Origin of the sequence: Catenulispora pinistramenti (assembly GCF_018274385.1) — a bacterium.
In the GTDB taxonomy this organism is placed as follows: Bacteria; Actinomycetota; Actinomycetes; order Streptomycetales; family Catenulisporaceae; genus Catenulispora; species Catenulispora pinistramenti.
On the sequence record NZ_JAAFYZ010000016.1, the window covers coordinates 1 to 83,672 of the forward strand.

The 83,672-nt window shown below is 68.3% G+C and carries 79 protein-coding genes and 11 pseudogenes; 50 read left to right on the forward strand and 40 right to left on the reverse strand.

Annotation, left to right across the window (positions count from 1 at the left end; translation table 11 throughout):
* Both KGQ19_RS07080 and KGQ19_RS07085 read left to right on the forward strand, forming a co-directional pair.
* On the forward strand, positions 1-3,767 hold a 3,767-nt coding region (locus KGQ19_RS07080), incomplete at its 5' end, for a DUF6531 domain-containing protein (RefSeq protein WP_212008272.1).
* 43 nt (positions 3,768-3,810) lie between these two features.
* A complete protein-coding gene (locus KGQ19_RS07085) occupies positions 3,811-4,224 on the forward strand; it encodes a hypothetical protein (RefSeq protein WP_212008273.1) in 414 nt (137 codons plus the stop codon).
* Between the two features lie 196 nt (positions 4,225-4,420).
* On the opposite strand, the gene KGQ19_RS07090 is transcribed toward KGQ19_RS07085, so the two are convergent.
* From KGQ19_RS07090 to KGQ19_RS07110, 6 genes and pseudogenes are all read right to left on the reverse strand, one after another.
* Complete coding sequence (locus KGQ19_RS07090; protein ID WP_212008274.1) at positions 4,421-5,578, reverse strand: ATP-binding protein; 1,158 nt, start codon at positions 5,576-5,578, stop codon at positions 4,421-4,423.
* A gap of 125 nt (positions 5,579-5,703) precedes the next feature.
* Positions 5,704-8,106, reverse strand: a complete 2,403-nt coding sequence (locus tag KGQ19_RS07095) for a terpene synthase family protein (protein WP_212008275.1) — start codon at positions 8,104-8,106, stop codon at positions 5,704-5,706.
* A 49-nt stretch (positions 8,107-8,155) separates the two neighbouring features.
* The gene (locus KGQ19_RS07100; protein WP_212008276.1) at positions 8,156-9,574 is read right to left on the reverse strand and encodes a family 2B encapsulin nanocompartment shell protein; all 1,419 of its coding nucleotides are present in this window, start codon (positions 9,572-9,574) and stop codon (positions 8,156-8,158) included.
* 35 nt (positions 9,575-9,609) lie between these two features.
* Positions 9,610-9,840, reverse strand: a complete 231-nt coding sequence (locus KGQ19_RS52590) for a hypothetical protein (RefSeq protein WP_368862066.1) — start codon at positions 9,838-9,840, stop codon at positions 9,610-9,612.
* Positions 9,841-9,843: 3 nt separating this feature from the next.
* Positions 9,844-10,116 (reverse strand): annotated as a pseudogene (locus tag KGQ19_RS52595) (4-hydroxy-3-methylbut-2-enyl diphosphate reductase); the annotation flags it as partial.
* A gap of 12 nt (positions 10,117-10,128) precedes the next feature.
* Positions 10,129-11,208 carry a polyprenyl synthetase family protein gene (locus KGQ19_RS07110; protein ID WP_212008278.1) on the reverse strand — a complete coding sequence of 360 codons (1,080 nt, stop codon included), beginning with the start codon at positions 11,206-11,208 and terminating at the stop codon, positions 10,129-10,131.
* Positions 11,209-11,433: 225 nt separating this feature from the next.
* Between KGQ19_RS07110 and KGQ19_RS07115 the strand changes: the two genes are divergently transcribed.
* Both KGQ19_RS07115 and ispG read left to right on the forward strand, forming a co-directional pair.
* Entirely contained in the window at positions 11,434-13,275 is a 1,842-nt protein-coding gene (locus KGQ19_RS07115) for a 1-deoxy-D-xylulose-5-phosphate synthase (protein WP_212008279.1), read from the forward strand.
* Positions 13,275-14,435 carry a flavodoxin-dependent (E)-4-hydroxy-3-methylbut-2-enyl-diphosphate synthase gene (ispG, locus tag KGQ19_RS07120; protein ID WP_212008280.1) on the forward strand — a complete coding sequence of 387 codons (1,161 nt, stop codon included), beginning with the start codon at positions 13,275-13,277 and terminating at the stop codon, positions 14,433-14,435. The genes KGQ19_RS07115 and ispG overlap by 1 nt, the downstream gene beginning before the upstream one ends.
* Before the next feature lie 71 nt (positions 14,436-14,506).
* Here the strand turns inward: ispG and KGQ19_RS07125 are convergent, their stop codons facing one another.
* From KGQ19_RS07125 to KGQ19_RS07150, 6 genes are all read right to left on the reverse strand, one after another.
* Positions 14,507-15,286, reverse strand: a complete 780-nt coding sequence (locus KGQ19_RS07125) for an IclR family transcriptional regulator (protein WP_212008281.1) — start codon at positions 15,284-15,286, stop codon at positions 14,507-14,509.
* A 473-nt stretch (positions 15,287-15,759) separates the two neighbouring features.
* Positions 15,760-16,230, reverse strand: a complete 471-nt coding sequence (locus KGQ19_RS07130) for an STAS domain-containing protein (protein WP_212008282.1) — start codon at positions 16,228-16,230, stop codon at positions 15,760-15,762.
* A 558-nt stretch (positions 16,231-16,788) separates the two neighbouring features.
* On the reverse strand, positions 16,789-17,547 hold the full coding sequence (locus KGQ19_RS07135) for a GAF and ANTAR domain-containing protein (RefSeq protein ID WP_212008283.1): 759 nt from the start codon (positions 17,545-17,547) through the stop codon (positions 16,789-16,791).
* Positions 17,548-17,876: 329 nt separating this feature from the next.
* Complete coding sequence (locus KGQ19_RS07140) at positions 17,877-18,785, reverse strand: ANTAR domain-containing protein (protein ID WP_212008284.1); 909 nt, start codon at positions 18,783-18,785, stop codon at positions 17,877-17,879.
* A gap of 66 nt (positions 18,786-18,851) precedes the next feature.
* Entirely contained in the window at positions 18,852-20,714 is a 1,863-nt protein-coding gene (locus tag KGQ19_RS07145) for a CheR family methyltransferase (protein ID WP_212008285.1), read from the reverse strand.
* The gene (locus tag KGQ19_RS07150; RefSeq protein WP_212008286.1) at positions 20,711-21,334 is read right to left on the reverse strand and encodes a chemotaxis protein CheB; all 624 of its coding nucleotides are present in this window, start codon (positions 21,332-21,334) and stop codon (positions 20,711-20,713) included. Before KGQ19_RS07150 ends, KGQ19_RS07145 begins: the two co-directional genes overlap by 4 nt.
* A gap of 468 nt (positions 21,335-21,802) precedes the next feature.
* On the opposite strand from KGQ19_RS07150, the gene KGQ19_RS07155 reads away from it, so the two are divergent.
* Positions 21,803-22,273 carry an STAS domain-containing protein gene (locus KGQ19_RS07155; RefSeq protein WP_212008287.1) on the forward strand — a complete coding sequence of 157 codons (471 nt, stop codon included), beginning with the start codon at positions 21,803-21,805 and terminating at the stop codon, positions 22,271-22,273.
* A 316-nt stretch (positions 22,274-22,589) separates the two neighbouring features.
* On the forward strand, positions 22,590-24,230 hold the full coding sequence (locus KGQ19_RS07160; RefSeq protein ID WP_230418309.1) for an AMP-binding protein: 1,641 nt from the start codon (positions 22,590-22,592) through the stop codon (positions 24,228-24,230).
* A gap of 23 nt (positions 24,231-24,253) precedes the next feature.
* On the opposite strand, the gene KGQ19_RS07165 is transcribed toward KGQ19_RS07160, so the two are convergent.
* The gene (locus tag KGQ19_RS07165; RefSeq protein ID WP_212008289.1) at positions 24,254-25,093 is read right to left on the reverse strand and encodes an SDR family oxidoreductase; all 840 of its coding nucleotides are present in this window, start codon (positions 25,091-25,093) and stop codon (positions 24,254-24,256) included.
* 263 nt (positions 25,094-25,356) lie between these two features.
* Between KGQ19_RS07165 and KGQ19_RS07170 the strand changes: the two genes are divergently transcribed.
* Complete coding sequence (locus KGQ19_RS07170; RefSeq protein ID WP_212008290.1) at positions 25,357-25,527, forward strand: hypothetical protein; 171 nt, start codon at positions 25,357-25,359, stop codon at positions 25,525-25,527.
* Between the two features lie 40 nt (positions 25,528-25,567).
* Here the strand turns inward: KGQ19_RS07170 and KGQ19_RS07175 are convergent, their stop codons facing one another.
* Complete coding sequence (locus KGQ19_RS07175) at positions 25,568-25,825, reverse strand: type B 50S ribosomal protein L31 (protein ID WP_212008291.1); 258 nt, start codon at positions 25,823-25,825, stop codon at positions 25,568-25,570.
* Positions 25,826-25,836: 11 nt separating this feature from the next.
* Positions 25,837-26,001, reverse strand: coding sequence for a 50S ribosomal protein L33 (rpmG, locus tag KGQ19_RS07180; RefSeq protein ID WP_212008292.1), 165 nt, complete (start codon positions 25,999-26,001; stop codon positions 25,837-25,839).
* A 143-nt stretch (positions 26,002-26,144) separates the two neighbouring features.
* On the opposite strand from rpmG, the gene rpmB reads away from it, so the two are divergent.
* The 5 genes and pseudogenes from rpmB to KGQ19_RS52600 all read left to right on the forward strand — a co-directional run.
* The gene (gene rpmB, locus KGQ19_RS07185; RefSeq protein WP_212008293.1) at positions 26,145-26,381 is read left to right on the forward strand and encodes a 50S ribosomal protein L28; all 237 of its coding nucleotides are present in this window, start codon (positions 26,145-26,147) and stop codon (positions 26,379-26,381) included.
* Positions 26,381-26,686 carry a 30S ribosomal protein S14 gene (gene rpsN, locus KGQ19_RS07190; RefSeq protein WP_212008294.1) on the forward strand — a complete coding sequence of 102 codons (306 nt, stop codon included), beginning with the start codon at positions 26,381-26,383 and terminating at the stop codon, positions 26,684-26,686. The genes rpmB and rpsN overlap by 1 nt, the downstream gene beginning before the upstream one ends.
* Positions 26,687-26,710: 24 nt before the next feature.
* Positions 26,711-26,857 carry a hypothetical protein gene (locus KGQ19_RS07195; RefSeq protein WP_212008295.1) on the forward strand — a complete coding sequence of 49 codons (147 nt, stop codon included), beginning with the start codon at positions 26,711-26,713 and terminating at the stop codon, positions 26,855-26,857.
* A gap of 21 nt (positions 26,858-26,878) precedes the next feature.
* Entirely contained in the window at positions 26,879-27,136 is a 258-nt protein-coding gene (gene rpsR / locus KGQ19_RS07200) for a 30S ribosomal protein S18 (protein WP_212008296.1), read from the forward strand.
* Positions 27,133-27,246, forward strand: a pseudogene (locus KGQ19_RS52600) (GTP-binding protein); the annotation flags it as partial. The gene rpsR and the pseudogene KGQ19_RS52600, both read left to right, overlap by 4 nt.
* A gap of 172 nt (positions 27,247-27,418) precedes the next feature.
* On the opposite strand, the gene KGQ19_RS07210 reads toward KGQ19_RS52600, so the two are convergent.
* Positions 27,419-28,042 carry a CGNR zinc finger domain-containing protein gene (locus KGQ19_RS07210; protein ID WP_212008297.1) on the reverse strand — a complete coding sequence of 208 codons (624 nt, stop codon included), beginning with the start codon at positions 28,040-28,042 and terminating at the stop codon, positions 27,419-27,421.
* Positions 28,043-28,093: 51 nt separating this feature from the next.
* On the opposite strand from KGQ19_RS07210, the gene KGQ19_RS07215 reads away from it, so the two are divergent.
* From KGQ19_RS07215 to KGQ19_RS52605, 3 genes are all read left to right on the forward strand, one after another.
* Positions 28,094-29,527, forward strand: a complete 1,434-nt coding sequence (locus KGQ19_RS07215; protein WP_212008298.1) for an MFS transporter — start codon at positions 28,094-28,096, stop codon at positions 29,525-29,527.
* Positions 29,528-29,626: 99 nt separating this feature from the next.
* Positions 29,627-30,748, forward strand: coding sequence for an epoxide hydrolase family protein (locus KGQ19_RS07220; protein WP_212008299.1), 1,122 nt, complete (start codon positions 29,627-29,629; stop codon positions 30,746-30,748).
* An 833-nt stretch (positions 30,749-31,581) separates the two neighbouring features.
* Complete coding sequence (locus tag KGQ19_RS52605) at positions 31,582-31,794, forward strand: DUF6289 family protein (protein WP_368862068.1); 213 nt, start codon at positions 31,582-31,584, stop codon at positions 31,792-31,794.
* A gap of 399 nt (positions 31,795-32,193) precedes the next feature.
* Here the strand turns inward: KGQ19_RS52605 and KGQ19_RS07225 are convergent, their stop codons facing one another.
* The 3 genes from KGQ19_RS07225 to KGQ19_RS07235 are packed head-to-tail and all read right to left on the reverse strand — an operon-like array spanning position 32,194 to position 33,576.
* The gene (locus KGQ19_RS07225; protein WP_212008300.1) at positions 32,194-32,631 is read right to left on the reverse strand and encodes a hypothetical protein; all 438 of its coding nucleotides are present in this window, start codon (positions 32,629-32,631) and stop codon (positions 32,194-32,196) included.
* Between the two features lie 58 nt (positions 32,632-32,689).
* Positions 32,690-33,265 (reverse strand): DUF4240 domain-containing protein, encoded by a 576-nt coding sequence (locus KGQ19_RS07230; protein WP_212008301.1) that lies wholly within the window; start codon positions 33,263-33,265, stop codon positions 32,690-32,692.
* Between the two features lie 29 nt (positions 33,266-33,294).
* Positions 33,295-33,576 (reverse strand): hypothetical protein, encoded by a 282-nt coding sequence (locus KGQ19_RS07235; protein WP_212008302.1) that lies wholly within the window; start codon positions 33,574-33,576, stop codon positions 33,295-33,297.
* Between the two features lie 172 nt (positions 33,577-33,748).
* Between KGQ19_RS07235 and KGQ19_RS07240 the strand changes: the two genes are divergently transcribed.
* Entirely contained in the window at positions 33,749-34,168 is a 420-nt protein-coding gene (locus KGQ19_RS07240) for a hypothetical protein (protein WP_212008303.1), read from the forward strand.
* 18 nt (positions 34,169-34,186) lie between these two features.
* Here KGQ19_RS07240 and KGQ19_RS53375 read toward each other — a convergent pair.
* The 5 genes and pseudogenes from KGQ19_RS53375 to KGQ19_RS07260 form a co-directional block, all read right to left on the reverse strand.
* Positions 34,187-34,447: pseudogene (locus tag KGQ19_RS53375) on the reverse strand (hypothetical protein); the annotation flags it as partial.
* Positions 34,448-34,500: 53 nt separating this feature from the next.
* Positions 34,501-34,992: a hypothetical protein gene (locus tag KGQ19_RS07245; protein ID WP_212008304.1), complete on the reverse strand. Its 492-nt coding sequence runs from the start codon at positions 34,990-34,992 to the stop codon at positions 34,501-34,503.
* The gene (locus KGQ19_RS07250; protein WP_212008305.1) at positions 34,992-35,462 is read right to left on the reverse strand and encodes a hypothetical protein; all 471 of its coding nucleotides are present in this window, start codon (positions 35,460-35,462) and stop codon (positions 34,992-34,994) included. Before KGQ19_RS07250 ends, KGQ19_RS07245 begins: the two co-directional genes overlap by 1 nt.
* The gene (locus KGQ19_RS07255) at positions 35,449-37,959 is read right to left on the reverse strand and encodes a tyrosine-type recombinase/integrase (protein ID WP_212008306.1); all 2,511 of its coding nucleotides are present in this window, start codon (positions 37,957-37,959) and stop codon (positions 35,449-35,451) included. The genes KGQ19_RS07250 and KGQ19_RS07255 overlap by 14 nt, the downstream gene beginning before the upstream one ends.
* On the reverse strand, positions 37,959-38,729 hold the full coding sequence (locus KGQ19_RS07260; RefSeq protein WP_212008307.1) for a tyrosine-type recombinase/integrase: 771 nt from the start codon (positions 38,727-38,729) through the stop codon (positions 37,959-37,961). The genes KGQ19_RS07255 and KGQ19_RS07260 overlap by 1 nt, the downstream gene beginning before the upstream one ends.
* A 437-nt stretch (positions 38,730-39,166) precedes the next feature.
* Between KGQ19_RS07260 and KGQ19_RS49355 the strand changes: the two are divergent.
* Both KGQ19_RS49355 and KGQ19_RS07275 read left to right on the forward strand, forming a co-directional pair.
* Positions 39,167-39,873 (forward strand): annotated as a pseudogene (locus KGQ19_RS49355) (tyrosine-type recombinase/integrase).
* A complete protein-coding gene (locus KGQ19_RS07275) occupies positions 39,870-42,179 on the forward strand; it encodes a tyrosine-type recombinase/integrase (protein ID WP_212008310.1) in 2,310 nt (769 codons plus the stop codon). Before KGQ19_RS49355 ends, KGQ19_RS07275 begins: the two are co-directional and overlap by 4 nt.
* Positions 42,180-42,229: 50 nt before the next feature.
* Here the strand turns inward: KGQ19_RS07275 and KGQ19_RS07280 are convergent, their stop codons facing one another.
* The gene (locus KGQ19_RS07280; RefSeq protein WP_212008311.1) at positions 42,230-43,315 is read right to left on the reverse strand and encodes a hypothetical protein; all 1,086 of its coding nucleotides are present in this window, start codon (positions 43,313-43,315) and stop codon (positions 42,230-42,232) included.
* A gap of 229 nt (positions 43,316-43,544) precedes the next feature.
* The gene (locus KGQ19_RS07285) at positions 43,545-43,844 is read right to left on the reverse strand and encodes a hypothetical protein (protein ID WP_212008312.1); all 300 of its coding nucleotides are present in this window, start codon (positions 43,842-43,844) and stop codon (positions 43,545-43,547) included.
* Positions 43,845-43,968: 124 nt separating this feature from the next.
* On the opposite strand from KGQ19_RS07285, the pseudogene KGQ19_RS49360 reads away from it, so the two are divergent.
* Both KGQ19_RS49360 and KGQ19_RS07300 read left to right on the forward strand, forming a co-directional pair.
* A pseudogene (locus tag KGQ19_RS49360) lies at positions 43,969-44,292 on the forward strand (transposase); the annotation flags it as partial.
* A gap of 179 nt (positions 44,293-44,471) precedes the next feature.
* Entirely contained in the window at positions 44,472-45,215 is a 744-nt protein-coding gene (locus tag KGQ19_RS07300; RefSeq protein ID WP_212008314.1) for a hypothetical protein, read from the forward strand.
* 128 nt (positions 45,216-45,343) lie between these two features.
* Here KGQ19_RS07300 and KGQ19_RS07305 read toward each other — a convergent pair whose 3' ends face one another.
* Both KGQ19_RS07305 and KGQ19_RS07310 read right to left on the reverse strand, forming a co-directional pair.
* The gene (locus KGQ19_RS07305; RefSeq protein WP_212008315.1) at positions 45,344-46,114 is read right to left on the reverse strand and encodes a hypothetical protein; all 771 of its coding nucleotides are present in this window, start codon (positions 46,112-46,114) and stop codon (positions 45,344-45,346) included.
* A 4-nt stretch (positions 46,115-46,118) separates the two neighbouring features.
* Positions 46,119-46,508 (reverse strand): ArsR/SmtB family transcription factor, encoded by a 390-nt coding sequence (locus tag KGQ19_RS07310; RefSeq protein ID WP_212008316.1) that lies wholly within the window; start codon positions 46,506-46,508, stop codon positions 46,119-46,121.
* Positions 46,509-46,563: 55 nt separating this feature from the next.
* On the opposite strand from KGQ19_RS07310, the gene KGQ19_RS07315 reads away from it, so the two are divergent.
* The gene (locus KGQ19_RS07315; RefSeq protein ID WP_212008317.1) at positions 46,564-47,778 is read left to right on the forward strand and encodes an MFS transporter; all 1,215 of its coding nucleotides are present in this window, start codon (positions 46,564-46,566) and stop codon (positions 47,776-47,778) included.
* Positions 47,779-47,794: 16 nt separating this feature from the next.
* Complete coding sequence (locus KGQ19_RS07320) at positions 47,795-50,125, forward strand: preprotein translocase subunit SecA (RefSeq protein ID WP_212008318.1); 2,331 nt, start codon at positions 47,795-47,797, stop codon at positions 50,123-50,125.
* A gap of 51 nt (positions 50,126-50,176) precedes the next feature.
* On the opposite strand, the gene KGQ19_RS07325 is transcribed toward KGQ19_RS07320, so the two are convergent.
* Positions 50,177-50,794 carry a hypothetical protein gene (locus tag KGQ19_RS07325; protein ID WP_212008319.1) on the reverse strand — a complete coding sequence of 206 codons (618 nt, stop codon included), beginning with the start codon at positions 50,792-50,794 and terminating at the stop codon, positions 50,177-50,179.
* A gap of 27 nt (positions 50,795-50,821) precedes the next feature.
* On the reverse strand, positions 50,822-51,256 hold the full coding sequence (locus tag KGQ19_RS07330) for a hypothetical protein (protein ID WP_212008320.1): 435 nt from the start codon (positions 51,254-51,256) through the stop codon (positions 50,822-50,824).
* Here KGQ19_RS07330 and KGQ19_RS07335 point away from each other — a divergent pair.
* The 3 genes and pseudogenes from KGQ19_RS07335 to KGQ19_RS07345 all read left to right on the forward strand — a co-directional run.
* Positions 51,197-52,306, forward strand: a pseudogene (locus KGQ19_RS07335) (amidohydrolase family protein); the annotation flags it as partial. The gene KGQ19_RS07330 and the pseudogene KGQ19_RS07335 sit on opposite strands and share 60 nt — an antisense overlap.
* 326 nt (positions 52,307-52,632) lie before the next feature.
* A complete protein-coding gene (locus KGQ19_RS07340) occupies positions 52,633-54,027 on the forward strand; it encodes a carotenoid oxygenase family protein (protein ID WP_212008322.1) in 1,395 nt (464 codons plus the stop codon).
* Positions 54,028-54,256: 229 nt separating this feature from the next.
* On the forward strand, positions 54,257-56,272 hold the full coding sequence (locus KGQ19_RS07345; protein ID WP_212008323.1) for a serine/threonine protein kinase: 2,016 nt from the start codon (positions 54,257-54,259) through the stop codon (positions 56,270-56,272).
* A 130-nt stretch (positions 56,273-56,402) separates the two neighbouring features.
* Here the strand turns inward: KGQ19_RS07345 and KGQ19_RS07350 are convergent, their stop codons facing one another.
* On the reverse strand, positions 56,403-56,648 hold the full coding sequence (locus KGQ19_RS07350) for a hypothetical protein (protein ID WP_212008324.1): 246 nt from the start codon (positions 56,646-56,648) through the stop codon (positions 56,403-56,405).
* Between the two features lie 219 nt (positions 56,649-56,867).
* Between KGQ19_RS07350 and KGQ19_RS07355 the strand changes: the two genes are divergently transcribed.
* Entirely contained in the window at positions 56,868-57,392 is a 525-nt protein-coding gene (locus KGQ19_RS07355) for a hypothetical protein (RefSeq protein WP_212008325.1), read from the forward strand.
* A 3-nt stretch (positions 57,393-57,395) separates the two neighbouring features.
* Positions 57,396-57,755 carry a tail fiber domain-containing protein gene (locus tag KGQ19_RS07360; RefSeq protein ID WP_212008326.1) on the forward strand — a complete coding sequence of 120 codons (360 nt, stop codon included), beginning with the start codon at positions 57,396-57,398 and terminating at the stop codon, positions 57,753-57,755.
* A gap of 363 nt (positions 57,756-58,118) precedes the next feature.
* On the opposite strand, the gene KGQ19_RS07365 is transcribed toward KGQ19_RS07360, so the two are convergent.
* Entirely contained in the window at positions 58,119-58,727 is a 609-nt protein-coding gene (locus KGQ19_RS07365) for a TetR/AcrR family transcriptional regulator (RefSeq protein WP_212008327.1), read from the reverse strand.
* An 86-nt stretch (positions 58,728-58,813) separates the two neighbouring features.
* Between KGQ19_RS07365 and KGQ19_RS07370 the strand changes: the two genes are divergently transcribed.
* Positions 58,814-59,254 (forward strand): nuclear transport factor 2 family protein, encoded by a 441-nt coding sequence (locus tag KGQ19_RS07370; protein ID WP_212008328.1) that lies wholly within the window; start codon positions 58,814-58,816, stop codon positions 59,252-59,254.
* A gap of 46 nt (positions 59,255-59,300) precedes the next feature.
* Positions 59,301-60,056, forward strand: coding sequence for an MBL fold metallo-hydrolase (locus tag KGQ19_RS07375; RefSeq protein WP_212008329.1), 756 nt, complete (start codon positions 59,301-59,303; stop codon positions 60,054-60,056).
* Positions 60,057-60,313: 257 nt separating this feature from the next.
* Here KGQ19_RS07375 and KGQ19_RS07380 read toward each other — a convergent pair whose 3' ends face one another.
* Together KGQ19_RS07380 and KGQ19_RS07385 are read right to left on the reverse strand one after the other, a co-directional pair.
* Complete coding sequence (locus KGQ19_RS07380; protein ID WP_212008330.1) at positions 60,314-61,168, reverse strand: hypothetical protein; 855 nt, start codon at positions 61,166-61,168, stop codon at positions 60,314-60,316.
* 217 nt (positions 61,169-61,385) lie between these two features.
* The gene (locus KGQ19_RS07385; protein WP_212008331.1) at positions 61,386-61,754 is read right to left on the reverse strand and encodes a MerR family transcriptional regulator; all 369 of its coding nucleotides are present in this window, start codon (positions 61,752-61,754) and stop codon (positions 61,386-61,388) included.
* Between the two features lie 75 nt (positions 61,755-61,829).
* Here KGQ19_RS07385 and KGQ19_RS07390 point away from each other — a divergent pair, with 75 nt between their 5' ends.
* Positions 61,830-62,669 (forward strand): enoyl-CoA hydratase/isomerase family protein, encoded by an 840-nt coding sequence (locus KGQ19_RS07390; RefSeq protein WP_212237036.1) that lies wholly within the window; start codon positions 61,830-61,832, stop codon positions 62,667-62,669.
* Between the two features lie 214 nt (positions 62,670-62,883).
* On the opposite strand, the gene KGQ19_RS07395 is transcribed toward KGQ19_RS07390, so the two are convergent.
* Positions 62,884-63,528 (reverse strand): TetR/AcrR family transcriptional regulator, encoded by a 645-nt coding sequence (locus KGQ19_RS07395; RefSeq protein ID WP_212008333.1) that lies wholly within the window; start codon positions 63,526-63,528, stop codon positions 62,884-62,886.
* A gap of 103 nt (positions 63,529-63,631) precedes the next feature.
* Between KGQ19_RS07395 and KGQ19_RS07400 the strand changes: the two genes are divergently transcribed.
* Entirely contained in the window at positions 63,632-64,624 is a 993-nt protein-coding gene (locus tag KGQ19_RS07400) for a substrate-binding domain-containing protein (protein WP_230418303.1), read from the forward strand.
* Between the two features lie 192 nt (positions 64,625-64,816).
* On the opposite strand, the gene KGQ19_RS07405 is transcribed toward KGQ19_RS07400, so the two are convergent.
* The gene (locus tag KGQ19_RS07405; RefSeq protein WP_212008334.1) at positions 64,817-65,611 is read right to left on the reverse strand and encodes an alpha/beta hydrolase family protein; all 795 of its coding nucleotides are present in this window, start codon (positions 65,609-65,611) and stop codon (positions 64,817-64,819) included.
* 33 nt (positions 65,612-65,644) lie between these two features.
* On the opposite strand from KGQ19_RS07405, the gene KGQ19_RS07410 reads away from it, so the two are divergent.
* From KGQ19_RS07410 to KGQ19_RS52610, 11 genes and pseudogenes are all read left to right on the forward strand, one after another.
* Entirely contained in the window at positions 65,645-66,694 is a 1,050-nt protein-coding gene (locus KGQ19_RS07410) for a hypothetical protein (protein WP_212008335.1), read from the forward strand.
* Complete coding sequence (locus tag KGQ19_RS07415; RefSeq protein ID WP_212008336.1) at positions 66,691-67,266, forward strand: nitroreductase family protein; 576 nt, start codon at positions 66,691-66,693, stop codon at positions 67,264-67,266. The genes KGQ19_RS07410 and KGQ19_RS07415 overlap by 4 nt, the downstream gene beginning before the upstream one ends.
* Positions 67,263-67,685: a hypothetical protein gene (locus KGQ19_RS07420; protein WP_212008337.1), complete on the forward strand. Its 423-nt coding sequence runs from the start codon at positions 67,263-67,265 to the stop codon at positions 67,683-67,685. Before KGQ19_RS07415 ends, KGQ19_RS07420 begins: the two co-directional genes overlap by 4 nt.
* Positions 67,682-68,551, forward strand: coding sequence for a fumarylacetoacetate hydrolase family protein (locus KGQ19_RS07425; protein WP_212008338.1), 870 nt, complete (start codon positions 67,682-67,684; stop codon positions 68,549-68,551). Before KGQ19_RS07420 ends, KGQ19_RS07425 begins: the two co-directional genes overlap by 4 nt.
* 12 nt (positions 68,552-68,563) lie before the next feature.
* Positions 68,564-69,022, forward strand: coding sequence for a nuclear transport factor 2 family protein (locus KGQ19_RS07430; RefSeq protein ID WP_212008339.1), 459 nt, complete (start codon positions 68,564-68,566; stop codon positions 69,020-69,022).
* Positions 69,023-69,195: 173 nt separating this feature from the next.
* Positions 69,196-70,857 (forward strand): FAD-dependent oxidoreductase, encoded by a 1,662-nt coding sequence (locus KGQ19_RS07435; protein WP_212008340.1) that lies wholly within the window; start codon positions 69,196-69,198, stop codon positions 70,855-70,857.
* Positions 70,844-72,349, forward strand: coding sequence for an AMP-binding protein (locus KGQ19_RS07440; RefSeq protein WP_212008341.1), 1,506 nt, complete (start codon positions 70,844-70,846; stop codon positions 72,347-72,349). The genes KGQ19_RS07435 and KGQ19_RS07440 overlap by 14 nt, the downstream gene beginning before the upstream one ends.
* Positions 72,350-72,423: 74 nt before the next feature.
* The gene (locus tag KGQ19_RS07445) at positions 72,424-72,921 is read left to right on the forward strand and encodes a MarR family winged helix-turn-helix transcriptional regulator (protein ID WP_212008342.1); all 498 of its coding nucleotides are present in this window, start codon (positions 72,424-72,426) and stop codon (positions 72,919-72,921) included.
* A gap of 515 nt (positions 72,922-73,436) precedes the next feature.
* Positions 73,437-74,168, forward strand: coding sequence for an integrase core domain-containing protein (locus tag KGQ19_RS07450; RefSeq protein ID WP_212008343.1), 732 nt, complete (start codon positions 73,437-73,439; stop codon positions 74,166-74,168).
* A gap of 624 nt (positions 74,169-74,792) precedes the next feature.
* Positions 74,793-76,054: pseudogene (locus KGQ19_RS07455) on the forward strand (ISL3 family transposase).
* A gap of 429 nt (positions 76,055-76,483) precedes the next feature.
* A pseudogene (locus KGQ19_RS52610) lies at positions 76,484-76,667 on the forward strand (helix-turn-helix domain-containing protein); the annotation flags it as partial.
* 60 nt (positions 76,668-76,727) lie between these two features.
* On the opposite strand, the gene KGQ19_RS07465 reads toward KGQ19_RS52610, so the two are convergent.
* Entirely contained in the window at positions 76,728-77,414 is a 687-nt protein-coding gene (locus tag KGQ19_RS07465; protein WP_212008345.1) for an FHA domain-containing protein, read from the reverse strand.
* Positions 77,415-78,034: 620 nt separating this feature from the next.
* Between KGQ19_RS07465 and KGQ19_RS07470 the strand changes: the two genes are divergently transcribed.
* Positions 78,035-78,532 (forward strand): hypothetical protein, encoded by a 498-nt coding sequence (locus tag KGQ19_RS07470; protein ID WP_212008346.1) that lies wholly within the window; start codon positions 78,035-78,037, stop codon positions 78,530-78,532.
* A 130-nt stretch (positions 78,533-78,662) separates the two neighbouring features.
* On the opposite strand, the gene KGQ19_RS50910 is transcribed toward KGQ19_RS07470, so the two are convergent.
* Positions 78,663-78,791 (reverse strand): hypothetical protein, encoded by a 129-nt coding sequence (locus KGQ19_RS50910; RefSeq protein ID WP_268907734.1) that lies wholly within the window; start codon positions 78,789-78,791, stop codon positions 78,663-78,665.
* Positions 78,792-79,093: 302 nt separating this feature from the next.
* Here KGQ19_RS50910 and KGQ19_RS52615 point away from each other — a divergent pair.
* Positions 79,094-80,159 (forward strand): annotated as a pseudogene (locus KGQ19_RS52615) (integrase core domain-containing protein).
* A 304-nt stretch (positions 80,160-80,463) separates the two neighbouring features.
* A pseudogene (locus tag KGQ19_RS49370) lies at positions 80,464-80,637 on the forward strand (GNAT family N-acetyltransferase); the annotation flags it as partial.
* Between the two features lie 87 nt (positions 80,638-80,724).
* Here KGQ19_RS49370 and KGQ19_RS49375 read toward each other — a convergent pair.
* Positions 80,725-80,979, reverse strand: a complete 255-nt coding sequence (locus KGQ19_RS49375) for a hypothetical protein (protein WP_230418319.1) — start codon at positions 80,977-80,979, stop codon at positions 80,725-80,727.
* 205 nt (positions 80,980-81,184) lie between these two features.
* On the opposite strand from KGQ19_RS49375, the gene KGQ19_RS07485 reads away from it, so the two are divergent.
* The 5 genes from KGQ19_RS07485 (at position 81,185) to KGQ19_RS07505 (ending at position 83,557) form a co-directional block, all read left to right on the forward strand.
* Positions 81,185-81,736 carry an RICIN domain-containing protein gene (locus tag KGQ19_RS07485; protein ID WP_212008348.1) on the forward strand — a complete coding sequence of 184 codons (552 nt, stop codon included), beginning with the start codon at positions 81,185-81,187 and terminating at the stop codon, positions 81,734-81,736.
* A 241-nt stretch (positions 81,737-81,977) separates the two neighbouring features.
* Positions 81,978-82,547: an RICIN domain-containing protein gene (locus KGQ19_RS07490; RefSeq protein WP_212008349.1), complete on the forward strand. Its 570-nt coding sequence runs from the start codon at positions 81,978-81,980 to the stop codon at positions 82,545-82,547.
* Between the two features lie 129 nt (positions 82,548-82,676).
* Positions 82,677-82,820 carry a hypothetical protein gene (locus tag KGQ19_RS07495; protein WP_212008350.1) on the forward strand — a complete coding sequence of 48 codons (144 nt, stop codon included), beginning with the start codon at positions 82,677-82,679 and terminating at the stop codon, positions 82,818-82,820.
* A 186-nt stretch (positions 82,821-83,006) separates the two neighbouring features.
* On the forward strand, positions 83,007-83,357 hold the full coding sequence (locus tag KGQ19_RS07500; RefSeq protein WP_212008351.1) for a hypothetical protein: 351 nt from the start codon (positions 83,007-83,009) through the stop codon (positions 83,355-83,357).
* Positions 83,357-83,557, forward strand: coding sequence for a hypothetical protein (locus tag KGQ19_RS07505; RefSeq protein WP_212008352.1), 201 nt, complete (start codon positions 83,357-83,359; stop codon positions 83,555-83,557). Before KGQ19_RS07500 ends, KGQ19_RS07505 begins: the two co-directional genes overlap by 1 nt.
* A gap of 18 nt (positions 83,558-83,575) precedes the next feature.
* Here KGQ19_RS07505 and KGQ19_RS52620 read toward each other — a convergent pair.
* A pseudogene (locus tag KGQ19_RS52620) lies at positions 83,576-83,672 on the reverse strand (IS982 family transposase); the annotation flags it as partial.

Genomic DNA, 83,672 nt, shown 5'->3' on the forward strand with positions numbered 1-83,672 from the left:
CCGAAGCCGACAACATCATCGCCCTCGTCGGCACCGGCATGCAGATCGCCGGCGACGCCATGCAAGGCCACTGGGGCGACGCCTTGCTGGGTGTCGGCATGCTCGGCCTGCAATTCGCCGGCGGCAAGGCTTTCGAGAAGTTCGGCGGCAAGGCGCTGGAGTCGCTGGGCGGCAAGGCCCGCTCGGCGGAGGGCAACCTCAGGGCGATCGCCAAGTCCGACCCGGTGGACGTCGTCTCCGGCTGGATGCTGACCGACGCCACCGATGTGGAGCTGGCCGGCGTGCTGCCGCTGGTACTGCGGCGGGCCTACGTCTCAGGGTACGAAACCGGACGGCTGTTCGGCGCGGGCTGGTCGTCCACGCTGGACCAGCGGCTGGCGGTGAACGAGGTCGGGATCCACTTCGTCGGCGACGACGCGCAGCGGCTGGACTACCCGATGCCCTCGGCCGGCCAGGAGGTCCTGCCCGAGCGCGGCGATCGCTGGCCCCTGATATGGGACCGGGACAGCGACGAGATCCGGATCTCCGATCCCTGGAACGGCCTGACCCGGCACTTCGGCGTCGTCCACTACCGCGACGAGATCGGCCAGATCAGGGACCTGATGGCGATCTCGGACCGCAACGGCAACCGCGTCGTCATCGAGCGGGACGAGAACGGCACGCCGACCGCGGTCGTCCACGCGGCCTACCGGATCCTGGTGGACACCTTGGCCACGGCCGCCGGACCGCGCGTGGTCCGGCTGCGGTTGGCGGACGGCAGCGAGGACGGCGCGACCGTCAAGTCCTTCCGCTACGACGAGCGGGGCCGCCTGACCGGCGTCGTGTGGAACGCCTCGGAGCTGCCGTTCACCTACGAGTGGGGCGAGGACGACCGGATCACCGCGTGGCAGGACCGCTCCGGCTACCGCTACGCCTACCACTACGACGAGTTCGGCCGCGTGGTGCGCGGCGAGGGCGCGTTCCTGGCCGGCACGTTCGAGTACGACCCGGAGAACCGGACCACGGTCGTCACGAACTCCCTGGGCCACGCCACGACCTACATCTACGACGAGAACGGGCACGTCTGCTCCGAGACCGACCCGCTCGGCCACACCCAGTACACCGAGTCCGACCTGTACGACCGGGTCGTGCGGCTGACCGACGCCACCGGGGCGACCACCGCCTTCACGCGCGACGAGAACGGGGACGTCCGCCGGGTGGTCGCGCCGGGCGGGCTGGCCACCGAGCTGACGTACAACCGGTTCCACCGCGTGGTCCTGGCCGTCGGCCCGGACGGCGCGACCTGGCGGCGGGCCCACGACGAGCGGGGCAACCTGGTCGAGGTGGTCGACCCGGCCGGCGCCGTGACCCGGTTCGAGCACACCGCCGCCGGCGCGCTGGCCGCGACGACCGATCCGCTGGGCGCCCTCACCCGGTTCACCACCGACGCCGCGGGGCTGGCATTGACCAGCACCGACCCGCTCGGGGCCGCCGTGCGGGCCACCCGCGACGCGGCGGGCCGGGTGCTCGCGCTGACCGATCCGGTCGGGGCGACCACGTCCTTCCGGTGGAGCGCCGACGGCCTGCCGGTGTCGCGCACCGGGCCCGACGGCACCAGCTCGCACTGGGAGTACGACGCCGGCGGACGGCTGGTGAGGTCGGTGAACGCGATCGGCACGGCCACCGTCTACGAGCCCGGGCCGATGGGCACGCTGATCGCCAGCACCGGCCCGGACGGCGTGCGGTACGCCTTCGACTACGACGGGGAGCTGCGGCTGCGGTCGGTGACCAACCCCGGCGGCGCCAGCTGGCGGTACGCCTACGACGCGGCGAACCGGCTGATCGGCGAGAGCGACTTCATCGGGCGCACGCTCGGGTACGAGTACGACGCCGCCGGGGCGCTGTCGGCGCGGATCACCGGGCTCGGGCAGCGGATCGGGCTGGAGCGGGACGCCGCCGGCCGGGTCACCCGGCGTCAGTCCCCCGAGGGTGAATACGTGTACTGCTACGACACCGCCGGCCGGCTCGTGTCGGCGACCGGGCTCGGGGACGGCTCGGCCGATCTGGCCTACGAGTACGACCTGATGGGGCGGATCCTGTCGGAATCCGTCGACGGTCGGAGTACTCAGTACACGTATGACGCGGTCGGGCGCCGGATCCGACGGGTCACCGCGTCGGGGGTCGAGTCCACGTGGACCTACGATGCCGCCGGGCGGGCCGCGGGGCTGACGGCGGGGATGGGACAGCTTGAATACGCCTTCGACGCCGCCGGTCACGAGGTCCAGCGAGCACTCGGGGCGGCGGGGGCGGCCCAGGCTTGGCTGACCCGCGAGTACGACGTGGCCGGGCGGCCGGTGGCTCAGCGGCTGACCGCCGGGGCCGGGCTTGACGGGGCGACCGTGTTGAGCCGGTCCTGGGCCTGGCGGGCCGACGGTGTGCCCGAAGAGGTCCACGACAGTCTTCGGGGAACTCGTCGGTTCGTCTCCGATGCCGCGGGGCGCCCGACCGCGGTCTGCGCGCAGGGGTGGAGCGAGGCTTTCGCCTACGACGCGTTCGGCAACGTCACCGCTGCCGGTGGCGGTGGCGGTGCCGGTGGCGGTGCCGGTGGCGCGGCCACGGAAGCCGACGAGCCGTCGGTCACCTCCAGGGCCCTGATTCGCCAAGCCGGCCGGACCCACCACGACTACGACGACGCGGGCCGACTGGTCCGGACGACGCGCCGGACGCTGGACGGCCGGCAGAAGACCTGGCTCTACACCTGGGACTCGCAGGACCGCCTGGTCCAGGCCCAGACCCCGGAGCACGGCACCTGGCGTTACGTCTACGACCCGACCGGCCGCCGGACCGCCAAGGTCCGCCTGGGCGAGGACGGCCGCGGGGCGGAGCGGACGCTGTTCTCGTGGGAGGACTCCCGCCTGGCCGAACAGACGGCGCTGGGCCCCGACGGCACCAACGTCACGCTCACCTGGGACTACGATCCGGACACGTACCGCCCGGCCGCCCAGCGCCGGCGCAGTTGGGTCGACGGCGCGGAACAGGGCGCGGTCGACGAGGTGTTCCACGCCGTCGTCACCGACCTGGTCGGCACCCCCGCCGAGCTGATCGGGGCCGACGGGCACGTCGCGTGGCGCACCACCGGATCCCTGTGGGGCCGGACCGTCGACACCGCCGGCGAGGACGGCCTGGACTGCCCGATCCGGTTCCCCGGGCAGTACCACGACGACGAGACCGGGCTGCACTACAACCTGAACCGGTATTACGACCCCGATACCGCGGCCTACCTGACGCCGGACCCGCTCGGACTGGCGCCGTCCCCCAACGACCGCGGCTACGTCGTCAATCCCCTGACGTACGCCGACCCCCTCGGGCTCTACGAGGTGTCCGCGGAGGGGATCGACCATGTCATCAACGGCGTGGTCACCAAGGACGGGAAGTTCGCGGGCTGGCACATGCACCCCGACCAGACCGGCGGGATCCCGGACAATCGGTTCATCAGCGGTAAAATGGTGACACGGGACGACGGAAGCGTGAAGGTGGTCGACGGCACCGTCGGCCTGCGCTATCCGGACCACTCGGTGCTGCCGAAGGAGAGCACCGCGCACACCTTCTTCCCGGCCGACTGGACCAAGCAGGACATCATCGACGCCGGCAACCACGTCCTCAACAACGGCACGCTGCGCAAGCGCGGCTCGGCGATGACGGGCGAATACAAGGGCGTCAAGATCTTCGGCTACCTTGAGGTCGGGGCGGACCAGAAGAAGACCTTCTCGTCATGGTTCCCGGACTGAGAAGCCCCGCCAGCCCTCGTATCTCTGGAAATGGAGCCGCCCCATGCAGGGAAACACAGAGCCGGTCGGCGACCCGGAGCGCTCGGAGCGCCCGGAGCCCCAGCCGACCGGCTGGCGCTTCGGCCTCGACTTCGAGGACAGCGTGATCGCTCTGGAGTACCCGCCCGGGCAGGAGAACGTGGCGAAGGCCATCGAGTGGTACCTCGAGGGCCTGCCCCACGAAGACAAGGAGGCGGTGCAAGGCGTCCTGCGCGATTGGCACCGGCTCCTGGAGGAGCACGGGCCGCGCTACTCGTTGAGCACCACCAGCGCCGGGGCGATCCGGCAGGGACCGGACACGGTCCGGCTGAGCTCGCACTTCGACCACTTCGAGCCGGTGGTGATCACGAACACGATGTTCGAGGAGGCTGTGTCGGCGTATCAGGACTTCGTGGAGCACGACGACCGGTACAAGTAGCGCTGCCCTGAGGGCGACGGCGAAACCGAGGGACCACGCGGTCTGCCACTCGGGCACGCGCTGGTCGGCAGCTACGCGGCGTTCAGCAGCGGCTACGGCCAAACCAAGAGCGCCGACCCGCACCACGCCTGAACCCCGTGCCGGGTCCGGTACCGCACGTGGGGCCCGCGCCGTGGCGCCGGCACCACCGCATCGCTCACTGCGACCGCGGACCGGCGTTCGACAGCACGAACCAGACCGTCTTGCCCGCGTCGCCGGGCACCACGCCCCAGCGGTCGGCCAGCAACTCGACGATCGCCAGCCCGCGGCCGGTCTCGGTGTCGGCCGTCAGCCCCGGCGAGGGGCGCACTTCGCCCTTGCCGTGGTCTCTGACCTCGACCACCGTCTCGGGGTGGCGGCGGCTGACCCGCAGCCCGACCGGGCCGCGGCCGTGCCGGACCGCGTTGGTCACCAGCTCGGAGGTGAGCAGGCGCGCGGTGTCGGCGTACTCGGTCAGCCCCCATGAGCGCAGCACGGCCGCGACGAAGCCCCGGGCTGCTCGCGGTGCCGTCGGGTCCGCTTCCAGGACCACAGAGGCCTGATGCGATTCCTGCTCGGCCTCCGGGAGGCCCAGACGGGTGAGCAGCGGTTCCTTGGCGATGTCCTGGCGGCCGGCCACCACGTCGGCCGCCACGTCCGGCACGCCCCGGGACTGGGCCCAGGCGTACTCGCTGAGCAGGACCAGCGATTCGGTGACGTCGATCGACAGCCGCTCGGCGAGGATCCCCTTGGCCTGCTCGACCGGCACCGCGTCGTCCAGCGCCGTGCGCAGGCCCATGGCCAGTTCGGCCTGCCAGGCCCGGTCCCGATGGTGGAGCAGGCCGCTGGCCGCCGCCGACGCCATGGACGCCGCCAGCGAACCCCGGTCGCCGGCGATCGCCCCGGGGCTCTCGGACAGCAATGCCAGCACGCCCACTGTCTCCCCCCGCCAGCGCATCGGCACGGCGTATTCCGCGGCGATCCCGCACGCCGCGGCAACCGGGCCCAGGGCCGGCCAGGGCAGTGCGGGCGCCGCGAAGTCGTCGCAGCCGGCCGGGCGGCCGCTGTGGTGGCAGTCGAAGGCCGGCCCCGAGACTTCGTCGAGTTCGTGGCGTATTAGCGTCCTGGCTTGCTCTCCGTGCAGCGCGGCGAGGTCGATACCGCGCGGACCGCCGGCGAGGAACACCGCGGTCGCGGCCACGTCCAGTAATTCGGTGCACAGGGAGCAGAAGCGGTCCAGATACCCGCTGACGTCGAAGTCAGGGCCGAGCGTGTCAGTCAGCTCGACCAGGATCCCGTATGTTCGCGCGCTCGCGCCCGCCCCTGCCCCTGCCATCGGTGCTCCCGCATTCCGTCGCGGTCCTCGCCAGTTCATGGCGCCGGTCATTGTCTCGCGGCGGGTCGGGCGTGTCCGGCAATCGCATTATTCCGCCAATTTCGATAGCGGTGACTCCTTCTCGGTCAGGCGCGTCCGGAACGGACGCGTTCGGCGAACCTGGTGGCCGCGGTGCCCAGCCCGGTCGGCCTGGGCGCGTGCGCGAAACGCTCGGCCGTTGCCGGTGCCGGTGCCGGCGCCACTGCCATTGTCGTTGCCGCGGCCGGCGCCGTTGCCGCAGCCGCTACCGGCGCTGCTGCTCCGAGCACGCCGAATCGGGCGTACAAGCCAGCCTCCGTATACCGGGCGCATCGGGCGTGCCACTCCAGGATTCCCGACATCCAGTCCTCCAACTCCCGGGCGTAGTTCGTGAGCATCGCCCGCGCCGCCTCCGAAAGTCCGTGTTCCTCGAACATGACGGGCATCTCGACCGCGACGATGTGCTGGAACTGCCGGATCCGCTCGCCCATCAGGCGTGCGACGATGTCACGGGCCCGGAGACGGTCGCAGTCGAGGAAGCTCTGCATGACGAAGACCATGTTGTGGATCTCGTTCTCGAACTGGATCTCCTTCTGGTAGGAGAACAGGTCGTTGGTCAGACACGCGTAGTCCTGCGCCGAGTTGTCGAGCTGGCGCATCACCCGGGTCTGGTACACGGCGTCGGGCACGAGTTCCCCGTGCGCGATCCGGGCCAGGCCCATTGTCAGGTCCGATCCGAACGTCGCCCGGCGCATCTCCATGTAGTCGACCGGATCGGGGATCCGATTCTGGACCTGGTTGGCCAGCTCCCAGATCCAGGACGCGGTCATGTCCGTCACGGCTGTGCGGAACTGCCGCCGGGCCGCCGCGGACATCGGCCCGGCGGTTCGCCGCCACAGGTCGGCCAGCCCGCGTTCCACCGGGTTGACCGGTTCGGGAGTGGGGCCGACGTTCAGCGGCAGGAACAGCGCCAGCCGCGCGTTCTGGGCCTTCGCGCCGATGATGTTGCGCGCGCGGCCGAACTGGGCCGGGAACAGGTCATCGCCGTACGTGCCCCAGGCCAGCCAGTCCGAGGACAGATCCAGATCCTCGGGTGAGGCGTCCGCATGGATCATCGAGGCGCAGTGGGCGAAGTCGAACTCGACGAACCGCGGGGCGTCCCACAGCTCTCCTCCCGGGACTCCTGGAACGGTCTGGAACATGCCCATGTCCTCGGCCCACGCGAGATTGTGCCGGCGGGCGTCGTCCAGGTGCGGACTCGTCCGGAACGTGAAGGGCATGAACAGATCGGGAAGGGGCAGATGGCCGCCGGCGCGGGCGTGCACCGCCTGAGAATGCTGCTTCGCCCGCCGCTCCTCGGCCGCCACGTTGGGGAAGGGGCGCACGGCCGCGGTGCCGAACCCGGCGGGTCCGCCCGCCAGCGGAACGTCAAGTCCCGGAGCGCTGAACGCCGGAGCACTGAATGCTGGAGCACCGGACTCCGGAGCACTGAGCGCCGCAGCGCCCGCCGCCTCGGAGTTCATGTACCGGCTGGACCGGGCGTGCCACTCGTGCCCGCCGGACTGCCAGTCCTGCAGGCCTTTGACATAGAGGCCGACGGCGAACTGGTCCGACGGCGGCGAGGCGTTCTCCGCGAACATGATCGGGACCTCGGTGAACGCGGTGTTCTCGAACTGCTGGAGCCGCGAGGTGATGAGGTTGTTGACCAGGTCGGCGGCCTGCTGCGTCGGCAGGTCCAGGAAGGTCTCCAGGACCAGGATCGCGTTGGAGTTCTCGCCTTCCTGCTGGACCTCGCGCTGATAGGAGAAGATGTCGTTGCGCAGATGCACCGCGTCGGCGAACGTGTCTCGCAGCACCCGCATCGGGCGCAGGGCGGCGAGGCGGTCCGGCACCTCGGCGCCGACGGCGACCTCGACCAGGTTCGCCGACCACGGCGCTCCGCCGACGCGCCGACGCATCTCCACGTACTCCATGGGGTTGGCGATCCGCCCCCGGGAGATGTTGTCCAGCTCCCACAACGACTCCACCGCGAGGTTGTGGGTCGAGGCCCGGAACCGCGAGCGCCAGACGCCGGACATCCGGGGCACGGTCCTGGCCCACAGGTCGGCCAGGCCCGCCTCGGCGGGGTTCCCGGGTTCCGGGCCGTCCTGTCCGGGCTCGGTCATGAACAGGTCCAAGCGGTCCAGGTGCGCCTTAGCGCCGGCCAGGTCCCGGCTGTATTTGTAGAGTTCCAGGAAGTGGTCGTCGAAGAAGAACACCCACACGTACCAGTCCGTGACCAGGTCGAGCATCGCCGCGTCGCAGTCAGGGTGCGTATAGGCGCACATCATTGCGTAGTCGTGGGACGCGAGGTCTTCTTCGGTCCAGACCAGCTCCCCCGAGGGACCCGGGGTGTCGAGCATCCCCATCCGCTCGGCCCACGCGGTCGAGTGCTCCCTGGCGTGCTGCTCGTTCGGGTTCAGCCGGGCTGGGTGCGGCAGATAGAAATCGGGCAGGGTGAAGGGCTCCATCGCCGGTCGCCTCCCTTCGGGGTTCGTCGTCCCACGACGGGGCCGCCGGTCAGTTGTGGTAGTGGCCGAGCTCGACGTTCTCCAGGATCCCGAGCGCGTCGGGAACCAGGACCGCGACCGAGAAGTAGGCGGTGACGAGGTAGGAGATGATCGCCTTGTCGCTGATGCCCATGAAGCGCGCGGACAGGCTCGGCTCGACCTCGTCGGGGATCCCGGTCTGGTGCAGGCCGATGACGCCCTGGTCGGCCTCGCCGGTGCGGACCGCCAGGATGGACGTGGAGCGGCCGTCGCCGACCGGGATCTTGTTGCACGGCAGGATCGGCACGCCGCGCCACGACGGGATCATGTGGCCGTCCACGTCGACCGCGCTCGGGTAGATGCCCCGGTGCGTGCACTCCCGGCCGAACGCGGCGATCGCTTTGGGGTGCGCGAGGATGAAGTGCGTCTTGCGGCGGCGGCTGAGCAGTTCGTCCAGGTCGTCGGGGGTCGGCGGACCGGTGCGGGTGCTGAAGCACTGGCGCAGGTCGGCGTTGTGCAGCAGGCCGAAGGAGCGGTTGTTGACGAGCTCTGATTCCTGCCGTTCGCGCAGGGCCTCCACGGTGAGCCGCAGTTGCTGCTGGGTCTGGTCCATCGGCTCGCTGTAGAGGTCGGCGACCCGGCTGTGGATCCGCAGGACCGTCTGGGCGATGCTCAGCTCGTACTCGCGGGGCGTGAGCTCGTAGTCGACGAACGTGCCGGGCAGGATCTCCTCGCCGGCGTGGCCGGCCGACATGCCGATCTCGGCCTCGCCGTGCTTGTTCTGGGCCGGTTGCGGATCCTCGGCGGCCTGCTGGATGTGGGCCAGCAGCGGTGCGGCTCGGTCGCCGAGCGCGGCGACCGCCGACAGCGGCAGGGCCAAGGCGGTGAGGGCGGTCCTCGCGGCGACGGTGAACCCCCAGGTGTGCTCGGCGCCGGGGACGACGTACTGTCCGCCGAACTGGTCGCCGTCGGCGAGAGTGTCGAACACCGCCTCGTTCCCGTACTTCCCGGTGCCGATCATGTCGGCCTTGCCGTGGGCGATCAGGTACGTCTCCTCGACGGGGGCTCCGGCGGCCACGATCGTGTCGCCGGCGGCGTACTCCCGCTGGACGAACGACGCGGCCAGCGCGGTCAGCACCTCGGTGTCGGCGAATCCGCGCAGCAGCGGCAGCTCGACCAGGGTCTCCGGGACGACCTTGACGTCCGCGCCGGTCTTGTCGAAGGCGACCCGGCCGTCGCCGACCTGGTAGGCCAGGCGGCGGTTGACCCGGTAGGTGCCGCCGGAGACCTGGGTCCAGGGCAGCAGCTTCAGCAGCCACCGCGAGGTGATGCCCTGCATCTGCGGGACGGACTTGGTGGTGGTGGCCAGGTTGCGGGCGGCCTCGGTGCTCAGGGACAGCTGGGCCTGCTGTGCCTGTTCGGAGTCGGGGGCGTTGGTGGTCTCAGGCATCGTCTTCGTTCCTGTTCTCGTGGTTCTCGGACTTGTCAGGGCCGTCGGTCCGCCGCCGATGGAGCACGTTCGGGCATCGGCGGACCGGAGAAGCGGATGTCTTCGTGGGCGGTGGTGACCTGCTCGACGTCGTCGGCGCCGTGCCGGGACAGCCAGGCGAGCACTCCGGCGACCGGGTGTTCGGGGGCTGACGCTCCGGCGGTGACGCCGACCGTCCGCGCCGCGCGCAGCCATCCGGGGTCCGCCTGCCCGGCGTCCTGGACCAGATGGGCCTGGCCGCGTACCTCGGGGGCGACGCCGTGCGCGGAGTACACGACGACCGCGCCGTCCGGCACATCGCAGAGCTCGTCCACGAAGACCGCGCCGCGACCGGCGAGGTCGGCGACCACGTGCGTGTTGTGGACGATCTGCTTGCGCACGTAGACCGGCGGACCGTACTGCTCGATCGCGTCCTGCACGATGCGGATCGCGCGCTCCACACCCGCGCAGTAGCCGCGCGGTGCGGCCAACAGGACCTTGCGTCCGGTTTCCTTCCCCGCCATGGCGACCGCCCTTCAGCTTTCGCGGTGCGCGGTCGAGGTCAGTAACAGCTCGAGCTCCCCGCGGACCGCGGGGTCGGAGAGCGGCGCCGCCGCCAGCGCCTGACGGGCCTGCTCGACGCGCTCGTCGATCATGGCCTCCAAGGCCTTGCGGGCACCGGTCTCCACGATGATGCGGCGCAGCAGGGCGGCGCCCTCGACGGTGAGCCTGGGGTTGCCGTGCAGAGCGGAGATCTGCCTGGCCTGGTGCGCTGTGGCGCCGTCGCGGGCGAGCGCCACCAGCGCCGTCGGCTTGCCCTCCCGGAAATCGTCCATGTCGGACTTCCCGGTGACCTTGGGGTCGCCGAACGCGCCGAGCAGATCGTCCCGGAACTGGAACGCCTCGCCCAGCGGGCGTCCGATCGCGCCGAGTGCTGTGAGCACGGCCTGCGGAGCGCCCGCGAGCGCCGCGCCGATCTGGAGCGGGCCCTGGACCGTGTAGCCGGCGGTCTTGTAGCGGGCGACCAGCACGGCCCCGCTCAGCGATCCGCCGTGGGCCTGTTCCTCGGCGTCGAGGAACTGGCCGACGCAGACGTCCGCGCGCATCCTGGCGACGTACGGGTACGCGGCCCGCAAGCCGGCCGGGTCCAGGCCGCAGGTCTGGAGCATCTCGTCGGACCACATCGCCAGCAGGTCGCCGGCGACGATCGCGGCGTTCACCCCGAAGCGGGTCGCGTCGCCCCGCCAGCCCGAGCGGGCGTGGATGTCGGCGAACTGCCGGTGCAGGGCGGGTTGGCCGCGCCGCATGTCCGAGGTGTCCATGATGTCGTCGTGGATCAGGCAGAAGCTGTGGAACAACTCGATCGAGGCCGCGGCGCGGATGATCTGCGGGCCGGGCTCGCCGCCGGCTCCGCGCCATCCCCAGTAGCAGAACGTCGGGCGCAGGCGCTTGCCCGGGCTCAGGACGTAGGAACGCAGCACACTGAAACACGGACGGGTGCCCGACTCGATCCAGCGGTCCCGCCGGGAGTCCAGGAATGCTCCGAGCTCGTCATCGACTTGGCGGCGGAAGCCCAGATCCGGCTGGGCGACTAGGGCGGTGATGCCGTGAACCATGGGAACGACACCTCACTCTCCATCACTGACCGGTGACGCTACGGGGTCGCGATTCGGCGGGTCAACGAACCGGTCCCACCGCGTGGGACCGGCGCCGGCCGCCGGGCTTTCGGCGGGCGTGCCGAGGCCGCCGGACCGAACCGGGGTTCCGGCTGACGGGACGCGTCCTGGCCTGTGCCGCCTGCCGGTGATGGCGTGGACCTCGGACTTCTTGAAGGAGGCGAGATGGCGCAGACCGACGTCCTCGGCGTCCGCACGGACATCCCGAGCGGCCCCGAGGAACTCAGGGCCCTGCCACCGGAGCGACTGCCCGCCCTGGCGGCCACGCTTCGCGCGGTGCTGGTCGAGCAGGTCCGCGCGAACGGCGGACACCTCGGCCCCAACCTGGGTGTCGTGGAGTTGACGCTGGCCGTGCACCGGGTCTTCGCCTCGCCGGCCGACCGGATCGTCTTCGACACCGGCCACCAGTCCTACGTCCACAAGCTTCTCACCGGCCGGGCCAGAGCCTTCAGGACACTGCGACAGGAGGGCGGGCTGTCCGGGTACCCCTCGCGGGCTGAGTCAGTGCACGACATCGTCGAGAACTCCCACGCCTCCACGGCGCTGTCCTACGCGGCCGGATTGGCCAGGGCCTGTGGGCTGCGGCATGAGGACCGCCGGGTCGTCGCCGTGGTGGGCGACGCGGCGCTGTCCGGCGGCCTGGCGTTCGAAGCACTCAACGACATCGGAGGCAGCGGCTGCCCGGTGGTGGTCGTGCTCAACGACAACGGGCGTTCCTACGCCCCGACGACCGGCGGTCTGGCCCGGCATCTGGCCAGACTGCGGGCGGGGATCGCGGACGCCGACGTCTTCGGCGAACTCGGCCTTGCCTACCTGGGTCCGGTCGACGGTCATGATGTCGCGGCGGTGGAGCGGGCGCTGTCCGCGGCGGCCGCGCGGAACGGTCCGGTGATCGTGCACTGCGTCACCGTCAAGGGCAAGGGATATCTTCCGGCCGAGACCGACGAGGCCGACCGGTTGCACACGGTCGGAGCCCTCGATCCGGCTGCCGCCGGACACGCGGCCGGGCACGCGGCCGGGGCCGGGTCCGGGGCCGGCGGGTCGGCGGCGCCGGCGGCGCGCAGTTGGACGGACGTGTTCGCCGAGGAGATCGTGGGCATCGGGGCACGCCGTCCGGACATCGTCTGCCTGACGGCCTCGATGCTGCGGCCGGTGGGGCTGCGGCAGTTCGCGGACCGTTGGCCGGACCGGGTCTTCGACGTCGGGATCGCCGAGCAGCACGCGGTCTGTTCGGCGGCCGGGCTCGCGCTGGGCGGGCTGCACCCGGTGGTCGCCGTCTACGCCTCCTTCCTCAATCGGGCCTTCGACCAGGTCATCATGGACGTCGCGCTGCACCGTCTGGCGGTCACCTTCGTCCTGGACCGCGCCGGGATCACCGGTCCGGACGGCGCCAGCCACCACGGGATGTGGGACCTGTCCTTCCTGGCGATGGTCCCCGGGCTGCGGGTCGCCGCGCCGCGCGACAGCACGCGGCTTCGCGCTCTGCTCGCCGAGGCGGTGGCCGTGAGCACCGGCCCGACGGCGGTGCGGTTCCCCAAGTCCGGCGTCGGTGCCGACGTGCCGGCGATCGGCCGCCTGGACGGTGTCGACGTGCTGTACGACACCGGCCGGGACGTCCTTCTCGTCGCCGCCGGCCCGGTCGCCCCGGCCTGCGTCGAGGCCGCGGCGCTGCTGGCCGCGTCGGGCATCGGCGCCAGAGTCGTCGATCCGCGCTGGATCCTTCCGGCGGACCGCACCGTCGTACGGCTGGCCGCCGAGCACCGGCTGGTCCTCACCGTCGAGGACTCCGGCCGCGGCGGCGGGATGGGCGCGGCCCTGGCACAGGCCGTGGCCGACGCCGGAATCGGCACCCGGGTCCACAGCCTGGGCCTCCCGCGCCGATTCCTGCCCCACGGTGAGCGCGCGGCGCTCCTGGCGGCCCACGGATTCACCGGCGCGGCGCTCGCCGAGGCGGCCCGACGCGCGTTGGCGGGCGCGGTTCCCCAACCGGAAATGAGGGCTTCGTGATGCCTGGTCAGACGTTCCTCGGACTGCCTCGGACCCGCCCGGCCGGGTCCGAGGCCCAAAGCGTGCTCGCCGCGCGCCGGCCTACGCGGCGCCTGCTGGTGGGCGACGTGCCGGTCGGCGGCGGCGAACCCGTCAGTATCCAGTCGATGACGACGACCGCCACCGCGGACGTCGAAGCCACGCTCCGGCAGATCGCGGAACTCACGGCCGCGGGCTGCGACATAGTCCGCGTCGCGGTTCCCACTCAGGACGACGCGGACGCGCTGAGCACGATCGTCCGCAAGTCCACGATCCCGGTCATCGCCGACATCCATTTCCAGCCGCGCTACGTCTTCGCCGCCATCGACGCGGGCTGCGCCGCGGTGCGGGTGAATCCCGGGAACGTCAAGCGGCTCGACGACAAGGTGGGCGAGATCAGCCGGGCCGCCCGCGAGAGGGGAACCCCCATCCGGATCGGGGTGAACGCCGGTTCCCTGGATCCGCGGCTGTTGGCCGAGCACGGCCGCGCCACACCCGAAGCGCTGGTGGAATCGGCGCTGTGGGAGTGCTCCCTGTTCGAGGAACACGGCTTCACCGATCTGAAGATCTCCGTCAAACACCACGATCCGCTCACGACGATCGCGGCCTACCGCCTGCTGTCAGAGCGCTGCGACTATCCGCTCCATCTGGGCGTCACGGAGGCCGGGCCGGCGCTTCCAGGCAGTATCAAGTCCGCCACCGCGTTCGCGGTTCTGCTCAGCGAGGGGATCGGGGACACGATCCGGGCGTCCCTGTCGGCTCCGCCGGTCGAAGAGGTCAAGGTCTGCACCCACATCCTGCAGTCGCTGGGACTGCGTCCGCGAACTCTGGAGATCATCTCGTGTCCGTCGTGCGGACGCGCACAGGTCGACGTGTACACCTTGACCGCCAAGGTCGAAGCCGCCTTCGACGGCTTCCCCCATCCGCTCAGGATCGCGGTGATGGGCTGCGTGGTGAACGGTCCCGGCGAGGCCCGCGAGGCCGACCTCGGGGTGTCCTGCGGCAACGGCAAGGGACAGATCTTCGTGGGCGGCACAGTGATCCGGACCGTTCCCGAGGGACACATCGTCGAGGCCTTGGTCGAGGAGGCGCTGCGGCTGGCGGAGACTGATCCGGCGGTGCGCGCCGGCAGTGATGGATGAGGGCTGCCGGCAGGGCCACGCGGAGGCCGGCTGGCAAGGCGAGGAGCCGCCGTCGCGGTGGGAAACGGGGGTCACGCCCGCTGCGGCAGAACGAGCGCCGACAGCAGCGTCGGTTCGCCCTGCGTCGAGCGCAGGACCGAGGTGATGGCGGCGGCCGTGACGCGGACCAGTCGGGCCAGACCCGGGTGCAGCACGCGGTCGGAGGGCCCGGCCAAGCCGACGGCGGCGACCACCCGGCGGCGGTGGTCACAGATCGGGGCCGCCACGGCGCTCACGCCGGGGAACAGTTCCCCGCGGCAGGTGGCGAAACCGGCCTCGCGGATCCGGCCGAGTTCGCGGTCGAGCAGTTCGGGCGAGGTGATGGTCGCGGCGGTGTAGGCGGGCAGCCGGCCTTCCGCCGGATGGCACCGGCCGGCGACCGGATCGAAGGCCAGCAGCATCTTGCCCGTCGCGGTGGCGTGAAGAGGGGACCGGGACAACAGCGGGGCGATCTCGGACAGCTGGGAGCGGTCGTAGAGGCGCTCGGGGTACGCGACCGCCTCGCGGGACGGAGCCGCCAGCGCCACGGCGACACCGGCCCGGCGGTGCAACTCAACGAGGTGCGGCAGCGCCGCGCTGCGTAATCGCGCCATCGACATCGTCTGCCCCCGGTCGACCCAGCCGACCGCGCGCCCGCCGAGCCGGTATCCGCTCTCGCCCCGGGACACCAGATCGTGGACCTGGAGGACGTTCAGAAGGCGGTGGACCGTCGACTTGGCCAGACCCAGCCGGCGGCCTATCTCCGAGGCGCTGGCCGTCTCCAGGTCGGCGACCACGTCCAGCACGGCCACCGCGCGCCCCAGCTGCCCCATCGCCATCCGCCCCGTCGGCGAATCCTGACCGTCGAGCGGATCTGCCGAACGGCATTCGGATCTCGGTTCCACGTCGTCCCCCTGCAGTGTGAGTCGGGCGATGCGTTGTGCGGGTGCTTTCGCGGTGCGGACCCGTGGACAGCGCAGGCACGACCGCTTGAGAGCTGCCATGGGCTCCGAGGAATGGTCCGCGGTTGTCTGGGCGGGCCTGGATGGGCGGTGGCTGGGCCTGGAGGAGGGGGCGAATTGGTGGGCTGCCCACCGGCCGGATGTACACGACCCGTTCCCGGTCCCGGCAACGATTCGCCTTGCCGGTCAGGGGCCCGCCGCCGTATCGACCAGAAAATCAGGGTACTGCGATAGGGGAGGCGGCGCAATCGGTGCCCGGGCTCTGGCGCGCCCCGGTCGCTCTGGGCGGCACCGGCCCACGTCCGCTCGCCGGCAGCGACTACCAGCGTCGCCGCCGACGCCGGTCACGGTTCGCTTTCCGCCGCCCGGCCTTCGTCGGCCGGGACGCTGTTCGGGCCGCCGCCAGGCACCCCGGTCTGTCCGGCAGCCACTCCCGGACGCCCCGGCCGCGACGGATCGCCGCGCCAGGCCCCTGATTCGTCGAAGCCTGTGTGCGCGACCGGGCAGTCGTCCGGCACGGCGACGTCGGCGAAGGCCTCGGCGATTCCGGGGTAGCACAACAGGACGTGCGACAGCATGCTGACCCGCAGCAGCTTGCGCATCCTGGGGGTGGCCGCGGACAGCCGCAGCCATCCGCCGCGAGCAACGGCCCGGCGGTGGATCCACAGCAGTGCCGCGAGCCCCGCGCAGTCGCAGAACTCCAGGCCGGCCACGTCTGCGACGACGTATTCCCGGCCCGTCGCGCCCGAGGGTTCGAGGTGCCCGGCCAGCACCGGATGCACCGCTGTGGCGATGTCCAGTTCTCCGACAAGCACGATGACCGTGCCTGGGGCACGGTCATAGCTGCTGATCCCCAGTGGGCCAGGCGGTATGCGGCCGGGCACGGACTGGCGTGGAGGGTGGCCCTCCGGTAAGGGGACTCTTTCGGCGACGTCGAACATGTCAGACTCCGGAAGCTGGCTGAACGGCCGTGCGTCTCCGGGGTCTGGGAGGACAGGCCCGGATCTGCCGGGCCCATCGCCAGAATAGAACCGCCGAGGACCGGGCAAAGACCCGAGCGCAACACGCCACCTTTTCGCCAGACGGCAGTGCCCCGACGACCCGTCACAGACGTACCCGGCGCCGCCATCACGGCCGATGGCAGCGCTCCGCCGATGACGCACTCCCAGCACTGGTCGGCGACCAGATGCCCGCGCCGGGTCGACGGGTACGCGCGTCGTCCCCGATGACGCCTCAGCGCGGCGCCGAGTCGCTGAGGCACGACCGGCTCGCGGTCCCGGCCGGTGTCAGCCCTCGACGGGCAAGGCGGCCTGGTTCGGCCACGCCCGTCCTGCCCTGATCGCGGCGGTCGCCGCCGCACCCACGGGAGGCAGTCAGGTGTGACCGGGCCCGGACGCTGCCAGCCCGGACAAGTCGATGGCCCCGGTGACGACGCCGGTGGCGACCTCGGTGAGTCTGGTGCTGGTGCCGCGCGCGTGGCCGCGCAGCACCGAGAAGGCCTGTTCCATGGTGATCTGGTGGCGCTCGGCGAGCACGCCCTTGGCCTGCTCGATCAGGACCCGGGTGTCCAGCGCGGTCTGCAGCTGCCCGGCCAGCAGATCACGCCGGGCGGCGGCGCGGGCGGACAGGATGCCGATGGTGGCGATGTCGGCCATCGCCTGCGCGGTGGCCTGTCCGGCCTCGTCGAGGGTGCGGTCGGCGGTGAACAGGTTCAGCGCGCCGATCGTGTTCTCGCGCAGCCGCATCGGCAGTGCGTGCACCGCGGTGAAGCCGTGCTCGGCGGCGGCCGCGGCGAAGTCCGGCCACCGGTCGGCCTCCGCCGCCAGATCGCCGCTGCGCACCGGCTGCCCGGTGGCGAAGGCGTCCAGGCAGGGTCCCTGGTCGATCTGCAGCTGGAACTGCTCCAACCGCCGGGCCCGCTCGGTGGAGGCCGCGACCAGCCGCAGGTGGTCCGTCTGGTCGGTGAGCAGGATCCCGGCGGCGTCGACGGCCAGGACCTGGACGCAGCGCAGGGTGAGGGTGTGCAGGAATTCGGCGAGGTCGAAGTCGGCGAGCAGGGTGTCGGCCAGCTCGACGAACACCGGGGCCAGCAGCTGTTCGCCGGCCGTCGTGGCCTCGAGTGGTTCGCGCATCGCTTCAACTCCAATTCGCCGTTCCGGCGCAAGGGGAACTCCGGTCATGGGGTGAGGGCTGCGAACGGTCGGCCCGGCCGGGCCCGCCGGCTTCAGATCCGGTGAGTACGGATACGCCGATCGACTCGCGGTGCCTCACCGGCAGCACACGAGTGCAACAGTATCCTGATTCGCCACGTTCTGTGCCAGGCGCGGCCGTAGCCGGACACCTCGGCCGCCGACCGTGTGCGGCGTCCCGCCCCGGGGCGGGGCGGATGTCCGGTCGGCGGCGGGGCGAAAGGCGACAGCCCTTCAGGGAACACGGTGGCCCGAGCCGGGGAAAGCAGTCCTCAGCTCAGGCGCAGCGTGCGCGCGACGATGTCGGCCGCGACCTCGTCCACCGGCCGGTTCTCGGCGAAGGCGTGCGCCCTGATCAGGGCGAGGGCGTCGGCGGTGCCGCAGCGGCACTGCACGGACACCATGCCGGCGGCCTGGTTCACCACGGCCCACAGGTCGGCCTGGCCCACCAGCGACGGACAGCGTGTGAACTCCTCGTAGGCGCCGCTGAGCGGCGGCGGTTCCAGCGAGGCGACCAGCGTCTCGGCGGTCGCCTCGAACGCCTCCAGGTCTGGGCCCTCAGCGTCCGGACCGTCGGCCATGGGCGGGTCGAAGACGGTCAGCGCTCCGAGCGTCTGCCCGGCCATGGCGACCGGGACGGCCGCGACCGCGCCGATGCCCAACCGCTCCACGGCGGGCCCGTATATCGGCCACGTGGCCGCTATCTCCGTTCCGGCCGCGATGACCGGTCTGTGGAGCCGCACGGTCTCCCGGGCCGGCCCCTGGCCGAAGGTGAACTCCAGGTGCTGGGCGGTCCGGCTCGCCGGGTTCGAAGCCGCCGTGAGCACCTCGGTCTGGTCGGTGCCGAACAGCGTGAACGCGGCGCCGGACGCGCCGAGTGTCTCGCAGGCCGCCGCCATGAGATCGGAGGGGGCCTGCGGGTCCTGGGATCCCTCGGCCCAGCGGCGCAGCCGGTCGGCGTGGGCGGTGTGGATCCGGGCCGCGGTCCGGTGCTGCTGCTCGGCCTGCCGGTGCATGACCGCCATCCGCGCGTGCAGCGCCCGCATACCCTCGGCGGCCGTGAGCATCTGTGTCTCGTGCCGGGCGGCGATCTCGGCGGCGCGAACGGCTCGCCGGTGCTCGACCTCCGCGCGCTGCACCGCCTCGTCGAGTTCCCGGCCGGATTCGGGCGGCAGGGGCATGTTCGCAGGATACGCCGACACAGGCGGTGACCAAAGCCAAAACCGACAAGAAGCGCATCCGCCGCATCAGCCGCGGCCGGTGTCCTCCATCAGCAGGACGATGCCGCCGCCGTCCATGGGGGAACAGGCGATCGAGCACACGATGGTGCGGCCGATGCGGTTGACGGCGGTGACGTCCGCCGGCCCGGACCGGGCCCCGGTCCGCTGGCAGTCCGCGACGACTTTGCGCACCTGCTCGGTCGGCAGACCGAAGTCCAAGGCGAAGAACGGCTGCAGATGGACTTCACGGGAGCGCAGGCCCCACAGGTCTTCCGCGCCCCGGTTCCAGCTGTGCACCCGCAGGTCCGCGTCCAGCACCACCACGCCGGCGGCGATGCTGGACAGCACGCCTTCCAGGAAGCTGCGGGCCTCGTCCAGTTCCCCGGACCGGATCCGCATCTCCTCGTTCATCGTCTCCAGTTCCTCGTTGCCGGACTGGAGCTCCTCGTTGGTGGTCTCCAGCTCCTCGTTCGTGGACTGGAGCTCCTCATTCGTGGTCTCCAGTTCCTCGATGCTGGACTGGAGCTCCTCATTCGTGGTCTCCAGCTCCTCGTTCGTGGACTGAAGCGCGTCGTAGGCCGCCTCCAGCTCGCCCCGGGTGCGGGTGAGCTCGTTGTGCAGCTTCGTGGCGACCGTGGTGTCCAGGAACGTCAGCGCGACGCCCACCGGCTCGCCGTCGGCGGCGGACATCGGCTGGATGACGATGTCCAGGAACTGGATCTCGCCGTCGTGCAGCTGCCGTTCGGCGGCCGGGACCCGGACCGCGTGCCGCTCGGTCTCGGCCTGTTCGATCAGCGAGCGCAACTCGATCGGCCGGTAGGAGATCTCCAGGTCCCGGAACGGCCGGTTCAGGTCGTAGGTGGTCAGACCGAACTGGGCCCGGGCGGCGGCGTTGATCAGGACGATCGCCCCGTCGGGGTCGACGGCGATGGTCGCGCTCGGCGACGTCTCCAAGGTCAGGTCCCGCAGCTGCCGTTTACGGCTGGCCTCCCGGACCTCGGTGCCGGTGGTGGCGTCCATCTTCAGCGGTGCCGGGTGGTAGGGGGTCGCGGCGTCGCCCGGGCGGCGCCGGAAGATCCGCTGCCGCATGTTGGCGACCTCGAAGCGTTCGCCGTCGGACAGCAGCATCTCGGCCTTGCCCAGGAACAGGTGGCCGCCTTCGCGCAGGGCGAAGTGGAACCGGTCGATGATCTGCGACTGGGCCTCGGCGTTGAAGTACATCAGGGTGTTGCGGCAGACCAGCAGGTCCAGGCGGGAGATCGGGGCGTCCCGGGTGATGTCGTGCCGGCCGAAGATGACCCGGCGGCGCAGATCGGCGCGGAACGCGAACTGCGCGCCGTTGGGCTCGAAGTACTTGTCCCGCAGCTCCGGGGCCAGCGGCTCCAGCGCCTTGGCCGTGTACAGGCCGCTGCGCGCCTCGCGCAGGGCCTCCTCGTCCACGTCGGTACCGTAGAGCTTGACCCGCCTGACGCACTCCTCGACGCCGAGGACCTCGGCGAACAGGATCGCCAGGGAGTACGGTTCCTGGCCGCTGGAGCACCCGGCGCTCCACACCCGGATGTCCTCGTCCGCCCCGCGCGCCGCGACCAGCTCGGGAAGGATCTCTCGTTGCAGGTGCGCCCAGCCCTCGGGGTCCCGGAAGAAGCTGGTGACGTTGATCAGGATCGTGTTGAACAGCGCCCGGAACTCCTCGGCGTCGGCTTCCAGCCGGTCCTGGTAGTCGGCGTAGTCGGCGATGCGGGCGTCGGCCATCCGCTTGCGGATCCGGCGGGCCAGGGTCGAGCGCTTGTAGCCGGTGAAGTCGAACCCGCGCGCATCGCGGATGAAGACCAGCAGCTCCTCCAGGTCGCCGCCGGGCTCCGGGCCGGACGGGACACCTTTCCCGGTCACCGGTCCGCCGGCTCGACCAGGCCGCGCACGACCGCGGCGATCTCCTCCAGCGGGAGCACGAAGTCGACCACGCCGGAGCCGACGGCCGCCTGCGGCATGCCCTTGAACTCAGCCGACTCCGGATCCTCGGCGATCACGGTGCCGCCGCGGGACTTGACCGCGGTCACCCCCATCGAGCCGTCCTTGCCGGTCCCGGTCAGCACACAGGCGATCGCCCGCGCACCGTAGGCGCCGGCCACCGACTCGAACAGCAGGTCCGCGGACGGACGCACGAAATGGACCAGCTCGCTGTCCGACAACGACAACAAGCCCGCCGCGCCGACCAGCAGATGCCGGTTGGGCGGCGCGACGTAGACGGTGCCGGGACGGGCCAGTTCGCCGGCTTCGGCGAGCTTGACCGGCAGCTGCGTGCTGCGCCCCAGCACGTGGGCGATCACGGTCTCGTGCCTGGGGTCCAGGTGCTGCACCACCAGTACCGGGACCGGGAACCCGACCGGCAGCGCGCCGAGCAGTGCCCCCAGCGCGGTGATACCGCCGGCCGAAGCCGCCACCGCGACCACCGCGTACCGCTCGTCCGAACCTTCGGGCCGCGGCACGTCCGGCGCCTCGTCGCCGTTCACCGGCAGGCACCTCTCAGCCGCGGCGCACGTCCAGGCCTGGCCCGTCGGCCGCCCGCCGCGCGCGAATCTCCAAGCCGGGCGGTCGAAGTCGTGGACACGATCTCGAGGTTAGCGGACCGGCCCGGTAGATCGTGCGAGCCGCCGGGCCCGGCCCGGTCGCCCCGGCCAGGTCACCCCGGCCAGATCGAGGCTGCCGCGCAGGCCGCCGCCGAGGCGGCCGCGGCACATGCGGGCCCGCACTTGAGCCGGGACCGGCCGCCCAGATGATCGAAGCCGGGACGATGGTCGCGGCCGAGGATTCCGACCGGTCTCGCGCCTGTCCGCATTCTGGACACCAAGGGTGGCGTTTCCCCGCCTGCTCCTGATCTCATTCCCGCCCGCTCTAGCCTGGCGGTGAGCCCGGTGATCCGGGCCGGTTTCCCCAGACCCCGGAGACGCAAGGCCGCCCGCAAGTCTCTGGAGCCTGCCGTGTCCGATCCCGGAACCTCCACCCCGCAGAATCAGCCCCCGCACTTATCCGGAACCGGCAGCTCGCCGCCGGATCTGTTGCGGATCGGGGTCCACAGACACGCCGCGGGGTGGGTCGTCGTCCTCATCGGTGAGTTGGACGTCGCGACGGCTCCCCTGCTGATTGACCGCCTGGCCCGGTCGGACGGTACGGTCCGGTCACATCTGGTCGCCGACCTGTCCGGGCTCGGCTTCTGCGACTGTGCCGGGCTCGGGGCGCTGGTCGGAATCCACCGTCGCGCCTTTGAACGGGGCGGCTGGCTACGGCTGTCCACGCCCACGGCCAGGATGCGCAGACTACTGCAGACAGCCGGGCTGTCGCAGGTACTGCAGTGCTATCCAGGCATCGATGAGGCGTTCGCCGAATCGTCGGACCCGCACCGGACAACCAGCGTAGCCGGCGGCACAGGCGGGACGGCCGGGGCCCCGTGAGGTGAGCGATTCGGACGCGGGCCGCCTGCGCGTGGGGCAGACCGGCGTCCTGGACATGGTCAACCTGATCGGCGCATACCTCGCGACCTCGGCCCTGCTCAACGCTTTCCAGGTGCCCGCGCCACCCCCGGCCGAGCCCGGCTGGAGACATTCCACGAGATCCCAGATCGAGAACGGCCGGAGTCGGACCTTCAGCTGTCGATCTCGGCGCCGTTTAGCTCAACATTGTGTCACCGCTTTTGGATGCCGGTTCATCGCAGCCATTACCCTTTCTTCGAGTGATCAGTTCATCATGATCCGTGATTGCGAGGTCCTTATGCTCCCCTCCTGGGAATCGTTCGCGCCGTCGCCGGAGGTGGGGCGTCGTTACCGCGATCAGGGCTGGTGGCGCGATACGACGTTCTCTGACGATCTTCGGAAATCCGCCGCCGAAAGGCCGGATGACACCGCGCTCTTGACGTGGCGTCACCGCGACGGCCGACTTGTCCCACTGTCATTCCGCGAGTTCGACGATCGTGCGGACGCGGTTGCCGCGGCCCTATGGGAGCTAGGGGTGCGCCGCGGGGACGTCGTGGCCCACCAACTGCCCACCTGGTGGGAGGCCGCGGTCCTGATGATCGCCTGTCTGCGGGCCGGGGCGGTCGTGGCGCCCGTGCCGACCGTGTTCGGATCGCTGGTCACGGAGCGCACACTGGCCGCCGTCGGCGCCGTCGCCTGCGTCGTGCCCGACGAGTGGGACGGTATCCCGTACGCACGTCAACTCCTGGAGCAGGCGCCCCGGCTGCCGTCTCTGCGCCATCGCATCGTCATCGGCGACGCTGCCGCCACGGACGCGCTCAGCCTCGACGACGCGTTCCACGGCCGCACCACCGAGCGGCCCCGGGACCTCGAACCCCTTGCCCCCGACGACGCTTATGCGCTCATGATGACCTCCGGCACCACCGGCGAGGCCCAACTCGTTGTCCACAGCGCCAACACGCTCTACGGCGTGCCGCTGCCCGCGCCCCAAGACACCGTGCAGCTTCGTGCGATCACCACCGGCCTGTCCTTCATCGCAGCGTTCCGCAGGGTCGTCCACACCACCGCTCCGTCGGTGGGTGTGACGTTCCTCAGCGACAGCCAGGACCCGGGATGCTGGCTCGACCTGATCGAGCTGAACAAGGTAAACGACCTGTGGACCACGCCCCGGATGCTCCGCGAACTCACCGAGGAACAACGGCGCCGGGCCCGGGACGTGAAGAGCCTGCAGACCGTCAGCAGCTTCGGCGGCCCGCTCCCCCAGGTGGTCCTCACGGCGGTGCTGGAGGAGTTGTGCCCCGTCGTGAGAAACGTCTGGGGCATGACCGAGTGTGGCAGCGTACTGACCACCGGGCCGGACGATCCGCCGGCCCACGCCGCCCGAAGTCTCGGGCGGACCATACCGGGCAGAGAAGTCCGGCCCCAGCCGGCCGGACGAACGCCCCACGGCGACGTCTTCCGACTCCACGTGCGCGGGCCCGCGGTCTGCCTGGCGACCGTCGGCCGCGACAGCGGACAGATCCGCTGGTCTCCGAACGAGGACGACGGCTGGCTGGACAGCGGAGACCTGGCGACGTCCGACGGAATGGGCGGGCTCCGCTTCGTCAGCCGGGCGGCCGAACGCATCGGTGACACCTGGCAGATCCCGGTGGCCGACGTCGAGGACGCCTTGCTGACCCACCCCGGCATCGAGGACGCGGTACTCGTGCCATGGCGGCACCCCGACGGCCGGGAAACCCCCTGCGCCGCGCTGGTCTCCTCCTCCAGGCCAGGCCTGGACGAGGTACGCGACCACCTGGAGCGGCTCGGCTTCCACCAGTCCTGCCTGCCCACCCGGATCGAGCATGTCACCGATTTCCCCCGCACCGAACTGGGCAAAGTCCGCCGCAAGGTCCTGCTCGACCAACTCACAGGCCGCGCGACAGAGCCCGCCGGCTGAGGTGGCTGCGACGCCTCTGCCGCTCAGCGGAAACTGTCGATATTCGCCGCGAGCCAGGTTGCGAACGATCGGGGACGGCTACCCGTCAGATTCTCGACGGCCGGCAGAACCCTTTGCTCCTCCGGCTTAGGACTTCCGGTCATCGCAAGGAAGTAGTCCAGCCGATCCGGACTCATACCCTTACTAAGATTCTCGCGCGCCTGGGCGGCCGATATTTCTACATACCGAATTTCGCGTCCCAGCATATCCGAGATCTCTTTGACCATCTCTCTCGGAGTGATGCAGTCCGAACCGGTTATCTCGATACGTTCACCCTGAAACCGATCTTCAATGAGGCACAATTTCACCACCGCCGCAATATCATGCGGATCGATTATCGGCACTCTGATGTCACCGAACGGGTGCCCGACGACCCCTTCCCTCACCATGTCTCGCCACCGCAGGGCGTTAGACGCGAACTGCCCCGGGTGCACACTGACGAGATTCGGAAACACTGAACGAAACTCGTCCATGACGTCTCGGAGGAAATTGGCAAACACAAGCTCACGGCGAGTGAGGACACACGAAGAAGACAACAGCACCGCTCGCTCGACCAGGCTTCGACCAAGGACGCCAGCGACCCTCCTGGCGGTTTCGATATCATTCAAGAATACCGAGTTGACAAAAACCGCATCGACACCCTCCAGGGCCGCCTCCAGGGCCCCTTCATTCGTCGGATCCCCGATGAAATTCTCGACATCATCGGGAAGATCGACAATGAGCGGCCGCCTGCTCATCGCACGCACAGTGCGACCTTCCGCCCCCAACTGTTTCATCACATCGAGCCCGACGCCGCCCGATGCCCCTGTGACCAGAATAGTCATCGCGCCACTCTCCGCCCTCACAAAACGCGCCCTGATGATGCGGGGGCCGACTCTATCTCACAGAAACCCAGGGTCAGGCTATGACGTTTATCACCCATCACAATGGCGCGATACCGGGCAAAGCGTTAGCGCTGCGCCTTGCCCTCGCAGCCAAATTGTGGGCACCTGATCCTGCCGCCATATTCATTGAGTAGTCATCTCAACATCATGAGTTGAGCCCTAGGGTCACGAAGTTGTCATCCTGATGGGCGCGGGTTCCTCTGATGCGCCACCCGAGACCGACCAGGTGCAAGGACCGCTGGCGCTCCCGAGAGGCGCCCGCCGGGGACTTCATGGGCCGGATCTGGACCTTCCCCCGCAACGCTCCCCACCAGGTGGAGATCACCGCCGACCCGGACTACCCGTGGCCCCGGGTGGACGACGGGCCGAGCTGAGCCGGAGCTCAGGCTTGCGAGCCGGGCGTTCGATCATCCCTCATTCAGTCCTGTCCGGCCGTTGGTAGCGCCGGTTGAACCGCTCGACGCGGCCGGCGGTGTCCACGACGCGGCTGTTGCCGGTGTAGAAGGGGTGGCTGGCCGAGGAGACCTCGACGTCGATGACCGGGTAGGTCTCACCGTCCTCCCACTCGATGGTGTGCGAGCTGGTGGCAGTGGATCGGGTGAGGAAGGCATAGTTCGCGGCCTGGTCGCGGAAGACGACGGGCCGGTAGTCGGGGTGGATGCCGGGCTTCATGCGGGTACCTCCTAGCGCTCTTCGCGGAACTCGACGTGGCGGCGGATGACGGGGTCGTACTTGCGCAGGACCAGGCGGTCGGGGTTGTTCCGCCGGTTCTTGCGGGTCACGTAGGTGTAGCCGGTGCCGGCGGTGGAGCGGAGCTTGATGACGGGGCGCAGTTCGTTGCGGGCCATGGGTGCGGGTGTCTCCTGAGGGTGATCGTCACGGTGACCGGGTGGCGTTGCCGGCCAGCTTATTAGCAACAGTTTTCATTTTCATCTAGAGTGGCACCCGGAAGCAACCCGACGAGCAACCAGACCCCCGGAAAGGACCCTCCGTGTCCGCACACTGCATGGTCACCGGCCGCAAGCCGACGTTCGGCAACCAGATCTCGCACTCGCACCGGCGCACCAGCCGCCGGTTCGACCCCAACATCCAGACCAAGCGCTACTGGCTGGCGAGCGAGAACCGGCACGTGAAGCTGAAGCTGTCCGCCAAGGGCATCAAGACCGTCGACAAGCAGGGCATTGAGAAGGTCGTCGCCCGGCTGCGCGCCGAGGGGGTGCGCATCTGATGGCGAAGGCATCGAAGATCGCCAAGAACGACCAGCGGCGCGCCGTGGTGGCCCGGTACGCCGAGCGCCGCACCGAACTCAAAAGCCTGATCGCCTCCCCGCACACCCCGGCCGAGCAGCGCGCCGCAGCCGTGCAGGAACTACAGCGCCAGCCGCGCGACGCCAGCGCCACCCGGGTGCGCAACCGCGACTCGGTGGACGGCCGGCCGCGCGGCTACGTAGGCGCCTTCGGCCTGTCCCGGATCAACCTGCGGACACATGCCCACGCCGGGCACCTGCCCGGCGTCCACAAGTCCAGCTGGTAATCGAGGCCTGGGAAAGGAATCACCGTGTCTGTCGCGAGTCTGCTGCCCGTGGTGATCGTGACCGGCCTGCACCGCGACCTGCTGCTCACCGCCGACGAAGTCGCCGCCGGCGAGCCCGCCTGGGGAGGACTGCCCGACGCCTTCGAAGAACTCCTCGACCCCGTCGCCTGAACACCACAAGGAAGAACCCTGATGCCCCGCTACACCGCCGCCGACCGCGGCAAGCCGCGCAGGAAGAAGCGCCCCGACAAGGCGCTGGCCGCCCGACTGGAACACGTCGACTACAAGGACACTGATCTGCTGCGCATGTTCATCTCCGATCGCGGCAAGATCCGCAGCCGGCGGGTGACCGGCCTGAGCGTCCGGCAGCAGCACGCGATCGCGCGCGCGGTGAAAAACGCCCGCGAAATGGCGCTGCTGCCCTACGCCTCCAAGGGCAGCGGCCGATGACCATCGGGACCGCGCCGCTGCCGCTGCCGGTGACGGTGCTGTCCGGATTCCTGGGCGCGGGCAAGACCACGCTGTTTAACCACCTGCTGACCAACCGCCCTGGTCCGCGACAGCGTCCAGGCGCCCCGCGCCAGAACGCGAGTTGTCGGCACCCTCAGGACGTAACTCATAGCAGCGTCCCGCGCGCATCAACGCCCACAGTATGTTCATTCGTCGGCGGGCCTCCGATCACCGGCTAGGAGGGAACCCCGGAGCCGACCTGACAGAGCCACGTGCCGACATTCAACGCGGGCTGCGCCGGCTCCGGTAGGCCGCGACGCTGGCCCGGTGCGCGCAGGTTCGGGTGCAGTACTGCTTCGAGCCGTTGCGTGAGAGGTCCGCGAAAGTGGCCCGGCAGGCCGGCCCGGCACATACGCCGAGACGAGACGGACCGAGCGTGGCGATCACGGAGGCCAGCGCGCTGAGCGTGGTCGCGGCAAGGTGCGTCGAGCAGCGGTCGGTGTCGGAGGTGACCTCGGTCCACCAGCGGTCGTGATCGTGGCGCAGCTCCGGGGTGGCGCGACTGCTCCGCAGACCGCCGTTGATCAGGGCCGCAGCTCCGACCGCGTCGGTGCTCGCTTGCTCGAGCACGGCACGAACCGTCTCACGCAACGCGCGAACCTCCACCAGGTCGGCGCCGGTGAGAGGCTGCCGCACACCGGCCCATCGGTCTGCGGCCGAGCTCGCAGGCTCAGCCGGTCCAGCCGGTCCAGCCGATCCAGCCGATCCAGCCGGGAAATGCTCATCGAGGAAGTCCCGGAGCTGCTCCACGGTCTCGAGCGCGTCCTCTCCCTTGATCGGCCTCAAGGTGTTGGCAAGATCGACGGCCGTCTGGACCGCCGAGGGGTCGTTACACGCATTGAGCATTTGACGTGTCTCCTCGCTGACTCCTAGTGTGACACCCATAGAGCAAGTCACATGTCACAGCATACCGGGGAGGAGATGCCGATGCTGCAGACGATCCCGTCTGGAACGACGCTCAGCGGCGGATCGAACGCCCCGAACGGGCGCCGGCTGGGGCTGGCCCTGGGAATGCTCGTGCTGCCACAGTACGTAGCACTGGGAGCGCCGTCGGTGGCGCTGCCGACCATCGGCCGCGCGCTCGCGGTGCCGTTCGGGGCCACCGCCTGGATCCTTGCCGCCTGGTCGCTGACCTCCGCGCTCGCGATGCCGGTCGCGGGCCGGCTGATAGCGCGGTGGAGCCCCTTCCGAGTACTCGTCGCCGGGGTCGTAGTACTCGCCGCGGGCTCGGCGCTCGCGGGAGCCGGCCCGACGCTGCCAGTCGTCATCGTCGGTCGACTGATCGGCGGCGCCGGGGCGGGTGCGACCGTGATCGCTGTCTTCGCCGAGGTCACCGCCCTTCCCGGGAGAGAACGGACCCGCGCACTGGGAATCATCGCAGCCGCCAGCGCGACGGCATCGGCGTGCGGGACCCTGGTGGGCGGGGCGGTCACCACCTGGCTGGGGTGGCGTGCCGTGCTCGCGCTCCCGGTCCTCACCCTGCCCCTCCTGCTGGTCGCATCGGCAGGTAGGCGCACGTTCACCCGGATCGGTAGCGGTGAGCAGGACGGCGCGGCCGGGCGATTCGACTTCGTCGGCGCGGCCGTGCTGTCGGTATTCGCCGGCTCGTTGATCACGTTGCTGCAGGCACACTCGGTCGGCCTGCCCGCTCCGGTCACGCTCGTCGTGGCTGCCGCCGGCGCGCTCGCCGTCGTGGGACTGTGGTGGCTGGTGCGACGCAGGCCGGACGGGTTCGTGCCGCTGCGGGTGATCGCGGCCCGCGGCTTCGTGTCGGCCGGGCTCGTCGGCGGGACGGTCTTCGCCGGCTACTACGGGGTGCTGTTCCTCGCTCCGTCCCTGATCGAGCAGGCCACAGGCGGCGGCGCCTTGGAAGCCGGCGCGCTCCTGGTCCCGGCCGCCGCCTGCTCGGTGCTGGCCGGGCGGCTGGTCGGAGCCTTGACCGCCCGCTTCACCGGCTGGCAGGTGTCGGCCGGGCTCGCGGCACTCACCGCCGTCGGCGTGCTCGTGGTCGCGATCTTCAATGGGCCGATCCCCGTCGTGGTCGGCGCGGCGCTGACCGTGTGTGGGTTCGCCGGCGCCCAGGCCACGCTGGTGGGCCTCGCACCGGAACTGGTCGCCACGCGCGACCGCGACACCGCACAAGGCCTGCTCAACTTCATGATCTTCCTGGGCGGCGGAATCGGCCCGGCAGCCGTCGCGGGCCTGTCCGGCATCGTGTCGGCGCCGGCGGCCCTCGGCCTGCTCGCGGCACTCCCCCTGGCCGGACTCGTCCTCAGCCTGACCCGGCGCCCCGGCGCCGGCCCCGACGACACGCGTGGCAGACAGCGATGACGGTCCACATGTGGGAGCCGGCCGACGGCTTTACCCTGCCCTACATCTGATCCGATCACGTCCTACCGACACGTCCTACCGAGGAAGAGAGCCCCCGCTATGGTCGCCGAGCCATTTGAGGTCAGCATCACCGAAGCTGAGATCGCGGATCTCCGTGAACGGCTGCGACGGACCCGGTGGCCCGAGCCCGAGCCGGTGGACGACTGGTCGCAGGGGTTGCCCCTGGCTTATGCGCAGGAGCTTTGCCGCAGCTGGGCCGAGGACTACGACTTCGGGTTCGCCGAGCGCCTGAACGCCTTCCCGCAGTACCGCGACACAATCGACGGGCTGGGCATCCACTTCCTGCACGTCCGCTCACCGGAGCCGGACGCGTTCCCGCTGGTGCTCACGCACGGGTGGCCCGGGTCAGTGCTCGAATTCTTGGACGTCCTCGGCCCGCTGACCGACCCGCGCGCACACGGCGGCAACCCGGCGGACGCATTCCACGTGGTCGTGCCATCGTTGCCCGGCTACGGCTGGAGCGACAAGCCGTCGACGACCGGGTGGGGCGTCAACCGTATCGCGCGCGCCTGGGACACATTGATGGTCTCGCTCGGTTACGAGCGCTACGGCGCGCAGGGCGGTGACTGGGGATCGGCGGTGTCCGGCGCACTGGGCGAGGTGGCGCCCGACCGGGTCGCCGCCGTGCACCTGAACCTGGGCTCCGTAGCAGCGGGCACGTTCGACGACCCGACGCCCGCGGAGCTGGCGAACCTCGAGGCTGAGAAGGAGTTCCAACGCACCGGCCGGGGGTACTCAGGGCAGCAGGCAACCCGGCCGCAGACACTCGGCTACGGCCTCACCGACTCCCCGGCAGGCCAAGCCGCCTGGATAGCCGAGAAGTTCTGGGCCTGGACGGACAACAACGGCCGCCCCGAGGACGCGGTGTCACGACAAAAGATCCTCGACGAGATCTCGGTCTACTGGTTCACCGCGTCGGCCACGTCGTCAGCACGCCTGTACTGGGAGAGCTTCGCCAACTTCCGGGACAAGGTCACCGCACCGTCCGGCCTGTCGGTCTACCCCCGCGACATAACCCGCCCATCACGGCGAGAGGCCCAACTGCGGTTCACCGACCTGCACTGGTTCGAGGAACTACCGCGAGGTGGCCACTTCGCCGCACTGGAGCAGCCGGAGTCGCTGGTCGAACAGGTACGCGGATTCTTCCGACTCTTCCGCTGACTGATCGTGCACAAAGGATCAGGCGGTTCCGGTACAGGTGCCCTCGACCGTATCTATCCAACCGCTGCCCGACGGGAGAGACGAGATGATGACCACGTTGGTACACCCGGTGTACTTCTTGTTGAGCGCGGCTTCGGCGTTGATGTAGGCAAACAGAGTGTCTGTCCCCCAGGCCGTGGCTGTGGCCGTGAACGTGGCAGGTGCGGCTGCGGATGCCGCAGGTTCGGTTACGGACGCGGACGCGGACGCAGACGCCGTACCGCTCGTCAAGCCGACCGACAGGACACCAGCTGCCGCCAATATCAATGGGCGCATTCGCATGCTTTTCTCCATTCACCGCTTGAAGCCGACCAGTTCGTCCAAGCGCCGAGTTACCTCCCTAGGATCGTCAGAAAGCCGCTCGCCGAAACAACTTCTGGCGGAAACAAGCGATCGCGACGCATCGCCACGAAGGCGATAGGAACGCCAATCGGAAGCGCACCATCACCGAACGACTCATCAACCGGCTCAAGCAATAGCAAGGCATCGCCACCCGCGATGACAAAAGCGCGACCATAAACCTGGCAGCCCCACGCCCTCGCCGCAGCTAGAAACGGACGGCGGCCGGCAGACTCCCGCGGCCCGCTTCTAGTAGGCGTTCTGGACGAAGTTCTTCACGGTGGCCTGGATGACGCCGCCGCGTACGCCCGGGACAGATCGCGGGCGCCCTTGGACAAAACCAGGTATAGCAGTACTCTGACGATCGCCCTCGCCGCCCACCCTGTTGCTCTGAGCTGGAGGCAGCCTTGATCCGTCGTCTCACCGTCGCCGCACTCCTGGGTAGCTCCATCGCTGTGCTTTCGACCGCCCCAGCTAATGCCGCGCCCGTCTGTAAAGCCGACTACGCCTGCACGGTCACCTTCTACTCAAACGGCACCCACACCACCGTAATCGGACAGGTATACACCGACTGCGAGGGCCAACGTTCATCGTGGGGCTCCATGAGCGGCTACGAGGTGGTCACGCAATCCGAGTGCAGCGAACCGTCGACGCGCAGCACCCCGTAGCAATAGGCGTTCTGTGCGAAGTTCTTCACTGCCCTGGATGACGCCGCCGCCGTCGGTAGCGTTGGCGATTCCTACCTTCCATCCGCCGAGCAGTTCGGTGCGGGCCACGTCCCGCTCCAACTCGTAGAACCGGGTGTCGTCCAACGACGGGTAGTCAGCGAGGGACGGTTCGAGCGCGGTGACCGCCTCAAGCGTTGGAGCGTCCGAGCCAGCCTTATCCCTTGGCCTCCTGGAGTCGGTCGATAAGGTTGGCGTGGATCTCCTCCAGACGCGGCATCCGAGCTGGGCCAGCTCGAAGAAGTGGACATCTGACACAGGCTTCTCTGAACTAGATGATCCATTCCAAGGGATGCCTGCGAGGGTGTGGGGTGGGCGGCGGCCGAAGCCATCGCGAGACGGTCAGGCGGCGGGCTGCCGGCCCTGGTTATGAGGTGGCTGCGGGCGGTCAGGCGTGTCGGGGTCGACTTCGGGGTGCGTGAACCGCACGGGCTTGCCCAGCGACCGGGCGTAGGCGATTTCGGCTCGGGTGCTGTCTCCGATGTAGTCGCCGACTACGAGCGCCTCATCAGCGAGCCGGATCTTCGCCCGGTGCAGATCGTCGAGTCGAACCTTCAGCGCCTCGGCCTCGACAGGATCGGACCAGAGTTCGTGCGGCGACTTCATGTCACAGCCCGGTTTGACGACAATCTTTCCGGCTTTCGTCTCCCGCAGATCGGCCTCGTTCATCTCGGTCATGAAGCGGGTGGAGCCGCAGATCACGACGATATGCGGGAGGCTCAACAGCTTCTTCGCGTCGGCGAGCTCCTCCTCGGGGGTGGGCTGTTGCGGGTATGACACTGGTTTCTCCTAGTGGGTCCAAGGGGCGCCTGCGGAGACAAACACGAGGGTGTCCAAGTTAGGGCTTGAAGAGACGCGCAAGGTTGGACAGCCGCGCGTGCATCTCGGCGTTGTCGTCGAAGTCGAAGCCTTCGCCCATGTCGCTCGGTCCGCGCTCGGGCTGAGAGCCGAGGAACTGGTCGTAGTCGTCGTAGAAGGAGCAGTGGTCCTCGTCGCCGTTGATCCGCTCGTAGGCGTAGGAGGCGGCGTAGTTGACCGGCTCGTTGAAGAGGGCCTCGACGAGGCCGTCGGCCGCGGCCACGATGACGTCCGGGTGGTTGGCGAGAGCGTCGGGTGAGGCGGCGGCTCGCTCGTACCAATCCTGGCCCTGGGCGATCAGGCCGGCGCGGAAGTCCATAAAGGCATCGTCGGAGCAGCCGCCACCGATCAGGTAGGCGGCAGCCCACATGTCCCACCGATAGACCGCCGAGTGGAGTTGCTCGAAAATCTGCCGGAACTCGAAGATCGTCTGGTTGGAGGTGGCGGCGAGCCGGTCGACCAGGACTGATGCGAAGGCGTCATATCGATCGTTCGCTGTCGCATCGGCGTCCGATCGCGCGCCGTCGATCAGACTCCAGAAGTCGGTGGTGTTCACGGTCGCACTCTCTCATCCGGCGCAGACGCCTATGCGTTGGGTGTGGTTCGCGGCATGCCGAGTTCGACGATCATCGCGTGGCGGGTGGTTGAAGTGTCGAGTTGGGCCAGTTTGTCTTCGGTGCCATCCAGGCTGACCTGCAGTCCTTCGATCTCGCCGAGCCAGCCTTCGTGTTCAGCCTCGGCAATGCGGGCGATCAGGTTGTCGCGGATCTCCTCCAGGCGGTCGCGGTGGTGCGGATCCGACCTGAGGAGTGAACATCTGACACGTGCTTCTCTGAACTTCGATTGCAGGGCATGAGTCGAGAACATCCGACTGCGCGTTTGCGAAGATCCCGTGGTCGTCGCAGGGCCCCTGCTGGATTGGTGAGCCCTCGCCGGTAGCGTTCGACCATGGATTGCGGGTTGGGTCGTCGTGAATGAGCGGGAGATCGAACGGCAGGCTCGGACGAGGCGGTGGTGGGGCTGCGGGTGTTTGACGGCCTTGCTGACCGTGTTGGCCCTGCCTTTCGGACTTCTCGCCATGAGGGATCTCGGCGGGGCGCGGACTGTGACGCCGTCGTTTGCCGGGCTCGTAGGAACCTGGCGGAGCAAGGACGGTGCGACCCTCGCGCTCTCCGCCGACGGCATGTTCGTGGCCACGAACATGCCGGCTGGAAGCAATCAGCCGGACCAGGCGTTCCCTGGGACGACTGACTTGCTGGATCTACCTCGGGGCAGTGGGACCTGGTCCGTCAGGCAAGAGAAGGAAAACACCGCTGGCGGCATCGACCTGTGGACGGCCGCGGGCGAGACGGTTCTTGAGACGAAGGGCAACCCTGAGCATCCGACCCTGTTTGCGTTCATCGGCGACCCGGACGACGCCAACGAATACGTATTCGTCAAGCAGGCCGCGAGCGGGTAGTCGGCGCAGACGGGCATGTCACAGATCCTTCGCACAGGCCGGGTTCGGCACGACGATTGGCATGCCGAGCTGGACGACAGTCGTACTTCTTGTGACGAGCGCGTCGAGCTGGTCAAGCTTGTCCTCGGCTCCTGCCAGGCTGACGCGGAGCCCTTCGACTTCGCCGAGCCAGCCTTCGCGTTCCGCCTCGGCGATGCGGGCGATGAGGTTGTCGCGGATGTCCTTGAGCCGGCCTTGTTGGGCCGGGGCCGGCCTGAGGAGCGAACATCTGACACATGCTTCTCTGAACTACGAGGTTGATCATGCCGGAGCGGGTCGCAGGCTCGACCGCCTCACATGTGACCGATCTTCAACGCCCGTGCTCGCCCTCCCTGGTTCTCCGGACGGATTCGGTCAGCCAGGCACTGCCGGTGAGAGATGACGGTGTGGCTTCCCGGGCCATCGGTGCTGCGCGAGTCGAGGACGAGGGCGTCTCCGCCGGGGCTGACCGTGATCGGTTCGCCGCAGAAGTCGCAGCGCCACGACAGCGACTCCAGGTCGTCAGGCCGTATGCTGAGCCGCACCGGGACGGGAGAATGCCATCGATGGATCTGCTCGATCACCGCTTCGAGTTGCGAACCGATTGCGGGGAACAGCGCGAGTAGCTCGTCGTGACTGCTCGTGGTCCGGGAGAACTGCTCGATCATGTCGATGGAAGCCGACAGGCCGGCGTTTTCGTAGCCGGCGATCTCGACGAGCACGCCCCATGGGTGGTGGCTCAGGACTGTGGCCTGCACCTTCTGACCGGGCATGAGCGCCAGACTTGCTGTCTCGAACCGTTCCATCAACAATCCTCTTCGTTTGTGTTCGCTGCGGCGGAGCCGATCGCCGCGCTCAGAGTCCGCAGCGCGTCGTCGTATTGGTGGCGGTCGAACCGGAACGGGCCGAATGCCGTGTAGTCGCGGGTCTTGCGGTGTGGTTGCTCGAAGGAGTCCCAGGTCACGAGTTCGGCCGTGACGGTGATGCTGGTCATCAGCGGCCAGCACCCCCACTCACCGCACTCGCAGCCGAGCACGGGCGTCTTCGGGCCCATGGCGCCGGTGGACCGTCCGTGGAAGTGGTCCTCGATCGGGCCGAACCGGAAGAACTGGGGGATGAGGCCGCCGTAGGCGTTGCCTGCGGGCTTCATCCCGAAGTCGGTCTCGAACTTGTCGATCAGCTCGGTGAGCGGTGTCGCGTCGATGCGGGGGACGATCTCGAACACGTCGCGCTCACCGTGCTGCTGGTAGTCGAACCGGATCTCATTGCTGCCCACCCTCTGATCTTCCCAGAGCAGCGCTTCTCTCCACCTCTTGGTTCCGAGCCGCGGCTGGGCGCGGCATGCCGAGGTCGATGGCGGTGCTGCGGGATGCGCGGTCGAGCTGCGCAAGCTTGTCCTCGGCGCCGGCAAGGCTGACGCGGAGTCCTTCGACTTCGCCGAGCCAGCCTTCTCGTTCGGCCTCGGCGATGCGGGCAATGAGGTTGTCGCGGATCTCCTCGAGTCGGCCGCGCTGGGCCGGGTCCGGCCGGAGGAGCGAGCAACGAACACAAGCGTGTTCATGAACACAAGGGCTTGAAAAGGCACGAGCGCAAGTGCCGATGGAGACTTTGCGCTTCTCGAAGTGTGCGAGGAACGCGTCCCATTCCTCCTCGGTGGGAGTCCGGTACTCTTCACTGGGCCGGGTGGCCCGGCGGCGGGTGATGAACGCGCGGTGCGCCTCGATGGCCTCGGTCGTGTAGATCGCCTTGTAGCCCATCGTTGTATCAAGGCTCTTATGCCCACAGATCACTTGGGCGATGTGCGGCGGCAGGCCGTTCATGATGGCGTCGGTCACGAAGATCCTGCGGAAGTCGTGCGGTGAGAAGATGAGCGGCTCGCCGGCGGTATCGGTCAGTCCGGTGACGGCCAGCGTGTTGATCAGGAGCTTGCGCAGCGCAGTGGGGGTGAAGGCGCGGTGTTCGGTGCCGATGTCCCGCTGGAACAGCAGCGGCATCGGCGGGTTCCACACCCGTTCGTGGCAGTCGTAGGAGGTCACCAGCGGAATCGCGCCGCTGGGTCCGCGCAGGCGACGGATGATGGCGGACAAGATGTCCGCCAGTTCGGGGCTTACCAGCAGGAGCCGTTCGCTGTCGGTCTTGGATGGGGCGACTTGCAGCAGGGGCACGACTTCACCTGAAGTCGGGAGCCGGTATTCGGTGATGCTGTGGTGGGTCAGCTCCAGCAGTTCCTCGTTGCGGATGCCAGTCAGGCGCAGAACCTCGATCGCGGCGAAAGCCCAGAAGGCCTCGGTCTCCTCGTAAGTGAGGTTCCGGCGGCGGCCGGTCGAGGTTTCCTCGGCCCAGATCAGGTGCCCGGCGGCCTTGGGCGCGACGGCTCTGCGCAGCGCTCCATCGGTGTCCGGGATCAGCTCCCCGGGCCGAGTGCGCTCAGCGGCGGCCAGCAGTTCGGCCGCGGCGCGGCGCCTGCGGTCGACGGTGCTCGTCAGCACCGGCAGGACGGGGAGCCGCTCGCGGGTGCGCTGGTCCATCCGGGCCTTGCGGTGTTTGCGATCCTTGGCCTTGCTGATCTCCTCGTCGCTGATCGGGCAGGGCACGACCCACGGTGCCCAGCGGGCCGGCTCCTCGGCCGCCCAGTGAGCAAGGTCGAGATAGAAGGCGCGAACGCGGATAAGCTCATCCTTCATGTTCAGTCTCGGGCTGGTGACCTCGACGACGGTGCCGTCCTGGCCGGCTGTGGAACGCTTCTTCGTGGCGATGTCGGCCTTCCAGGCCCGGGCCAGCGCCGGAGACAGCCGCAGGGTGTCGATGCCCGGCGAGAGCGCTTCGACCCGGGTCCAGAACAGCCCGGCCAGGGTTCGGGACACCGAGTCCAGGCTGGTGTAGTCCAGCGACGGCTGCCGCTCGCGCAGGTAGTCCACGATCAGGTCGCGAACCATGCGGCTGCGGATCGGGTAGCGGTCCACGAGCTCTTCGATACTCAGCCGTCCGGCGGCCAGCCCGAAAGCGCGGATCATTGCAGGGGCGTCCTCGGGGAAGATGCCCAGCGCCCGCAGCCGCAAGTAGAAGTCGACTTTGCGTTGCCCTCCGCGGACGTGGACCCGGCGCAGGGTGTCGACCAGTTCCACGCAGTCGCCGACGGTGACGTCCGCGATCAGCCCGCCTTTGCAGGCGAGCAGCATCGCGATCCGCGTCGCGGCGATGGTGGCCTCGCCTCGTGCACTGGTCGGTCCCGACTCGGCCAGCTGTGTCAGCCTCGCGAACCCTTCGGGGTCACGGGCCTCGGCCATGGTCGGGGCCAGGTGCTTGTGGGTGCGGGTGAGCATCCAGGCCAGGTCGGGACGGATGACGTCGCCGCAGACGAGCATCAGCAGCCCGGAGGTCAGGTCAGTGCGCTCATACGACGGCGCCAGCCCGCTTTGACGTAGGAAACGCTGCGGGAGGTCTGTCCAGCCCGCACCCGGGATCTGCTCGGCGCCGCTAGCCTTCCATCGCTGCTGCCAGGTGTCGCCGGGCAGGCTGGACAGCCAGCGCAGCAGTTTGGCGACCCCCCGCCGTCGCCCGGCCCTGGTGGCGTTGGCCGCCGGCAAGAACGGCAGCGCCGTCAGCCGGTGCAGCACCTCCTCCGCCGACCCTGCGGTTGCAGGCCACCACTCCTCGACGGTCCGAGGCGGGAACCGCTCCCGCAGTACGTTGTTGCGCGCTCTGGCCTGCTCGGCGGTCGTGTTCGCGGTCTGCAGCGGCCGACGTGTCGAGTGCTTCGTACTGATGGTCATCACCACCGCCCGAACAGCACATTCAGGGCGTCCGGATCGTAGCCCGGTGCCGGAGGCGGCGGCACAGGTGCGGCATACACGTCGGCCTGACGGGCGTGGTGGGCCAGCACCTCGGCGACGACTTCGTCCTGGCGCGGCGCGAGGTAGACCTCGGTCGTGGTCAAATGCGCGTGCCCGAGGATACGGGCGGCGGCGCTGTGGCGAAGGTCGTGAAGCGTCCAGTCCGCACCGAACGCGGCGTTCACCCGCTCGAACATGCGGTGGGCGCCGTGGTAGGTCAGCGGTCGGATGGGCCGCCGCAGCGTCCACCACACCGGCTGCGTCCGGCCTCGCGGCACCAGACCGTGCAGCTCGGCCTGGTAGAGCCGCAGCCACACGAACGCGTCCGCCGAGGCCGGAACCTGCTGCCGCGCCCGGGAGCCCTTCCGCACGACGCTGATCAACTGCTGGCCGGGATCGACGTCGCACTGGCGCAGACCGATCAGCTCCGAGGCCCGGACTCCGCTGGAGATCCAGAACGCGATCAGTGCCCGGTCACGGTTCGACGGCAGTGCCGCGAACAGCGTGTTGAACCACTCGTCCGGGATTGCGCGTGGGATCCGGCGCGGAACCGTGGGCCGATAGCGGCCAGTCCGCTCCGGCGCCCAGGCGTCCATCGGGTTGTGGTGCGCGTGCGCCCGGCCGGAGCGTCGGGCCAGGTCCAGCGGGAACGGGTTGAGCAGTGGCCCGGTTCCGGCGTCGCGGTGTAGGTCGTAGAACCGGCGCAGCATATTAGTTACGTGGAATCAGACCGGGTAGGCGATCATGTCTGCTCGGTACGACCACGAACTGTGGAGATCCGTTGGGCGCCGAAGTGGTGCTGGAGGACAAGTGGCCGGTGTTGGGCCGACACGAGCGAGCCGCGGTCTGGTTGCGAGTATTGACCGACCTCGGGCGAGCACCGCGGACGATCGACGCCTACGCCCGTGGGTTGGCCGAGTATCTGTCGGTGTGCGAGCGGGAGGCAGTCGACCCGATCACCGCGGACCGGGCGCACGTTGCCGTCTATGTTCGCGAACTGACGTCGCGCCCGAGCAAGCGTGGAACGAACGTGGTGTCGATCGATTCGGGGGCCGGGTTGTCGAACGCCACGCTTCAACAGCGGTTGGTGCCCGTGCGGCTGTTTTACGACTTCCTCATCGAGGACGGGCTGCGCGACTCCAATCCGGTGGGCCGGGGTCGTTACACGCCTCGTGGTGGGTTCGGCGGACACGAGCGCGGCCTTGTTCCCCGCCTGGTCAAGCTGCCGTGGATCCCCAGCGAGCAGCAGTGGCTGGATGTCCTGGCGGCTGCTGCGGATGAGCCGATCCGGAACAGGGTGATGCTTGCGCTGGCCTACGATGCCGCCTTGCGGCGCGAGGAGTTGTGCTCTCTGCGCACCGACGATGTGGACCCAGCGCATCGCATGCTTCGAATACGGGCGAAGACCACGAAGAACCGCATGGAGCGCGTGGTGCCGTATTCGGCGACCACTGGTGTGCTGTTGTCGGACTACCTCGCCCACCGCGCGACGATCAGCCGGGAGCGGGGCCTGTTGTTTTTGTCGGAGTCTCGCCGCAACTACGGCGAGCCGTTGAGCCTGTGGACCTGGTCGAAAGTGGTGCGAAGGATCGCGCTGGCCTCCGGGTCGAGCGATTCTCCACCCACACCACCCGGCACCTGTGTCTGACGGATCTGGCCCGGATGGGCTGGGAGCTCCACGCGATCGCCACGTTCGCCGGCCACCGCTCCACCGAGTCCACACTCCAGTACATCCACCTGTCCGGCCGGGACCTGGCCGAGAAGCTGCAGCGCGGCATGGATCAGATCCACGCGTGGCGGATGGAGATGCTGGCCAGCCTCGGCGAGCACAAGCCGGGAGCGATCAAGTCGTGACCGCACTGTCCTCGGCGGCCGTCAACCTGACGGCCGCGGCTCCCGCCTGGACCTGGCCGATCAGCCCGGCGAAGTACGACTCCTCGGCTGCGCTCACCGGCCTTGAGCTGTCCGCGCTCGAGGAGCTGGGCTGGGGGCTGCGCCAGTGGCCGGACCGGTGGCAGGATCCGCATCAGGCCCAGTGGCGGGCAATCCACCGACTCGTCCAGCCTCTCGCCGCCCGGGAGCACCTCGACGTCGCAGATAACGTATTCCACCGCCGCTCGGCGGTCGACGCCGTCGCGCTGCTGCTGCGCGGGTGCGCCACGCAGCGCAGGAGCTTCTGGGCCTGGGACGCATCGGCTTGGGCCGACGTGCTGGGGACCAGCGGGAAGGCGTATCGGCGGGCGTATCCGGGATGGGCCGACAGCTCCGCACGCTCCTATGCGATCGCGATGGCATACCTGTTCGGGTTCGCCGACCTGCAGCTGCTGGGCAATGTCGGGCGCACCGCCGTCGCTCGGAAGGTGTTCGGGCAGGCCCGTGTCGATGAGGCCATCGATCAGGTCACCGCGGTGCTGCACGGCTGGGGGCAGCGGTCCCCGCAGGTCACCGCCAGAACCGTGGGCCTGGTCAGTCATTCGATGCTGCTCAACCGCAGCCCGTTGCTGGCGGATCTGACACCGGAGGTCCTGCAGCAGCTGCGCACCAACACGACGATTCCCTACTCCCTGCGCCAGAACTTCCACAGCGTCCACCGGGCGCTGGCCGCGCTCGGCCTGACCAGCCCGCCGCAACCGCCGACTCGGCTTAGCCCGCCGCCGGTGGAAGGCGTGTCCGAGCCGTGGGCGCAGTGGGTGCAGCGCTGGTGCGACACCTCCACGCTGCCGCCGCGCAGCCGTAGAGGCCGACGCACCCAGATGCTCCGCATCGGACGCTGGCTGGCTGCCGAACACCCCGAGGTCCAGCAGCCGGAGCAGTGGACGCGCGAGCTGTGCGCCGCCTGGGTGGCCGCCGTCGACCGCATGCGCATCGGCGACTACACCCAGAGCGACATCGCCGTGCACGAGCGCATCGGCGAACCCCTGATGCCCAGGACCAAGAGCGGCCTTCTCGCCGGGGCCCGCCAGCTGTTTCGCGACTGTCAGGAATGGGGGTGGATACCACGGCGTTTCGACCCGACCCGCGCCCTGGCAACACCCAGGAGCATCAAAGCACTGATCGGTCCGGACCCTCGCGTGATCGCCGACGACATCTGGGCGAAGCTTCTGTGGGCCGGCCTCAACATCGAGCACTGCGACATCTACGCGCAACCCGTCGGCCGCCTCCACCCGATCGAGCTGCTTCGAGCACTGGCGATGACCTGGCTGTTCGGCGGGCTGCGCTCCGATGAGATCGTCCGGCTGCGGGTGGGCTGCATCCGCTGGCAACGCGACGACGTCCGCGTTCCCGGCACCGACAACGAAGTCCTCGCCAAAGACGCGGTCTGCCTGCTCGATATCCCGGTGCACAAGACCGGAACCGCCTTCACCAAACCGGTGGACCCGCTGCTGGGACAGGCTATCGCCGCCTGGGAATCAGTCCGCCCCACACAGCCCGCCGCCGTCGACCGCAAGACCGGCGAGCACGTCCAGCTGCTGTTCTCCTACCGGGCCCAAGGCATCGGCGGACGCTACCTCAACGATCGCATCATCCCCGCGCTGTGCGCCAAGGCCGGCGTCCCGACCAGCGACGTCCGCGGCAACATCACCAGCCACCGAGCCCGCTCCACCATCGCCAGCCAGCTCTACAACGCCAAGGAACCAATGACGCTTTTCGAGCTGCAGGCCTGGCTCGGGCACCGCTCACCCGCAGCCACCCAGCACTACGCCAAGATCGCACCGATCACCCTGGCGAAGGCCTACAGCGACGCCGGATACTTCGCCCGCAACGTGCGCACCATCGAAGTCCTCGTCGACCGGGACGCCGTCACCTCCGGCGCGGCCGCGGCCGGCGAGCCCTGGCAGTTCTACGACCTCGGCCACGGCTACTGCACCTACACGTTCTTCGAACAGTGCCAGCACCGGATGGCCTGCGCCAGGTGCGACTTCTACACGCCCAAAGCCTCCAGCAAAGGTCAACTGCTGGAGGCAAAGGACAACCTGCAGCGCATGCTGGCCAACATCCCGCTCACCGACGACGAACGGGCCGCCGTTGATGACGGGCAGACAGCCCTTGACCAACTCCTGGAACGGCTGATCGACACACCCACCCCCGCCGGCGCCACGCCGCGGGAGCTCGGCATCCCGGCGACGGCGACACTCCTGCCGATCATCGAGGTGAAGTAGAAACCGGCATAGACCCGGGCCGATTGCAAAGCTCCGATGGCAGGCGGCCGTTAGATGTCGGAGCGGCGCAGATTGTCGTCGAGGTGTTCCATCTCGACGTCCACCGCGTACACCACGAAGTCCTTCGTGATCGGCAACACTGTGATCCAATCGGCCGCGCTGAGCAAACTTGCCATCGCGCAGAGAAGGCCCCTGCCCATGTCGGAGCAGGTCAACGTGAGTTCCTGGGCCAGAAGACGTGCGACGTCAGAGACCGCGCCAAGGTCCACCGACGTCTCGTGGGCCATGTCCGCCGGCGACCAGATGACATCCGAGTCGGGTTTGTCGGCCAGGTGAACGCGCCGATCCTCATCGAGGCCGACATGGATGGTGAAATCGGTCGGATCCGCGCGCTCGTCGTACATGAGCGCGATGCAATAGGCGGGGGTATCGATCGCCAGATCGCGAACGGAGCGAGGGATCTGGGTGAGCAACTCTTGTTGGACCGTTGCCCAGGCGTCTTCGACTGTGAAGCCCACTGGCGGACGCTCGTACTTCACCTGCGGAGAGCCCAGACGCTCGGAAATCTCCAGACGGACCAGTCCTTCGTCGTCGTAGACGGCGTCGATGGCTGTATAGAACCTGAGTGGAAGCAGGGCTCCGGATTGCCTGTCTCCATGATGGGTCACGATGCGAGTCACCTGGTCGTCGGTGTAGTCGTAGGTCTCGCAACCCCCGCCACCGGTGGCGACCATCGCCACCGACCGCATGCGGCCTGCCTCAAAGCCGAACTCGTGCAGGTAGATCGGGCGGCCGTCGGCATGAAAGTGGGCTTCCTCGACGGTGTCGACCAGGTATGTGCGAAAAGTCTCGTAGTAGAGCTTGCCGCCGAGGAAGCCGCTGTATTCGAGCATGGCCACCAGACGATCGTCCGCGTCGAACCCGATCTGGAAATGGTCTTGCGCCAGGTCCGGCCGCTCGGCAAGGCGATGCCCCGGATGACTCAGGTCCCGCTCGTAGTGAAGGGGACGGAGGTCGAACGCCTCGTCGTCGTACCATTCCCAGCGAACGACGGCTGCGTGCGCGGCCGTCCGATGGACGTCGTATTCCGCGGCCAGGCGGGCGAAGCGTTCATCGAGGCCAGACAGATCGATCATGCTTCAGATCCTACGGCGACGACGATAACCAGTTGACGACCGGGCGTCGGTTGGCGGCTCCGATGAACCCGTCCAGGTTGACAAGTCAGATTCCACATAACCGTCTCGCTGTGGACAACGGTCGACGGGGCATAGCCCGGCCCCAGCGTCGGCTTCCCGGTTACCGGATTCGGGGCGCCGACAGTGCGGACCGACTGTCGCTTGGTGCCGGACGCCCGCGGCTTGACAGTCAGCTGGATCCAGCAGCTGAAGTCTCGGGCTTCCACCCGCGTCGCCCGGTCCCACGACACGCCGACCGCCCCAGGAACCGCCACCACCGCAGCAGGTCCATGCCGTAGGAGCGGACGGTGGCCGCCGCCTTCCCGGACGCCAGCAACTCCTGGAAGAACACCGCGACCGGCTCGACGGCCGCACCGTCCGCGTCGACCAGCCGGTAGGGCTCGTACCGGTCGCCGGTCTCCACAAGCCGACCCCACCGGGGAACCACCAACCTCGACAGATCCCGCTCGGGAATACGATCGTCCATCACGATCGCAGACCGTACTGCGCGACAACCTCATCCGTGCCCTGAACTGCACAATCAACCTGGTTCGTTCAGTCAACGGGGCGTGCTCATGAGCACAAGGGGTTGAGAATGCAGGACCGCAGGTGCCAACCGACACCATGATGACGTGTGCATGGTCGTCTGCGACGGGCTGAAGGGCCTGCCCGACGCGATCGAGCGGGTCTGGCCGCAGGCCATCACCCAGACCTGCGTCATCCACCTGCTGCGCGGCAGCTTCCGCTACGCCCGACGCCGGCACTGGGCATAAATCGCCAGGGACCTCAAACCGATCTACACCGCCCCGACCGAGGCCGCCGCCACCGAACGGTTCCTGGAGTTCGCCGAGACCTGGGGCACGAAGTACCCGGCGACCATCCGGCTGTGGGAGAACGCCTGGGCGGAGTTCGTGCCGTTCCCGTCCTTCGACGCCGAGCGTGGGACCGGCCTGGGCGGAAAGCGCTAGACCACCTACATCAGCCCCGTTACACCGCTACTTTGACGGACCCATACCCATACCCGAGCACGCGGCCAAAGTCTGGTTCTCCCGATCGTCGTGACGCCGAAGAAATTCCTGCCCTGCAGCTCGCTGCCGGAACATCAGTAGCATGAGACATGCTCGATGACACCCAACGCAAAGAGGTCGAGGAACTCGTCGGCCGGTTGGTCCCGAAGCTCGTGGCCGAAGAAGTGATCCGGCATGTGGCCCAGCACGTAGCCGATCAGGTGGCAGAGCAGTTGGCGGAGCTGGGCGTCGCACCGCCACCGCCGCCGCAGACGGACCGGGTCCCGCACACCATATGGGAGGGTTCTGGGGCCAAAGACTTCGTGTTCGACCCGCCGTTCCCCCACCGCGGCCTGTTGCTCGTAGCATGCGGGAGCTCTGGATACGACTCATTCCGCGTCCTGCAGCTCGCGAAGTCCGAGATAAGAACCCAGACCCTCGACAAGACATCGGTGATCAGCAAAGACCACAGCCCCGAGGTCATCCCCGTCAAAGAAGGCGTGACACACCTGGGAATCGAGGCCGGCGACGCCTACCGCTGGCGCATCGAGATCCTGGATCCGGACAAGCTGCAGGAGCTGGCGCTTCCCTGTTCGGGCGAGCGCGGGGCGGTGTTCGTCCACCGGCTCGGATCGGCGCAGGCCGTGATACGGTCCGCCGAGAGCGTCAGGGTCCGTTTTTATGTACCCTGCGATTGCGCAGACCGCTGCGACGAACTATCCCACAGGTCCGGAAGTATCCTGGTGTGGTCGATCAGAAAAGGCAAAGAGAAGTTTGTGCTACCGGCCGAGCAGGGCATCGTGTACATCGACACCAACGACCAGTGGTCTCTGGAGGCGAAAGGCGGTCGGTAAAGACGACCACCTGCGACGACCGAGCAACTGGACGAGAGTATCGCGAGCAAAAGACAAAACCCTCAGATGCCCGCATCCCACGCTCTCACGTGGCGCGGGTGGTCGTCCGTGGTCCGGTCCGGGGCTGGCTAACCCTCCACGACGAGTTCCGCGAACTGATCTGCGTACCCCAGCAGCAACATCCGCGACTCGTGCAGAGTCGGGACAAGCCCGGCCCATGCCGAAGAGCCCTGCTCTCCATAGAGCTCCTGAAGGTCCGCGATCAGCGCATCCCAGTCACGCTCGCCCGCTCCGCTGACGCTGCGGAACCCGAGTGTGGCCGCCCCGATGCCAAAGAGCACGTACCCATGCCGTTCGCTCAGGCGCCGGGCGACGGAATGGCAGTCGAACGGGGTCCAGTCCCCGAAAAAGTAGCCGTTCGGGATACCGGCCAGCAGATCCGTGCCGTCGTCCGTCGGCAGGCATTGCACGACGTGCCGGTCACCGACCACGACGCCGGGGTTCCGATTCAACGTCACGAGCGCGTCGACGTCACTCGGCTCCAGGACCAGGGATCCGCACACAGAATCCCATGGCACGGTACGAACAGGGTCACGAAGCGCGGCAGCGCCGGCCTGGAACCGGGCCACTTCGTAGGCGGTGAGCACTTCCGGGGTGTCTTCCGCCGGATAGGCGACGCCTTCGTCAAGGCCGTACATGGACCGGGAGTGCTCACTTGTATAAAGACACTGATCCAGGTCGTCCAGAGTCAGGAAACATCGCCCCTGCCCGCGATGTTCCGCCTCGACTCGCCCGAAGGCCCGCATCAGGACGTCGAACGACTCCGCGCCGTCGATCAGCGCAACGCTGAACGTGTCGGCACCGCGATACCCCTGTGCCGGGAGCTGCGCTATTTCCAAGGCGTCACTCGCTCCCCCGCGGATCGGCGGTGCTGTTGCTGTTGCTGTTTCTGTCGCCATCGCCATCGCTGTTGCTGTTGCTGTCGCTGTCGATATTGCTCAAGACAGCCGCCAGAAGCCCGGGGAACCGCGCGTCGAACTCCTCGCCCCGCAGCCTGGCGCTCTGCTGCCGGCCCTGATGGCTCCGCCAGATCAGGCCGGACTCGCGCAGGATCCGGAAATGGTGGGAGGCGTTGGACTTGCTGATACCCAGCGCACTGTAGATCACCGAGCACTCGGTCTCGCCGTCGCGCGCCAGCAGGGCGACGATCCGCAGCCGGAGCGGGTCGCTGAGCGCGTGCATGGCCGCGGCCAGGGGCACGTCGGCCGGATCGGCGTGGAAGGCGTCGCGCATGCGTCGAGCCTACCCTGCGGTCCAATGGTTCAATTATTGTTGTACCGTTCAACTCATGCTGAACCCGCGGATCTATCTGCTCGCGCTGGGCACCTTCACCGTCGGCACCGAGGGGTACGTGGTCGCCGGCGTGCTACCGCAGGTCGCTCGGGACCTGCACACCACCGTTCCCGTCGTCGGCCAGCTGGTCACGGTGTTCGCCCTGGCCTACGCGATACTCGGGCCGCCGCTCATCGCCCGCGCCCATGCGCTGCCGCCCCGCCGGCTGCTGGTCGGCGCCGCGCTGCTGTTCGCCGCCGCCAACGCCGTCGCCGCGGTCGCCCCCGGCCTGGCCGTCCTCGTGGCCGCGCGCATCGCCGCGGCGGCCGGCGCCGCACTGTTCATGGCGCCGGCGGCGTCGATCGCGGCCGCCCTGGCTCCGCCGGACAAGCTGCCCAAGGCCATCGCCGTCACCGCCACCGGCAACGCACTGGCCCTGACCGCCGGAGCACCGCTGGGTACTGTCATCGCCTCCGCGCTCGGGTGGCGCGCGGCGTTCTGGTTCGTCACCGCACTGGCACTGGTGACGGCCGCCCTGGTCGCGGTGCTGCTGCCCGACGTACGCCCGGCCACCGCCGAAGCCGCCCGCCGCGCCGATCTGGCACGCTCCCCCGGCATCCGCTGGGCCGCCGCGACGACGTTTGCCTTGTTCCTGGCCGCCTACACGCTCTATACGTACCTCTCGCCGGTGGTCGCGGCGGCGACCGGGCGCGGCAGCGGCGCCGTCGCGCTGCTGATGGTGACGTTCGGAGCCGGCGGCCTGATCGGCGGACGCCTCATCGGCCACATCCTGACCCGCACCGACCTGGCCCGCACCCTGCGCTACGTCCTGGGCGTCGTCGCCTCGGTGATCGCGATCATCGCGGCACTGACCGCCACCGGAGGCCATCAGGACCCGAACCTCGTCCTGTTGTTCCCGGCGATGCTGATCCTGGGCGCTGCCTGGTGGTCCGGGGGCATCAGTCAACAAACCCGGTTCGTACTGCTCGCCCCGGGTCAGCGCTCGACCGCGTTGAGCCTGCACTTCTCGGCGCAGTTCCTCGGCGTCGCCACTGCCGGCGCGCTCGGCGGCCTCACGCTGACGACGTTCTCCGCCACCGGCATACCGGTCGTCGCCGTCGCGATCGCACTGCTGGCGCAGCCAACGGTCAGAAAGCTGACCTCGACGCGCCCGGAGGCGGCCACCAGGCAGAACGCGGTGGTGATCAGTAGTGGTGATCAGCAGGGGTGATCAGTAGTGTTCAGGCATGTCGAAGTTCCGGCTCTTCGGGGGCGGCAAGGCTCGGAACGCGTTTGAGCGATGCCCCGGCTGGGTGCGAGCCATCGATCTCGCCGAGGACGACACGCACCGCTTGTCGGACTCCGATCTGGCGCAGAGTCTCAGTGGTCTCAGACAGCGCCACCAGAACGGCGAGAGTCTGGACGATCTGCTTGCGGAGACTTTCGCCATCGTCCGCGAGGCGGCCGTCCGGACGCTCGGCGAGCGCCCGTTCCACGAACAGCTCATCGGTGGGGCGGCCCTGCATCTGGGCTCTGTCGTGGAGATGCGGACCGGCGAAGGGAAGACTCTGACCGCCGTCCTGCCAGCGTGTCTGCACGCGTTGGCGGGCAAGGGCGTCCACGTCCTGACCGCGAACGACTACCTCGCGGCGCGTGATGCCGAGTGGATGGGGCCGGTCTACCGCTTTCTCGGCCTTCGCAGTGCACTGCTTTCCGAAGACGATCGCAGCGACAAGCGGGACACCGTCTATAACGCCGACGTCGTCTACGGCACGCCGAGCGGGTTCGCCTACGACTATCTGCGGGACAACCTGACGTACACGAAAGAGGAGGTCGTCCAGCACGGCCACTTCTCGGCGATCGTCGATGAGGCGGACCTCGTCATGCTGGACGAAGTCAGCATACTGCCACAGATCACCGCTCCCGCCGACGGGCCGTCCGACCACGCTCGGCTGGCAGGGCTCGCCACCCGGCTCAAGCGGGACGTTCACTACGAGGTCGACGAGGTGCGCCGGACCGTCTCCCCGACGGAGCAGGGCATGGCGCTGGTCGAGGACTGGCTCGGCGCCGCGGTCTACAGCGGCGACGATGTCGGTCTGGCCCGCCGAGTAAGCCTGGCGTTGCAGGTCAAGGAGCTGTATGTCAAAGACCGCGACTACGCGGTGGTGGACGGAGCCATCCGCATCATCGACGCGGCCACCCAGCGCCTGCTCACCGACCGCCGTCTCGGCACAGGCCTGGACCAGGCACTGGACGCCAAGGAGGGGCTGACCGTCCGTCGCGAGCGCCAGGCCTTGGCGGAGATCGGCCAACACGGCTATCTCAGGCTCTACCCGCACCTGGCCGGCATGGCAGGGGTGGTCAAGGGCGAGGGCGAGGCGTACCGGGACTTCTACGGTCTGGAAGCCCTCATCGTGGCGCCACGACGACCTGTCCGTCGCGTCGACCACGAGCCGGTCGTCTACCCCGACGACGCCGCCATGCTCCGTGCCATGAGGAAGACCGTAGACGAGAAGCGCGCAGCCGGACGGCCGGTCCTGGTCGGCACGGCTTCCGACGAGATCGCCTCGAAGATCTCGCTGACTCTGCAAGCCGGCGGGATCGAGCACGACGTGCTCGATGCGAGGAATCACGGGTTCGAAGCCGAGATCGTCGCCCGGGCCGGCCACCCCGGCGCCGTCACCGTGCTGACCCGGATGGCCGGGCGCGGCGTCGACATCCGGCTCGCCGAGCCCGAGGGCCCGGGCTTGTTCGTACTGGGCCTCGGTCCCCTGACTTCCCGCCGCCTGGAGCTCCACCTGAGGGGACGTGCCGGGCGGTGGGGTGATCCCGGCGAATCAGCCTTCTTCCTTTCCTTCGAGGATCCTCACCTGTCGCTCCCGAGACCTTTCGAGCGGCTCGGCGACGCCGCCGATGCCGACGAGCCGGCCGTCAACAGACTGATCACACGATCCATCGAAGCCACGCTGAACAGGCTGTCCGCCCGCACGACCGAGAAGTCGGCACACGCCCTGCGCTACGCCGCCGTCCAGGAGGAGCAACGCGCAGCGGTCTACACCAGACGCAAGGACATCCTCACGAACGGGTTTACGCGGGAGCAGGTGAACAGCCTCGTAGAGAAGGTGATGCGGAGCTTCGTGATCGACGCCCGAGCCGGCACGGAAGACGTGGAGGGGTTGTCTACTACGATCCGGAACCACTATCCGGCCACGGTCGGTCTCGACGTAATCGCCGCGGGCCTGTCCGGCGACCCCACCTCGAAGGCGAGAGCGGACCTCATCGAGGCCGTGGTCCGCGACGCACTGTCAGCGTCGGCGGCCCGGGAGTCGGATCTGGGACCGGACGTGGCCGCCGAGCTGAGGCGGCGCGTCATGCTGGCGGTCATGAATCAGCAGTGGGCGGTGCAGCTTCGAGACCTGGACGACACGCGGGACAGTCTCTTCCTGCGCACGGCGGCGGGCGGCGACCCTCTGACCGAGTACCGGCGGGCCGCGTCCCGTCTGGCCGCCAGGATGTGGAAGGAGATCGACGAGCAGTTCGTCGGCTACTGGTTCAGTGTGCAGGTCACCATCACCTGACGCCACTGTTGTAGTGAGCCGATTCCATCGGAGGAGACCAATCGACTCTTATCAGGAATCGAAACAGACGACGAGGCGTACCTTCTCAGGATCGTGCACCGAGGCCAGGGCTTCCATCACAGCCCAGACCGGACGCCATTCGCCGTCCGGGGCCACCGCATCGCTGCGGCGCAGGCGCTCGACACGGTAGACGGTGTCGCCGTCGGTCCACTCAGTACCTTCCGGGTAAAGGTCCGCCGACTCGCCCGGGCCACGCGCCGAACCGATCAGCTTCTCGAGATCCCCGTCGTATGCGGCCTTACTCACGAACTGAAGCGAGCCGTCACTGAGCCGCCGGTACTTGTGGACGCGTTCGTCGACCCGGACAGCGGGCTCGGCCCAGTCCACGACGGCAAGCTCGGCCCAGGAGATCCAGGTAGGGCTGTGCCCGCCTATCCCCTCGCACTCGTCCTGGACCTTGGCCGAAGCGTCCTCGGGCAGCCCGCGATCCGCCGCGAGCGGCCGAAAGCCCGCAAAGTTGCGCACCCCGAACAGACAGCCGAAGGCGTCGTAGTCCCGACCGAGGTAGAGGTGGCCAAGGTCCACGACCGCGAGCCAGCGCTCGGCTATGTCGCCGCTGTTCCAGTCCTCGGTGAGGATCTCTATCCAGCCCGAGATGTCAGTGCCCATGAGCTCGATTATCCGGATGGGTCAATCTCATTGCGTCGGATGGTGATCGGAGCTGGCGGAACCGGGCCGGGTTCCCGCGCGTCTCACAATAAGCGCCGCGACGCCGAACACACCGGCCGCGACTATCGCCGCCCGCTCCCGCCGGCTCAACCGGGCAGTGCCCGTCGCTGTCGCGGCCAGCGCCGCCAACCCGAGGTTCTGCTTCTGGAAGTGCCAGAACTGCCAGCCGTAGAAACCGAGCGAGGCCCACCGAACCGGCTCCGGCGGCAACGCCGCGGCGACGATCGCACCGGATGCGATCCGGACCACGGGAACGTAGATGTACCGCGCCTTGTGGGCGCCCGCGTACCGGCGTATCTCCGGCACCGTATAGAACCAGGCCGTCGACGCCACGTGCACAGAGGCCCCGAGGAGATCGACGCCCGAGGCGGCATCGTCATGCCCGGCATGATCGACACCCACCGGCACATGTGGCAGTCCACGACCCGCGGCTACGGCGCGGACTGGACCCTCACCCAGTACTTCGTCTGGTTCTACCTGAACTGGGGCAAGAAGTTCCGGCCCGAGGACATCCATGCCGGCAACCTGTTCGGCGCTGTGGAGGCGATCGACTCCGGCGTCACCACCGTCGTGGACTGGTCGCACGGCCTGCAGACGATCGACCACGCCGACGCCGCGGTCGACGCGCTCGCCTCGGTGCCGGGCCGGTTCGTGCTGGCCTACGGCAACATCCAGGACGCGCCCGCGAACTGGACCGGCACCCCCGAGTTCCGGAAGTTCTTCGACCGCCGGGCCGGCGATCTCGAAGGCTTCCAGATCGCCTTCGACGTCACCGGCGACCCGGCCTTCCCCGAGCAGCCGGCGTTCGAGGTCGCCCGCGAGCTGGACCTGGCGGTGACCACGCACGCCGGGGTCTGGGGCGCGACCGGCGACGACGCGGTCCGGCTGGTCCACGAGAACGGATACGCCGAGCCCCGGACCGTATACGTCCACGCCTCGACGCTCTCGGAGGACTCCTACGCCCGCATCGCGGCCACCGGCGGATCGGTGTCGGTGTCCACGGAAAGCGAACAGAGCGCCGGGCAGGGCTATCTCGCCACGGCCGCCCTGCGGGCCCACGGCATCCCGGTGTCGCTGTCGATAGACAGCTGCGTGTTGTCCAGCGGCGACCTGTTCACCGCGATGCGCACCACGCTCGGCGCCGACCGCGCCTACGAGCACCTGAGGGCGCACGCCCGCGGCGAGACCGTGACCCACGCCTCGCTGCACGCCGACCAGGTGGTCGAGTGGGCCACGCGCGGTGGCGCGCGGGCGATCGGGCGGGAGGGGGACCTCGGGAGCATCGAGATCGGCAAGAAGGCGGACCTGGTGCTCGTCCGCAACGAGAACTCGCCGGCGATGACGCCACTGCTGAACCCGCACGGCCACGTCGTCCTGCAAGCTCAGCGTGCTGAGGCCGAGGCCGTCCTGGTCGGCGGCCGGATCGTGAAGCGCGACCACCGCCTGGTCGGCGGCCACACACGGTGACCCCGGATCAGAGGACTGACACGGGCTCCGATTCGCTGCCCGCGCGCGGTCGGCAGTCGGCACGGATCTTCGGCCGTCTTCCGGTTGCCCGTCTCCGGCTCCGCTCCGACTACGGCGTCTGACCCGTCTGCGGTCGTTCTATTAGGAGAAGTAGTGAGTGACCAGTTACGCACAAGGCCATCCGGGAAGGTCGCTTCGCACGGCGACCGAACCAGGGCGTCCTCGCGGGACGGCCTGGCCCTCGCCACCCTGGCGACCGCCCAGTTTATGGTGGTGCTCGACTCCTCGATCGTGAAGAGAGAAGAACAGCCATGTTGAACAAGCCATACCTCACCGGCCACTTCACGCCCGTCCCGGACGAGATCACCGCCGTCGACCTCTCGATCAGCGGAAAGCTGCCGCCCGAGCTCAGCGGCCTGTACGTACGCAACGGCCACAATCCCAAGCCCGGAATCACCCCGAGCCACTGGTTCAGGGGCTCCGGCATGCTGCACGGCGTCCGGCTCGCCGACGGCCGAGCGCAGTGGTACCGCAATCGCTGGGTCAAGACCCCGGCTCTGGACGGCGCCCCGCTCGTACGCCAGGACGGGTCGATCGACCTCACGGCGAGCGTCGCGGGAACACACATCATCGAGCACGGCGGTCGACTCCTGGCGCTGCAGGAAGCCAACCTGCCCTTCGCCGTGACGCCCGAACTCGAAACGCTCGGCCCGTTCGACTTTCACGGCAAGCTCACGACGGCGATGACAGCCCATCCCAAGCAGGACCCCGAAACCGGTCTGCTGCACTTCTTCAGCTACTCGCCGTTCGAACCACACCTAACGTATTTCGAGGCCTCTCCGGACGGGCACATCGTGCGCAGCGAACCCGTCCCCGGCGCCGGCCCCGGCCTGATGCATGACTTCGCCATCACCGCCGGCAAGGCCGTGTTCCTCGACCCGCCGGTAGTCTTCGATCCGGCTGAGACTTCGGGTATCCCGTACCGCTGGCACGACGACCGGCCCGCCCGGATCGGCGTGCTCGACCGGCTCGGCGACTCCGGCGTCACCTGGATCGAGGTCGACCAGAAGACGGTGCTGCACGTCGTCAACGCCTGCGACCTGCCCGATGGCAAGGTGCTGCTCGAGGGCACCGCCTACGACCAGGCGGCCTGGGAGACGTCCTGGAAGTGGTGGATCGGCGCGCCCGGCCACCCGAACGCGCCCACGTCCGGAGCCGTCGTCACCCGCTGGCTGTTGGACCCGGTGGCCGGCACCGCACTCGAAGAGCCAATCGACGACCTCGCCACAGACTTCCCGACAGTCGACGACCGCCTGACCGGCCGACGCTCCAGCATCAGCTACCACGTCGCCTTCCCCGGCGCCGGCCTGGACGAGTTCGCACTCGTCAAGCTGAACACGGCCACCGGCGAGCGCCGCCTATTCCACCCCGGCCGCGGCCGTTACGCCGGGGAGGCCGTCTTCGTGCCCGCGCTGGGCGGGACAGCGGAAGACGACGGCTACCTGCTGACCATCGTCAGCGACCTGGTGGCTGACGCATCGCGACTCCTGGTGCTCAACGCACAGGATCTGAGCACATCGGCCTCGATCCACCTGCCGCGCCGCGTGCCCGGCGGCATCCACGGCTCCTGGATTCCTTCTCCTCCGATGGCCGCAGGTTCGAATCCTGCCGGGGCACCTGATGAAGCCTTTGTTCAACCAGGCTGACCTGGGCAAGCTGAAACGCCTGGGCCACCGGGTCGCCGCAGCCGCCATCCGCAAGATTCTGCGGAGCAGACACATCTCACCCTCCGCCGAGAGTGCCGTCGGCTTCGGCACTCCGTCACGTTCTAAGTACTCTGATTCTCAAGCCGGGATCGTTTCTGTGTACGCCGGCGTCCGTTAAAGTGCGACCCGCATCGGTCGGTACGGGGGCGAGCACGCAGGGGGGTCGGGGATGGCGCGTTTCCGAAGGGCTGATCCGGAGGCCATCGGGCCGTATCAGGTGCTGCGGTTGCTGGGTGCCGGGGGCATGGGCCGTGTCTATCTGGGCGTCGACCAGGATGGCAGTCAGGCCGCTGTGAAGGTGGTCAACGCCGACCTGTTGCAGGATGCCGAGTTCCGGCGGCGTTTCGCCCGGGAGGCTGCCGCGACGGCGAGGGTGAGCGGCAAGTTCGTCGCCGGTGTCATCGCCTTCGACCTCGACGCGCCGGAGCCGTGGCTGGCCACCGAGTTCATCGACGGGCCGCCGCTGAGCGACGTGGTCGCCGAGCGGGGGCCGCTGGCTCCGGCGCAGGCGCAGGCGGTGGCAGCGGGCCTGGCCGAGGCGCTGGCCACGATCCACGGCGCCGGCCTGGTGCACCGCGACGTCAAGCCGGCCAACGTGCTGCTCGCCGCGAACGGCCCGCACCTCATCGACTTCGGCATCGCCCGCGAGTCGGCGGCCAGCACCATCACTCGCGCCGGCGTCGTGGTCGGGACCCCGCCCTACATGGCGCCGGAGCAGATCCGCGGGCGCGGCAAGGTCGGCCCGCCCGCTGACGTCTTCGCACTGGGCGGCGTTCTGTGCTTTGCGATCACCGGGCGTCACCCCTTCGGCGAGGCCGACCCGACGACCCTCTCCTACCGCATCGTTCACGAGGAGCCGGATCTCGCCGGCATCGAGGACAAGCCGATCCTGGCCCTGATCGCGACCTGCCTGGCCAAGGAACCCGACGACCGGCCCGCCGCGCCGGCGTTGCAGCAGCAGATCGGCAGCATGCTGACGCGGCCTGTGATGGCGGTGGTGCCGCCGCGGCCGAAGCCGGTGGCGCAGGTGGCGACCGAGCCGATGCCGCCGGGACCGGAATCCGGGTTCGAGGCCGAGTCGGAGGGCGACTCGGACGAGGCGGCACCGAAGCGCGAGCCGGAGTCGGCACTGACGCCACTTGAGCCGCAGCCGGGTGGCCAGGCAGAACCTGGGCCGACACAGCCATTGCCCGCGAGGCAGTTCCCGGCCGGGGACGCAGAGCCAGCCGGGGACGCAGAGCCGGCTGGGGACGCAGAGCCAGCCGGAGTGCCCGGGGCCGGCGTCGCTGAGCCGGCCAGGATTGCACAGGCGGCGCAGCCTGACGATTCAGCGACGGTGCCAGACGATCCCGCGTCCATCCCGGCCTCCTCGAACAGCCCGGCCACCGACCGCCCGAGCAGCCCGAACCCCCCGAACCTCCCGAACGGTCGCCGCCGCGTCGCCGTTGCCCTCGCCGCGACCCTTGCTGTCATCGTCGGCGCCGGGCTCATCGGCGCGGACCTCATGCAGGACGGCAAGAAGAACTCGTCACGCGGGCTGGGTCCCGATCCCGTCGGCGGATCCACACCGTCTGCTTCGCCGACCACACCCACGGGTTCCGGCACGCCGCCATCCTCCGCCGGCAGTCCCGCCCCGCCGCCCGGATCGCACGGTTCCTCCGTGCCCGCCGGGCCGCTCACGACCGTGTCGAGCGCACCCGGCTCGGTCGTGAACAGCCCGCCAGATCCGCCGCCGAGCACAGTCGTCGTCACCGACCCGCACGGCACCGCCACGACCTCCGGGAACGGCCACAGCACACCGCCGCACTCGACCTCCCCGCCGATCAAACCGTCGACGTCGGCCCCACCGTCCAACCCGCCGTCAAACCCCCCGCCGCGCGGCAACCCGCCGCAGGCCCCGACCGGGCAGACGCCGACCGTCGGCTCCGACATGAGCGGGTACACGGTGACGTTCACGTGGTCGGCAGTCCCGGACGCCACCAGCTACCAAGTCCACTACACCCTTGGTGGCGTCGCCCCAGACCCCGACCCCCGGACGGTCGACGTCATCGACACCGTGACAGGGACCACCTACCAGCGCCCCGACAACTCCCAGGCGTACCCGGTCAGCGCGTGCTTCGTGGTGCGAGCCGTCAACGCGTACGGCGTCTCCGCATGGGATTCCACGACACCGCATTGCATCTGATATTCCGGGGATGCACTGAACCGCACGCAGCAGGGGAACCGAAGGGGCCTGGCGGGACGTCGATCAGCGCGGTAGCCGATCGACGTCTCACCGAAGCGCCCAGCCGTGGATGGGCGCCGGCCCGCACGGATCAGTAGTAGACGTAACCTCCGTAGGTCTGCCACGGGCTCCACGGGCCGTCGATTTCGCACTTGACCCGATCCGCGGGCCAGTTGCCGAAGTAGGTGAGGAGATACGTCTGGCAACCCGCCCAGGTGCTGGAAGTGTCGACCCGCCGCCATTCGGCCGCATGCGCGGCCGGCGCGGCGAGCATCAACGTACCGACTGCCGCCATGGCGCAGGTGCTGATCTTGAGTTTCCGCTTCATTGCCTTCATCGGATGTTCCTCTGCGGTATCAGGGTCGTCCTGGACGGACGACGTGGTTGTCCCGGGTCACATGGATCTTCGGCGACCCGGCCCGGGATAATTTTTGCAGCTTTCGCATCGCACTTAGCACATATCCAAACCTTCGATGATTGCACTATTTACAGCTGAAATCTTATTCATGATAGAAAGCTGCGACGGGAGTACCACTTCGAACAGACGGAGAAAGTCATGAAATACGTGGGACGCAAGTCCGCCGCCTTGGCCGCGGCTGCCCTGGCCTCGCTCGGACTGGCCGGACCGGCCGTCGCCGCCCCGGCGGCCGATGCTGTGACGCCCCCGAGCACCGGCCAGGATCAGCTGCAACCGGTCCGTCTCGTGGCGACACAAGCGACCTTGAACCTCACCGCGTTGGACCTCGAAGACCTCAGCGCCCAGGCGATGGATCCCGTGACGGGGCAACCGATCCGCGGCATGCTCGTGCAGTTCACCACCGCCGACGGCCGCTTCCTGGGCCAGGCGTACACCGGATACGACGGCATCGCGGACATCGACGCGCCCGAGAACGTCGGCCCGGGAACCGTGCAGGAGCTTCTCTCCGGCTACTATGCGGTGCTCGTCGGCGACGGAGTCCACGCGCCGACCAGCACGCACGGCGCGATCACCCTCGGCACCGACCAGCAGCAAAACGTCTACACCCAAATCAGCGACCGCAGGCTCAAGCACGATCTGGTGCCGGTCGACTGGAGCCGTTAGGCCATGCGCATCCTGAGCTGGAGACATCGACCAGCACGCCCGACAGGAACGCGCCCGCCGCTACTCGCGACGGAGGGTACGGCACCGGCGGGCGCGGTCAACGGCCACGCCGTCCTGAAGGCGGTCGCCGCCTTGCCAGTCAGCACATGGCGCTATCGGTGGGAACCGCAGGACGTGCGCCACCTGGGACCGATGGCCCAGGACTGGCATGCAGCCTTCCCCTTCAACTCCGACGACACGGTGATCGACCAGGTCGACGCCCACGGCGTCGCCCTGGTGTGCATCCAGGCGCTCAACCGACGGATCGAAGAGCTCGACGCCGAGGTCCGGCAGCTGCGGGAAAGCACGCGCATCAACGCCTGATCACGGTTGACGGTAACCGGATCGCGTGACAGCCGGTGGAACGGTGCGCGGCGTTGGGGCATGGACCAACCGCCGGATGGCCGTGGGGCTTTGGAGGAGATACGGCTGAAGGGCGCCGACGCAGGCGCCCTTCAGCCGTGCGCCCGCGCCGGCTTCTTGAGAGCACTGCCCCCAACTCCGGCACGCCCACCAACTGGTCCGCCATGTTGCCCGATCGGGATCCGGACGTGCTGGCGATGGCGGCGCGGCCAGCGCGGCCGGTACGGCCAGCGCGGCCAGCGCGGCCAGCGCGGCCAGCGCGGCCAGCGCGGCCAGCGCGGCCAGCCGAATTAGATGACAGCCGGGTCATCCAGAGCCAGGTGGTTATGCCTGGGTCTGGGCGGTGCCGACCCCGAGCGTGAGTGCTCTGCTGAAGGCGGCTTGGATCTCGTCGGCCAGGGTGCGGGGGTCGTTGCCGAGACATTTGGCGGTCTGGAAGCAGGCGATGGCGATTTGCCCCGCGAAACGGGCGGTGGCTTCGTCGGACCCGCGGTGGATGAGGAGTTCACTCATCTTGTCGGCGATCTGCTGCGTCTTCACCGCGTCGCGGGCGCGCAGTTCCGGGTGCTGCTCGATGAGCCGGAAGTGGCGGGTGTAGGCGTCGGGGTCGGCCGTCGCCTGGGCACAGAGGGCGAGCAGGACGGGGCGGAGCTGTTCGAGGGCCTCGGTTGCGCTGCGCGGGGCGGGGGCGCCGTCGGCCTGGCTGGCCGCGGCGATCGTGTCGAGCAGTTCCTGCTCATTGGCGAAGACGACCTCCTGCTTGTCGCCGAAGTGGCGGAAGAAGGTGGTGCGCCCGACTTCGGCGCGCTCGGCGATGTCGCCGACCGAGACGCCGTCGAAGCCCCGCTCGAGGAACAGCTCTCGGGCGGCCTCGATGATGCGCTGCCGGGCCTGGCGTTGCTTGCGCTCCACGAGCGGGAGGGGCGGAGTCATGGCCGTAAGCATACCAACTGCGGTTCACAGTACCAAACGGTACGGGGTATGCTACGGTACTCAGTACCAAATCGAACGGAGACGCAATGACACACGAGCTGAACGCGGAAGACCGCCAGGCGATCAGCGAGGTCTTGTCTTTGCCCGGGCACCTCTTCGACCAAGGCCACCTGGGCCGGCTCGGGGAGATCTTCACCCCCGACGCCGTCTACGACATGAGCGCCCTGGGAGTGGGAGTAGGAACCCTTGAAGGGATCGAAGCGATCAGGAGCGCGGCCCTGCGCCTTGGCCCGGGCAACCCCCTCGCTCATCACGTGACGAACATCGTCATCAGCGGCGAGAGCGACGGCACGGCGACCGCGCTGTCCAAGGGCCTCGTACTCAGGGCGGACAGGACGCTCGCCAGCGTGAATCACCTTGACACACTGCAGCGTCACGACGACGGCTGGCGTATCAGCCGCCGGGTCATCTCCCCTCAGGACACTCCCTTGGGCGGAGCCCACCTCGCTGACGCGGCCCACCGATGAGCCCGCCCCTTCCGATGGGCACTATCTGCGAAGTGAGGGAACAGTCATGACCGAGTCGCTCGTCATCACCCGGGTGACCCACAGCTGCCACCTGATCCAGATCGGCGGCCAGACCGTGCTGACCGACCCCTGGTTCTCCCAGCGCGCGATGTACCACCCGGGCGAGCCGATCGCCTTCCAGCCGGAAGCGCTGCCGCACCTGGACGCCGTCGTGATCAGCCACGAGCACTACGACCACTGCGACCTCGACTCCTTCCGCCGCTACCCCGACAAAGACGTGCCCCTCCTGGTCGCCGGGCCAGTCGTCGGCAAAGCCCGCAAGGCCGGCTTCACCAACGTCCGCGCACTCGAACCGTGGCAGTCCGCCCGAGTCGGCGACCTGACCATCGCCGCCGCCCCCGGCAAGCACGGCGTCTACGAAGTCACCTACGTCATCAGCGGCGGCGACCGCAGCGTCTACTTCGCCGGCGACACACTGCTCATCCCAGAACTGCACACCCTGACCGACCGCTACGGCCCGCTGGACGTGGCCCTGCTTCCCGTCAACGGCCTGACCATCCGGATGGCGCGCAACAAACAGGTCGTCATGAACGCCGAAGAGGCCGCCGAACTCACCGCCACCCTGCGCCCGAAGCTCGCCATCCCGCAGCACTACGCCTTCACCGGCGGCAAGGTCGGCGACATGCTCTTCCTCAAGAGCGACAAGAACCCCGGCCTGTTCGTCGAGGCGGTCAATCGCCTCGTCCCCGACGTCCCGGTCAAGGTCATCGACCCCGGACAACCACTGACCGTCGCCCCCTGAGCCCAGGCAGCCGCCTGGAGCCCCCAAGCGGCGACTCCGCGTGCACCCCGGGCGGACCGATCGTGCCGACCAGCCCGGTGCCCCGACCAACTGCGCCGGCAGCCCCTTGCCGGTACCCGGCTGCATCGGCTGACAGTCCACTGCGCTCAAAAAGTGCCTCGTTCGTCAGGCCGCGCCCCCGATCCGGGGACGCGGCCTGACGGGCTGTAGACGTTACGGTGGTGTCGGTGTTCCGGCAGGAACACCAGTCTTTCCCGTCAGCCCGTGCAGTTGGGCACGGCCGGGACGCTGCTCACACAGTTGTTGATGGTGTTCGCGGTGATCGGCGTGTTGGTGGTGGTCATGGTGCCGCTCTCGCGGTAGACGCCACCGGCGTTCACCATCGAGGCGTTGACGGTCACGGCGGTCTGGGTGAGGGTGGTCGCGGTGGAGTCGACCGCGGCGATGCCGCCGCCCTCGAGCGTGGCGCTGTTGTGGTCGATGAACAACGGGCTGCCGGTGACGCCGGTAGTCGTCAACGTGCCTCGCAGTCCGTTGTAGATGCCGCCGCCTTGGAGCCCCGCGGTGTTGTCGGCCACCGGGCTCCTGGTGAATGTCGCGGCCGGAGCGGTGCCCGAGGCGGTGTCGGCGTTGGCCAGACCTCCGCCGGCGCCGGTGGCGGCGTTGTCGGTCAGGCTGCTGTTGGTGAGGGTGACGGCGCCGTAGTTCAGGATGCCGCCGCCGTCGCCGATGGCGCTGCCGTTGGTGATCGCGACACCGGTGGTGAGGGTGAGGCTGCCCGTCGTGGCGACTTCGGCGATGCGGAAGGGCAGCGCCGTCGGCCCACGGGTGATGGTCGCCGGGCCGATCATCTCGATGGGGGTGGTGATGACCGGCAGCCCGTCGGTGAGACCGCCGTGCGCGGACGTCAGCACGTAAGTGCAGCCCGATGCCAGGACGAGGGTGTCGGCGGCGGAGGTGGAGTTGGCGAGGTTGACGGCGTTGACCAGCGCGGTCTGGCTGCACGCCACCGGAATGGTGATGGCCTGCGCGGCGGGGGCGACGACGACCAGGCTCCCCGCTGCCAGGGCGGCCCCGATCAGGGCCCGGATCATGGTACGACTGCGTCGCATGGTGACTTCCTCTCATGGCGACACAATGCGGAAAGACCCCGGTCCGTGGCTCGCATCCGCATTCGTCGCGGGTGCGCCACGTCACCGAGGTCTCGGGTAACACCACCGAACCTAGTGCCTTACAACATCGATTGATACGCCAGAACGAGTGGATCAACGACCAGCGCGACGCGGACCGGCCCGAGAGCACGGAGGGACCATCGGGTTCTCCGTGGTTTCAGCCGGCGCCCGAAGCAGCACGGTGTGCCCGATTGGCGGCGATCAGCTCGTTGAGGGACTCCAAGGCCCGCGTCAGGCCGGATATGTGCGTGACGAGCTTGTCGCGTTCTTCGAGCAAACGGTCGAAAGCGGCGTTGGAGTTTGCGGCACTCGGCGCCTCCAAACAGGGAAGCAGACCGATGATCGTCTGGCTGGACAAGCCCGCCGAGTAGAGCCGCTGCAAGTACGCGACCCGGTCGACTTCCTCCTCGGTGTAGTGGCGATGGCCGCCCGCGCTGCGGCTGCTGGCCAGCAGCCCCTGTTCCTCGTAGTAACGCAGTGAACGGATACTCACCCCGCTCCGGCGCGCCAACTCCCCGATCCGCATCCCGTCCTCCGTGTGTTCGTGGTCACAGCCAGCGGACTTGAATCTCACATGGATGTCAGATTATAGCGTGCCCATATGACCTACGCAGACCTGCCCACCCTCAGAGTGGACCTCCAGCACGGCGTCGCGACCGTCGCGATCGACAATCCCCCGCTGAACATCCTCGATGCAAAGCTCATCCCGGACCTGCGGCGGTTCGCCGCACAGGTGCGCGACGACGACACGGTTCAGGTGATCGTGTTCGAGAGCGCCGACCCGGAATTCTTCATCGCACACGGCGACATGCACTTTCTCACCGACCCGACACTGCTGGCCCCCGACGACACCCTGCCGCCCGGGACCAGCAACGCGATCCAGGCCCTGAACGAGGAGATCCGGGCACTGCCACAGGTCACCATCGGCAAGATCGCGGGCTTCGCGCGCGGCGGCGGCAACGAGTTCGCCATGGCACTCGACATGCGCTTCGCGGCGATCGGCAAGTCCGGGCAGGCGCAGCCGGAGACGCTGATGGGCATCTACCCGGGCGGCGGCGGCACGCAGTACATGACCTCCCTCGTCGGCCGCGCCCGCTCGCTAGAACTGATCCTCGGCGCCGGACTGGCCGACGCGGAGCTCGCCGAGCGCTACGGGCTCGTCAACCGCGCCCTGCCGGCGGACGAGCTCGACGGGTTCGTCGCGGCGCTGGCGCGGCGCATTGCCGGCCTGGGCCGGACCGTCATCGGCATCGTCAAGACAGCGGTCGACGCGGCCGACTCCACCAAGACGGACCTGATCACGGAGAGCAGCCTGGCCAGCAGGCTCTCCTTCCCGGAGGTCATGGCGCTCGCTCACAAATTGCTGGCCGCCGGCGTGCAGACGAGGGAAGGCGAGTTGCGGCTCGAGGAACTCGTCACAGAGGTTCTGATTGCTCCCTGAGCTCGCGGCACCGCCTGGTCTTGGCGCCGAACCCCACGCCACATCGGGGTAGGCCCAGGATCCACGCCGAGATAGAGATCGCAGCAACGCCGCGAGGACGGCCCGGTCCTCTCGGGCGAACCCGCCCGGGACGGACCGAGTTGCCGCTGCAAGCAGCACGCCATCGTCGTGGCCGAGGATGGCGTCGAGAGAGATCGGCCGCTGTCCGTTCGGCTCACCTCGAAGAGGCCCCGGGCCGCTCTGTGCCCTCGAGCAAGATCCGGATGTCCTCGTCGAATCCCGTCATTTCCGTCAGATCGAAGGCCGCCCTTTGCAGCAGGAGCCCGTGCAGCAGGCCCATCACCATCCGCGCGCCGCGCTCGGGTTCCATGGCGAGCGGTACGACACCGGCCGTCTGGCCGCGGCACAGCGCATCGGCGATGCTCCGGCGCACGGACTCGAATCCTTCGAGAGCGCGGGAGCGCACGGCGTCGTCGCGCAGCACCTCCGACCAGGTCTGCACGGCACAGCGCAGCAGCTCATCCACGGGCACCGGGCGACCGGCTGAATCGGCGACGGTCTCGACGCTCAACGCCGCGAGCGCGGCCGCCACCAGATCGGCGACGGAGGGGGCGTCGGCGGCTGCGGCCAACTGCTCGACCGGGTCGAATATCAACCGGAAGGCGTCTGCGGCGATGGCGAGGATGATCTCCTCTTTGCTCGCGAAGTAGCGGTAGGGCGCCCCGGCCGAGACGCCGGCCTCGGCCGCGATGTCGGGCATCGAGGTCTGATGGAAACCGTCGCGCGAGAAGCAGCGGCGAGCCGCCGCCATGATGTGCGCGCGCTTGGCCTCGCGCCGCTCGGGGGTGATGCGCGGCATGACCGGACCGACCTCCAACGTAAATGTTCATTCATCTTGACGTACGCCGCCCTGCCGGTCCATCGTAAAAGTGAAAGGCCATTCACGGAAGTGAGGACTGCCGATGAGCGCGAAGCTGACCCTCGCCGCGTACGCCTACGAACACACGCAGGCGCTGTTCGACGGCCGCGTCCGGATCGACGGGGTGGACGCCGCTGTCGAGACCGCGCCGCTGGTCTCGGACATCTTCCGCCGCATGCTCCAAGGCCGCTACGACGTGGCCGAACTCGGCCTCACCTACTTCCTGCGCACCTTCGATCTCGAGGACGCGCCGTTCATGGCGCTGCCGATCTTCCCGAACCGCAACTTCCGGCACTCGGCCATCTTCGTGAACACGGCGGCGGGCATCGAGAAGCCCGAGGACCTGGCCGGCAAGACCATCGGCGAGTTCGCGCTGTTCGGGCACGACGCGGGGGTGTGGCCCAAGGGCATCCTTTCCGACGAGTACGGCGTGACCGTCGACCAGTGCCGCTGGGTCATCGGCGGTACCGACCATCCCATCCCCGCCTTCGGCTGGATCCCCCAGCCGCGGCCGGCCGGAGTCAGCGTGCGGCACGCGGCCGACGACCAGACCCTCGGCGCCATGCTCGAATCCGGTGAGATCGACGCGCTCATCTCAGTCGACGTCCCCCAGGCCCTGCTGAACGGCTCGACGAAGATCGCCCGGCTCTTCCCCGACTACGAGGCCGCAGAGCGCGACTACTACCGGCGCACCGGGATCTTCCCGCCGATGCACATCGTCGCCGTCCGCAAGGATCTGGTGGGGCAGACCGACCTCCTGCAGGCGGTCTACCGCGCGTTCCTCAAGGCCAAGGACCTGGCCGAACGCAAATACCTGGCCGACGCCCCGAAGCAGCACATGAGCCTGGTCACCCCGTGGTTCAGCAGTCTCTTCGAAGCCAACCGGCGTCTGCTCGGCGAGGACTGGTGGCCCTACGGCCTCGGCGCCAACCGCAAGGCCATCGACACTTTCCTGCGCTACCACCACGAACAGGGCCTCTCGAAGCGGCTGCTGACCAGCGAGGACATCTTCGTCCCCGAGTTCCTCGGCACCTGAGCGGCGCACCGCCGGGTCGACCTCCGGGAAACGTCTTGGCCGCCTGCCGAGAGCCGCGCGCCCAGGACGCTCCGCCCGTGCCTTGGCCGAGAGTGCGCTTGTTCGGCTTGAGCCGCCCCCGGCTCGGCGTGAATCCGCGGAGGTGGCCCTACCTCTGGTGCAGATCGCGGCGACGCTCGCCAGGATCGCGGCTCAGTGTTCTTCTGAGCCCACTTCGGCACCGGGCGTCGAGGCGATGACGTACTGGTCGGCCCAGGCGCTGATGATGTGGGCCGCCCGCTGTGCCTGCCCTCGCACGGTCAGCAGATGGTCCGCTCCTTCGAGCGCGACGAAGCTTCGCGGGTGGGGTGCCTCGCGGAAGATCTCCCCCGCGTTGGCGATGTCGACGGTGTCGTCCGTCGGCGAGTGCAGGACGAGTAGCGGCACGTTCAACTCGCGGATCCGGTCGCGCAGGCGGGCCTGGCGGACGTCGTCGACGAACGCGCGCTTGAGGACCAGGGTCCTGCCGCCGACGAACCACTCGTGCGAACCTTCGCTGAGCACGCGATCGATGACCGCGTCGTACTGTGCCTCGACATGGCTGGGGTCGACAGGCGCACCGATCGTGGCGACCGCGCGGACGCCGATGCCCTGGACCGCCGCGGCGATGGCGGCGGCCCCTCCCCACGAGTGCCCGACCAGCAGGTCTGCCGGAGTCCCCCGCTCGGCCATCATGATCGCCGCCCGGATGGTGTCCTGGACCTTGACGGTGAAGGAACCATCCCCCCAGTCGCCGTCGGAGTCCCCGATCCCGAGGTTGTCATAACGCAGCATGCCGATCCCCTCCCGGGCCAGCTGCTTGCTGACCCGGGAAGCGGCCGGTGACTTCCTGCCCAGAGTGAAGCCGTGGACGAAGATCCCCCAGCCGCGGACCTCGCCCTCCGGCAGGTCGATCGACCCGGCCAGTTCGGGCCCGACGACACTGGCGAATCTCACTGCTTCAGTCACGATGCGATCACCTCGGCATGCACGGTACCTGCGGTGACGTCCGACGAACCCGGCGCGTCACGGACGCCCGGAGGGCCTGACGATGATCTTATCCAGGATCTCGCCGCCCAGGAAGTCGCCCCACAGGCCCGGGACTCCCTCCAGGCTCGTCTCGACGTACTCGACGTACTCGACGTACTCGACGTACTCGACGTACTCGACGGCCGACTCGCCGGAAGCCGCGTGCTGCTGTCCCGGCTGGCGCTGCTGGCGCTGCTGGCGCTGCTGGCACGTTCGCAGGCGTCGCAGAACACCGAGATACTGATGTTGCGCCAGGAGGTGGCGGTGCTCGCAGCGCTGTCCAAGCTCCTATCCCAAGACACAGCACAGCCACCGGATCGTCACAACGGGCACGCTGTAGCGCTGACCCCGATCCCGCCACCGAAACACCGCGACGACTCCTGGCGCACATTCCTGCGAGCCCACGCCCAGAGCCTGCTGGCCACAGACTACTTTCACCTCGACTGCGCGCTCACCCCTACCCGGCTCTACTCGCGTTCGTCATCGAGCACCACACGCGTCGAGTCCACCTGCTCGGCATCACCCGGCATCCGACCGCCGCCTGGGCCGCCCAACTGGCCCGGGACTTCACCGCCGACGTCAAAACCGCCGGGCATCGCTTCACCCATCTCGTCCGGGACCGCGATGCAAATTCACCCCCGCGTTCGATGCGGTGTCCAGTGCGACTGGCATCACAGCCTGTGCTGGTCAGAACCTCGGCCACCGAGGTTGACCTGGGATTTTATGCGACAGTCTCGTACTCGTGGATCAGGCCGGCGAGGACACGTTCGCGGCGGACCTGGTCGGTTTGTGTGGGGAATGAGATCACTCAAGCGAGCAGTCGAGGAACTGGAGCTCGCCGGGGCGATCATCCACGGCCGCACCGACATCGTCGGCGTGAAGGTGTTTCGTGCACAAACGCGTCCAGACGGTGAGGTGGACGACAGCAATATAGTCAAGCATTACGACAGTCAAGTATCTTGTGTATCTCACTGGCGTGTGCCAGCCTTTTGCCCATGGCAGGTGGCAACGTGGCCCACGTGACACAGGACGACCGACCAGTGGTGCAGGCCCTGGAGGACCGTCGTAGCTGTGCCGGTTTCCGGCCGTCTTCGGTCGGACTGGACGAGATCTGCTCAATCGCCGAGGTCGCGGGTCTGGCGCCGAGTGAGCTGGATTTGCAGCCCTGGCGGGTTCACGTCGCTCAGGGCAGCGCGCTTGACCGCGTGTGCTCGGCGTTGCTGGAGTCCAACGTGGCCAAGGCCCGCGCGGCCGGTACGGCACTCGTGCTCAGCGGCGACACGGCCACGGTGGACGACAGTCCGGTCGCAGCGCGCTTCTACGAGAACCGGTCCCGTCGCGACTTCGTCCTGCGAAATGTGTCGATGTATCTGATGGCTTTCATGCTTGTGGCGGAGTCGCGGGGGCTTGCCACTCGGCCGATGGCCGGGTTCGACGAGGAGGCGTTGTCCGCTGTCTGCGGATTCGCGCCGACACAGTTCCCGGTCGCGGTTCTGCTCATCGGGGCATCCGATGGGCGTCAGCCGGGTCAGCGGGGCAGGCGCCTGGACCCGGCGGTGATGGTGGTCCGACTCGGCGACGGCGCGCACCGATGAACGATTGCCTGCTCTGTACCCACGCCTCGACTGCGCCGACTGAGGTCTACCGCGATGACTGGTGGGCGGCGACCGTCTTTCCGGCGCTGGCGGTTCCGGGGTGGTATGTCCTGCGGCTGCTTCGGCACGCCGAGGGACTCGCGGCGATGACCCAGCCCGAGGCCGAGGCGCTGGGCAGGGCATTGCGACGGTTGAGCGGGGCCGTCACGGTCACCTGCCGCACCGACGTGGTCTATGCGACGTGCTTCGGTGAGGACAACCGGCACCTGCATTGGCTGGTGATGGCGCGCGCCGACGACATCCCTTCCGAGCAACGGCGTGGACGGCTGGCAGAGCAGGCAGCGCGGCTGGTCGACCCAGCCCGTGCGCAGGTGACGGCGGCCCGCGTCCGCGACGCCGTAACGGAGGCTGCACCGTGAGACTCACCCGCATTGACGACCGTGCCTGCGTCCAGGTCGGCGAACAGCACTACGACATCGCTCGCCTCTCCGGTCAGCAGCTGCCTTCCGAACTCGACGTGCTGGTTCGGCACGAGTTGCTGCCCCAGGTCGCCGCGCTGGCAACGCGCGCCCCCGGTCACGACGACGCGGTACTGAACGGTCAGGTCGGCCCACCGATCCGCCGCCCCGGCACGATATTCGGCTGGGGCTTGAACTTTGGTGACCACACAACGCAGAGCGGCTTGGCACAGGATGAGCTTCCGACGCTGTTCGTCAAATTCCCGTCGGCGGTGACCGGGCCATACGACCCGATCGTCATACCCCAGGGGTGCGACCAGGTCGACTGGGAGGCCGAACTCGCGATCGTCATCGGCAAGCCGGGACGGCACATCACCCGCGGCGACGCGATGTCCCATGTCGCCGGGCTGATGTGCGCGCAGGATGTGAGCGAACGACACGTACAGCTCAACGCGGGAACGCAGTTCTGCCTCGGCAAAGGCTTCGACACGTTCTGCCCGTGGGGCCCGGCGCTTGTCACACTCGACGAATTGCCGGATCTGGCATCCCTGGAGATCAGCTGCAGGCTCAACGGAGAGTTGGTACAGCGCGCATCCGTCGGCGAGATGTTGTGCGATGTGGCCGAGCTGATCACCCGACTGAGCCGATTCACGACCCTGCGAGCCGGCGACGTGATCCTGGGAGGCAGCCCGGGGGGCGTGGGCCTGTTCCAGACGCCGCCCCGTTTCCTCGCAAACGGCGACGTCCTCGAGACGGCCATCACGGGGATCGGCTCCCTCCTCAATCACGTCACAGACGAGAACCACGCTGATCAGCAACCTTCGTAGGAGACAACCGCCATGGCTGAGCACATCTTGGGTAGTCCGCACGAGGTCGGCACCGTCGAGCACGCTCAGTGGCTCGTCGACCGTCATATCCAGGAAGAGAACCCTCTGCACATCGAGCAGGCGATGCGCCTGTATACCGAAGACGTCATCTGGGAGGTGCCCGGCCGGCGCCTCACGTATCGGGGCAAGGATCAGGTCAAGGCCAACTACCTGCGCATCTTCGACGCGGCTGAGGACATCTCCTTCGAGCCGATCGAGCGATTCGCCACGCCGGAACGCGTCGTCGACGACATGTGGGTCCGGTTCAAGCTGATCGGCCCGGGCTTCGAGAACGCACCGATGCCATACGGCACGCGGGTCAGGATGCGTCTTGTCCACAACTTCCACATCACCGACGGTCTGATCTCGCGAGAGATCGGCTACGAGATGTGGATGGCTGACGACGGTGATCCCACCGATGCGAATCTGTGAACGGCGCAGACTGATGGACAGCCCCGAACAAGTCGAGACGGACGGCTCGGCGGCACCGCGGTAGGCCTCTCAGCCTCGGCGGCCCTGTCACAGCTCGGGATCTCGGGTTCAGCTCTGTCGAATCCACACATGGACGGTCTACTAGACCATCACGGATACGGACTATCGCGCATATGGGCCTGAACAGGAAGACCGCGCAGGATGTGATCGTCGTCGGTGCCGGTCCCGTCGGTCTCGCGACGGCGATCGAGCTCGCGCAGCGTGGAATCGCCGTGACCCTGCTCGAGCGCTCCGAGCGCAGCACGCCCCAACCCCGGGCGAAGCTGGTGAACGTCCGCTCGATGTCGTTGATGCGGCGATGGGGAATCGCCGAAAGCGTAAGGTCGGCTGCACCCCTTGGCCGTGAGTGGCCGGGCGACATCGCGTTCGTGACGGAGTTGCTCGGTTTCGAGGTTGCCCGGATGCCGAACGCGCTGATGACCCAGGGCGTGCCTGGAGACGTCGCCCCGGAGACGGCGCTCACGATTCCTCAACGCGAGTTCGAGCAGGTGCTGCTGGACCTGCTGCGCAGTTTCACGCTCGCCCGCGTCGTCATGGGTGTCACGGTGTCGGGGGTCGTTCAGACAGCCGAGGAAGTGCTGGTGACCTGTCGCGATGCCGATGGCGCTGAGAAGGTCGAGAAGGCGCGCTGGCTCGTCGGGTGCGACGGCGCACACAGTGCTGTGCGGGCTGCGATAGGGGTTGAGATGTCGGGGCAGCCGGCGATCGCGCGGAACCTCGGGGTGGTCTTCCGGTCAGACGCGCTCGCGGCCGTGAACCCTCATGCCGATGCGGTGCAGTACTGGGTGGCGAACCCCGACTGGCCGGGAATCATGGGGCAGCTGGATACGCGGGGGACCTGGTGGGCTCAGCTGACCGGTTTCGCAAACGATCAGGACCTGCGCGCGCTCGACATCGAGCAGCACATCCGGGGCATGATCGGCTCGGCCGATTCACCGGTCGAGGTTCTCGGCACCGAATCGTGGGCAGCGCGGCAACAGCTGGCCGATACCTACCGGCGCGGACGGGTGCTCTTGGCCGGCGATGCGGCCCACCTGCACCCGCCGATGGGCGGATACGGGATGAACATGGGCCTGGGCGACGCGGTCGATCTGGGCTGGAGGCTCGCCGCGGTCCTGCAGGGATGGGCCGGGCCGGTGCTCCTCGACGGCTACGTGAGCGAACGTCGCGAGGTTCACCGGCGAGTGCTCGCCGAATCGACCGCGAACTACCGGCATCTGAGCCAGAGCTTCGGCGATCCGGCGCTGTTCGACGATTCCCCGCTCGGGCAACGTGCTCGTGACCGAACGGGCGCGGAGATCGTGGCAGCCAAGATGCGTGAGTTCCGATCGATCGGCATGCAACTTGGATGCTTTTACACGCAGTCCCCACAGATTGTCTATGGCGGGCGCGACGCGCTTGAGTTCTCCGTGACCGAGTACCACCCGAGTTCAGCGGCCGGGCACCTTGCTCCGCACGTGTGGCTGGACGACGATGTCGCGCTCTACGACACCCTCGGCCCTGGGCTCACCGCACTGCTTTCGTGCGGCACGCCGACCCGGCCGAGCGAAGGGACGACCCGGCTGGTCGATGCCGCGCAGCGGCTGGGCACCCCGATCACCACAGTCCATCTCCCCGACGCCGCACGCCGGCTCTATCCGTGTCGCTACACGCTGGTTCGCCCCGACCAGTACGTCGCGTACTCCGGGGGCGTGCCGCGATCGGGCTGGGAACCACTGCTCGCTTCGATCACTGCGACAACGAGACAAGGCATGGGACCCCATGAGCCTTCCTAGTCTGTTCGACCGTGGCGTCACGGTCGCCGGACGACGAGTGTTCCTCGTCGAGGGCGACCGGAAGTGGACCTATCTGGAGGCGGACGAGCTGATTCGGGGCATGGCGTCCGCGCTGGTCGAGCGGGGGGTAACCAAGGCGACGCCGGTCGCCGTCCTGTCACCGAACAGCGCATTCGGGTTCATGGCCGTCCTCGCGGTACTGCGCGCGGGTGGCACCTGGGTTCCGCTCAATGTCCGCGCCGAGCCGCAGTCAAGCGCGACGTACCTCAGCCGCACCGGAACGCATCTGTGCGTCGTCCACGAGGACCTGGCTGACGTCGCCGCGGAAATCCAGGGTCATTGCGCAGCCGAATCGCTGCCGCTTGGCGAGCTGGTGAACGCCGGCCACGGCGCGAGCGTCGGACTTCCGGTGGTGCAACCGGATGATCTCGCCGTGCTCATGCCCACCGGCGGCACCACCGGCGAACCGAAGGCCGCGCGCCTCACGCACCGGGTTTTCGACATCTTCGTGGCCAACTTCCTGTCGGGCATGCCGGTCGCTGACGCGACGGCAACCCATCTCATCGCCGCACCGATGACCCACGCAGCCGGATTCCTCGCCTTCGCCTTGATGAGTAAAGGCGCTACCAATATCGTGCACGGGCAGGTCGATCCCGTCAGGATCCTGGCGGATATCGCAGCGCACAAGGTCACCCATCTCTTCTTGCCGCCGACGGTCATCTATATGCTGCTGGCCGAGCCGACCCTCGGCGTGCACGACTATTCGAGTCTGGAGAACTTCGTCTACGCGGCCGCGCCGATGAGCGTGGCTAAGCTCCGCGACGCGCTCACGGTGTTCGGGCCGGTCATGACCCAGGTCTACGGGCAGGCCGAGGCACCGATGACCATCACGTACCTGTCTCCGTCCGACCACGTCGCGGCGCTGCGCGACGCCCCGGGTTTGCTCGCCTCGTGCGGTCGAGGCACACCCTTCGTCGAGCTGTCGGTCCTGGACCGCGCCGGCACGCCGGTGCCACCTGGCACGACCGGTGAGATCTGCGTCCGGGGCGACCTGGTCATGGAGTGCTATCACGGCGACGAGCCGAGTGACCGAAGCGCGTGGCACCACACCGGTGACGTGGGCCATCTCGACGTCAACGGCTATCTCTTCATCACCGACCGCCTCCGCGACATGATCATCAGCGGCGGCTTCAACATCTACCCCACCGAGATCGAGCAGGTCCTGTGGTCCCACCCGGCCGTGCAGGACTGCGCCGTCGTCGGGGTGCCGGATCCGAAGTGGGGCGAGGCGGTGACCGCGATCGTCCAGCTTCGCAACGGGCACACGGTCGACGACGTCGAGCTCATGCAGCTGGTTCGCGCCCGGCTCGGCGGCATGAAAACACCCAAGGCAATCCACTTCTGGCGCGACCTCCCACGGAGCCCGGTCGGCAAGGTGCTACGCCGCAAAGTGCGCGACACCTTCTGGGAAGGGCACGACCGAGCGGTATGACGACCGGCCGGATGTACTCCGATCACCCAGCCTCGTCTTGCGATCCAGCGAGCCGCGGTGACTATGCTGGCGATGTGTCCGCACAACGTCCCGATTCCGCCCCGCTACCGCAATCCTTGGACAACCTCGGATTGCTGATGGCAGTGACCTTCCGAACAATCGTCGATCGCCACGCGGCGGTATTGGCCGAGCGCGGCCACGGCTGGCTGCGTCCCTCGCACGCCTATGTCCTGCACGCCCTGGAAGAGCAGCCGCGCAGCATCAAAGAGCTGTCCGAGTTCAACCAGGTCTCCAAGCAGGCCATGAGCCAGATCGTCGACCAACTCCAGGAACGCGCCCTCGTGAGCCGAAGCATCGACCCCACCGACCGGCGAGCCCGCGCGATCCAGATCACCGAACAGGGCCAGCAGACCCTGGTACAAGCAGCAAGCGCCTGGGCGGCCGTGGAGGAAGAAGTGCGCACTACCGTGGGCGAACGTGACCTCGCCACGACGATGCGCACGATGCGCCGGTACCTGGAGTCCGAGCCCCACGGTGCGAAAGACTCGACCAAGCTCAGCCGGGTCTGGTAGTCCTCAGCGATACCCGAGTCGAGTCATCGGGTCCCGGAAGCACGCAAACCGCAGGTCAGCAACCTGGGGTTTCGACTTTCACGAGCGGGCACGAAGGAATTCGAACCCTGACCGGGCCCCGAGGCCTTTTGCCTCGTGCTGGGTCCAATAACCCTGCCGAGGCGCTGAGCTGGGGCTATGCCGCGATGTCGTATTCGTTGCTGAGGCCGCCGAGGATCTTCGTTCGGGTTATCCGGTGAGCCGGGAACGTGAGCCTGCCGAAAACCCCTGCGAGCTGGGATGATGCCGGATCGTGGCGCCACGGTTGTTGTACCTGCTGGCACCCCGGGTCTTCGCCTGGATCCGACTCGCGAACCGCGATACGTCGACGAAGAACGTCGAAATCCTGATCCTGCGGTGTTCCCAGTCAGTCCGGCAACGCTGTTGGCCTGGCACCGCCGGCTGGTTGCCCGCAAGTGGGACTCCAACGCCCGGCGAAAACCCGGCACGCCACGGTCAAGAAGCTTGTGCTCACGATGGCCAAAGAAAATCCGATGTGGGGCCGCCGCCGGATCCAGGACGAACTGGTCAAGCTCGGCCACCAGATCGCGTCCTCAACGGCATGGGAGATCCTAAACGCAGCCGGAGTCGATCCGGCGCCGCGCCGGTCGGGCCCGACATGGAAGCAGCTCACCACGCAGGCCCACGGCATTCTCGCGATCGACTTCGTGCATGTGGACACGATCAGCCTGAAACGCCTGTACGCCCTGGTCCTTATCGAGCACGGGACCCGCCGGGCGCACGTCGCCGGGGTGACCGCCCATCCGACCAGAGAGTGGATGACCCAGGCCGCCCGCAACGTCCTGATGGACCTGGCCGAGCGCGCAAGGAAGCTCAAGTCCCTGATCAGGGATCGCGACACCGAGTTCACCGACAGCTTCGACCCCATATTCACCGACGAGGGAATCCGCATCCTGAAGAGCCCGGCCCGGGCCCCTCGATCGAACGCGATCTGCGAAAGAGCCATCGGGGAGCTACGCCGCGAACTGTTCAACCGGATGACGATCATCAACGAAGAACGCCCGCGCCGAACCCTGACCACCTACCTGGCGCACCGGAACAAGTCCAGGCCGCACCGCGCCCTCAGCCAGCTGACCCCAGCCCAAGCCGAGACCGGGCCGCCGGCACCGGCCAACCTCGCCGACTACCAGATCCGCCGAAAGACCATCCTCGGCGGACTCCCCCACGAGTACCAGATCGCCGCCTGACCGCACCTCACACCAGAGAACCACAGGTCAAACCGGCTCATCGAACTTGGCCGTGACGTTGGCGAAGCGTTGCGCCATGACGGTGCACTTGAGCAAGTAGAGACATTCTCCACCCCCTGCTTTCAGCGGCCCGCTCGGCTCCGAAGGGGTCCGTCACTACCCGTGAGCCGTGTCAGGGCCCGCACCAGAGGGTTCATCACCACCCAGTAGCCTGGGTGTACCCAGCCCGCACGCTTGTCGATTAGGCCTCGTCCGCCGTCACGGCACAGGTAGTGCATGAAGCGCTCATAGGCGGGGCCGCCGACAACGAGTAGCAGTGGGGCCGTGATCACCGCGCCAACCCAAACGGCACCTTTGAGCGCGATCTGTGGGCGACCCCCGATGCGCATGGCAAGAGTATGTAGTCGCAGCCACGGATCCGGAAGATGCGGCTCGTGAGCTCCTAGATCAGGACTAGTGGACCGAGGGCTTCAATATGGCGCCAACGAAGGCATGAATCAGCGTCTTAACGATTGACTGAGGCCCGTGACGTTCTGTGATCCTTCGAGTTGCTGAGACTTGACGGATCGACGGAAGGCCACGGGCTTAGTCACTGGTGTCGAGCTCGATACGGATGACAATCCGATGCTGGCGCTGGTGACTGTCGATGAGCAGGCCTACTGCTGTCCGGGCTGCGGCCTCCGGTCGCAGAATCCGCACGGCTGGGTACGCACCAGGCCCCGGGATCTGCCGGTGGCCGGCCGTCGCACGGCGCTGACGTGGACCAAGCGGCGGTGGAAGTGCCAGAACCCCGGTTGCCCGCGGCGGACGTTCACCGAGTCGTTGCCGCAGATCCCGCCGCGGTCCCGGCTGACGGGCAGGCTGCGCGCCTCAGCTGGGGCGGCGGTCGCCGACCTGGGGCGGACCGTACTTCAGGCCGCGCGTGACAATGAGGTGTCCTGGCCGATCGTGCAGGCTGCATTCGTCGAGCACGCCGCAGCCGTGCTCCCGGGGACGACGCCGAAGGCGGAGTGTCTCGGGAGCGATGAGACCCGGCGCGGGAAGGCGAAGTACCGGCTGAACGAGGCAGAAGACGGCTGGGAGGTTGTGGCCGACCGGTGGCACGCCGGCTTTGTGGACCTGCGCGGCGGGGCGGGGCTGCTCGGACAGGTTGAGGGCCGTACCGCCGCGACCGTCTCGGCGTGGATCGACGCCCAGAGTCCGGCGTGGCGCGACGCGGTCGCGTTCGTCGCGAACGACATGTGCACCATCTTCAAAGCCGCTGTCCGTGCCTCGCTACCGAACGCCACGCTGGTGGTGGACCGGTTCCACGTCGCGCAGCTGGCCAATGCAGCGCTCCCCGAGGTCCGGCGCCGTGTCACCGTCCAGCAGCGTGGCCGCCGGGCCCGCAAGGGCAACCGCGAATGGGAACTGCGCAATCGGCTGACCCGCTCGGCAGCGCGGATGCACGCCAACCAGCTCGACCCGATGGTCGAGGACTTGGAGAACCTGCCGCAGAAGATCGGCGCACCGATCCTTGCGGCCTGGAACTGCAAGGAGGACCTCATGGACTTGCTCGCGCTCACACATACCGACCCCGATCGCACGACCATCGCCCACCGATTGTTCCGGTTCTACGCGGCCTGCGCCGAGTCTGGGCTGGTCGAGATGGAACGCCTGGCCACGAAGTCGAGACGTGGTGGCCTCAGATCGAGGCCGCGATCCGGACCGGCATGAACAACGCCGGCTCGGAGGGCACTAACCGGGTGATCAAGACCGACGCCCGCGCTGCCTTCGGCTACCGCAATCCCGCCAACCAGCGTCTCCGAGCCCGTTGCACCACGACCCGCCGCTCACGCGGACACCTCAGCACCCGGACGAGCGGTCGTCACGGACAACTTCGATGAGCCGTCAAACCCGAATTCGTATTTCCGAGCCCCCACAGGTTGGACGACCCTGGAGGGAGGTACGACCCGGCAGCGTGTGCTGCGAAACCAGGCGATCAGCGGGCTCCTCCGCCACCCCGACGCCGCCACCGGCGAGCTTGAACGGCCTGTGCCCCGTCACCGCCGGCACCTGGGAGCTGCCGTACAACGACGGCACGACTCAGCAAACCTGTGAGGCTCGGAAACACGATTTTGCCTGCGCCCCGGCCGGTTGTAGGCCGTGGTCGTCGGGTTGAGATCCTGACGGGGTGTTCCTGTCGCTGGCTTACCGTGTGACGCGGCGTGTTCTGAGTTCCGTGGCGGTTCTGCTCGGCCGTGACGTGTCCACGGAGGTCGAGTTGATCGCCAACTCGTCGGGCAGAAACGGGACTGTACGGCCCGCCGGAGACCGGCAGACCTCCAACCGTGGCGGCGGTCAAGAAACTGATCCTGGTGATGGCGAAGGACAATCCGATGTGGGGCCATCGCCGGATCCTCCGGCGAGTTGGTCAAACTCGGCCACCAGATTGCCGTCTCGACGGCGTGGGAGATTCTGCACGCGGCCGGGATCGACCCTGCGCCGCGCCGTCCGGGCCAAGGTGACTACCGCGATCATGACGAGGGCGAGGCTGAACACCGCCAGCCTCATTGGCGCTCAGCCGGCGTGGAACGTCGCGCGGACGCCGCCGAGGATCAACAGGGATCCGTCGCGCAGGTCGGCCGAGGCGACGCGGCGGCCGTCCACGAAGGTTCCGTTCGTGGAGTTGAGGTCTTGGATGGTCACGGAGGCGTCAAGGCGGATCGCGGCGTGGCGCGATGAGACTCCCGGGTCGTGCAGGCGGACGTCTGCCTCCGGGCTCCGCCCGAGGATGGTCAGCCGCGTTGTCAACGGGATCCGCGTCCCGTTCAGCTCGAGCCAGGGATCCCTCACCCGCCGCGCGCTCGAACCGTTCGAAGCGGGGGGCTCGCCAGCCGGCACCGTGGCACCGCGGACGCGACACACTCCGATGGCAAGGTCCTCGGCGGCCTCGAGCCGCACAGCAGGTGGCCCGACCAGGATGTAACGCTGCTCGTGCACATGCGCGCGGACCGCGTCATTCAGCTGTGACGCCAGTTCCGCTGCGTACGGGGCGAGCCGGGCGAAGTCGGCAGGAGCCATCTGTACGACGTAGTCGTTGGCCGCCACCGAACGCCCACGCCCCCGGACCGTCACCGTGTCGTCGCACTCGCGCCGCAGCTCCGCGGCGATCTCCGCAGGCACCAGCTCGGCCTTGAAGGCACGCGCGAAGCCCCCGTTGATCAAGTTGTCCAGCCGCTGTTCGACGCGGTCAAGCATTCCCATCCGGCACCGTCCTCCCGCGTATACACCATACGCGCGGTCTGTTGCAGAGATCTTCTTGATCGCACCTTGATATGGAACCCGGCCCATCTGCGCCGGCTACTCTCGGCCTGGTCCTGGGCACCGCGGCGCATCCCACAGCCTCGGAGATTGCCCAGGCCGCGCGGGACCTGGTCATGGACCTTGAGGACGCCTGCAGCTCGATCAGGTGCCTGGTCCACGACCGTGATGGAAAGTTCTGTGCCACCTTCGAAAGGTGCGGGCCGATGCCGGCATCCACGGAGTGCTGCCGGGTCGATCGTCAACTGGATGGTGCCGAACTCGGCGGCGATCCTGGCGGCCGATCTGCGTTTTCGCAGGTATCGGTTATGTAGCCAGCGCTCGTCGATCGGGGGCACTGGCTGGGCGCCCTTGGCGACGGGGAGCCCGCAAGCGCGGACGTAGTCGGCGACGACCTTCTTGTTGAGCTGACCAGCACCTGGGACGTCCCGGCCAATTGAGCCACATCACGTCGCGTGACCATCGGCCGCCTCCGGCTCCTGCCCCCGACACGTGTTGACCGAACAGATCGTGAAGCGAGTATGAGACGGTGGGACGACCGCGCAAATAGGGGGATCGCAGAGATGGTCGGCGACGCGAGGCAGCGCTACGCAAAGCCCATGTACTCGAGACCGGAATACGCGAACACACCGGACCAGACCGGGGCGGAGCTCCGCGGCTGCCTTCACCTCCTCGCGACCGCCGGCCTCGTGTTCGGCACCACGGTCACTGGCAGGCTGGCACTGATCGTCGGAAACAGGGTGGCGACACAACACCGGCCGACGTTCGAGGACGGAACCCTGGCAGCAGGCTACGCCCTCGCGGCCGTCGTCTTCGGCCGCCTGGTGCTGTGGTGGACCCGCCGCCGTCGCGTGATCGCCCGCCGCTACCTGCTGTTCGACGCGGTCCTGCCACCGATCGCGACGCTCGTCGACATCGCGGCCTGGAACCACTGGACGAGATTCGCGGGCATCATGGCCTTCGCAGAGGTCGCCGGACTCATCCTCTCGGCGCTCGCGACGACCAGGTGGGCTCGGTGGTTCCACCATGACAAGTCCAAGCTTGACTTCGGGCTCCGCTAGGGTCCCGGGCATAAGGCCCAGCTGGCGGTAGCCGGCCAGAAACCGCACATTCTCCAACAGCGCCATCCGCGCCCGACCGCAGCTCGAACCCCCAGCCGACCCCAACGCAGATCTCACGGGTCCAGAACATCTACTCAACCACCGCGGCATCCGTCAGGTGATGCGCGGGCTTGACGTCCACCACCGTCACCGCGCCGTCAGCCATGCCCAGCAGATCCGAGACATGGCGCCGCGTCCGCGTCCCGTCGAAGCCCTTCATCAGAAACGCTGCGCGGCGATCGCCGACGTTCCCGGCGATCGCCGGGAGGCTGGCGTCAGGCGGCGACCCGGTCGCGTTGGGGTGTCCGGGTGCGTGATGCCGCGTTGGCCTGCGTGCTTCGGCCGGCGTAGGCGGGGCGGCTGCGCCGGTTGCGGCCCGCACCGGCCGAGCCGTTGAACCGGGGGCGTTCAACCACGGGGTTGGGGATCGTGACAGGCATGTGGGGTTCAATAACGCCGCCAGGGCGTTCACCTGGGGAAATTCAGCCAGCACCGGCGGCCATTGCGGAATGACGGATGCTTGTGCCTGTTCGCCTGGTGTACCTCCTGTTCTGCCGGATAGCGTCCTGGCTGGTGCTGATCGGGCGCGGCAGCGCGGCCAAGGACGCCGAGCTGCTCGTACTGCGCCATGAGGTGGCGGTGCTGCGCCGGGCCAATCCGAACCCGCGACTGGACTGGACCGACCGCGCGCTGTTCGCGGCGCTGATCCGGCTGCTGCCCAGAGACCTTCGCGTGCACCGGCTCATCACGCCGGGCACCGTGCTGCGCTGGCACCGGCGACTGGTTGCAGCGAAATGGCGACAACCCCGCCCGCCGGGACGCCCGCCGATCAGCGACGAACTGGTTGACCTAATCCTCCGCCCGGCCGGCGACAATCCTTCGTGGGGCAATACCCGGATCCAAGGCGACCTGCGACGCCTGGGGCATCGAGTCGCCGCCGCCACCATCCGCAAGATTCTGCGAAGCCACCGCATCCCGCCCGCACCGAACCGCGACGACAGCCCGACCTGGCGCCAGTTCCTGCGGACCCAAGCCTCAACGATCCTTGCCACGGACTTCCTCCAGATAGAGACCGTGACGCTCACACGGGCTATACGTGTGCTTCGTCCTGGAGCTCGCCACCAGGCGCGTACACATCCTCGGGGTCACCGAGCATCCCAGCGGCCTGGGCGACCCAGCTGGCCAGGAACTGACCGACGTCGGCGAGCGGGCCGACCGGTTCCGATACCTGATCCGGAACCGAGACTCGATCTTCACCGAAGCGTTCGACGCCGTCTTCGCCGCCGAGAACATCGAGATCAAGAAGTCCGCGCCGCAATGCCCGAAGATGAACGCCTCCGCCGAACGCCGGGTGAAGACCGTCCGCGCCGAATGTACTGACCGGATGCTCATCATCGGCGACCGCCATCTGCGGGTCGTCCTGGACCGGTATACGGAGCACTACAACGCCGGATGCTCGCACCAAGGCCACGGACTGAACCTGCGGGCGCCATAGGACGACCCGACGGTCATCCCGTTCCCCGCCCAGCGAATCACCCGAACTAAGATCCTCGGCGGCCTCATCAACGAATACGGCGCCGCCGCATAGACCCAGGTCAACACCTCGGCAGGGTTATTGAACCCCACAGGCCAAGACCACGCGGGGCGCGTGATGAACTCTCGCGTCCAGATCGTCCAGATCGTTCAGATCGTTCAGGCGCAGGACGCCAACGTGCTAAGTCACGTGATCGCGCGTGCCTTTCACAAACTGGCCCCCTCGGTCTGGCTAATTCCGGACAGCGACGGGCGCCCGCCTCTTCCCCGGTCACTTCCGCCTGTTCGTCCACGAGGCGATGACCCGCGGGCGTGTCTACACCACCACCGAACGCACTGCGGTCGCCCTGTGGCTGCCGATGGCCCAGGACAGCGAGCAGAACCCCTCCGACTACGACGCGCGGCTAGCAGCCACCACCGCCCAGTTTGTGGACCGATTCCGGCTGTTTGACGAGCTGCTGGCCAAGCGCCACCCCAGCGACATCGACCACGACCACCTCGCGACCCTCGCTGTCCACCCCGACCACCAGCATCAGGGCATCGGCAGTGCGCTGCTTGCTGCACACCACGGCCGCCTCGACGCCGTCGATCCGCCTGGCCGTCATGCCTGTGCCCGGCGGCTATGTCGCCAGCGCCGGGTCGTCGGTCTTGGCACGCGGCGTGCGGACGGTCGCCGCCTTCGGTGTCTTCTCCGCGGCCTCGACGGGCTCGGGTGTCTCAGCGTGTTCAATGATGGTGAAGCCGCCGTCGGGAATACGGGCCAGCACCAGGGCATGCTCGACCGGGACCTCGATCACGGCGCCGTCGGTCGGCCAGGTGTGGCCGGCCGAGTCGGTACCAGTGTGTGCCTTGCGGACGCGAATACGGTTGAGCATCGGTGAACCCCTCAATAGCTTGCGCATCTCAGTAATTGTTCATAGCGCCGCCAGCGGCTGCGTACGAATTTGTATGGAAAGCTGGCCCGCCCCTGACAGATCTAGGCATCCTGGCCCCGAGGCGAAGCACCGCCGGAACAGACATCGGGCGTTGCGGCAGCTGGAAGCACCGTGCTTACGCAGCGTTGTTACAGGAGGAGACACTGTGAATCGGAAGTTCAGGCAACGCGCTCTGCGTGTCGCCGTAGTCAGCGCGATGGTGACCAGCGGCACGATGCTTGCGAACACGTCAGCTCACGCGGCGGGCCCCGGCCCAACCACCCCGTTCTACCTGCAAAACAAGGTAAGCGGTAGGTGTATGGCCATCGGAGCCGGTAGCAAGGCCGGCGGGGCGGGGGTGATCCAGTGGGGCTGTGACGGCGGTAAAGAGCAGCAGTGGTACGAAAACGGCCCCTGGTACCCCGATGGGGACGGCGTGGCGTACTACCAGATAGTCAACGTCAACTCCCACATGTGTCTCGCTGATCCGGGCGACAGCCCGAACAACAACGTGCAGCTCATCCAGTATGGCTGCGACGGCGGCCCCGAACAGCTGTGGGTGGTCCTAGGAACGGGCACCCTCATGCTAGAGAAATACCACAGCAATCAGTGTGCGGCCGACGGCGCTTCCAGCTACAACGACGGCGCACCGATCGTTCAGTGGACATTCGATAATTACGGCGAGGAACAAAAGTGGACGGAGGTTGGAGGTTCCTGAGCAGCCTGTCGATTGGGCGGGCTCCACGGCTTCCGCTACTGCCCCAATTGCAGCTGTCACTGAGCGACTTGCCCGCGCAGCACGCGCGACAGGAGACCAATATCGCGGTGGGCAACCACAGCTCGCCGCCGTCGAACACCGCTCACGCCACGAGAAATGGTAGTGATCAATGCCTGCGCTGCGATGGCAGCAGGCCGGGAGCGGAGCGCTCCTTGAGAGGCTATCCACAGGAGGGGAGACCATGAATCGGAAGTTCAGGCAACGCGTAATGCGTGTCGCCGTAGTCAGCGCGATGGCCACCAGCGGCATAGCACTGACAAACATGCCAGCACACGCGGCGGGCCCGGGTCCAAGCCAGCTGTTCGCCCTGGGAAACATACAAAGCAGCAAATGCTTGGCCATCGGTGCTGGCAGCAAGGCTGGCGGAGCAGGGGTAATCCAGTGGACCTGTGACAGCGGCAACGAGCAGATGTGGTACGCCAACGGCCCCTGGTACCCCGATGGAGACGGCGTGCCCTACTTCCAGGTAGTCAACTACAACTCCCACATGTGTCTCGCTGATCCGGGCGACAGCCCCAACAACAACGTGCAGCTCATCCAGTATGGCTGCGACGGCGGCCCCGAACAGCTGTGGTTCCTCGGCGGCGCGACCGCCATCGAACCCAACATGCTGATTGTCGCGCAGAGATACCACAGCAACCAGTGCGTCGCCGACGGCGCCTCCAGCAGCAACAACGGGGCACCAATCGTTCAGTGGACATGCGATGGCCAGCAAGAACAGCAGTGGTTGGTGCCGGCCATCAGCCGCTGAGTCGGGCGGCCCGTCAGGTCGGTGAGCCCCTCGAAACCAGACTGCGCGATCGTCCCACACGGTCGTCCAGTTGCAGTCTCACTTCGGATCCCGTGGCGCGCCTTCTCCAGGCGCGTTTCCAGGCGCGCCGTGCGCCACGGGACAATCAGGTGTGGCCGGGCCCCGGCGCTGTTCGGGGCCCGGCCGGTGTGCGTGGCGAGCCGGCAGGTGCAGACCGTCACGATCAAGAAGGGGGCGACGAGCACGGCGAAGTTCGTGCTGCTGAAGGACTGACGGTGACCGGCAGTCCGATCGCCGAGTAGGCAGCCGGGGGCGGGATCGCGCGAATGCGCGGTTCCGCCCCCGGTGCTGCGCGCCGGAAATCAGTTCCCTGAGGACCGGTCCTCGCGCCGGGTGGCTACCCTCCCCAGCAAGGGCCGGGGCAGCACAGAAGGCGAGACGTTCCATGCGGATCCTGAGATGGCCGAACAACCTCCGCGGCCGGACGGCAAGCGGGGCTCGAGCGGCAAGCGCCGCCGGGCGGTTCTCGACCACATCGGGTCCGGCTTCTACGTGCTCATTGGGATCGCGATGGTCGCGCTCTACGCGCACGGCGTGCTCAGGCTCGTCGAGCTGCTCACGTACACGCCGGGCACCGACGGCATCGCCCCCGCCTGGAGCAAGTTCACGCTCGGAGCCGCAATCCGGGGAACCTGGATCTACGGAGACGACCTCATCGTGGCCACTCCGGGCGCCGCGACCGCCTATCGGGCCGCGAACGGCGACCAGGACTGGACCTGGCCGGTGCCGCAGGCAAGACGATCTGCCTGATGAGTCAGAGCACTTCGACTCCGCGCGGAGCCGTCATCTACGGCACCGGCCAGAACTACGGGAACCTCCAGGTCATCGACCTGGCCACCGGCAATCAGGTCTGGTCAGGCCCGGTCGATCTCACGGACTCCAAGGGTTTCAGCCCCGGCATCGGCACGGCCGGCCTGTCCATCAAGGGCTCTTACGTGCTAGATGATTGAGTCCGATCGCTTGGCTGGTCAGTGGTCGTAGGCGATCAATGATCGCTTGCTTGCCGCGCCGGTCTTGGTGTTGTGCCAGATCGCGGCGGCCATGGCCAGCAGGCGCTGGCCGATC

Excerpts from the sequence above, each read along its gene's own strand:
- KGQ19_RS07085 (WP_212008273.1), top strand. The coding sequence starts at position 3,811 with ATGCAGGGAAACACAGAGCCGGTCGGCGACCCGGAGCGCTCGGAGCGC.
- KGQ19_RS07090 (WP_212008274.1), bottom strand. The coding sequence starts at position 5,578 with ATGGCAGGGGCAGGGGCGGGCGCGAGCGCGCGAACATACGGGATCCTG.
- KGQ19_RS07095 (WP_212008275.1), bottom strand. The coding sequence starts at position 8,106 with ATGGAGCCCTTCACCCTGCCCGATTTCTATCTGCCGCACCCAGCCCGG.
- KGQ19_RS07100 (WP_212008276.1), bottom strand. The coding sequence starts at position 9,574 with ATGCCTGAGACCACCAACGCCCCCGACTCCGAACAGGCACAGCAGGCC.
- KGQ19_RS07110 (WP_212008278.1), bottom strand. The coding sequence starts at position 11,208 with ATGGTTCACGGCATCACCGCCCTAGTCGCCCAGCCGGATCTGGGCTTC.
- KGQ19_RS07115 (WP_212008279.1), top strand. The coding sequence starts at position 11,434 with ATGGCGCAGACCGACGTCCTCGGCGTCCGCACGGACATCCCGAGCGGC.
- ispG (WP_212008280.1), top strand. The coding sequence starts at position 13,275 with ATGCCTGGTCAGACGTTCCTCGGACTGCCTCGGACCCGCCCGGCCGGG.
- KGQ19_RS07125 (WP_212008281.1), bottom strand. The coding sequence starts at position 15,286 with ATGGGGCAGCTGGGGCGCGCGGTGGCCGTGCTGGACGTGGTCGCCGAC.
- KGQ19_RS07135 (WP_212008283.1), bottom strand. The coding sequence starts at position 17,547 with ATGCGCGAACCACTCGAGGCCACGACGGCCGGCGAACAGCTGCTGGCC.
- KGQ19_RS07140 (WP_212008284.1), bottom strand. The coding sequence starts at position 18,785 with ATGCCCCTGCCGCCCGAATCCGGCCGGGAACTCGACGAGGCGGTGCAG.
- KGQ19_RS07160 (WP_230418309.1), top strand. The coding sequence starts at position 22,590 with ATGCTCCCCTCCTGGGAATCGTTCGCGCCGTCGCCGGAGGTGGGGCGT.
- KGQ19_RS07165 (WP_212008289.1), bottom strand. The coding sequence starts at position 25,093 with ATGACTATTCTGGTCACAGGGGCATCGGGCGGCGTCGGGCTCGATGTG.
- KGQ19_RS07170 (WP_212008290.1), top strand. The coding sequence starts at position 25,357 with ATGCGCCACCCGAGACCGACCAGGTGCAAGGACCGCTGGCGCTCCCGA.
- KGQ19_RS07175 (WP_212008291.1), bottom strand. The coding sequence starts at position 25,825 with ATGAAGCCCGGCATCCACCCCGACTACCGGCCCGTCGTCTTCCGCGAC.
- rpmG (WP_212008292.1), bottom strand. The coding sequence starts at position 26,001 with ATGGCCCGCAACGAACTGCGCCCCGTCATCAAGCTCCGCTCCACCGCC.
- rpsN (WP_212008294.1), top strand. The coding sequence starts at position 26,381 with ATGGCGAAGGCATCGAAGATCGCCAAGAACGACCAGCGGCGCGCCGTG.
- rpsR (WP_212008296.1), top strand. The coding sequence starts at position 26,879 with ATGCCCCGCTACACCGCCGCCGACCGCGGCAAGCCGCGCAGGAAGAAG.
- KGQ19_RS07210 (WP_212008297.1), bottom strand. The coding sequence starts at position 28,042 with ATGCTCAATGCGTGTAACGACCCCTCGGCGGTCCAGACGGCCGTCGAT.
- KGQ19_RS07215 (WP_212008298.1), top strand. The coding sequence starts at position 28,094 with ATGTCACAGCATACCGGGGAGGAGATGCCGATGCTGCAGACGATCCCG.
- KGQ19_RS07220 (WP_212008299.1), top strand. The coding sequence starts at position 29,627 with ATGGTCGCCGAGCCATTTGAGGTCAGCATCACCGAAGCTGAGATCGCG.
- KGQ19_RS07235 (WP_212008302.1), bottom strand. The coding sequence starts at position 33,576 with ATGTTCTCGACTCATGCCCTGCAATCGAAGTTCAGAGAAGCACGTGTC.
- KGQ19_RS07245 (WP_212008304.1), bottom strand. The coding sequence starts at position 34,992 with ATGGAACGGTTCGAGACAGCAAGTCTGGCGCTCATGCCCGGTCAGAAG.
- KGQ19_RS07255 (WP_212008306.1), bottom strand. The coding sequence starts at position 37,959 with ATGACCATCAGTACGAAGCACTCGACACGTCGGCCGCTGCAGACCGCG.
- KGQ19_RS07260 (WP_212008307.1), bottom strand. The coding sequence starts at position 38,729 with ATGCTGCGCCGGTTCTACGACCTACACCGCGACGCCGGAACCGGGCCA.
- KGQ19_RS07280 (WP_212008311.1), bottom strand. The coding sequence starts at position 43,315 with ATGATCGATCTGTCTGGCCTCGATGAACGCTTCGCCCGCCTGGCCGCG.
- KGQ19_RS07300 (WP_212008314.1), top strand. The coding sequence starts at position 44,472 with ATGCTCGATGACACCCAACGCAAAGAGGTCGAGGAACTCGTCGGCCGG.
- KGQ19_RS07310 (WP_212008316.1), bottom strand. The coding sequence starts at position 46,508 with ATGCGCGACGCCTTCCACGCCGATCCGGCCGACGTGCCCCTGGCCGCG.
- KGQ19_RS07315 (WP_212008317.1), top strand. The coding sequence starts at position 46,564 with ATGCTGAACCCGCGGATCTATCTGCTCGCGCTGGGCACCTTCACCGTC.
- KGQ19_RS07320 (WP_212008318.1), top strand. The coding sequence starts at position 47,795 with ATGTCGAAGTTCCGGCTCTTCGGGGGCGGCAAGGCTCGGAACGCGTTT.
- KGQ19_RS07325 (WP_212008319.1), bottom strand. The coding sequence starts at position 50,794 with ATGGGCACTGACATCTCGGGCTGGATAGAGATCCTCACCGAGGACTGG.
- KGQ19_RS07340 (WP_212008322.1), top strand. The coding sequence starts at position 52,633 with ATGTTGAACAAGCCATACCTCACCGGCCACTTCACGCCCGTCCCGGAC.
- KGQ19_RS07345 (WP_212008323.1), top strand. The coding sequence starts at position 54,257 with ATGGCGCGTTTCCGAAGGGCTGATCCGGAGGCCATCGGGCCGTATCAG.
- KGQ19_RS07350 (WP_212008324.1), bottom strand. The coding sequence starts at position 56,648 with ATGAAGGCAATGAAGCGGAAACTCAAGATCAGCACCTGCGCCATGGCG.
- KGQ19_RS07355 (WP_212008325.1), top strand. The coding sequence starts at position 56,868 with ATGAAATACGTGGGACGCAAGTCCGCCGCCTTGGCCGCGGCTGCCCTG.
- KGQ19_RS07360 (WP_212008326.1), top strand. The coding sequence starts at position 57,396 with ATGCGCATCCTGAGCTGGAGACATCGACCAGCACGCCCGACAGGAACG.
- KGQ19_RS07365 (WP_212008327.1), bottom strand. The coding sequence starts at position 58,727 with ATGACTCCGCCCCTCCCGCTCGTGGAGCGCAAGCAACGCCAGGCCCGG.
- KGQ19_RS07370 (WP_212008328.1), top strand. The coding sequence starts at position 58,814 with ATGACACACGAGCTGAACGCGGAAGACCGCCAGGCGATCAGCGAGGTC.
- KGQ19_RS07375 (WP_212008329.1), top strand. The coding sequence starts at position 59,301 with ATGACCGAGTCGCTCGTCATCACCCGGGTGACCCACAGCTGCCACCTG.
- KGQ19_RS07380 (WP_212008330.1), bottom strand. The coding sequence starts at position 61,168 with ATGCGACGCAGTCGTACCATGATCCGGGCCCTGATCGGGGCCGCCCTG.
- KGQ19_RS07385 (WP_212008331.1), bottom strand. The coding sequence starts at position 61,754 with ATGCGGATCGGGGAGTTGGCGCGCCGGAGCGGGGTGAGTATCCGTTCA.
- KGQ19_RS07390 (WP_212237036.1), top strand. The coding sequence starts at position 61,830 with ATGACCTACGCAGACCTGCCCACCCTCAGAGTGGACCTCCAGCACGGC.
- KGQ19_RS07395 (WP_212008333.1), bottom strand. The coding sequence starts at position 63,528 with ATGCCGCGCATCACCCCCGAGCGGCGCGAGGCCAAGCGCGCGCACATC.
- KGQ19_RS07400 (WP_230418303.1), top strand. The coding sequence starts at position 63,632 with ATGAGCGCGAAGCTGACCCTCGCCGCGTACGCCTACGAACACACGCAG.
- KGQ19_RS07420 (WP_212008337.1), top strand. The coding sequence starts at position 67,263 with ATGAACGATTGCCTGCTCTGTACCCACGCCTCGACTGCGCCGACTGAG.
- KGQ19_RS07430 (WP_212008339.1), top strand. The coding sequence starts at position 68,564 with ATGGCTGAGCACATCTTGGGTAGTCCGCACGAGGTCGGCACCGTCGAG.
- KGQ19_RS07435 (WP_212008340.1), top strand. The coding sequence starts at position 69,196 with ATGGGCCTGAACAGGAAGACCGCGCAGGATGTGATCGTCGTCGGTGCC.
- KGQ19_RS07440 (WP_212008341.1), top strand. The coding sequence starts at position 70,844 with ATGAGCCTTCCTAGTCTGTTCGACCGTGGCGTCACGGTCGCCGGACGA.
- KGQ19_RS07450 (WP_212008343.1), top strand. The coding sequence starts at position 73,437 with ATGGCCAAAGAAAATCCGATGTGGGGCCGCCGCCGGATCCAGGACGAA.
- KGQ19_RS07465 (WP_212008345.1), bottom strand. The coding sequence starts at position 77,414 with ATGGGAATGCTTGACCGCGTCGAACAGCGGCTGGACAACTTGATCAAC.
- KGQ19_RS07470 (WP_212008346.1), top strand. The coding sequence starts at position 78,035 with ATGGTCGGCGACGCGAGGCAGCGCTACGCAAAGCCCATGTACTCGAGA.
- KGQ19_RS50910 (WP_268907734.1), bottom strand. The coding sequence starts at position 78,791 with ATGAAGGGCTTCGACGGGACGCGGACGCGGCGCCATGTCTCGGATCTG.
- KGQ19_RS49375 (WP_230418319.1), bottom strand. The coding sequence starts at position 80,979 with ATGCTCAACCGTATTCGCGTCCGCAAGGCACACACTGGTACCGACTCG.
- KGQ19_RS07490 (WP_212008349.1), top strand. The coding sequence starts at position 81,978 with ATGAATCGGAAGTTCAGGCAACGCGTAATGCGTGTCGCCGTAGTCAGC.
- KGQ19_RS07500 (WP_212008351.1), top strand. The coding sequence starts at position 83,007 with ATGGCCGAACAACCTCCGCGGCCGGACGGCAAGCGGGGCTCGAGCGGC.
- KGQ19_RS07505 (WP_212008352.1), top strand. The coding sequence starts at position 83,357 with ATGAGTCAGAGCACTTCGACTCCGCGCGGAGCCGTCATCTACGGCACC.